Source organism: Alteraurantiacibacter buctensis (assembly GCF_009827655.1).
Lineage (GTDB): Bacteria > Pseudomonadota > Alphaproteobacteria > Sphingomonadales > Sphingomonadaceae > Alteraurantiacibacter > Alteraurantiacibacter buctensis.
Genome location: NZ_WTYV01000006.1, coordinates 169,540 through 256,833, shown reverse-complemented (window position 1 = coordinate 256,833; position 87,294 = coordinate 169,540). Strand labels below are relative to the sequence as shown.

The window sequence follows — 87,294 nt, the reverse complement described above, 5'->3', positions numbered from 1 at the left end:
GCCCCGCCGCGCCTGCGCCCTCGGCTGCTCCCGCTGCCGCCGCACCGGCGGCCGATGGCAACAGCCAGCCGCTGCCCCCGCGCGAGAACCTGCGCGTCCACTCGGTTGGCCCCGGCGGCTTCGTGCGCCAGGGTCCGGGCGAGCAGCAGGCACCGATCCCGCCCGCCCCGCCGCGCCGCCGCGTGCCGGCCAAGCCCAGCCCCGAGATTGCCGGCAAGACCAGCCTGCTGGACCTGAACGACCGCGTGTGCCGCTGGCCGATGGGCCATCCGGGCGAGGCGGATTTCCATTTCTGCGGCGAGAAGGTGAACCCCGGGTTCCCCTATTGCGTGGACCACTGCGGCCGGGCCTACCAGGCACAGCTGCCGCGCGGCGCCCGCCGGCCCCCGCCCCCGCTGCCCTTCGGCGGCCCGCGCGTGCGCTAAAGTGCGCTGAGCCCGCAGGACGCGAAACAGGAAAGGCCCGGTTCCATCCCATGGAACCGGGCCTTTCTCGTTCCTGCGATCCCGCAAGGGGTGAAGTTGCACCGAGGCTTTGGCGGCCCGCGCGACAGGTAGGGGCGACGCGCGGGCGCGCCTCGGCGCCGTATCCGCCTTGCGGCAGACAGGAGAGAGGACGTGCGACCCCACGCCGCGAGGGGGGGGGGGAGGAGAATGCCACGCAGGGCCGCACGATCTCGGGTAAATCCCTAAGGCACCCTGGCTTGGGGTCCAGGGTGCCGAGACCAAGACACTCATCGACGCGACCCGAAGAGCCGTCGCTGGCCTCGGGGGCGCATATATGGGTGCTTTAGAAATCGCGCATGTAACGTGGTTGCCCGACAGGGACAGCCCGCGTTCAGTCTGCCCTTGGCGGGTTCTCGCCATATTGCAGGGCCCGCTGATCGGCCACGAACCGCTCGTACTCGCCCGAGACCAGCAGGCCGTGCGACATGGCCTTGACCGATGCCGTGGTGCGATCGGTCACGTCCAGCTTGGCGAACAGGCGGCGCACGTAGACATCAACCGAACTGGGCGAGATGCCCAGGATCTCGGCGATCACCGAATTGCTCTTGCCGCGGCTGATCCAGTACAGCACCTCCATCTCGCGGCTGGAAAGCGCGGGCAGCGTCTCGGAATATTGCACGATGTTGCAATAGACGCGGAAGGCCGTCTGCCCCACCGACTGGATCCGCCGCAGGTCGGCGGCGTCCGGCTCATCCCCGCCCTCGGGCAGGATCGCGCCCAGAAAGCCGCTGCGGCCGGCGGGGGCGAAACAGGCCACCCCCACCCCGCGCGCCATGCCGTACTGCGCGGCGATCTCCAGGTAGCGCCGCTGGCGGACGGACAGGTCCGCCCCTGCCAGGTCCCGCGGCCAGTAGACCGGCTCGGGACGGTCCATCACCAGGAGGGGTAGCGGGTCTATCTGGTACAGGCGCTCGCGGTACTGCTTCTCCCAGGACCAGGGCATGCCCCAGTTGGTCAGGATGCGGGGCACGCGGGTATCGCGGGTGAGCGGGGCAAGGAAATAGGCCTGCGACACGCCAAACAGCGCCAGAGCGTCCATCATCGCCTGGCGCAGGGGCACCACTTCGGTGCACGCACCTATTGCCTCAACCCGGCGGGAATACTCGTCCACGTCTATGTGCATGCCCCACCCCCAAGCGAGGAACTGCAACGGTGTGGCGGATCTCTCCGGCCCATGGCCGGTTGTCTTGCCATGAACGCGATTGTGCCACCCCCCTGCCCGGGGTGCAAGGCAGACCTTGGATCAGCCCGCCGTGCGGGTGGCTCGCGCGGGCGGGACGTGGCGATCGATCACGAAAGTGGCCACCGCCAGCAGGCCCGCAGCAGCAATCAGCACGCCGAAATAGGGTGCCAGGCTGCCATCGCCCATGTCGATCAGCGTGCCGCCGAACAGCGAAGCCGCCACCGCGCCCACGCGCGACATGAAGATGCCGAAGCCGATCCCGGCCGAACGGCACGATGGCGGATAGCCGTGCGTCATCAGCGCATACATGCTGGCGACCGCGCAACTGAACAGCGCGGCGGCGAGGCCAAACAGCGCCACCACCAGCGTCTGGTCGGCCGAGGACGAGGACGCGTCCATGCCGTTGACCTTCAGCAGCAGCACCAGCAGCGTGGCCGCCAAGGCCACACCCAGCCCCAGTTGCACGATACGCGAGCCGAACTTCTGCACCAGCAAGCCGGCCAGGATCGAGGACACGATCGAGGTAATGCCGCCGACCGACACGGCATAGGCCGCCAGTTCGAAGCCGAAGCCCTTGGCAGTCAGGAAGGTGGTGCCCCAGTTGAGCATGCCATAGGCCATCAGCGCGGCCGAGCCGAAAGCCAGCCCCACGCCGATGTTGAAGCGGGTGTTGGTGGAGGCGAACACGCCGGTGCTCTTGCCGTCAAGATCGGTCGGGTGGACTTCGGGGGCCAGGGTAAACGGTTCGTCCAGCACGCGGGCGGCCACCTTGTGTGCCTGTTCCACCTTGCCGCGCGACAGCAGGAACGATGGCCCTTCGCGCAGCGCGAAGATGATCAGCAGCAGCACCAGCAGGGTCAGCCCGCCCACGATGACGAAAGCGCCGCGCCAGCCGTAATCCTCCAGCAGGCCCGGTGCCATGAAACCCACCACGGTGCCGCCCGCCGGGGTGCCGACCGACATGGTGGTCACCCCCACAGAGCGCCAGCGATCGGGCAGCCAGTCACCCGCCAGGGTGATCGCCGTGGCATAGGCCCCGCCGAAGCCAAGCCCGCCCACCAGCCGCCAGGCGGCCATCTGCTCCACGTCCGCCGCCAAGCTGGCCCCGATGGTGGCCAGCGAGAAGACCACGGTGGACAGCGCCAGCGACCAGCGCCGGCCGATGGTGTCACCCAGCCAGCCGCCGCCCCAGGATCCCAGGCCGAAGCCCACCAGCGCGGCGCTCATGGCCAGGCCGAAGGTGCCCCGGTCCACGCCGAAATCCTCGATCACCTTGGGCGCGACAATGCCCAGCAACTGGGCGTCCATCCCGTCGCAGATCAGCACCAGCATACATATGGCGAAGGCGGCGATGGACCAGCCGCGGATGGGCTGGCGCGAAATCGCCTGGCTGAACGGCACGGCCCCCGTGGCAGCGGCTCCAGCCGCATCGGCGTGTGACATGATCGATCCTTCTCCCCCGGGTCGGCGCCCGTCTGCGGCGATCATTCCTGCAAACGCGGCAAAAGGCCAGACCCTTTGCGTGGCAAACGGTTGATATCGGCAAAAAGGGGGGCGACCGGCGCTGCCGGTCAGCCGACCGGCACTTCCTCCACCCAGCCGCCATCCAGCCGGTGGAAGCGGTCCTGCGGGCTGGAGTGATAGCGCAGCATGGCTTCGCGTTCCTCGCCCACATAGAGCGCGCGCAGCAGTGATCCGGCCACGCCGTGGCTGACGACCACCACGTTGCGGTTGCCGGCCCAGCGCAGCCAGCCCCACAGCCGCTCCATCGCCGCGTCCAGCCCCTCGCCATCGGTGCAATGCCTGGCCCAGGCGGCGAGGTAGCAGGGTTCCGCCTCCACCAGCGGGTCGCGCGCGCAGATGCTGGCGAAGTGGTGCTTCTCCCACGATCCAGCGTCCACTTCCTGCAGGCGCGCGTCGGTGATCACCGGGCGGGATATGCCCGCCGCCTCACGCACGATCAGGGCGGACTGGTGCGCCCGCTCCTGCGGGCTGGCGATGATCTCGTAATCATCGTCGTCACCGATCAGTTCGGCCAGTTTCAAGCCCATGGCGCGGGCCTGCTCGCGGCCCTGGCTGGTCAGCGGACTGTCGAAACGGCCCTCGATGCGCCGCTCCATGTTGAATTCGGTCTGGCCGTGGCGCAGCAGGTAGATCATCGCCATCCTTTCCTTACTGGCCGCCGGCGGGCGACTTGGATCCCAGGTCCAGCACCATGTCGGCCTCGTCCTCCTTGGGCACGGGGCGGTTGCCCGGGGCCATCAGGTTGCGCACCTGCTCGGCCCGCATGTTCTCGAACTTCACGCGGCCGGGGGTCGGTTCCTCGGTGGGGAAGGCATCCTCGATCTCGCGATGGCGCTGGCGCACCTCGTCCAGGAACTCGCGGTTGGTGAAGATGTAGAAGCGGTTGGCCTTGATCGCGTCCACCACCATGCGCCCGGTATCTTCCGGGTCGATCGCGCCGCGCATCGCATCCCACAGCGTCTTGAGGAATTCCGGGGCATTCGCCTCATCGATGCTGGGATCGTCCTCGGGCAGCGGCACCAGCGCGGTGCGGGTGGCGCCGGGGAACAGGCAGGACACGCCGATGCCCTTGGGGGCAAGCTGCATCCGCAGGCTCTCGGAAAAGCCGCGCACGGCATACTTGGCGGTGGAATAGGCCGCCAGGCCCGGCAGCGGCACGATCCCGGCCATGCTGCTGGTGTTAACGATGTGCCCGCCCTCGCCCTGCGCGCGGATGATCGGGGCAACGATCTTGGTGCCGTTGACCACGCCGCCCAGGTTGACCGCCATGGCCTTGTCCCAGTCATCGAAATCCGGGCTGGCCGCCGTGCCCCCGCCGTTGACCCCGGCATTGTTGCACAGCACGTGGATCTTGCCGAAGTGGGCCAGCGTCTCGTCCACCGCGGCTTGCAGACTGTCACGGTTGGCCACGTTGGCTTTCACGAAGAACACCGCGTTGTTGCCGGCAAGCTGGGCCCTGGCCTTGGCGATATGCTCGTCGCTCCAGTCCGCCAGGCTCACCTTCATGCCTTCGGCCAGGAAGGCCTTGGCCATGCCCAGACCGATGCCGCTGGCCCCGCCGGTGATGAAGGCCACCTTGCCTGTGAGTTGTTCCATTGTTCGCTTCTCTCCCTTGTCCCCGGGAAAATGGCGCAATTGTTCGGGTCTGGCCAGAGGCTCCGCGCGGGAATCCGTATGCTTGCGGCAACTTTCTGGAAAGCTTTGAAAATCATGCGGATTTCGGCATCAGGGGGACCAATGCATTAACCAATTACCGCTATGGTTCGCGGCCTGGAGGATCAGGATGTCCGAAACCCAGCCGTCGTTCGGCGATGGCGCAGCCTTGCACAGATTTCGTCGCCTGCTCTGGATCGGCCAGTGCGGGACGGCGCTGCTGCTGCTGTTCGCGCTGACGCTGGACGGGCCGGGGGCCACGGTGCTGACGCTGGTGGGGGCCGCGCTGATGCTGGCCCAGTTCGCCATGTCGCGCCTGATCGCCGGACGCTCGCTGGCGCTGATTGCCGAACATGCCCGCCTGCTGCGCGAGGCAGAGGAATCGCGCCAGCAGATCGAGCAACTCTTCGCCATGACCGACATGCTGCAAAGCGCCCAGAACCACGAGGACGTGGGCGCGATCCTGGAAGCCACCGCCGTCCACCTGCTGCCGCAGTTCCGCGGCGGCCTGTACATCTTCAACAATTCCAACGACCGGCTGGACCTGGTGCGCCACTGGCCGCAGGGGCCCGATTGCGACCCCGCGCCCGCGCTGGTTCCCGGCAACTGCTGGGCGCTGAAGCGCGGCAAGGCGCACATCAACGACCCGGTAAAGGGCACCCTGTGCTGCCAGCACAACAACGGCGTGTTCTCCACGCTGGAAGTGCCGATGGTGGCGCGCGGCAAGGTGCATGGCCTGCTGATGCTGGCCATCGCCAGCGATAACGGGACGGCGCAGTTGCAGGCCGTGCGGCGCATTGCCCGCGCGCTGGCCGATTCGGTCAGCCTGGCGCTGGCCAACATCGGCCTGCAGGAAAAGCTGCGCACCCAGTCGCTGCGCGATCCGCTGACCGGGCTCTACAACCGCCGCTACATGGAAGACGCGCTGGATCGCTACATCTCGCTGGCCGAGCGCGACGGCAGCCCGCTGGCCGTGGTGATGGTGGACCTCGACCACTTCAAGAAGCTCAACGATACCCAGGGCCACGCCAAGGGCGATGCCGTGCTGCGCGAGGTGGCGGCGCAGATGGTCGGCTCGCTGCGCCCGGCCGACGTGGTGGCCCGCTATGGCGGCGAGGAATTGGTGGTAATCCTGCCCAACTGCGGGCTGGAGGATGCCCGCCTGAAGGCCGAGATGCTGCGCGCCCGGATCGAGAGCCTGGGCGCGGTGCATACCATGCCGATCACCGCCTCGTTTGGCGTGGCGGCAATCCCGGAAACGGCCAAGGGCGCATCCGACGTGGTGGCCCTGGCAGATGGCGCGCTCTACGCCGCCAAGCAGGCGGGCCGCAACACGGTGATGGTCGCCACCCGCCGCGCGGGCAAGCCGGGGCGGGCGGCGAAGGCCGACGTGAAGGCGGCGCTCAGCGCGGTCAGTTAGTTCCGCGCTTCTAGCACCATGTTGGTGGGGGTCTGCGTGGCCCGGCGCACGCGGGCAAAGCCGCCCTCGTTCAGCACCGCCGCCAGCCGCTTCTCGCCCGCCTGCGCACCCAGCCCGAGGCCCACTTCCTGCGCCAGCGACGCGGGCACGCAGCCCATGCAACTGAAGCCATAGAAGATCTGCCCCATCGGGTGCATGTTCTCGGCCATGGTGTCGCCCGCCATGGGCTCGACCACCATGAACACGCCATCGGGCTTCAACGCCGCTCTGATGTGCGCCGCCGCGCCCACCGGATCGCCCATGTCGTGCAGGGCATCGAAAATGCAGGCCAGGTCAAACCCGTCACCGGCAAAGTCCTGTGCCTTGGCCACCTGGAAGCTGACGTTGGTGACGCCTGCCTCTGCCGCCTGCTTCCTCGCCGCAGAAATGCTCGGTTCGTGGAAGTCGATGCCCACAAAGGTCGACCTGGGAAAGGCCTTGGCCATCAGCACGGTGGAGCTGCCATAGCCGCAGCCGATATCGGCCACCTTGGCGCCTGCCTCCAGCCGCTCCACCACGCCGTCCAGCGCGGGCAGCCAGTTGCTGACCAGGTTGGCGGCATAGCCGGGACGGAAGAACCTGTCCGTGCCGCAGAACAGGCACTGCGAATGGTCGCTCCACGGGCGGCCCTTGCCGCTCCTGAACACGTCGACCGCCTTCTCGTGCATTTCGTACTGCGCAATCACGGCCTGGATGAAGCCCTGCATGCAGGCGGGCTGGCCCTCGCGGGTGAAGACCAGCGCCTTCTCCGGCGGCAGGTAGAAGGTTTCCGCCACGGGATCGAAATCGACGTAACCGGCGGCGGAGACCGAACCCAGCCATTCGCGCAGGTACTTGGGCTCCATGCCGGTCTTGGCGGCAAGCTGGTCCAGCGTTATGGGCCCCTCGCCGTCCATCGCCGCGAACACGCCGGCCTGGTCCCCCAGGTAGGCCATCATCAGGCTGACGGCGCCGGCCACGTCATGCATGACCTTGCCGGCCATGGCCCCGACCTTGTCGAAATCGATCGTCTCTTCCACAGTGCGCTCTCCCGTTTGTGGTTCTTGTCTGTGGCACGGCTTTGTCACGGCGGGGGCGCGACCGCCAAGCCTCAAACCACGACGAGGAGGATCAGGCCGTGGCGGTCAGGGGAAAATCGAGCGTGGCCAGGGTGCCGCCACCCGCACCGTCCGCGCGTACCACGACAAAGCTTCCGCCCAGGCTGCCCGCCAGCGATCGGGCGATGCGCAGGCCCAGGCTGGTGCTGCCTTCCAGCGTGAAACCTTCGGTCAGGCCCCGGCCATCATCGCTTACCGTGATGCGCAAGCCCCCGGCCCCGTCCAGCCGGTGGCCCGCAACGGCAACGGTAATGGTGCCGCCCTCACCCGGCGTGAAGCCGTGCTCCAGCGCGTTGCTCACCGCCTCGCCCACGATCAGCGCCACGGGGATCGACTGTTCCGCACCGATCACCGCATCGTGCTGTACGTCCATCCGCACGCTCACCGTGCCATCGGACCCGCTGGCGACGATATCGCGCACCAGTTCCTCCAGCATGACCGAAAGGCTGCGCTGCGAGCCTTCGGGCTCGTAGAGCGTGCGCTGGATCTTGCCCACCAGTTGCACCCGGCGGGCAGCCTCGGCCACGGCCTCGCGCGCGGGCCCGTCCGCCACCCGGCGGCCCTGGAGCGAGAGCAGCGAGCCGACCATCTGCAGGTTGTTGCCCACCCGGTGCTGCAACTCATGGAAAAGCAACTGGCGGCTTTCCGCCAGGTCGCGGTTGCGCTGTCGCTCGCGGTCGAGGCTGCCCATGGCCACCTGGGCGGAATGGATGGCGATGATGTCCACCACCACCACGAAGACATACAGGCCCATCGCCCAGCCCGCACCGCCCGCCATGCTGAGCGATCCGACCGGCGCCACGAAGTACCAGCGCGCCAGCAGGAACCCCAGCACCGCGCTGCTGATCCCGCCCCACAAGCCGAACAGCACCGCGCTGATGACCACGGCGGGAAAAAAGGTGACGTAGGGGAAACCGGAAGGCAGCTCGCTGTCGAGCGCCATGCGCAAGGCGAAGGCAACCGCGGTTATCGCCAGGCCCGCCGGCACGGCCAGCAGGGGCCGCCCACCTGCCAGTGGCAGACGGCGGAATACGCGCTGAAGCAGGTATACGAATCCGCCGTCCATTGCCTTGATACGTTTCGTTACATTCGCAGCGGAAGGCAAGGGGCCGATTATCATCTGACCACAAAGGCAAAAAAGAATGGGGCCGCAGTGGCTTGCGCCCTGCGGCCCTCTCTCCCACCCGTGGGGAAAGGCCCCTGATCCCTTACCGGGAGCCGGGGCCTTTCAAGCTGGTATTTAGTCGTCCTTCAGGAAGGCCGGCAGGTGGTCGGAACCACCGCCGCTGCTGGGACGGTCGCCATCGTTGTCACGACGGGGGCGGTCGCCCCGGTCACGATCACCGCCGCCGCGCGGACCACGATCGCGGTCGCCGCCACGGCCACCACGGTCACCGCCGCCACGCGGGCCACGACGGTCACCGCCGCGATCACCGCGATCACCACGGTCGCCGCGCGGTTCGCGCGGTTCGCGGGCGGGACGGGTGTCTTCCAGTTCCTCGCCGGTTTCCTGGTCAACCACGCGCATCGACAGGCGGACCTTGCCGCGCGGGTCGATCTCGAGGACCTTGACCTTTACTTCCATACCTTCGGACACGACATCGGTGGGCTTTTCCACGCGCTCGTTCTTCATTTCGGACACGTGGACGAGGCCGTCCTTGCCACCCATGAAGTTCACGAAAGCGCCGAAGTCGACGATGTTGACGACCTTGCCGGTGTAGATCTTGCCCACTTCGGCTTCTTCGACGATGCCCGAGATCCACGCCTTGGCGGCCTCGATCTGCGCCAGGTCGGACGACGAGATCTTGATCACGCCCTCGTCGTCGATGTCCACCTTGGCACCGGTTTCGGCCACGATCTCGCGGATCACCTTGCCGCCGGTGCCGATCACGTCGCGGATCTTCGACTTGTCGATCTGCATGGTCACGATGCGCGGGGCATGGGCCGACAGTTCGGTGCGGGCAGAGCCCAGCGCCTTCTGCATTTCACCCAGGATGTGGGTGCGGCCGGCCTTGGCCTGTTCCAGCGCCTTGGCCATGATTTCCTGCGTGATACCGGCCACCTTGATGTCCATCTGCATCGTGGTGATGCCCGCTTCGGTGCCGGCCACCTTGAAGTCCATGTCGCCCAGGTGATCTTCGTCACCCAGGATGTCGGACAGCACGGCGAACTCGTCACCTTCCAGGATCAGGCCCATGGCGATGCCCGACACCGGGCGCGCGATCGGCACGCCGGCGTCCATCATCGACAGACAGCCGCCGCACACGGTGGCCATCGAGGACGAGCCGTTGCTCTCGGTGATGTCCGACAGGATGCGGATGGTATAGGGGAAGTCTTCCTTGGCGGGCAGCACCGGGTGCAGCGCGCGCCAGGCCAGCTTGCCGTGGCCAACCTCGCGACGGCCGGGAGCGCCGAAGCGGCCGACCTCGCCCACCGAGTAGGGCGGGAAGTTGTAGTGCAGCATGAACGACTGGTACGATAGGCCTTCCAGCCCGTCGATCATCTGCTCGCTTTCCTTGGTGCCCAGCGTGGTGGTGCAGATCGCCTGCGTCTCGCCGCGGGTGAACAGCGCCGAACCGTGGGTGCGCGGCAGGAAGCCGACCATCGATTCAATCGGGCGGACCTGGTCGAGCTTGCGCCCGTCGATGCGCTGGCCGTCCTTGAGGATGGCGGTGCGCACGATATCGGCTTCCACCTTCTTCATGGTCTTCATGGCGACCATCTGGGTCTGCGGGGTTTCATCGGCAAACGCCGCCTTGGCCTTGGCCCGGGCTTCGTTCAGCGCGTTGGAACGCGCCGACTTGTCGGTCAGCTTGTAGGCTGCGGCAACGTCCTTGCCGATCAGGTCCTTGAGCTTCTTCTTGATGTCGGCGGTGTTGTCGCTCAGGTCGACTTCCCACGGATCCTTGGCGGCCTGCTCGGCCAGATCGATGATCGCGCCGATGACCTTGCGGCTTTCCTCGTGCGCGAACATCACCGCGCCGAGCATTTCCTCTTCGGTCAGCTCCTTGGCTTCCGATTCAACCATCATCACGGCCTGCTGGGTAGCAGCCACGACCAGGTCCAGGCGGCCGTCTTCCAGCGCCTTGTCCTGCTTGGGGTTGAGGACGTATTCGCCATCGATGAAGCCCACGCGGCAGGCGCCGATCGGGCCCATGAAGGGCACGCCGGAAATGGTCAGCGCGGCAGACGCCGCAACCATCGCCACAACGTCGGCCTCGGTCTCGCCGTCATACGACAGGACCTGGCAGATCACGTTGATCTCGTTGTAGAAACCTTCGGGGAACAGCGGGCGGATGGGGCGGTCGATCAGGCGGGAAACCAGCGTTTCCTTTTCCGTGGCGCCGCGTTCGCGCTTGAAGAAGCCACCCGGGATACGGCCGGCGGCGGAGAACTTTTCCTGGTAGTGGACGGTAAGGGGGAAGAAATCCTGCCCTTCCTTCACACTCTTGGCGGCGGTCACCGCGCAAAGAACAACGGTTTCGCCGTAAGTGGCGAGGACCGCGCCGTCAGCCTGACGGGCAATGCGGCCGGTTTCCAGAGTGAGGGTCTTGCCGCCCCACTCCAGCGATACAGTCTTGGTGTCGAACATAGTCTTCCTTCGTGAACCCGCGCGGCCACATTGCCGGGCGGGGCCTCATGTGCCGGGGATGCCGTCCCGGTCCGGTGCGGGGCGCTTCTGGCCCCTTGGATGGCCGCCTTTGCCGGATTGCAAAGGAGCCAGCTTGCGGTCGTGCCGCGAACCCGAAAACAGGGTCCACTTTTCGTGCGGCACTCCCAATAGCGAAAGGGCGGCTCGTTCCCGAGCCGCCCCCTCGAAACTCTTACTTGCGAAGACCCAGCTTCTGGATCAGCGCGTTGTACCGCGCCACATCCTTGCTCTTGAGATAGGCCAGCAGGCTGCGGCGCTTGTTGACCATCATCAGCAGGCCACGACGCGAGTGGTTGTCCTTGTGGTTGGTCTTGAAGTGCTCGGTCAGGTTGCGGATGCGCTCGGTCAGGATGGCGACCTGCACTTCCGGCGAACCGGTATCGCCCGGGCGCTGCGCGTTGTCTTCAATGATCTGGGTCTTCTTGGCGGCGGTAACCGACATTGCTTCATACCTTTCGCAGCATCATCAAACATTGAACCCGCGCACGACCGTGGCCGTGCCCCCTTCGATTTCCACCAGCGCGACAGGGTCTTTGCCCAGTATCGCAAGGTGGAGCCCGTCGGGATGGGGCAATCCGGAAATGACCCGGCCCTGGCGGACCGCCTGCGCGCTTTCCGGATCGAGGGTCAGGGCCGGGATGCCGTCCAGCCCCGCCTCCAGCGGCAGGAGGTGGTCTTCAAGTGGCGCGCCCTTACCGATTTCGTTCAACAAGTCCAGCGAAATCGCCTGATCCGCGGTGAACGGACCCGCCTTGGTGCGCCGCAGATAGGTGACGTGGCCAACCGTGCCAAGCGCCAGCGCGATGTCCCGTGCCAGACTGCGGATGTAGGTGCCCTTGGAGACGTGGGCTTCCAGGGTAACGTTTTCCAGAAGCTCCCCCGCTGGGGGAGGTGGCCCCCGCAGGGGGTCGGAGGGGGTCGTCCCGCCCCGACCCGCCCCCTCCGTCAGGGCTTCGCCCTGCCACCTCCCCCAAGAGGGGAGGATCCGGAGATCGTGGATCGTCACGCTGCGCAGCTTCATCTCCACAAGCTGCCCGCCCCGCGCCAGGTCATAGGCGCGGCGGCCATCCACCTTGATCGCGGAAAACATCGGCGGGGCCTGCTCGATTGCGCCGGTGAAGCGCGGCAGCACCGCCTGCACCTGCGCCAGCGTGGGCCGCGCATCGCTGGTGGCGATCACCGGCCCTTCGGTGTCCAGCGTATCGGTCTGCTCGCCGAAGCGGATGGTGAAGGCATAGACCTTGTCGCTGTCGAGCATTCGCCCGCACAGCTTGGTTGCCTCGCCCAGGGCGACCGGCAGCACCCCCTCGGCCAGCGGGTCCAGCGTGCCGCCATGGCCAACCTTGAGCCCGCCCTTCAGCTTCATGTTGAAGCCCGCCTCGCGCAGGTTGCGCTTCACGGCGGCAACCGCCTGTGTGGAGCCCAGCCCGCGCGGCTTGTCGAGGATCAGCCAGCCGTGCGGGCCACTGGTGGCGGGGGGATGGCGGGTCATTCGCCGGCGATGGTGGTGGCAAAGGCGATCAGGTGATCCATCACCCAGTTGAACGGGCCGCCCACCAGCCATTCGATGATGCCCAGCTCGGGCGCCAGCCAGGTCAGCGCCACCAGCAGGGCGAAAACCACCATGCCATAGCGCTGCAGGCTGCCATAGGCCGCGCCCAACCTTTCGGGCAGCAGGCCCTGCACGATGTGGCTGCCATCGAACGGCGGGATCGGCAGCAGGTTGAACATGGCCAGGAACACGTTGATGCCGATAAAGGTAATCACCGCCTGCACCAGCAGCGGCGAGGCGATCTCGGCCGATCCGGCGGCCATGCGCACGACCAGCCCCAGCGCCAGCGCGCCGATCAGCGCCAGCACGATGTTTACCGCCGGCCCCGCCGCACCCACCGCCATCATGCCGAAGCGCGGGTTGTTCAGCCGGTCCATCCGCACCGGCACGGGCTTGGCCCAGCCGAACACCGGCCCGCCAGCCAGCGCCAACGCGCCCGGCACCAGCAGCGTACCCACCGGATCGACATGGCGCAGCGGGTTGAGGCTGAGCCGCTTAAGGTCACGTGCAGTGGTATCACCCAGCGCCAGCGCCACGCGCCCATGTGCCACCTCGTGCGTGACGATGGCGATGATCAGGCAGGGGATCAGGATCAGCGCCTGAATCAGGGTATCGGTCATGGGCGGGTAAATAGGGGCAGCGCGGTCAACCCGCCAGCTTTCCCGCCAGCGCATGGCTGAAATGCCGGCGGCACAGCGCCACGTAGCGGTCGTTGCCGCCGATTTCGGTCTGCGCCCCGGCCTTCACCGCCGCGCCGTGTTCGTCCACCCGCAGGTTCATGGTGGCCTTGCGCCCGCAGTGGCACACCGCCTTCAACTCCACCAGCGCATCGGCAATGCCCAGGAGCACGGCGGAGCCCGGGAACAGCGCCCCCTGGAAGTCGGTGCGCAGGCCATAGCACAGCACCGGAATGCCGCCTTCATCCGCCACGCGGGCCAGTTGCCACACCTGGTCGGGGGAAAGGAACTGTGCCTCGTCCACCAGCACGCAGGCCAGCGGCTCCACCGCGTGCGCGGCCATGATCGCGCCCCACATGTCGGTCTCGGCTGCGAACAGGTGCGCGTCCGCCTCCAGCCCGATGCGGCTGGCGATGGGGCGGCCGGGAGAGCGATCATCCAGCGCGGCGGTCCACAGCATGGTGGCCATGCCGCGCTCGCGATAGTTGAACGCGGCCTGCAGCAGCGTGGTCGATTTGCCGGCGTTCATGCTGGCATAGTAGAAATAGAGCTTGGCCATCAGGCGCTCGCCCACTCGTGCGCCAGCAGGCTGAACACCACGGTATCGCGTAGGTGCCCGTTCCAGGTTATCCGTTCGGCCCGCAACACGCCCTCCTCCACCGCGCCCAGCTTGCGCACCGCGGCCTGCGATCGCAGGTTGCGCTTGTCGACGCGGAACTCCACGCGGCGGAAGCCGGCAGCGAAGGCGCGATCCAGCACCAGTTGCTTGACCCGCGCGTTGAGGCCCGTGCCGCGCGCGGCGGGGGCCAGGAAGGTGCCGCCCACCTCCAGCCCCTGCCGGTCGGCCCGCACCGAGGCATAGGCCGTCATCCCGCGCACCGTGCCGTCTACCAGGATGGCGAAAACCTTCCTGTCCGGCGCGGCCAGCGCCAGGTCGAACAGCGGATCGAACCGCTCCCCGCTCATGTTGTAGGGATAGACTTGCCACACCGGATCGTCCGGCAGGCAGCAGGCGCGCAAGGCTTCGCGGTGGCCTTCTGCAAGCGGCACCACGTCCACGCGACCGCCCGGCCAGTCCGCATCCACCATCGGCGCGGCCAGCAGGTCGGCATTTGCCATGCTCACTCCTCGTCTTCTCCGATATCGCGCAGCACGCGCGGATCGTGGAGGAGCTGGTCGATCCGCATCGCCTCGTCAAAGCTCTCATCGGCGCGGAATTGCAGCTTGGGGGCGAACTTCAGGCCCAGCCGCTGGGCCACCTCGCGCTGGAAGAAGGCGGTGTGGACCTGCAGCGCCTTCACCACCTTCGCCTCATCGCTGCCAAGCAGCGGCTTCACGTAGACCTTGGCATTGCGCAGGTCGGGCGACATGCGAACCTCGGTTACGCTGACGGTCACCGCGCTCAGCGTGTCGTCATGCACCTCGCCGCGGGCCAGCAGCTCGGACAGGATGTGGCGCACGCGCTCGCCCACCTTAAGCAGGCGGACCGACTGGTCTTCTCCGGTGGCGGTGTGCTTGGGCATCAGGCTTCCATCTTGTCCAATATGCGTTGCAGGCTGTTGAGGTTGCGGGCGGTGCCGCGCGCCTGCATGTAGCGGTCGGTGAAGGCGCCGGTCAGCTTGCTGGTGCCGACGCCGTCCACGAAATCGATATACATGCAGCGCGGCCCCAGGGCGAGCCGTTCAGGCCCCCTGCCCTCATAGGCCGCCAGCATCACCCTGAACTGGTCGGGGTCGGGTTCGCGATCCAGGAACACGGTGTGAACCAGGTTGGGCTGGCCATCGGCGCGGAACGGGTTGTCCAGAATCGCGCTGCGCACCTCGGCCGCATCGCGCACGGCGGCGAAGGTCTTGAAGCCGAACCTGTCCTGCACGATCCATTCGAGCATCTCGGACAGGCCATCGGTCGGCCGTTCGTCATACGAAAACAGCACATTGCCGCTGGCGACCACAGTTTCGACATCTGCGATGTCTTCCCGCTCCAGCGCTTCGCGCAGGTCCGCCATGGTCAGGCGGTTCCCCCCCACGTTCATGCTGGCAAAGAAGGCGACGTAGCGGGTCATGCCAAAGTCCACCCTTTCCGCTGGCCGCGCCCGCCCCCGGCCCCTTCCGCAAGCGGGAGGGGGGGAAGCAGGTTACAACGTCCGTTCGCGTTCCTCGACCTCGAAGATTTCGAGCTGATCGCCCGCCTTGATGTCGTTGGTATCGGCCAGCACCGTGCCGCATTCCATGCCGGCGCGCACTTCGTCCACGTCGTCCTTGAAGCGCCGCAGACTGGCGATGGTGGTGGCCGAGACGATAACGTCGTCGCGGGTAAGGCGGGCGCTGAGGCCCTTCTTGATGACGCCTTCCAGCACCAGCAGGCCGGCGGCCTTGTCGCGCTTGCCGGCAGGGAACACCTGCTGGACACGGGCGCGGCCGACCACGTGCTCGATCCGCTCGGGGCCCCAGATGCCGGCCATCTCCTTCGCCACGTCGGCGGTCAGGTGATAGATGACATCGTAGTACATCATGCGGGTCTTGTGCCGTTCGATCTGCTGGCGCGCGTTCGGGTTCGGGCGCACGTTGAAGCCGATGATCGGCGCCTTGCTGGCGGCTGCGAGGGTCACGTCGCTCTCGGTGATGGCACCAACGCCCGCGTTCAGCACACGGACCTTGATCTCGTCGTTCGAGAGGTTGTGGAGCGCCGTCACGATGGCTTCCACCGAACCCTGCACGTCGGCCTTCACCACCACCGGGTATTCGATCACATTGCTCTTCAGATTGGAGAACATCGTATCGAAGCTGGTGGGAGCCAGCGTGGTGCGCTTCTCGTTGGCCTTGTCCTGGCGGAACGCCGCCACTTCGCGGGCGCGCTGTTCGTTTTCCACCACGGTCAGCACGTCACCGGCCCCGGGCACGCCGCCCAGGCCCAGCACTTCCACCGGGGTGGATGGCGGCGCGGTCTTCACCTGCTTGCCGTGATCGTCGATCAGGGCGCGCACGCGGCCGCTTTCGGTGCCGACCACGAAGGTATCGCCCACCTTCAGCGTGCCGCGGTTGACCAGCACGGTGGCCACCGGGCCGCGGCCCTTGTCCAGCTTGGCCTCGATCACGGTCGCTTCGGCGGCGCGGTCGGGCCGCGCCTTCAGTTCCAGCAGTTCGGCCTGGAGCAGGATCTTCTCGATCAGGTCGTCCAGGCCCTTGCCGGTCTTGGCCGAGAGTTCCACGTCCTGCACGTCGCCCGACATGGCTTCCACCACCACTTCGTGCTCCAGCAGGCGCTCGCGCACCTTCTGCGGGTTGGCCTCGGGCTTGTCGCACTTGTTGATCGCCACGATCATCGGCACGCCGGCAGCCTTGGTATGATTGATGGCCTCGATCGTCTGCGGCATGATGCCGTCATCCGCCGCCACCACCAGGATCACGATATCGGTCACGTTGGCGCCGCGCTGGCGCATCTGCGTGAACGCGGCGTGGCCCGGGGTATCGAGGAAGGTGATCTTGTCCTTGCTCTTGGTGGTGATCTGGTAGGCACCGATGTGCTGGGTGATGCCGCCGGCCTCGCCCTTCACCACGTTGGCACCGCGCAGGGCATCGAGCAGGCTGGTCTTGCCGTGGTCGACGTGGCCCATGATCGTCACCACCGGCGGACGCGTCACCAGCGTTTCGGCCGGATCGGTATCCTCGGCATGGTCGATGTCGACATCGCTGTCGCTGACCCGCTGGATGTTGTGGCCGAATTCCTCGACCAGCAACTCCGCCGTGTCCTGGTCGATCGTCTGGTTGACGGTGACCATCATGCCCATGTTGAACAGCGCCTTCACCAGGTCGGCGCCCTTCTCGGCCATGCGGTTGGCCAGTTCGCCCACGGTGATCGCCTCGGGCACCACCACGTCGCGCACCTGCTTCTCGCGCTGCTGGCTCTGGCCCGAATAGTGCGCGCGGCGCTCCTTCTCGCGGGCGCGCTTCAGGGCGGCCAGCGAGCGGGCGCGGGCGCCCTCGTCATCGTTCAGCGCACGGTTGACGGTCAGCTTGCCGCGGCGCTGGTCGCGCTCGCCGGCCTTGCCACCACCGGCACCGGGGCCGCCGGGCGCCTTGCGCTCGGGCTTCTTGCTGGTGACGGCTTCCTTCTCGGGCCGGCGCGGCTCGGGCCGTTCCACCGGGGTGAAGCGGCGCGGCGGCGGGGCGGTCTCGCCGGACGTGGCAGCGGGCGCGGCCTCTTCGGCAGCGGGCGCTTCAGGGGCGGGCGCCGGGGCAGGCGCATTCTTTGCGGCCTCGGCCTCGGCAGCGCGGCGCTGCTCGGCCTCTTCCTCGGCGCGGCGGTTGTCCTCGGCGCGGCGCTTCTCCTCGTCAAGCGCGCGAGCCTTCTCCTCCTCCTCGCGGCGGCGGGCTTCCTCGGCCATGCGCAGCCGGTCTTCCTCGGCCTCGCGCTGCAGGCGGGCAACGCGCTCCTGCGGGGTCTCGCCCGAAGGCGCAGCCTTGCGCTGCACCGGCGGCGGGGGCGGCGGGGGCGGAGGAGGCGGCGGCGGCGGAGCGGCCACCGGGGCTGCGGCGGGAGCGGCCTCGCCGGGCTTCCTGAGGACACGGCGCTGCTTTACCTCGACCACCACCTTGTTGGTGCGGCCGTGGCTGAAGGTCTGCTGGACCTGGCCCGCGTCAACCGATCGCTTCAGCCCAAGGGGCTTGCGTTCGCGCTGCGGGGTTTCATCGTTATCGCTCATACGCCTTCAACAGTCCTTCAACTCGCCGGCACGCAACCGCGTGCGGGGTATTCCATCAATCCAATTGCGCCTGGCCCAGCGGAGCATCGCCCGCCTGGTCAGCGCCATCATTCCCGGCCGCGAATCCCGCCCCCAGGTAGGCCCGTAACCGGCCGAGGGGAGCCTGCACCCGCGCGGCCGAAGCCGCATCGGCCAGCGCCAGGTGGACCACATTGTCGCGGCCCAATGCCACAGACAGGGCATCCCGGTCCAGTGGCAGGCGATCTCCAACAAGGCCAGAGCCTTCTTCGTCCAGCCCCACGCGCCAGGCCTGGTCCAGCTTGCGCGCGCCATCGGCGCTTGCATCGGCGGCATGGTAGAGCGCGGCAACCTTGCCCATGCGGGCATCGTTGGCGATCCGGTCGGAACCCAGCAGCAGCTTGCCGGCGCGCATTTCCAGGCCCAGGCGGTCAACCAGCGCCCTGACCAGCGCGGCCTCTATCCGGTCTGCCAGGTCTTCTGGGATGGCCAGCTTTCCGTCTTTGAAGGCCCGCGCCAGCGCAGCCTTAAGCTTGCCATTGCCGAGCGCATTTTCAAGGTCGGCCCGGCCCACCGAGAGCCACGCGCCGCGCCCGGGGGCACGCGCGTTGACATCAGGCAGCACCGCGCCATCGGGCGCAATGGCCAGGCGCAGCAGGTCATCCCGGCCGCCGTGGCGGCCGGTCAGCACGCAGCGCCGCTCGGGGGCATCACTGCCCCCGCCGCGCTTGCCGGAGCTGGCGGAACCTAGCGGCTCATTGTGAGGAATCCGCATCAGCGGCCTCCTCTGTTGCCGGCTCGTCCTCGAACCAGTGGGCGCGGGCGGCCATGATGATCTCGTTGCCCTGTTCTTCGGACAGGCCATAGGTGCCCAGCACCCCGCCCTTGTCTTCCGGCCGCGCATTGCGCTTCAACTGCGGGCCGTCGGCGTTGCGGCGACGCGGCGCCTCGCGCTTCTTGGCGATCAGCTCGTCGGTGGCGAGGTCAGCCAGGTCATCCAGCGTGCGGATGCCCGCCTTGCCCAGCGTGACCAGCATGTCCTCGGTCAGGTGCGGCAGCTCGGCCAGGGCATCTTCCACGCCCAGCGCGCGGCGCTGTTCGCGGAAAGCCTCTTCCTTGCGCTCCAGCGCTTCCTGCGCGCGGGTCTGCAGCTCCTCGGCCAGTTCCTCGTCGAAGCCTTCGATGGAGGCGAGCTCGGCCATGTCGACGTACGCCACTTCCTCCAGCTCGGCGAAGCCTTCGGCCACCAGCAACTGCGACAGGGTCTCGTCCACGTCCAGCTCTTCCTCGAACATCTTGGAACGTTCGGCGAATTCGCGGGTGCGCTTCTCGCTGGCTTCTTCCTCGGTCAGGATATCGATCTGGTGACCGGTGAGCTGGCTCGCCAGGCGCACGTTCTGGCCGCGGCGGCCGATCGCGAGCGAGAGCTGGTCGTCAGGAACGACCACCTCGATGCGGCCCTCGTCCTCGTCCAGCACCACGCGGCTGACCGTGGCGGGCTGGAGGGCGTTGACCACGAAGGTGGCGGTGTCCTCGCTCCAGGGGATGATGTCGATCTTCTCGCCCTGCAGTTCCTGCACCACGGCCTGCACGCGGCTGCCCTTCATGCCCACGCAGGCGCCGACCGGGTCGATGGAGCTGTCGCGGCTGATCACACCGATCTTGGCGCGACTGCCCGGATCGCGGGCGGCGGCCTTGATCTCGATGATGTTGTCGTAGATCTCGGGCACTTCCTGCGCGAACAGCTTCTTCATGAAGTCCGGATGCGCGCGGGACAGGAAGATCTGCGGACCGCGGTTGTTGCGTTCCACCTTCATGATAAGCGCGCGCACACGCTCGCCCACGCGGGCAGCTTCACGCGGAATCTGCTGTTCGCGGCGGATCACGCCCTCGGCGCGGCCCAGGTTGACGATCACGTGGCCGAATTCGACCGACTTGATCACGCCAGTGATCACCTCGCCGGCGCGGTCCTTGAATTCCTCGTACTGGCGCTCGCGCTCGGCATCGCGGACCTTCTGGAAGATCACCTGCTTGGCGCTCTGCGCGTCGATGCGGCCCAGGTCGACCGGGGGCAGCGGGTCGACGATGTAGTCACCCACCTTGGAACCGGCCTGCAGCTTCTCGGCCTGCTTCAGGTCCACCTGCTTGAAGTAGTCCTCGACCTCTTCCACCACCTCGACCACGCGCCACAGGCGCAGGTCGCCGGTCAGCGGGTCCAGCTTGGCGCGGATGTCGTTCTCGGCACCGTAGCGGGCGCGGGCGGCCTTCTGGATCGCCTCTTCCATCGCCTCGATCACGATCGCCTTGTCGATCATCTTCTCGGTGGCGACCGAGGTGGCGATTGCAAGCAGCTCTGCCTTGTTGGCGGAAATGGGACTGGCCATCAGTCGTCAGCCTTCTCTTCTTCGGTGGTTTCGACGATCTCGTCCACGCCGGACGTATCGAGCGGTTGGGTTGCGGCGATCAGCTTTTCGGTGAGGATGAGCTGCGCCCGGTGAATGTTGTTCAGATGTACCTGGCGGGCGCCCAGCTTGCGGTCTTCGATGGTGACCGTGTCACCGTCGATCCCGCCCAGTTCGCCGGTCATGTGCTTCGCGCCATCGACCGGCTCGACGAGCGCCAGCTTGGCCTCGTGCCCGGCCCAGTTGGCATAGTCCTTCGCCCGGGTCAGCGGCCGGTCGATGCCGGGGCTGGACACTTCGAGCATGTAGGCACCCTCGATCAGCTCGCCCTCGGCCTCCTCCACCGCGTCGATCGCGGCGGACACGGCGCGGGAAAGCTGGGCGCACTGTTCCACCACCATCTGCCCGGTGGCTGGATCCTCGGCCATGATCTGCAACGTGCGCTCTTCCCCCTGGCCGAACATCTGCACGCGCACCAGCTCGAAGCCCAGCGCGCTGGCTTCGGCATCGATCAACTGGGCAAGGCGCTGGTCAAGGGCCATGGAAACTGCACTGCACTCCGGTAGGGGACAAGGTCATGACAACGGCCGCTTGGTGCCGGCCCCTTGCGGCGCCAGCATCCGGAAATCGTCAAGACAATGTCGGGATGCGGGCCAGATAGGCGGCTGCGGGGAATTTTGCAAGCGCCGTGTGACACCAGCCTCGCACGCCTTCCGGAACAGCGAAGGCGGGCGCGGCATTTGCTGCCGGCCCGCCTTCAGCCCTCAACCAAACCACCCCGAGCAGTCCCCACTGCCGGGCAGGCGATTGCTCAGTTGTTGCGGTTGGCGTCACCCACGGCGGTGGCCGTGTTGTCCAGCCGCTGCACGGTTTCCTGGCCGTGGCTCACCGGGTTGATCCCGGCTTCGTCCAGATAGGCCATGCCGGCATCGACCGCGCTGTCGACGAAGCCCGGCTCCTCCGCGGTGGCCGAGCGCTGGGCCACGGCCTGCGCCGCCCACGGGTTGCTGGCTGCCCGCTCGGCATCCTGCTTCTGGTCGGTGGAAAAGAAGAACACGGCAATACAGATGACGGCGACTGCGCCGACTTTATGACGAACGATACCCCTGGCAAGTGCGAACATGGTAATCTCCCCTGAATCCGGGAAACTACTTAGTGCAGTTGCGGTTAGAGAGGCGTTAACCGCCCATTTTATCCATGGTAACCATTGGCCGCCGCCGCACGATCACTCCTGCTGGGCGATGGCGTGCTTTTTCAGGCAGTGGCGCAACTGGTCATACGTGAGGCCCAGCGCCCGGGCGGTCTGCCGCTGGTTCCACCGATGGCGGCCCAGGGCCTGCTCCACGATGGCCTTTTCGTGCGCATCCACCGCGGCGCGCAGGTCAGCCACCTGGCTGAGATCCGGCGGCGGCGCGGCGGCCGGGGCACTGGCGGGCGCAGCAGCATGCACCGCTGTATGCCCGGCGCGCGGCAGCGGCATCGGCTTCCACGGGCTGTCGAAAGGATCGAAGGCGATCTGGGCGATCGGCTCGGCCCAGTCGTCCCAGCGATAGACCGCGCGCTCCACCACGTTGCGCAGTTCGCGCACGTTGCCCGGCCAGGCGTATTGCTCCAGCGCGCGGGCGACGTGGTCGGCAAAGCCGGGCCATTCCTCCCACCGGAGTTCCGAAGCCATGCGCCGCCCGAAATAGTCGGCCAGCACGGCAATGTCCCCCTCGCGCACGCGCAGCGGCGGCAGGGTGATCACCTCGAAACTCAGCCGGTCGAGCAGGTCGGGCCGAAAGCGCCCCTGCGCCGCCATGGCGGGCAGGTCCTCGTTGGTGGCGGCCACGATGCGCACGTCCACCCGTACCGGCCGGCTGGCCCCGATGCGCGTGACCTCGCCATATTCGACCGCGCGCAGCAGCCGCTCCTGCGCGCCCATCGACAGGGTGGCCAGCTCGTCCAGGAACAGGGTGCCGCGATCGGCTTCCTCGAACCGCCCGGCCCGCGCCCGCGTGGCGCCGGTGAAAGCGCCCGCCTCGTGCCCGAACAGTTCGGCCTCGATCAGCGTCTCCGGCAGGGCCGCGCAGTTGAGCGTGACCAGCGGATGTTCCCACCGATCGGACAGGCGGTGCAGGCGTTCGGCGATCAGTTCCTTGCCGGTGCCACGCTCACCGATCACCAGCACGGGGCGGGCCAGCGGCGCGGCGCGGCTGGCGCGCTCGACCGCGTCCAGGAAAGCGCCCGACTGGCCGATGAACTGGGTTTCCCGCTCCATGCACCGCAATATAGTGGATTTGACCAAGGCTTGGCAATATTTCCCAACTCTGGAACGGGAAAATCGGCCTCACCATCCGTAACGGCAAACTGGCACGCTGCTTGCGATTAATCCTGCATCTATCGATCAGGAGGTTACCATGTACGATCAGCGCTTCTTCGCCAGCAGGCTGGGCCTCAGCGCAGTGGTGAGCATCGCGGCGATGGTCTCGTTCAATTTCTACGCCCTGGCCCAGCAGCCGGTGCAGGCGGCCGAAGTGCCTGCCGTTGTCGGCACGGTGACCCTGGCGTGAACGACAAGGCCGCCAATTTCCTGACCCCGGTCGTGACGCCGGAGGAGGCAGAGCGCGGATCGCGGCTTGACCGCGAGATCGCTCGTCTGCGAACCTCGCCCACGCCAACGCGCAATTCGCTTTATGCTGCCAATCCGACTTCTGCAGGAGCTGCCTTGATGGGCATTTTTTCCCGGACCCGTGATATCATCGCCGCCAATTTCAACGAACTGCTCGACCAGTCGGACGATCCGTCGAAGATGATCCGCATGATCATCCTCGAAATGGAGGAAACGCTGGTGGAAGTGCGCGCCAGTGCCGCGCGCACCATTGCCGACCAGAAGGAAATGCACCGCCACGCGGTGAAGCTGGACAAGCTGCAGCACGACTGGGCCGACAAGGCGCAACTGGCCCTGTCCAAGGGCCGCGAGGACCTGGCCCGCGCCGCGCTGGTGGAAAAGCGGAAAGCCGGTGACATGGTGGAGCAGTTGCGCGCCGAGGTGAAGGTGCTGGACGATGCCCTGCGCGCCTACGAGGCCGACATCCACAAGCTGCAGAGCCGCCTGCGCGAAGCCCGCAGCCGGCAGAGCCAGATCGCCGCGCGCCTCGAAAGCGCCGAGAACCGCTTCAAGCTGCGCAGCCTGATGACCAACGAGCGCGTGGACGAGGCGCTGACCCGCTTCGAGCAGATGGAGCGCCGGGTGGACTATGCCGAGGGCCGCGCCGACGCGATCGGCATGGAAGGCCCGCGCACGCTGGCCGACGAGTTCGCCGCGCTGGAAGGTGCCGACAAGGTGGACGAGGAGCTGGAAGCAATGAAGCGCGCCCTGGGCCTGGGCGGCGAGAAGGAGCGCTGAGCCATGGAACCTGTCATTGCCGTGGTCGCGATCTTCGTCGGCCTGCCGTGGGTAATCCTGCACTACATGACCAAGTGGAAGACCGCCGCCACCATCACCAACGATGACGAGGTGCTGCTGGAGGAGCTCTACCAGCTCGCAAAGCGCCTGGACGAGCGGATGGACACCGTGGAGCGGCTGGTGGCCAGCGACCACGAGGACTTCAAGCCCGCGCGCCTGCTGGCCGACCGCGAGGAAGACAATGTGCAGCTCCAGGAACTCGAAATGCTGCTGAGGGAAAAGAAGGGAACCCGCCGGTGAACAAGACCACCCACACCACGCTGTACCGCGACAAGGAAAACGCCAAGTTCATGGGCGTGTGCGCGGGGATTGCCGACTATACCGGGGTCAACGCCCTGTGGGTGCGGCTGGGCTTCTTCCTCTCGCTGGGGCTGACCGGCGGCATGACGCTGCCCATCTACCTGCTGATGGGCCTGCTGCTGAACAAGAAGCCGGCCCACCTGTACCAGGACAAGCGGGAGCAGCAGTACTGGCAGGGCGTGCGGCAGAACCCGCGCCGCACAGTGCGCGAGGTGCGCGCCCGCTTCCGCGACGTGGACCGCCGCCTGGCCTCGGTCGAGCACTACTATGTCTCGAGCAACCCGCGCCTGGCCGAAGAGATCGAACGCCTGCGCTGAGCCGGCCATCACCTTATATTTTGAAGGGGGAATGCGAACATGGAACTTGGTCCGCTCATTCCGATTTTCGCGCTGCTCATCCCGATCGTGGCGATCTGGACCCGGCACCAGCAGAAGATGGCCGAAATGGGCCGCGATGGCACTGCGGCTGGCGACAGTGCCGCCATCGCCGTGCAGAACGGCAAGATCCGCGCGCTGGAGGACCGGGTGAAGGTGCTGGAACGCATCATCACCGACAACCGACACGGCGCGGACCTGGCCCGCGAGATCGATGCCCTGCGTGAGGATGCCGGCGTGGCGCTGGCGTTCGAGAAGGAGCGCGTGTGATGGGCGTGGGTGAGACCTTTGCCTTCATTGCCCTGGCCGGCGTGGCGATTGCCCTGCTTATCTCTGCGGTGGAAGTGACCAAGCGCTTCATCGCTTACAAGGAAGCCAAGCTGGCAGCACAAGGCACCGCCGCGGAAAACCGCGCCCTGATCTCGCGCATCGAGGTGCTGGAACGCATCGTCACCGATCGCGGGCCTGACCTGGCGGGCGAAATCGAGGCGCTGCGCCGCGCTGATGCCGGCGCACCGCTGGCCTTCGAGAAGGAGCGCGTGTGATGGAGATCCCTGTTTTCGTCATGCAACTGGTGCCGTGGATCGCCGGCATCATCATCACCACTTCGGCGCTTGGCATCTATGCCAGCCACGCCAAGACGCGGATGAAGATCCAGAACGGCTATCCGCTGGAAGGCATGTGGGGCCAGTCCCTGAAGCCCACCGGCGCCAGCGAACATGCCGAGCGCATCAAGCTGCTGACCCAGGAAAACGCCGCGCTTCGGGCCGAGGTCTCCTCGGTCAAGGAGCGGCTGGCCAACGTGGAGCGGATCGTGACCGACAGCGGCTTCGGCCTGTCCGAACAGATCGCCGCTCTGGGCAGCCGGGACGATAACGGTACGCCGCTGGAGCTGGTCGGCGGCCGCGACAAGACCCGCGCCTGAGGAGCACGCGAGATGACCCCTGACCTGTTCCTGGTTTTCCCTTTCATCATCGTCGTCACGGCCATCGTCATGGGTGTGATCGGCAAGGTGTCAAAGCACGCGATGGACCTGAAGCACGCGGAGAAGATGATGCACTTCAACGCCTCCGCCCCGGCCCCGCAGGTCACCGCGAAGCTGGAAGAGCTGGAACAGCGCCTGCGCGTGCTGGAACGCATCGCCACCGAGGACCGCCAGGGCACCGCCCTGGCCGCCGAGATCGAGGCGCTGCGGAATGATGCCGGAACGCCCCTTACCATGCCCGCGCGCGACCGGGAGCAAGTGCAATGAACTTCTTTACCGTCTTGCTGCTGATCGTGATCGCGGGCCTGGCCTATGACGTGATGCGCCAGCGCAGCCAGTCCGCCGGCGGCCAGCCTGCCGGTCCCCGCGACCAGGCCGCCAGCCTGCGCGAGGCCGAGCTGGAGCGCGAACTGGCCGAGCTGCGCGAACGGGTGAAGGTGCTGGAACGCATCGCCACCGATGACAATGACACACGTGCCCTGGCGGCCGAAATCGACCGCCTGCGCGATAGCTGACCGCTTTTGGATCTGGAGGGTTAGACAATGCTCACCGAACAGATGCTGCTGGCAAGTTCCACCCTGCTGGGCCTTGTCATCCTGTCCCTGGCCGCACTGCGCGGCTGGCAGGGCTGGCTGGCACTGAAGGAACGCGAACTGGACCTGCGCCGCGCCGCTCCCGAAACCGAGGGCGGCAGCCGCGAGGGCATGCAGCGGATCGAGATCGCCGACCTCAAGGAACGCATCCGCAAGCTGGAAGCCATCGCCAACGGGGTAGACCTCTAGCCGGGCTGGATTTGTCGGCCGGAAGGGCTACATGGCCCACCCATGCGCAGCCTGTCCGACATCCTCGACGAATACGAGTTCCTCGACGGCGATGACCGTTATCGCCTGCTGATCGAACTGGGGCGCGAGCTGGAGCCGATGCCCCAGCCGCTGAAAACCGATGCTACGCTGGTGCGCGGCTGCTCGGCGCAGGTGTGGGTCTATCCCACCGGCGAGGCGCAGAACCTGCACTTCCTGGCCGACAGCAATGCCGCCATTACCAAGGGCATCGTGGCACTGGTGATCGCCGCCGTGCAGGACAGGCCCGCTGCCGAAGTGGCGCAGATGGATGTGGCTGCCGCCCTCGCCCCGTTCGACCTGAAAAACCAGCTCTCCAGCAACCGCACGCAGGGCGTACCCAACATGATCGCGCTGGTGCAGGACCATGCCGCGCGCATTGCTGCCGCCTGACATGGCGCGCCCGCTGTGGTCGGCGGCGGGCCTGCTGTTCGTGGGCCTGGCCGCGCTGGGCGTGGCCCTGCCGATCCTGCCCACGGTGCCGTTCCTGCTGCTGGCGGTATTCTGCTTTGCCCGCGGCAACCGCGCGTGGGAGGCGCGCCTGCTGGCCCACCCGCGCTGGGGGCCACCCTTGCGTGACTGGCAGCAGCGCCGCGCGATCTCGCGCCGGGCGAAGGTATCGGCCCTGACCGCGATGGGCGCGGGCGTGGTGCTGACCGCGCTCACCGCCGGCTGGCCGTGGTGGCTGGTGACGCTGGGCGTGGTGTCGCTTACCGGGAGCTGGATCTGGACCAGGGCAGAATGAGCGACTTCGATGCCATCGTGCTTGGTGCAGGCGCAGCGGGCCTGTTCTGCGCCGGCGTTGCCGCGCAGCATGGCGCGCGGGTGCTGGTGCTAGACCATGCCGATGCGCCGGGGAAGAAAATCCTCATCTCCGGCGGCGGGCGGTGCAATTTCACCAACCTGCACACCGCGCCCGATCGCTACCTTTCGGCCAACCGGCACTTCGCCAAGTCGGCGCTCAGCCGCTACACTGCGCAGGACTTCATCGGCCTGGTCAACGCCCACGGTATCGCCTGGCACGAAAAGACGCTGGGGCAACTGTTCTGCGATGGCTCCGCCCGCCAGATCGTGGATATGCTGCTGGCCGAACTAGCGAAGGGCGGCGGCGAGCTGGTCTGCGGTGATGCCATCCGCGATGTGGCCCATGCCGATGGCCGCTTTGCCGTGACCACCAGCCGCACGATTTACGAAGCGCGCCAGCTGGTGATCGCCACCGGCGGCCCCTCCATCCCCAAGCTGGGGGCGAGCGGCTTCGCCTATGACCTGGCCCGCCAGTTCGGCCTGAAGGTGGTCCACCCGCGCCCTGCGCTCGTCCCGCTGACGCTGGGCGGCGAGGAGGTGCTGTTCCGCGAGCTGTCCGGCGTCTCCGCCCCGGTCGTCGCCACGGCGGGCAAGGCCAGCTTTGCCGAAGCCGCGCTGTTCACCCATCGCGGGCTGAGCGGACCGGCGATCCTGCAGGCCAGTTCCTACTGGACCGGTGGCGAGCCGCTGTGGATCGACTTCCTGCCGCAGGCGGCGCGCGACTGGCTGCTCGACGCAAAGCGCACCAGCCCCCGCGCCACCTTGCGATCGGCCCTGCGCGATGCCCTGCCCCAGCGGCTGGCCGACGTGCTGGCCGACCGGCTGGGCGTGGACGGGATGCTGGGCACCCTGCCCGACAAGCCGCTGCGCGCCGCGCAGGAACGGCTGGGCCGCTGGGCCTTCCACCCCAACGGCAGCGAGGGCTTCGCCAAGGCGGAAGTCACCGCAGGCGGCATCAGCACTGCCGAGCTTTCTTCAAAGACGATGGAGGCCAGCAATGTGCCCGGCCTCTACGCGATTGGCGAGGCGGTTGATGTGACCGGCTGGCTGGGCGGCTACAACTTCCAGTGGGCCTGGGCCAGCGGCCATGCGGCCGGGCGGGCGATCGCGGAAGCGGCGCGGGGCTAGGCCCCGACCGCGTCGCGCACCACGGCAATCCCTGCCTCGCGCTGGCGCTTCAGTTCCGCCTTCAGCACCGCCGGATCGCGCGCGAAGACGAAGCCGAAGCTGACCCCGCCTTCCTTGCCGATGGTCGCATGGTGGAGCTTGTGCGCCTGCACCAGCCGCTTGGCATAACCGCGCTTGGGCACCCATTTGAAATAGCGCTGGTGCACCAGCCCGTCATGGATGAAGGTGTAGATCAGGCCATAGACCAGGATGCCAAGGCCGATCCATGTGCCCGGCCACCAGGCATCGGCGCCCAGCACCAGCGGGCTGCCAACGGCGAACATGCTGATGCTCATGACGGCACCGACCACGCCATACAGGTCGTTTTTCTCGAACGTGTTGTCATGCGGCTCATGATGGTCGCGGTGCCAGCCCCAGCCCCAACCGTGCATGATGTACTTGTGGCTGGACCAGGCAACGAACTCCATCGCCAGGGCGCTGGCCAGCACGATCAAAACGGCAAGAACGGTATCAGGCATGGCGGCGCTATAAACCTCTCGGCCGGCAAGCGCAAAGCGGTCAATCGGCGGTAGGCCGTTCCTGCTTGCTGGCCGCGTTCTGGGGCAGGCCGAAATGCGCCTCGGCAATCTCGCGGTTGATGCGCGCCGGACGCAGCGTCTGGCTGTCCACGCAGCACCACATGGACTGCACCTCGGCCAGCACTTCGCCCCCGCGCTCGATCACGGTGTTGTAGAACGCCCGCGCCCCGGCGATCTTTTCCAGCACGGTGCGGGCGATCACCTGGTCCTTCAGGAAAGCCGGGCGGCGATAGGTAATCTCGTGCTTCAGCGCCACCCACAGGTGGGCGGCCACCTGGTCCGGCGGGGCCACGTGCTGCCAGTGGGCCAGCACCACATCCTGCACCCAGTTCAGGTAGCGGGCATTGTTCACGTGCCCCATGAAGTCGATATCGTCCGGGGTAATGGCAATGGGAATCGCATGGGTGTTAGCTGACATGGGTGTAAGTTAGCGATTGCTGCACCTGCTTCCAAGCCTTTTCGGGGCCCCAAGCAAAACTTTGCGCCCGCGCGCTTGAAAGCAGGGGCAAATCGGCGCAGATGCCGCTGCATTATGGCAAGCAAACCGCGCACCCTCTACGAGAAGATCTGGGACAGCCACGTGATCGAGCAGCGGCCCGATGGCACCTGCCTGATCTTCATCGATCGCCACCTGGTTCACGAAGTCACCAGCCCGCAGGCGTTCGAGGCATTGCGCCTCAACGGCCGCAAGGTGCGCCGACCGGAACTGACGCTGGCCGTGCCCGATCACAACCTGCCCACCACCGCGCGCGTGGATGCGGCGGGCAAGCGCGTGCCGATCGCCGACCTGGAGAGCGCCGGGCAGCTTGAAGCGCTTGAGCGCAATGCGCCCGAATTCGGCATCACCTATTTCGGCGCCACCGCCGCGCAGCAGGGCATCGTCCACGTGGTCGGGCCGGAACAGGGCTTCTCGTTGCCCGGTGCCACCATCGTCTGCGGTGACAGCCACACCGCCTGCCACGGCGGCGTTGGCGCGCTGGCCTTCGGCATCGGCACCAGCGAGGTGGAACACGTGCTGGCCACGCAGACGCTGCAACTGCGCCAGAGCAAGACCATGGAAGTGCGCGTGGAGGGCAGCCTGCCCCCCGGCGTATCCTCCAAGGACCTGATCCTGCACATCATCGGCACCATCGGCACCGCCGGGGGCACCGGCCACGTGATCGAATATCGCGGCAAGGTGTTCGAGGAAATGAGCGTGGAGGGCCGCCTGACGGTCTGCAACATGAGCATCGAGGGCGGTGCCCGCGCCGGCCTGATCGCGCCGGACGATACCACCTTCGCCTACCTGAAGGGTCGCCCCTATGCGCCAAAGGGGGCCGAATGGGATGCAGCCGTGGCCTATTGGCGCACACTGCATACCGATCCGGGCGCGACCTTCGACAAGACCGTGGTGATCAACGCGGCCGACGTGGAACCCACCGTGACCTGGGGCACCAGCCCGGAAGACACCGTGGCCATTGGCGGCGTGGTGCCCGATCCCGCCAGCTTCGCCGATCCCTCCAAGCAGCGCGCCGCTCGCGCCAGCCTGGACTACATGGGGCTGGAGCCCGGCCAGAAGATGGCCGAGGTCGAAGTGCAGAACGTGTTCATCGGCAGCTGCACCAACAGCCGCATCGAGGACCTGCGCGCCGCCGCTGAAGTGCTGAAGGGTCGCAAGGTCCACCCCAACATCAAGTGGGGCATCGTCGTTCCCGGCTCGGGCCTGGTCAAACTGCAGGCCGAGGCCGAGGGGCTGGACAAGGTCTTCACCGAAGCAGGCCTGGAATGGCGCGAACCCGGCTGTTCGGCCTGCCTGGGCATGAACCCGGACAAGGTGCCTGCAGGCGAACGCAGCGCCTCCACCAGCAACCGCAACTTCGTGGGCCGCCAGGGGCCGGGTGCGCGCACCCACCTCGTCTCGCCCGCAATGGCGGCAGCGGCGGCGGTGACCGGCAAGCTGACCGACGTGCGTGAGCTTGGCTGAGCGCAAATCCAGCTTCCCGCCCCACATCACGCCGCACGCCCGCCTGTTGATCCTCGGCAGCCTGCCGGGTGAGGCATCGCTGGCGGCGCGGCAGTATTATGCCCATCCGCGCAACCTTTTCTGGCGGCTGATGGGCGAGGTCCTGGGGGAGGATTTACCCGCCCTGCCCTATCAGGAGCGCCTCACCGCCCTCGCCCGCCGCCATGTCGGCTTGTGGGACGCGGTCGCCAGTGCCAGCCGCAAGGGCAGCCTCGATGCCGCAATCCGCGCGGTCGAAGCCAACCCCTTGGCCGACCTCGCCGCGCGGCTGCCACACCTGAACGCCGTCGCCTGCAACGGCCAGGCATCGCACCGCATCGCCACGCGCCCACTGGCCACCTCCGGCCTGCCGGTGATCGCCCTGCCCAGTTCCAGCCCCGCCCACGCCGCCATGCCATTCGCGGAAAAGCGCAGCCGCTGGCTGGAATTGCGCAGATTCCTGTAAACGGCATCTTGCCAGCCCGCGCCCTCAACCCCATTGGAAAGTGATGACCGACGACAACAAGAAGATGCTCTACGCTGCGGGTGCCGCCATCGGCTCGGCCGCCGTGGCTGCGGCGCTGCTCTATGCCAGCAAGCGCAAGAAGAAGGCCGAGCCGCAGCAGCTCCCGCCGATCCCCTCGGGCGAAGCACCGGAGACCGACTGATGGAACCCGTCACCAAGGTGGAAGGCCGCGCCTATCCGTTCGGCATGAAGAACGTCGACACTGACATCATCATCCCCGCGCACTACCTGAAGACGGTCACCCGCAATGGCCTGGGCTGCGGCGCTTTCGAGGCCCTGCGAAAGGATCCCGCCAACGTGTTCGATGACCCGCGCCACAAGGGCGCGCCGATCATCGTGGCGGGGGACAACTTCGGTTGCGGCTCCAGCCGCGAGCACGCCGCATGGGCCCTGCTGGACATGGGCGTGAAGGCGGTGATCGCCCCCAGCTTTTCCGACATCTTCAGCGGCAATGCCTTCAAGAACGGCATCCTCACCGTGGCCCTGCCGCAGGAGGCGATCGACCGGCTGATGGAAGTGGTGGAGACCGATCCCATCACCATCGACCTGGAGACGCAGACCGTCACCACCCCGTTCCAGGACCGCTGGACCTTCGAGATCGACCCGTTCCGCAAGCACTGTCTCAGCGAAGGGCTGGACGAGGTCGGCCTGACGTTGCAGAGCAATTCCGCCATCGAGGCCTATGAAGCCCGCCAGCAAGCCGGGGAACCCTGGCTCGCCAAGGGCACCAGCCTCGCCGCCGCATAGAGGGACTACAATGACCACTTTCAACGATCGCGAACGTGCCGAAGAAGCCAAATTCGCCATGGACAGCGATACCGCCTTCCGCGTGGCCGCCCGCCGCAACCGCCTGCTGGGCGAATGGGCTGCCGCCAAGATGGGCCTGACGCCCGAGGAAACCGCCAGCTATCGCACGGCCGTGGTCCAGTCCGACTTCGAGGAAGCGGGCGACGAGGACGTGATCCGCAAGGTGCTGGGCGACCTGACCGCCGCCGGCGTCGACAGTGACGAGGCCAGCGTGCGCGCCGTGCTGGAAGAAAAGGCCGTGGAAGCGCGCCGCCAGTTGATGGGCGAGTCCTGATCCGATGCCGATGCCGGGCGAGGAAATCGAGGCGCTGATCAAGGCCGCCCTGCCCGATGCCGTGGTGGAGCTGTCGCGCTTTGGCGATGACGACGATCACTGGCGCGCCCACGTGGTCAGCGCTGCCTTTGCCGGGCGCCCACGCGTGGCACAGCACAAGATGGTCTACGAGGCGCTGGGCGGGCGCATGGGCGGCGTGCTCCATGCCTTGCAACTGACCACTGCCGTTCCCAACTGACTGCGCATACCTTCATGCAATTTGCGGATCACACCCATGTCTGACGTCAACGAACGCCTGTCCAACATCGTCAACGGTGCCGACGTGGTGCTGTTCATGAAGGGCACCCCGCTCTTCCCCCAGTGCGGCTTCTCCAACCGGGCCGTCGCCATCCTCGACCATTGCGGCGTGGCGTTCGACAGCGTGGACGTGCTGCAGGACATGGAAGTGCGCCAGGGCATCAAGGCCTTCTCCGACTGGCCGACCATCCCCCAGCTCTACGTGAAGGGCGAATTCATCGGCGGCAGCGACATCATGATGGAGATGTACGAGGCTGGCGAACTGCAGGCCCTGCTGGCCGAGAAGCAGGTGGCCAAGGCTTCCTGATTGCGAGGGCGCATCCGCGCCCTCCGTCATCGGTGCTGTTCGCTCCGCTCCGCTCCGCTCCGCTTCGCTGCGCGGCACCTGTGGGCGGGCAGTCGCCCTTGTGGGCCGCTTGTCGCAAGCCCGTTCCCACATTTTTCAGCAAGCGCTGGACCGGGCCGCAGGCCCGCAAGCGCGAACGCGCGCCCGCAGCGTAGGCCAGCTTGCTGGCCGCGAGCGAGGATAGCCAAGCAGGCCGGATAGCCCGCGCCAGCGCTTGAGGCTATCAACAGGAAATGTGCAACCTCTACCGCCTGCAGAAACCCGCTGACGAAGTGGCCGCCTTCTTCGGCACCATCCTCGGCGACCTGCGCGTGGCCCCCGGCAACGTGGCGGCGGAGGTCTATCCCGGCTATCCCGGCCTCGTCCTGGCGCAAGGCGTGCTGCAATCGATGGTCTGGGGCTTCCCCTTGGCGCTGACCGGCGCGAAAGGCCAGCCGCTCAAGCCCAAGCCCGTCAACAATGCGCGGACGGACAAGCTGCGCGGCCCCTTCTGGATGGCCAGCTTCCGCGACCGGCGCTGCCTGATCCCGGTCAGCGGCTTTGCCGAAGCCGAAGGGCCCAAGGGCGGCAAGACGCGCACCTGGGTCAGCCTTCCCGGGGGTTCCTGGCCCGACCAGCCGCTGATGGCCATTGCCGGGCTGTGGCGGCCCACGGCCGAGTGGGGCCACGCCTATTCGATGGTGATGACCGAAGCCTGCGTTGCCACCCGGGGCCTCCACGAACGGATGCCGGTGATCCTGAAGCCGCAGGACTGGGCAACCTATCTGGGACCCGATCCCGCGCCCGCCTACCAACTCTGCCAGCCCTACGATGGCGCGCTGACCGTCACCCGCACGGATGAACCCTGGGCCGCGCGCCGCTGAACTGAAGCCGGATTTTCAGGGGGGAGAAGGCTTCGGGGAGGCGGGGTCCGGAGACTTTGGGGATCAGGGGTAGACCCCGCCTCGTTCGAAGAACCTTGAACGCAAATAACATTGCATGGCCCGTGCCAGTTTTGCGCAAACGCAGTTTCCTGCGGAAGACGATGGTTCGCGAAAAGTTAACGGGGGGCGGGGGTGTAAATTATCCCGACTCTTTGGTGTTTCACAGGCCCATCCGGGCCTGCGATCCTCCGCTGCCGTTCCCTTCACTTCGCTCCGGGGCACCTGCCGGGCGGTCGTTCGACCTTGCGGCTCGCTGGTCGCGAACCGGACCAGCGGTCAATTGCAAAAGCTGGAACGGGCCGCCGGCCCGCAAGCGCAACCGCGCGCCCGCAGGTGCCGCGTAACGCAGTGGAGCGGATAGCACCGGAGGATCGCAGGCCCGGATGGCCCTTCGCAATACAAAATGGCGCGCCCGGCAGGACTCGAACCTGCAACTCCAAGCTTAGAAGGCTCGTGCTCTATCCAGTTGAACTACGGGCGCGCTGGTGTGGTGACCAAGGGTGCCCCTTTAGCGGGGTTTGCGCCTCGCGCAAATCGCGATAGCTTGCCGGGCCATGGATCAGGCACCCCAGCGCATCGACGGCACGCAGCGCCACAGCTTTCGCTATTACGACCTGGTGATGGCGGCCTTCGTGGCCATCCTGCTGCTGTCGAACATCATCGGGGCCAGCAAGCCCAGCTATATCCCCCTGCCCGATGGCAGCCAGTGGAGCTTTGGCGCGGGGGTGCTGTTCTTTCCCGTTAGCTACATCATCGGAGACGTGCTGACCGAGGTCTATGGTTATGCCCGCGCGCGCCGCGTGATCTGGACCGGGTTTGCCGCCCTGCTGTTCATGGCCTTCATGGCCGCCGTGGTGGTGGCCTTGCCGCCGGCGGCAGGCTGGCCGGGGCAGGAAGCCTACGAATTCGTGTTCGGCAATTCGTGGCGCATCGTGCTGGCCAGCATGGTGGCCTTCTGGGCGGGGGAGTTTGCCAACAGCTTCGTGCTGGCGCGGATGAAGGTGTGGACGCAAGGGCGGCATCTGTGGATGCGCACGATCGGCTCCACCGTGGTCGGCCAGGGGCTGGACAGCCTGATCTTCTATCCGCTGGCCTTCTATGGCCTGGCGGGCTGGCCGCCGGAGCAGTTGTGGCAGGTGGTCGTCTCGCAATGGCTGATCAAGACCGCCTGGGAAGTGCTGCTGACGCCGGTCACCTACCAAGTGGTCGGCTTCCTGAAGCGGCGGGAGGGTGTCGAGGTTTTCGACACCCACACCGACTTCTCGCCGTTTGCCACCCGCAAGGGGTAGCGGGGGTGGCGGATCAGTCCGCCACCGCCCAGATCAGCAGGTACAGCACCAGGAAGCTGCCGAAGCCGGCCAGCGTGCCGATGCCGAACAGCAGCCGCACCAGCAGCGGATTGACGTTGAAGTAGGTGGCAATGCCGGAGCAGACGCCGCCGATCTTGCCGTTGGCCTTGTCCAGCCGGAAGCCGTTGCTCACCGGATTGATGGCGGGGCGGTTGTCGATCTGGCTCATGCGACGATGCTCGCGGCATAGGAGGTGGCGGGCGCGGCGAAGTAGCTGAGCATGATCGCCAGCGACATGGCGGAGGCGCCCACTGCGGCCAGGACACGGTGCAGGATCGGAGTTTCGTTGGTCATTTTCGTATTCCCTCTGTTTAGCCCGGGCGACCATCGCCCGATGCCAAGGTAGTTGCACCCACCGTGCCAGTTTGCGGAAAATGGCGGAATTCTGCGATTCCTGTTCAGCAGGACGAAAGGATTGTGATTCCCATTCGCCGCAAGTTGGGAAATTTCACCAACATTTGGATTCGGCGATTTGGCGCGGGACAAGCGCCGTGCCCTCGCCTAATCCTGCGGACCTAGACCATGGCGCTCGACCGCATCACCCTCGCCCATTTCCGCAACCACGCCGCCACCCGGCTGGACGGCGCGCGGGCGTTCAACCTGCTTGTGGGCGAGAATGGCGCAGGGAAAACCAACGTGCTGGAGGCGCTTTCGCTGCTCGCTCCCGGCCGCGGCCTCAGGCGCGCGGCGCTGGCGGAGATGGCGGGACAAGGCGCAGCGGCTGCGGCCGATGGCGGCTTTGCCGTGTCCGCCGCCCTTGCCACCGGTGATGGCGAGGCGGGGATGCTTGGCACCGCCATGCAGGGCGATCGGCCCACCCGGCGGCTGGTGCAGGTCAACGGCGCGGAAGCCAGCGCGGTATCACTGGGCGAGTGGCTGGCGCTGGGCTGGCTGACCCCGGCAATGGACCGCCTGTTCATGGACAGCGCCAGCGCGCGGCGGCGTTACCTTGACCGGCTGGCCGTGGCGCTGGACCCCGGCCACGCCCGCCACGCCACCCGTTACGAGGGCGCCCTACGCGAACGCAACCGGTTGCTGGCGGGGGATATGGAGCCCGATCCCGCTTGGCTGTCATCCATCGAAGCGCAGATGGCGGCCAGCGGTGCCTCGCTGGCTGCGGGCCGCGCGCGGCTGGTGGACACGCTGGCAGCCGAACTGGCCAAGCTGCCCGACGAGCCTTTCGCCCGCCCGCTGCTGCGGCTGGTCCCCGGCGGCGCGGTAGATGAGTCTCAGCTTATCCGCGATCTCGCCGCCCAGCGGCCGCGTGACCGGGCCGCCGGGCGCACGCTCAACGGCCCGCACCGGGACGAGCTGGAAGTGGCCATGCATGGGAAGGGCGGGGCTGAGGGAATGCCCGCCGCCCTGTGCTCCACCGGCGAGCAGAAGGCCATGCTGATCGCCCTCACCCTCGCCCACGCCACCCTGGCCGCCAAGGGCCGTCCCGGCGTGCTGCTGCTGGACGAAGTCGCCGCTCACCTCGACCCGCTGCGCCGCGCCGCCATGTTCGAACGCCTGCGCGAAACCGGCGCGCAGGTGTGGCTGACGGGGACCGAGATGGCACCGTTCAGCGATATTGCGGGGGAAGCTGCGGTGTGGCGCGTGGCGGCGGGAGCGGTGGAGCGGGTGGGTTAGTCCGCCGCAGGCACCGCCGCCGCCACCTGGTCCACCGTGGCACCCACGATCTGCACGATCCCCTCGGCATTCGGATGAATCCGGTCGTCCAGCATCAGCGCGGGCTTGTCGTACACCGCCTCAAGGAAGAACGGCACCAGCGGCACGCCGTATTCCTGCGCCAGCGCGGGGTAGAGCGCGTCGAATTCGGCCTGGAACTGCGCCCCCATGTTCGGCGGTGCGCGCATGCCCACCAGCAGGACGGGGATATTGCGCGCCTTCAGCTCGTCGAGGATCGCGGCGATATTGGCGCGGGTTTCCGCAGGCGGCAGGCCGCGCAACAGGTCATTGCCGCCCAGTTCCACCAGCGCCAGATGGGGCGGGCTGTCCAGGTTATCCAGCACGAAGGCGATCCGTTGCCGCCCGGCCGCGCTGGTATCGCCAGATACGCCGGCATCGATCACGCGGGCGTTGATCCCCTTGGCGCGCAGGGCCGGTTCCAGCCGCTCCGGATAGCCTTCGTCCGGGCCCAGGTTGTAACCGGCGAACAGGCTGTCGCCGAAGGCCAGGATCGTGCGTTCAGGCCCGATCACGGGCAGGTCTTCTTCCAGCGGCGAGACGCTGGTGGATGCTTCCGGTGCGGGCGGGGCATCGGCATTGCTGCAGGCGGCCAGGAACATCACGGGCACAAGCACCAACCCAAAGGCCATATTGCGATACATTCGGTTACCACCCACAGCTTTTCAACCTGCCCTAGCTATGTCATCCAAGGCCCGTGACAACCCCCCCGATAGACCAGCCCGCCATCGTTGCCCGCAACCTGCGCCTGACGCTGGGTAGCGGCACCGCCGCCGTCGAAATCCTGAAGGGCATCGACCTGACCGTGCCCGCCGGGCAGACGCTGGCCCTGCTGGGCCCGTCCGGTTCGGGCAAGAGCAGCCTGATGGCCGTGCTGACCGGGCTGGAACGCGCCACCAGCGGTGACCTGACCGTGGCGGGCGCGACCTTCTCCACGATGGACGAGGATGCGCTGGCCCTCGCCCGCCGGGGCCGCATCGGCATCGTTCTGCAAGCCTTCCACCTGCTGCCCACCATGACCGCGCAGGAAAACGTCGCCACGCCGATGGAACTGGCCGGGATGGCCGACGCGTGGGAGCGCGCTGCCGCCGAGCTGGAGGCCGTCGGGCTGGCCCATCGCCTGACCCACTACCCCGCCCAGCTTTCCGGCGGCGAGCAGCAACGCGTGGCCATCGCTCGCGCCCTTGCCCCGCGCCCGCCGCTGATCTTTGCCGACGAGCCGACCGGCAACCTGGATACCGCCACCGGCCACGCCATCATGGACGTGCTGCTGGCCCGCCGCGCCGATACCGGGGCCACGCTGGTGATGATCACCCACGACCGCGAGCTCGCCTCCTTGTGCGATCGGGTGGTGACGCTGGGTGACGGGCTGATCGTGAGCGATACCACAAGATGACCACGCTGGGCTGGCGCGCGGCCTGGGGCATCGCCCGGCGCGACCTTCACCGCCAGTTCCGGGGCCTCAGGCTCCTGCTCGTCTGCCTGTTCCTGGGCGTGGGGGCGCTGGCGGCCATCGGCAGCCTGACCAGTGCGATCCGCAGCGAGCTGGACGGCCAGGGCCAGGTGATCCTGGGCGGCGATTTCGAGGTGGAAGTCTACCAGCGCCCGCTGACCGAGGAGGAAACTGCCTGGCTCGAAGATTATGGCGAGCTGTCCCCCGGCCTCAGGATGCAGGCGATGGCCAGCGCCGGGGAAGCTGCTTCCCCGGTGGAGCTGAAGGCCGTGGCCCCAAACTGGCCGCTCTATGGCGCGCTGACGCTGGCCGATGGCTCGGTGGCGGGCGAACTGCCGCAAGGTGGCGCGTGGATCGCTCAGGGCGTGGCCGAGCGGCTGGATATCAACGTCGGCGACACCTTCACCATCGGCACCCTGCCGCTGACCGTGGCCGGCGTGATCGGCGAGGAGCCGGACCGCCTGTCCGAAGGCTTCACCCTGGGCCAGACGGTGATCGTGGGGCTGGACGTGCCCCCCGCCGCCGGCCTCACCCAACCGGGCGCGATGTACGAAACCAAGACGCGGGTGCGCTTCACCGGCGCGGACGATCCCGCCGAGGTGGAGGAAGCCCTGCTCGACCGCTTCCCCGAAAGCGGGCTGGACACCCGCACGCGTGACCGCGCCAGCCCGGGGGCGGAAAGGTTCGTGTCCCGCATGGGCGAATTCCTGACGCTGGTTGGCCTGGCCGCGCTGGTCATCGCCGGGATCGGGATCGGCCTAGGTGTCGGCTCCTACCTGGAAGCGCGGCGCGCAGGCATCGCCACTTTGAAGATCCTGGGGGCAACGAGCAGCGACATCGCTCGCATCTACATCCTGCAGATCGGCGCCGCGGCGCTGGCCGGATCGCTGGCGGGGTTGGCGGCAGGCGTGCTGGTTACCCCAGTGCTGGCCGGCGCGCTGGGTGACCTGCTGCCGGTGCGGGCGGGTGTGACGTTGGATCCGCTGGCCCTGCTGCGCGCCCTTGCCTTCGGGCTGCTGGTGGCGCTGGTCTTTGCCGCCCCGCCGGTGCTGCGCGCCCGCGCGTTCCCCGCCATGGCGCTGATGCGTGAGCGGGTCGCCCCGCTGGGCGCGGGAAGCTGGCGCGCCGCCCTGCGGCCCGTGGGCCTGGGGATGGCGGGGATCGCCCTGCTGGCACTGGCCGGATCGCCCACCCCGGCCCTTTCCGCCGGGTTCCTGGCGGGAGCGTTGGCCATGCTGGGCCTGCTGGCGCTGCTGGGGCTGGGCATCCGCCGCGTGGCCCGCCGCTTGCCGCGCCCGGCCAATCCCATCTGGCGCGCGGCGCTGGCCAACATCCACCGGCCCGGCGCGGCCACCGGGGCGCTGGTGACCGCGCTGGGCTTCGGCCTGTCTGCCTTCGTGCTGCTGGCGGCGGTGCAGACCAGCCTGGACGGCAATATCCGCCGCTCGGTGCCGCAGATCGCGCCCGACTATTTCGTGCTTGACGTTCCCCGCGCGCGGCTGGCCGAATTCACCGGCCTGGTCGAAGCCGCCGCGCCCGGGGCCGCTATCGAGAGCACGCCCACCCTGCGCGGGCAGGTGCTGGAATATGGAGACCCGGCCAATCCCACCGTGGTGGCCGAGCTGGAGGAACTGCCGGAAGGGGCCTGGGCCCTGGGCGGAGAGCGCGGGCTCACCTATTCCGTACAGGTGCCGCAAGGCAACGTGCTGACAGAAGGCGAATGGTGGCCGGCGGACTACACCGGCACGCCGCTCGTCTCGGTGGACGAGGAGCTGGCCCTGGCCGCCGGGCTGGAACTGGGCGACATCATCACCGTCAGCGTGCTGGGCGTGCAGAAGACCGCCACCATCGCCAGCTTCCGCCGGCTGGACTGGGAGAGCCTGGGCTTCAACTATGTCTTCGTTTTCAGCCCCAATACCTTGGCCGATGCCCCGCACAACGTGGCCGCCACGGTCAGCTTTGCCGATGGCGTGCCGCCCGGCCTGCTGCGGCAACTTGCGGTTGCCTTCCCGTCAAGCTCGGTGATCGAGGTGGGGCCGATCCTCTCAGAGGCGCGCGCCATTCTTGACCAGGTGTCGCTGGCGATCCTTGCCGCGGCCTCGGTGGCCGTGCTGGCGGGTGTCGCCGTGCTGCTCGGGGCGATTGCCGCCGCCCGTGCCGCGCGCATCTATGACACCGTGATCCTGCGCGTGCTGGGGGCCAGCCGCGGACAGTTGCTGGGGCTGCAATTTGCCGAATTCGGCCTGCTCGCCTTCGTGCTGGCGGGCGTGGCGCTGGCGCTCGGCTCAGGCCTTGCCTGGCTGGTGATCACGCAACTGTTCGAATTCGACTGGCTGCCCGACTGGCCGCGCATCATGCTGGTTCTGGGCGCGGGGCTGGCGCTGGTGCTGGTCTTCGCCTTCCTCGCCAGCCTGCCGGTGCTGCGGGCAAAACCGGCGGCGGCGCTGCGCAGCCTCTGACGGGTACCAAAAGGGGCGGGGCCAATGCAGCCCCGCCCCCTTATCAGCGCGTCGGAAAGCCGGTCAGCTGAAGGTCTGCGCGTTGCCCACGGTGGGCTGGCCCACGTGCACCAGGGTGCCGGCGATCATGTCATGCAGGCCCTGCTTCTTCTCGGTAAAGGCCACCATGATGAAGCCGATGCCCAGGATGATCGCCGAAACGAACTTGGCGAAGTAGCGGCCGATTGCGCGGCCCAGGCTGAGGCGGTTGCCGTTCACGTCGGTCACCACCATGCCCAGCACCTTCTTGCCCAGGGTCGCCTGGTGGCTGGAGCTTTCCATGCCGGCGAAATAGGCGACGCCGATCAGGATGCTGATCAGGTTGCCGGTGTTGCCCGACGATTGCGCGGCGGCAATCGCGGCCGGATCGCCGCTCATCATGGCCGACATGGCCTCGGTGCCCATCGGCAGGCCCAGCACGCTCCCCAGGATGCTGGTGACGATCCCCAGCAGGATCACGTCGATCAGATAGGCCCCCACACGGCGCCAGAATCCAGCGTAATTGGTCATAGCTTACCCCCTTCCCATGCCTGCCTTTCACGACAGCGCGGGGGGAAGAGACACCACAATCGTTGATTTGGCAAACATGCGGTTAAGCCGCGTGCCGCAAGGGGACACGAAAAAGGGGGCCGCGAAGCCCCCTTTTCCTTGTCGGTTCAACCGTTTGCCCGGCTCTTAGAAGGACTTGCGCACCGTCACGCCATAGGTGCGGGGCTGGTTGGGATAGCCCGAGATCGAACCCGGCTGGCCGGGCGAATCGAACAGGCTGAGCAGGTAGCGATCGTTCAGCAGGTTGCGTGCCCACACGGTCACGTCCAGGCCCGAGTCCGACTCATAGCCCAGCGAGGCAGACACGTCGTCCACCTGGCGGCGGAACGCGGCCGCCGCTGCAATGGCCTGGGCATTGCCGCCCCACTTGCCCGGCTCCAGCGCCTCGACCACCTGGACTTCGCTCTCATAGTGATAGTTGGCGCGGGCCACGATGGCATCGCCGTTGCCCAGATCCAGCTCGTACTGGCCGCCGACCACCACGGTCCATTCGGGGATACCGGCCGGGCGGGTGCCCGACAGGTCGCCCACGATCGAGTTGGGGAAGCTGACGAAGGTGGGATCGAGGTAGGTCACCGCGAAGTTGATGCTCAGCGGATCGGCCGGGGTGATCACGCTTTCCAGTTCCACGCCCCAGGTGCGCTGCTTGCCGGCGTTGGCCAGCAGGAAGCCAGTGCCGGTGAAGGTGTTGGACTGGAAGCCGTTGATGTCCTGCCGGAAGCCGGCGAGGTTCAGGCTCAGCAGGTCCCAGTTGCCCTTCAGGCCCAGTTCGAACACCTTCGACCGTTCCGGCCCGGCGAAGCGGCTGCCCGAGGTCTGGTTATTGAACGTGGGGTTCAGCGCCCGCACCGCCGCCAGGTCGCCCGCCAGCGGGCGGCTGTCGCGCGCCAGGTTGAAGCTGCTGGCCTTGAAGCCGGTCGCATAGGACGCATAGACGTTCACGTCCGGGTTCACGTCATAGGCCAGCCGCGCGGTATAGCTGAAATCGTTGTCGCTGGTTTCGCCGCTTTCCACCGCATTGGGGATGTTGATGAAGCGGGGGAACAGTTGCAGCGCGGTGCCGACCAGGAACGGGTTGACCGCAGGATTGCTGGCGTTCGCCGTGGCAAACTGCGTGGCCGGGGTGATGATCTGGGTGTTGACCGCCAGCAGCTGCTGCTGGTTCAGCCCGGCCAGGAAAGCGTTCACCTCATCCTGCGTGGCATTTCGGCCCAGGTTCAGGAACTGGCCCACGCCGCGCTGGATGCCCTGCACGCGAATGGCGCGGAAGCCGGCATCCACCAGGTCGATGTTCGAGAACACGTCGCTCGACTGGTAGTTGGTGACGGCGGTCTTGTCGTCCATCGTGTAGTTGCCGCCCAGCGTCAGCACCAGGCCGTCGGCCACCTCGAAATCGAGCTGGCCAAAGAACGACAGGGCATCGTTGCGCAGGTTGAAGGTGCCGCTCTCAGCCAGGCCGGCAGAGCCGAACTGGCCATCGAACTGGAACGGGTTGCCGTAAAGCGCGCCGATGGTCCGCTCCAGCGTGACCACGGTGGAGCCGGTGCCGTTGCCGCCGGCCGACAGATCGGCAAAGTTGCGGAAGCGGCTGCCCTTGAACACGCGCTGTTCTTCGGTGATGCCTTCATCGAAGTAGAACACGCCGGCCAGGAAGTTCACCGGGCCAACCTCGCCGGTCAGGCGCACTTCCTGTGTGAAGGTGTGCAGGTCCTGCTCCTGCTCGCGCTGCAGCAGGTCGAGCGAGGTGAAGTCCACGTCCAGGCGGAACTCGCCGTGGGTTTCGCGGTAGGCGGTGATCGAGGTGAACTGCACGCCGCCACCCAGGTCCCAGTCGATCTGGCCGGAGAAGCCGTGGTTCTCGATGTCGTTGGTCGAGGCGAAGTTGTTGTAGACCACGTTGGCATAGGGATTGGCCGGATCGGTCAACTGCCCGCCCAGGCCCAGGATCGCGGCCGAGGCGGCGGACCGGCGCAGGTTGACCACGCCGCAGCACAGCTCGTCGATCTTGTCGAAATCGGCAATCAGGCGCAGCGTCAGGTCATCGCCGTTGTCGAACAGCAGTTGCGTACGCACGAACCAGCGGTCACGGTCGTTGGTGCGGGTGCCCGATGCGGGATCTTCGTTATAGCCGTCGCGCACGCTGTAGCCGCCGGCCACGCTGAAGGCAGTGGTATCGGACAGCGGACCGCTGATGTAGCCGCGCGCAACGATGGCATCGAGGTTGCCGTAGGACACCTCGCCCGAGCCCTCCCAGTCGAACGAGGGGGCGCTGGTCACCATCGAGATGACGCCGGCCGAGGCGTTCTTGCCGAACAGGGTGCTCTGCGGCCCGCGCAGCACTTCGATGCGGCTGACGTTGGGCAGGTCGCCGATCGCCGCAGCGGTACGGCTGCGGTACACCCCGTCAACGAACACGCCCACCGAAGGCTCGATGCCCAGGTTGTTGGCGCCGTTGCCGAAGCCGCGGATGATGAAGTTGGTGTTGGCGCTGCTCTGCAACTGGGTGACGCGCAGGCTGGGCACCACGGTCTGCAGGTCCTTCAGGTCGCGGATCTGTTCGCGCTGGAGGGTTTCGGCATCGGTCACCGAGACGGCAACGGGGGTTTCCTGCAGGGTGGTCTCGCGCTTGGTGGCGGTGACCACGATCATGTTGCCGTCAGCCTCCTCCGCGTCGCCCGCATCCTGGGCGGAAGCCACGGCGGGCAGGGCAAGGGCAATCACGGCGGCGCTGCAGAGCAGAACGCGGGCAGTACCGGCACGGCCGGCGGAACGCATCATCATAAGAGTCTCCATCTCCCGTAGCGATGCGGACGGTCCCTCTATCAGGACTCTTTCACACACCCTTCTGGGAACCTGATTAGGCCGGGCGCCCTAGTTAACGCAATGGTTAAGGTAAATGCTGCGGTGGATTCGGTTGCCAATGAAACCGCGGTTGTAGCAAATGAGCCACAGAATGGGGCGCAACGTCCCGATTCAGGGCGTTTTTTCGCCATTATTGACCGCTATGTCAGGCACCTTGCAGTGCAGCATACAAACAGCTAGAGCGCGCGGCGAATATGGCGGCGGCGCGTGCCCCGCCCTGCCCCCTTAAGAAACCGAGGCTTTTCCGTATGTCCGCGCCCCTTCGCAATGTGGCGATCATTGCCCACGTCGACCATGGCAAGACCACCCTGGTCGACCAGCTGTTCCGCCAGTCCGGCACCTTCCGCGACAACCAGCGCGTGGAAGAGCGCGCGATGGACTCCAATGACCTCGAGAAGGAACGCGGCATCACCATCCTGGCCAAGTGCACCAGCGTGGAATGGGAAGGCACCCGCATCAACATCGTCGATACCCCCGGCCACGCCGACTTCGGCGGCGAGGTGGAGCGGATCCTCAGCATGGTGGACGGCGTGATCCTGCTGGTCGATTCCAGCGAAGGCGCGATGCCGCAGACCAAGTTCGTGACCGGCAAGGCGCTGAGCCTGGGCCTGAAGCCGATCGTTGTGGTCAACAAGATCGACCGCCCGGACGAGCGCATCCAGGAAGTGCTGGACGAGGTGTTCGACCTGTTCGTGTCGCTCGATGCCAGCGACGAGCAACTCGACTTCCCCGTGCTCTACGCATCGGGCCGCAACGGCTATGCCAACGAAGACCCCACCCTGCGCGAAGGCACTCTGAACCCGCTGTTCCAGAAGATCGTGGACCACGTGCCGGCCCCCAGCGCAGACCCGGAGGGCGAGTTCAAGTTCCTGGTGACGCTGCTCGATCGTGACAACTTCCTGGGCCGCATCCTCACCGGCCTGGTGTTCTCCGGCTCGCTCAAGGTCAACGACCCGATCCACGCGCTCGACTCCTCGGGCAAGGTGATCGAGACCGGCCGCGCCTCCAAGCTGCTGTCGTTCCGCGGGCTGGAGCGGGTGCCGGTTGATGAGGTGAAGGCGGGCGACATCGTGTCGATCGCCGGCCTCACCACGGCCACCGTGGCCAACACCATTGCCAACCCCTCGGTCACCGAGCCGCTGCACGCCCAGCCGATCGATCCGCCCACGCTGTCGATGCGCTTTGCCGTGAACGACAGCCCGCTGGCCGGCCGCGAAGGCAGCAAGGTGACCAGCCGCATGATCCGCGACCGGCTCGAGCGCGAGGCGGAAAGCAACGTCGCCATCCGCGTCACCGAGAGCGAGGACAAGGACAGCTTCGAAGTCGCCGGCCGCGGCGAACTGCAGCTGGGCGTGCTGATCGAGACCATGCGCCGCGAAGGCTTCGAGCTGGGCATTTCGCGCCCCCGCGTGATCTTCGGCACCGACGAGAACGGCAACCGCACCGAGCCGTATGAAACCGTGGTGATCGACGTGGACGACGAGCACTCGGGCACGGTCGTCGAGAAGATGGCGCTGCGCAAGGCCGAGCTGACCGACATGCGCCCCAGCGGCGGCGGCAAGACCCGCATCACCTTCTCCGCCCCGTCGCGCGGCCTGATCGGCTATCACGGCGAATTCCTGTCCGACACGCGCGGCACCGGCATCATGAACCGCCTGTTCGAGAAGTACGGCCCCTACAAGGGCCGCATCGAGGGCCGCCAGAACGGCGTGCTGATCAGCATGGAAAGCGGCGATGCCGTGGCCTATGCGCTCAACAGCCTGGAAGAACGCGGCACCCTGTTCATCTCGCCCCAGACCAAGCTGTATGAAGGCATGATCATCGGCGAGAATGCCAAGCCGGACGACCTGGAAGTGAACCCGCTGAAGTCCAAGCAGCTCACCAACTTCCGTTCCAGCGGCAAGGACGATGCCATCCGCCTGACCCCGCCGCGCATCATGACGCTGGAACAGGCCATCGCCTACATCGACGATGACGAGATGGTGGAAGTTACCCCGCAGTCGATTCGCCTGCGCAAGGTCTACCTCGACCCGCACGAGCGCAAGCGCCACAAGCGCAAGGTCGAAGCGGCCTGAGGCCAGGCACCTGATATATCGAACAAGGGGCGGGCCGCAGGACCTGCCCCTTTTCGTTTGCGCCTATGGCCCGGTGGAAACCTCCTGGTCGATTACCCTGCCGTCGGTGTCGAGCGTCAGCGTGCGGCCGTCCTGCGTCACCGGATTGCGGTTGTTCTCGGCACAGGCATAGTCCCACACGTTGGTGCCGGGCGGAAACCGCGCGAAAGTGAAGCGGACCGGCCACGGCCGGGTGAGCGCCACCGGGTCTTCCAGCACCAGGTCGAAAACCAGAAGGCCGCTCGCCGCGTCTTCATGAACTGTGGTGGTCACATGCAGATGGTCGCTTGCCACCGCGCCCTGGCGGGCGAGGATGGTCTTGCCAACGCCGTTGAGCGCCACGGTATCGAAATGCAGCACGTCGCCTTCCCACTGGCCGACGCTGTGCCCGGTGTAGGTGTTCCACAGGTCGTCAGCCGCAGGATGGTCCCGCCCGTCGGTATAGATCCGCACGATGTTGGGGCCGTTCTCGGTCAGGATCCAGGTCTGTTCGGGCCTGACCACGAATTCATAGCCATCCGGGGTTGCCAGCGCGCGCGGCCACCCGATCGGCGTGCCGCAGACCGAGACCGGATCGGGAAAGAGCCCGGCGGCGACGGTCCGCAGGTTCTGCTGGTAGATCGCCTCGAATTCGGGCGTGTAAGGCGGGTGCCAGCGCGGATCGCCTTGCGGCGGGGCCGGTTCCGAAACCGGACGATCGGGCGTGGTTTCATAAAAGCCCCCCGAATTGCGATACCAGGTGCCGCTCCAGTCGGGTTCGGCTGCGGCCGGGGACGCGGTGGCCAGGCCGATGACGAGCGCAGCCAGCGCCAGCTTCTTGTCCATGCGTGTCTCTCCCGTGAAGCCTGATAGCTTTCACTCCGACAAAAGCATATAATCGGCCGATGCTCAACTTGCCTTGGCCGGGGGCCGTGGCAGGATGGGTGAGAAAAATTTCGAGGGGAAGTCGATGGCAAATCATGTGGTGAAGGCGCTGTGCCTGGCCGGTCTGGCAGCGATGCCGCTTTCGCCTGTCGGGCCGGCTTCAGCGCATCACAGCACGGCAATGTTCGACGCGTCGCGCACGGTGATCCTGTCGGGCACGATCCGGGAATTCCAGTGGACCAATCCGCATTGCTGGATCCAGATCAACGCCGCCGGTGCCGATGGCCATGCGGCCCGGGAATGGAGCATCGAGCTGGGCAGCCCCAACACGATTTCGCGCGGCGGCTGGCGGCGTACCACGCTGGTTCCCGGCCAGCGCGTGAACATGGTGGTCAATCCCATGCGCGATGGCTCGCCCGGGGCTGCGCTGGTCAGCGTGACGCTGGCCGATGGCCGGACCTTCGGCCCGCAAGGTCGCCCGGTGCGGCCGGAGGATGCCGCCCCGCGCCCGCAATAGCCGATCCGCCGGGCTTACGGCGCGCTGGCAAGCAGGCCCGCCGCCGCGATCCCCGCCACACCGCAGGCGGTGTCTTCGCTGCTGGCGGCCCCGGACACGCCGACCCCGCCCAGCGCCACGCCCCCGGCGGTGAAGATCGGCGTGCCGCCTTCCCAGCTTGCCAGCCCCGGTGCGCCCTGCCCCCAGTTGGCGGTATCCTTGCTGGCGACGTGAATGGTGGCCGCGCTGCGCCCTTTCCACATGGCAAAATCGGCCACGGCCGTGGGCGTGCCATCGGCATGGGCAAAGGCGATCAGCCGCCCGCTCTCGTCATAAACGGCAACCGCCACGGTCAGCCCCCGCTCCGCCGCAAAGGCCAGGCAGCCGTCGCGGATGGCAGCAGCAGAGGCATAGTCGAGCATGGGGCGCGCGGTCTGGGCCAGTCCCGACCCGGCACCTAGCAGGAACGGAACCAGTGCGGCGAAAGTGGCAAAGATTTTCATCATGCTATCCTCCCCTTGCAACCGAAGTGGGCCCATTCCAGCGCAAGCCGATGGTGGCTGCGAGGGGCGGCACACACCGCACAAGCACCCACGATGCGAACAGCACGGCGGCGACGTATACGGCGGCAAAGGCCGGGCTGGTCCAGCCCAGTTGCCGCATCGCCGCTTGGAAAACCTGCTGGATGGGATAATGGATAGCGTAAAGCGCAAACGACATTTCGCCCGTGAATGCCGCTGCACGGGCGGACCACGCCGGCGGCTCCAGCCGGGCACCCAGAACGACCAGCGCGGGCGCGATGGCCACAACGAACAGGGGCGCAAACCAGGCTTGGACTGCGACGGCCAGGTCAAGCCGCAGGATCGCCAGAAAGGCTACGATCGCCAGGAACGCCAGCAGCGAAGCGTTGCGTGGCCGGGCAGGCAGAAGCCGCGCGATCAGCACGCCCACTGTGAAGGCAAAGCCGGTGCGCGCCAGCGGGATGATCGGCTGGTCCCAGCCCACCCCCGGCACCAAGGCCGGGTCGGCGGACGGGGGCACCGGGATCGACAGGGTGTAGAGGTACAGCACCAGCAGCAACAGCGCGACCCCCGACAGCATCCGCGTGCCGAGGCGCGCCAGGACGGCCACCAGCGCGAGGTTGGCAAGGAGTTCATAAAACAGCGACCAGGCCGGCAGGTTGAAGGGGAACAGTACCGGAGCTAACGGATCGGGCAGCATGGCGAAGTTGAACAGGGCCGCATGGGCCATGAACCGCGGGCTGAGGTGTAACGGAGTTTGCAGCACATAGCACAGCAGCGCCCAGGCAGCGCCGATCAGGCTTCCGGAGAGGAACAGCGGGTAGAGCCGCCTGAACCGCGCCTGCATGAATGCCGCCACTCCCATGCCATCGGCAAACCGGCGGGCATAGGCCTTCATCAGGACAAAACCCGACAGCACGAAGAAGAAATCTACCGCCAGCGACCCTTGCGGCATCAGGTCGGCATTGAAATGCAGCAGCGCCACGGCAATGGCCGCCACGGCGCGCATTCCGTCCAGCGTGACGTAGCGGCCGTGGCCCGAAGAACCGCTGTTGGCGCTCAATCCAGGCAACTCCTGCGGGGGCCGGCATACATGCAGGACCGGGCCCCGCCTCCCCCGATCGACTGGCTTCGCGAAGGCGATTACGGCGGGAAACCGGCTTCGTAAACCCCCCAGGGTTGTCCGCGATGGGTGCACAAAAGCGTCAGCCCGCGGCAAAATGCAGGGCTTCGCAAGGGGCCAACATCACCCCTACCCAGCAGGACGATCCTGTCCTAAGGCACGGCACCATGGAGATCGCCGGCCTGCGGATTGCCCTGTTCAGCGGCAACTACAACATGACCACCGACGGGGCGAACCGGGCGCTGAACCGGCTGGTGGAGTATCTCCAGCGCCACGGTGCCACGGTGCGCGTCTATTCCCCGGTGAACGACCGGCCCGCGTTTGCGCCGCAGGGCACGCTGGTGCCAGTGCCCTCGCTGCCGATCCCCGGCCGCAGCGAATACCGCATGCCGCTGCCCCTGCCCGATGCGGCGCTGGCCGATATGGCGCGGTTCGATCCGCATCTGGTCCACATCTCCTCGCCCGATTTCGCCGCCTGGTCGGCGCTGAAATGGGCCCGGGCGCGCGGCCTGCCGGTGCTGGCATCGGTGCACACCCGGTTCGATACCTACCCGCGCTATTATCGCATGGGTTTCCTGGAAGGGCCGCTGAAGGCGATCACCCGCAAGGTCTATTCGCGCTGCGATGCGCTGGTCACGCCATCGGAAAGCATGGCCGAGGTTCTGCGCGAGGAGCGGATGAACGAGGATATCGGCATCTGGTCGCGCGGGGTGGACCGCACGATCTTCTCGGCCGATCGCCGCAGCCTGGAATGGCGCCGCTCGCTGGGCATCGCCGATGGCGAGGTGGCCGTGGGCTTCCTGGGCCGCCTGGTGATGGAGAAGGGCCTCGACGTGTTCGGCGCCTGCGTTGCCGAACTGGCGCGGCGCGGCGTGGCCCACCGGGTGCTGGTGGTGGGTGAAGGGCCGGCGCGCGATGCTTTTGCCCAGCTTGTGCCGGGAGCAGTCTTTGCCGGGTTCCAGAGCGGCACAGACCTTGGCCGGGCCGTCGCCAGCATGGATGTGCTGCTGAACCCCTCGGTCACCGAAACCTTCGGCAACGTGACGCTAGAGGCGATGGCCTGCGGCGTGCCGGTGGTGGCGGCACGGGCCACGGGCAGCACCAGCCTGGTGCTGGATGGCGAGACCGGGCGGCTGGTCCCCCCGGGTGATGCGACCGCCTTTGCCGATGCCGTGGCCGCCTATGTGGCGGATCCCGCGCTGCGCCAGGCCCACGGCGCGGCGGGCGAGGCGCGCAGCCGCGGCTATTCGTGGGATGCCATCAACGGCGCGATGGCCGAAGTCTACCTGCGGCTGGTCAACCGGCGCCGCGGATCAGCCTAGCACGCCGTTATCGCGCTGGGCCCGGGCATAGAGCGCCAGCATGACCATGACCGCGAACACCACAGCCACCGTGGCATAGGTGAGTGAACTGTCGGTCATCCCCGGCACCGGATTGGCAAGGGTATAGGCGTTGGAGCCCACCAACCCCGCCAGCGAGGCGAGATACGCCGGATAGGCCCAGGCCCGTCGCGCCAGCAGCAGGACAGACCCGGCCACCGCACCCCATACGCCAACGGCCCAGATGAAATCGGCCCACAACGGGAAGCCTGCGAAGTAGGAAACGGCCACGTCCGCATCGATGCCAAAGGGCTCCACGGCAGCGCCGATATAGGCCCGGTCACCCACTTGCGACATGACATAATCGTAGGCGCCAAAGCCCGTGAACATCAGCGACAGCACGCCCACCACCCACAGGTGCCACGGGGCCGCATCGCGCAAGTCAGCCTCTTCGGTCTGGTCCATCCTGCCCCCCTCTCCGGTCGCAAGCGTGGCGGGGCATTACCACAGCTTTGCGCCGGAGAGGAATGGGCAAGCGTTCAGAGCCGCTCGATCTTGCGGGCCGCCTCGTCGATCAGGTCGACGATCTGCTCGACTTTCGCCTGGTCGAGGCCAGCGGCGCGCTGGTGGTGCAGGGCATTGCGCAGGTTCTCCATCGCCCGCTGCACCTGCCGGTGCGAACCGGAGCGGCGCTCCTCGCCCAGCGAGGAGAGGCGGGCGATGGCGGTGGCGGCAGCCTCGGCATCCTGCTCCAGGGCAGCCGTGCCGGCGGGGGTAATGGCAAAGACCTTGCGGGCGCTTTCGTCAGGCAGTTCGGAAACGGTGCCTTCGTCCAGCAGCAGTTGCAGCGTGGGGTAAACCGTGCCCGGGCTGGGGGCATAGGCCCCGCCGGTCAGCTCCTCGATCGCCTTGATCAGGTCATAGCCGTGGCGCGCCTGCTGGCTGACGAGGTGCAGCAGCACCAGCCGCAGTTCGCCTGTCCGCAGCATGCGCCGCCGGCCACCGCCGCCACCACGCGGTCCCCCGCGCCCGCCGCCGAACGGGCCTTCGCCTTCGAACGGATCACCGTGGCCGAACGGGCCGCCGGGGCCGGGGAAATGGCCGCGATGCGGGCCCTTCATGGCGCCGTGGCCTCCGCCCCGGCGCATGCCCTTGAGTGCGCGGCGCATGGCCCGGCGCAGTTCGTGTCTGTCAGTATCGGTATACATCAAGTTCCTTTCTCTGATGTGTTCCGATATATCTTAGTAAATCGATAGGTCAAGACCCCTCGCCCTTTTGGCCGCGCCATCCTATCTCCCACCCATGGCCGATCTCTTCCTCGACGACAGCCCGCAACCCGCTGGCGAGCCTGCGGCAGACGCCCCGCTGGCCGACCGGCTGCGCCCGCGCGACCTGTCCGAGGTGATCGGGCAGCAACACCTGACCGGGCCGGAAGGGGCCATCGGCCGGATGGTCGCGGCAGGCCGCCTGTCCAGCATGATCCTGTGGGGCCCGCCGGGCACCGGCAAGACCAGTATCGCCCGCCTGCTCGCCGCCGCCGTGGGGATGCGGTACGAAGCGGTGAGCGCGGTGTTCAGTGGCGTGGCAGACCTGCGCAAGGCCTTTGCCGCCGCCGAGGATGCGCGGAAGATGGGGCAACGCACCCTGCTGTTCGTGGACGAGATCCACCGCTTCAACCGCGCCCAGCAGGATGGCTTCCTGCCCTTCGTGGAAAGCGGTGCGGTGACTTTGGTGGGGGCGACCACCGAGAACCCCAGCTTCGAGTTGAACGCCGCACTGCTGTCCCGCGCGCAGGTGCTGATCCTCCATCGCCTCGATGCCGCCGCGCTGGAGAGCCTGCTGCTCCGCGCCGAGGAACTGGAAGGCCCCCTGCCCCTGACCGCCGACGCCCGCGCCGCGCTGGTCGCTAGCGCCGATGGTGACGGGCGCTTCCTGCTCAACCAGGCGGAAACGCTCTATGCCGCACGGATAGCCGAGCCGCTCGACCCGGCGGGCCTTGGTGCCTTCCTGCAGCGCCGTGTGGCGGTGTACGACAAGGACCGCGAGGGACATTACAACCTGATTTCCGCGCTGCACAAGGCGGTGCGCGGGTCCGATCCGCAGGCGGCACTCTATTACCTGGCGCGGATGCTGGTAGCAGGCGAAGAGCCACTGTTTCTGGCCCGCCGCCTGGTGCGCATGGCGGTTGAGGATATCGGCATGGCCGATCCTGCCGCGCTCACCCAGTGCATCGCGGCCAAGGATGCCTACCAGTTCCTGGGCAGCCCGGAAGGCGAACTGGCGCTGGTGCAGGCCTGCCTATACCTCGCCACCGCGCCCAAATCGAATGCAGCCTACATGGCGCAGAAGGCTGCCTGGAAGGTGGCGAAAGACACCGGCAGCCTGATGCCGCCGATGAACATCGTCAACGCGCCGACCAAGCTGATGAAGGACGTCGGCTACGGCAAGGGCTACACCTACGACCACGACGCGGCGGAGGGCTTTTCCGGCGACAACTACTGGCCTGACGACCTGCCGCCGCAACCGTTCTACCAGCCGGTCGAACGCGGCTTCGAGCGCGAGGTGAAGAAGCGCCTCGACTACTGGGACAAGCTGCGGCGGGAGCGGGGATGAGCCGCTTCCAGTATTTTCTCGCGGTCGACTGGTCTGGTGCGCGGGGGCAATTCCACAAGGGCATTGCCCTCGCCCTGGCCCATGCGGACGGCGGCCCGCCGGTGCTGGTGCCGCCCGGCCCGCGGGGGTGGAGCCGGAGCGAGGTGCTGGACCTGCTGCGCGCCCTGCCCGGGCCAACGCTGGTGGGCATGGACCTTGGCATTTCGCTGCCGTTTGCCGATTGCGGTGCGTTCTTTCCCGGATGGGAGGAAAGCCCGGAAGACGCCCGCGCGCTGTGGGCGCTGGTGGACCGGCTGAGCGCGGCCGACCCCCACTTTGCCGCCGATGGCTTTGTCAGCCACCCGCTGGCCGCCGCCTTTTTCCACCACGGCGCGGTGATGGGCGCGCGTTACCGTTGCGACGGGGCTGAGCATCGCAGCGGTCGCCTGCGGATAACCGAGGTGGCCCAGCGCAATGCCGGGTGCCGCCCACACAGCAACTTCAAGCTGGTGGGCAACGGCCAGGTGGGCAAAAGCTCGCTGACCGGGATGCGGGTGCTGCACGCCCTGGCGGGTGCGGTGCCGGTGTGGCCGGTCGATCCCGATCCGGGGCATGGCTCGCTGATCGTGGAGATGTATACTGCGATTCCCGCGCTGGCAGTGGGCCGCAAGCCGTCTGCGACCAAGTTCCTCAGCTACGAGGCGCTGAACGAGGCCTTTGCCCACCCGGCCATCGCCTCGCCCGCCCTGGCGGGTTCCGGCCCGCTGACTGACCATGAGGGCGACGCCCTGCTCACCGCCGCCTGGCTGCGCCGCGCGGCCCACCGGCAGGAGTTGTGGCAGCCGCAGGGGATGACCGGGCACATTGCCCGCACGGAAGGCTGGACCTTCGGCGTGGCTTGAGGCTAAGGGCAGCCGGCCCTCAAGCAGCGAAGCGGTAGGGCGGACAAGTTTGCCCTCAAGCAGCGAAACGGTAGGGCAAGCGAGAGTGCCGGTTTAGCTCAGTTGGTAGAGCAGTTGATTTGTAATCATCAGGTCGGGGGTTCAAGTCCCTCAACCGGCACCATTTTTTTCTTGCGGTTTACAGGCTTGCGTAAACGGGCCGCTCTTTCCTTGGCCACGCGCACCCGGTCAACATACTTAGCGCGGATCGCTGCGACCCGTTTCGCCGTCCAGCCAATGACGTTCGCAATCTCGCCATCGTTGAACCCGGCCACCGCGAGTCTGGTGATGAAAGTCCCCCGCAAATCGTGGAAGTGGCGGTCAAAGCCAGCGGGCCTATGGTTGCGCCAGCTTGATTGGAAGCCGTCCGTGGTCCACGGTTCACCCGCCAGGTTGCGCAGGATGACCCCCTTGCCGCGCTTGCCGAGCGCCTTGCGCAGTTCGGGGTAAAGCGGAATGACCGCCTCACCGCCTGTTTTGGCGGTTGTGAGCGCGATATAGTCCCTGCCCACCATCTCCCATGTCAGGGCCAGCAAATCCCCCAGACGCAGCCCTGTGAGGCTTCCTAGCGCCAATACGCGGTGGATGTGCGGCGGCGCCTTTGCAACCGCCTGCCAGTGACGTTCTTCCCAGACCTTATCGGCGCGGTTGGTCTGGTGCAGGTGTCCGATACCGGCGGCGCGGTTCTCGAATATGTCCGCGTTGTCCATTGCCCAATTCAGGACCGTGGACAGCATCCCGACGCAACGGTCAGCCGCGCGGGGGGTGTCTGCCATCTCGTTGCGCCACGCGACAATCTCCCGCCTGATTTCGTGGCCATTGAAGAACCTGATCGGCACCTTGCCAAAGCGGTCGCTGATTTGGTCAAGCCGCAGGCGGTATTCCCGCTTCGTGGTGTCAGCCTTGGCGGCGAACTCTGGCGAGGCACGGTAGGCATCAATCACGTTGTCGAACCTGTCAGATGGCCCCCGCTGGCGTTTCTCGGCATAGGCCAGTGCAAGCAATTCTGGCGTAATGGCAGGCTTCTTGCCGTCCTGTGTGTAGATCGGCGGCCCATTCCGCCATGCATAGACGTGCCATCGCGTCTCACCGCTGGCGAGCCGCTTCGGGACGATGTGAAGGCCGGTTGATATACTGCGCAAGGGAGTCGCCTGCGTTAGAGTTGGCAGGCGGGCTAACCCGCACGTAATCGGGGCCTATGTCAACGGTGCATTGCGTCAGGTCGATACCGCGCGCCGCCAGCAGATCCAGCGCCGCGTTCGCTTCGGCCAGCGGGATAAGGCGACGGCGTGCCGTCATTCGCCTGCCTGCCTGTGCGCGCCAGCTTCGATCTGGTTGGCCAGTTGTTCGCAATAAGCGGCGTTTCGTTCCAATCCCGCAAGCGTGGCAGCGGACCAATCAGGCAACTTGGCAGCGAGGCCGATCATGTCCACCGCGCCGCCCCGCAGCCACGCCACAATCGCCGCCCGTTCCTGTTCTGCTTCAGTCATGGCGGGTCTGCCTCTGCAAAATAGTGATCCGGTCATCATCAAGCCCCTTGCCCAGCCCTTCGGTGTAAAGGTCCAGCAATGCAGCGAGGTAGCCCTTCTGAAAGTCGGTATCGGCAGGGTCCATCAGGTAGCCCTTGAAGACCCGCTCAATGTAGCGGCTTGCCTTTTCGACATCGAAGCTGACGATCTGCGCGCTCACCGGCCTTGCTCCTGTAGGATGGTGCGGACGGCTAGGCCGAGCGGGGTGAGGCGCGTGTCACTGGAAACCGCATCGACAAATGTAATTAGCCCCGCCATTTTTAGTGCGAGGCCATCCGGCGACCAAAGTGGAAGCCAGTATTGAGGCGCGTTTCTTCCGCGCCATTCCTGTGTATTTCGATGCATCGTCAACGCCTCCCGCTGCGCCTTGGTCAGCTTCCCCGCGATCACGCGCGCTTCATCCTTCATGGGAACCTCCTGCGGTGCGGATGGCGGGCGGAGTGGGAAGCGGCTGCCAGTGGGTTGGGTTCTCGTATTCCCCGTAATAGCCGCTGTCATACCAAGCCGCCTGCCAGCAGTTATAGTTGAACTGGGCGGATACAACTGGCGGCTGCGTTTCCCCGTCCCAGCCATAATCAAATTGGCCACCAGTCAGTTGAACCCACGTCCCATCTCTCGGAGCCGTCTCAATCGGCTGCCACTGGTCCTCGAACAGCACCGGGCGGGCGGCTGCTACACTGGCGATGCGGTGGCGGGCGAAGGCTTCCCATAGCAATTCGGTTTCGCTTCGCCCCTCTGTCAAAAAGCGGTGTTGGTGCCGTTTAGTGGCCTCGCGATCCTCCTGCGTTACCGCCACAGCCTCCACCGCTTCCGTGGTTTCATTCCGTTCCATCATTCTTCTCCAGTTCGCGGCGCACGGCGAGGTCTTCACCCAACATGCAAATAGTAGCGCAGGCGACAGTGGGGTTTGTCAGCACTTTCCATGCCGCCCACAGACGAAAGCCCAGCGTGAAGTTGGCGGAAGTCAGGTAAATGTCAGCGACCTCCCGCGCGTTCATGGCTTCGGCTCCAGGGCGGCGCGGGCGTTGCGGAGCGCTTGGTCAATGTGCGAAGGGCGTGCAGCAATGGCAGTAGGTCGGCAATTCCACAGGATTGAGGCGGCGTAATCTATTACCACCAGCGCAGCGGTCAGACCCTGTTTGGTGCGCTCCACTTCCGCTTCCAGCGCGGCGATGCGGGCGTGTAAGTCCTCGTTGCCGCTCTTGCCGACAAACATGCTGCACAAGTCGCGCGTGCTCCAGCCATGATCGGAACAGGGGCGACCGCAAGCGAGACACCGCTCCACCAGCCCGCTCACTTCTCCGCACTCCCTGCACGGAGGGCGGTGAGGGCGGGTGCGGAATGACGTAATGCCTCATGGCGAGATTTGCGTTCGCTATACGGAAGCCTCTCCATTTGGCCCACCTCAATGCATCCTTCGACCTCTGAGCAGTGCAACATGCCGGTTTCCCGACACGCTTGGCACCACCAACCCAGTCGATCATCTTCAGCCTCGATCAGCGCGGTTCGGTCAGTCATGGTCATGTCAGCACCCAAAGTGTTAGAGGATAGAAGAACAGGGCCAAGCCCCACCAAAGCGCGCCCCGAACGTAGTGCCGCTTTGTCCAAACGGTGCACCAGTAGGACACCACAAGGGTTGCCCCCGCCGCCATTAGGATGATGCCCAAGGCGAGTTCCAAGTTAGTCCGTGGCATCGGTCGCACTCCCTTGGGCGAGGGCGGCGGTAAGTAGACCATCGAGCGGCATCCAAAGTGTCGGTAAGTCGCTGGTCAGGTCTTCGCCTTGGGTGGAAAACCAGAAGCAGTCCCCCTCTGGCGGATGCGCCGGAGAAGACAGGTGAGCGTCTTCCTCGACATAATGCGCCATGAAGATGCCCGCGTCCTCGCGAAATACGATGACCACAGTCCCATCTTTTGGGGCGCTGGCAAAAGGCCGCCAATCAGCCGCCGACAAAAGGGCATCAGCCAGAACAGCCCCCTCCACCGCAGCACGCGGCACAAGCTGGCCGGTGCGCTCATTCCATGCGGCGATGGCTTCTTCTGGGGAACGCGCTGACGGCCCATCAAAACCGCATTGGCATCCGACGCGCCACCATCCCCCTGATGACCGCCACGGTTCTTGTTTATCGCCATCGCACCACGGGTTCGGGCACGGCAAAAGCGCGGCGGGGTCTGTCACTGTGCGGACTCCTTCGTGATGGTGAGGGCGTGGCGCGCGAGAATTTCTTCTAACCGCGCAGCCTTCAATTGTTCCGTCTGCAACGTCCAATCTCTGCTCGCGTAGCCCAATGACGACCCGACAATCCACGGCCCGTAGGACCACCTATTCCGCTTCAAACGCGGTCGATGCGCTGGCCCGCGCGCTTACCGAGATCAAGGAAGAGGACGGCCTGACCGATGCCGACATTGGCGCGGTGCTGGGCAAGTCCGACGATCAGGCGGCGAAGTATCGCACCGGCCTTGCCACGATGGACGCTGTGACGTTCGGGCGCGGCAAGAGGGAATGGAACGGACGCTTCACCGGCTACTTTGACCGCCTGTGTGAGGACAGCCGCCCCGGCAAGGTGTGTGACCACTCTACCCTTACCGCCCTGCTGGACCTTGGGGCCAAGCTGGCGAAGGCGCTGGAGAACGGCACAATCGACGCTGGCGAGGTTCGTGACCACCGCTCTGAACTGGAGAACGTGCGCGACCTGATCGACGCGCAACTGTCCAAGCTTCGTCCGGGAGCGGCGGCATGAGCGCGACCATAACCTTGGGCTTGTGGATCATCCCCACCATTGTCTCCGCATTCGCCATGATCTGGTGCAGCTCGCAGGACTATCGCGGCGACTACAACTTTAACGCCCTGTTTTTCGTCCCCGTGACCGCGCTTATCATTTGCGCCGCATGGATGATCTACTTCGGCATCGGGTGGGCGCTGTCATGAAGCACCATTTCACCCGCCACCCCGACACGGGCCGCGCCACCGAACTGGACCCGTCCACGTTCGCCCACCCCGAGGAATTTCAGCGCGAACCCTACAACCCGTGGGGAATGCGCTTCGTGTTTGCCTGGTGCGCCTTTGCGGCGGGCCTGCTGGCTTGGGGCGTGTGGGTGCTGATCGACGCAGTTTTTTGAAGTGAAGGAGGAAAACGTGAACAAGATAACGGAAGTGAAGGCCGACAGTCTAGCGTCAGCAATGGCGCGGGCTTTCGGCGAAATCGAAGCCGCCACGAAGGATGCGAACAACCCGCACTTTCGCAGCAAGTATGCCGACCTGACCAGCGTTATCGCGGCGGTGAAGCCTGCCCTGGTGAAGAACGGGCTGTTCTTTACCCAGCATCCTGAGCCGGTGCAGGGCGGCGTGCAGATCGAAACCATGCTGCATCATGCGGGCGGTGAACACCTGTCTCTGGGCAGCCTGTTCGTGCCCGCCAACAAGAATGACGCGCAGGCGTTCGGATCGGCCCTGACCTATGCCCGCCGGTATGCGCTGGTGACGGCGTTCGGCGTGCCGGTGGAAGATGATGACGGCAACGCGGCGACGAAGAACCCGCCTGCTGCGTCTGAAGCCGCCCCCGCCAAGCAGCCTGCCCATAGCGCCCTGAAGGTGGCTGTCCGCAACCTGGTGCATGAACTGGAAGGCTGCGGCGATTGGGACACCTACGTGGCGTTCCGCGAGACTGACGACTTCAAGAAGGTTGTCGCGGCTGTCCAGCAGAAGCTGCCGCAGTGGTGGGATGGCGGGCCGGACATGCCCGAGGAATTCGTGCCCCTGCGCCGCCGGATCGAGCTGACCGAAGCAAACCTTGCCGAGGGCAAGGCCCAACTCCTGAACGCATGAAGGGATAGCACATGCAGACGATTACCATAGCAGGCCGTATTGGCCGCGACGCAGAAACCCGCCGCGCTGGCGATGATAGCGTAACGGGCTTCACCGTGGCCGTGGATCAGCGCAACGGGCGCGACAAGACCACGAACTGGTGGCGGGTGTCCCTGTGGGGCATCCGCCGCCGCATCGCCTGCTGGCGCTTTAGCCGAGAATTGGAACGCAACCTGGCTGCACGCCGCGCCGCCCGCATGAACGGGCAGGTTTACGTGCGGCCCTACCTGAGGGGGAAGTGATGACCACCGTTGCAGAGGTCCATGAGACTGTTCACGCGATCAACGCCCGCCAGCGGGAAGATGACGCGCGATTTATCGCCCACCTCAACCGGCAGCGCGATCACATTCTGCTGTGTCCGCTGTTGAACAACCCGTTCTTGCACCGCAGCGAAGTGGCCAAGCGGGTTATCGCCAGCGTTGGCGGGCTGTATGGCTTCGGTCCTGAAGAAATTACCGGCAGGGCGCGGACGCAGCGCATCTCTAAGGCCCGCTTTGTCATTTATCGCCTGCTGACCGATTGGGGCTATTCCAGCGCGCAGATCGGGCGGCTTGTGGGCGGGCGGGACCATACCACTGTCCTGCATGGATTGGGCCAGTTCGACATTCATTCGGTCCGCGACCAGTTCATGGCCGCAATTTACGAGCGCCATCGGCGGGCCATGCGCCGCGCGGTTGAGGCCATTGCTGCGTGAAGCGGTATTTCGCCCGCAAGACGCTTTGCGTTCACGGCCACACCCACGCCAGTTCGCGTGAAGCGAGCCGGTGCGCGGACCTGCACCTGCGGGAGCGTTTGGGCGAAATCACCAACCTCCAGGTTGAACCGCAGTTTTGGTTCCAGATTGACGGGCAGCCAATCAAGCATCTGAACGGTCGGCGCGTCGGATACAAGCCTGACTTCACCTATACCGAACTGCCCAGCCAGCAGGACGTGGCGGAGGATGTGAAGGCCAAGAATGGCCACATGGAACGCGACGTGCCGCTGCGCATGGCGATCTTCCGCCACCTGTTTCCGCACATTGAATTGAGGGTGGTCAAATGAGCGTGTTACCTGTGGATAGAACGCCGCCGTTTTTGCGTGTTCGCGCCATGTTCGCTATAGGGAAAGCGGGCCGGTTAGGTGCTAGCAACACCGCCCCGGCCCTGACCAAGAAACCTGTTTCGGAGGTTCCAGTGGCTTTGATTCCCCCTACGCGTGGATTGCGCCTTTTGCAAGCGCAGGTGTGCGCATGAGCCGCATCCGCTCCATTCACCCTGGCATCTGGACCGACGAGCAATTCGTCTCGCTCAGTTCGTTTGCGCGCCTGCTGTTTATCGGCATCTGGAATGAATGTGACGACAAGGGGCTGTTCCCGTGGTCGCCGCTCCAGATGAAGATGCGAGTTCTGCCTGCCGACAACGTGGACGCGGTGGCGCTGATGGCCGAACTGGAGGCTAACGGCTGCATCCGCAAGTATGAGATCGGCGGCAAATCCTATGGTGCCGTGCGCAACTTCGCCAAGTTCCAGCGGCCAAAGGCTCCGAACGACATTCACCCCGCGACGGACGAAATCCTTGTTTTTGCGGGACATTCGCTTGATAAATCCACCAAGGCTTCCGAACCGCTTCCGAACGATTTCCCCAATCCTTCCGAAAAGTCTCCGCAGATGGAGGATGGAGAGGAGGAGATAAAGGAAAAGATAGAGACTAACGTCTCTTGTGCATCTGGCGATGCACCCTTGACGGTCGAAGAGGTTGTTGAAGGCTGGAACACCACAGCCGCCAGCCTTGGCTTGGCCCAAATCCGCAAGCTGACACCGGTTCGCCGGAAGAAGGCGCAGGCACAGGTCCGGCGCTTTGCCCTGGAGGAGTGGCAGTCGGTGTTCGCCAAGATCAGCCAGTCCCCGTTCCTGCTGGGCCAGACCGGCGGTTGGCGCTGCGACTTCGATTTCATCCTGTCTGAAAACAATTTCGTCAAAATTCTGGAGGGCAAATATGACCGGCAATCGCCTGGCAGTCGTCACTAGGCAGGGCGCAGACGGCCCCGCGTTCTTCAGCGGGATCGACCACATGCGGGTCTGGTGTGCCGAGCGCAACCGCAAGGCCCGCACTGCCGATTGGCCGCACTGGCTCTACGTCAGCGAGGACAAGGAAACCCACGCCCTCACCATCAAGAGCCGCAAGGGATCTGACGCGCTGGACGTGTGGAAGGTTATTAGTGGCTGGTATCCCGACTTCGAGGGCTGGGATGCTGAACGCCTTGCCAGCGAGTTCCGCATCCTGCGCCACATCGCCAAGATGGGGCTGGACGACGAGGGCGTGCGCAAGTGCCGGTTTACCAACCCGCCGCGCATGGCTGCGTGAGTGATGACCTGCCACCCCTCCCCCCAGGCTTCCGGCGCATATCCGGCAAGCGCGCGCCGCCCCGTGGAGACAAGCGCTACCACATCCAGCTTCGGCAGGGCTTCGTGGACGAACGCAACAGCTACACCGCCGATCAACTGCGCTGGGTTTGGGACGGGTCTGCGGGGGACGTGGTGGCTGTGAAGGACGCATAACCGGCGCACCCTCGCCGGTCGCAAGGAAGGAGATTGAGTGATGAGCGATCCTTGGAAGCATTTTGGCGTGGCGTTTGCCAAGATGGACGAGGCATTCAAGCACGCAGACGCTGCTTTTACTGCTGCATTTCCGGATGAATGCAAAAGCATATGGAGGCCGATTGAAAATGCACCAAGAGACGGCACGTTTATCTTGGTGTTCCTGCAATGGATTTGGCCAAATGGCAGGGCGGGCACTCTGTGCGATGTGGTGGCATTTGATCAGCGGGTAGGACGATGGGTAGCGAGAACTGCGCCAAATTACGTGCAGGACTACGACGATGACACAGTCGCGCCAACCCACTGGATGCCCTTACCCGCCCCGCCAGCGAGGTGATGTGATGACCGACCCCCTAGCCGCCGCCCGTTCCGAGACCATCGAATGGGTGCTGCGCCACGACAAGCTGGAGGCTGAGAATGCCGAGTTGAGGGCACGCTGGCCCAGCTTGCCAATGACGATTTCGACCGGGACTTCGTGACCCATGCCGAGACCAACACGAAGGCGATGGCATACCGCCGCCGCGATAGCTGCATCGTTGAGAAGTGGTGCAGGCAGGGTGGCATCGGTTTTGAGCATGGCGCGCGCCAGGTTATCGCCAACTGCCAGTTGTTCTGGATCCGCGCCGGTGAGCCGCGCCTGATCGCCCAATACGGCGAACGCCTGCCTGCTTCCACCGCTGGCGATGGCTGGACGCGGCAGGAAGCGCTGGATGAATTGCACCGCTACAAGGGCATGGTGCCCCGTCCCTACTGGGAAGTTTTCGAGAACGTAATCCGGCACAACGAACCGGCAGGCGTTGCTGGCTCCCGCTTTGCCAATAACGACGCGCAGCGCATCCAGAGCGCGAAGGTTATCACGGGCTTTGTTGCCAGCGTGATTGCGACCAAGTTGGGGTATTGAGCGATGGGCAAGAAGAAGCGGAAGAAGGCGAAGAGCGCATCGCGCGATTACAACACTCTCACCACCATATGGGCACCCGATTATTCAGAAGTTTGGTATGGCGGGTGGGCAGACGTGCTTAACATGGCCATCGACCGCAAAACCGTGGAGATCGGCGGCGCTGAGTTCGTGGTTATCAACGCAGGCGAGAATGAGGACTTGACTTAAAACCCGAAGTATGAAACAAGTCACCATCTCTTAATGCGCCCGCCGACCACACAAGGTTGCGCGGGCGTTTTGCATTCCGAGTTGCGGGTAGCGCCCGTAACGCCCCCGGCGGCACAGTCTGACCGGGGTTTTATTCCGGGCCGATGTTCCTCCCTTCCATCGGTCCTGCCCGCCCTCCCGGCGATCACATGCAAGCGCAACTTAGAGGCGCACACACGGGGCATGGTGCGGGCGAACTTTCACGCGAGGCCCGATATGGACGACCTGGCAGACCGCATCCGCTCGCTGCTGATAGCTGGCGGCGTCGTCTACCTGCTGGGCCTTGCTACCGGCCTGCTGGCAACGTGGGTTATCTAACAATCTTCCAACCCAAAACAGCCCATCCTTCGGGAAGCTGAAAGCGAGGGTTACGTGAATAAAATAACGGGCGGAAAACCCGGCCCCGGAAGGCCAAAGGGTTCGCAAAACAAGACCACCAAAGCGGCTAAGGAAGCGATTGCCGAGGCTGCCGAGCAGCTTGGGGGCACCAATCGCCTTGTAGCGTGGGCCAAGGAGGACGCGAAGAACGAACATGCGTTCTGGTCGTCCATTTACCCGAAGCTGCTCCCGCTACAGGTGGCCGGTGAAGGTGGTGGCGCAATAAGCGTCACGATCAATAAGCCTGGTGCCTGAGATTACCCTGCCCAATCGGTGGGAGCCGAGGGCATATCAGGACAATCTGTGGCGCTACATGCACAATGGCGGCAAACGCGCGTCGGTGATCTGGCCGCGCCGCCATGGCAAGGACGATGTAGCGCTGCACTTTACATCGTGCGCCGCGCATGAACGGGTTGGCGTTTACTGGCACCTGCTGCCGCAGCAGAACCAGGCGCGCAAGGCAATCTGGGATGCCGTTGACCCGCATACCGGGATGAAGCGCATTGATTGGGCTTTCCCGCGTGAATTGCGGGAGACAACTCGCGAACAGGATATGATGATCCGCTTCAAGTGCGGGTCAACGTGGCAGGTGATCGGGTCTGACAATTACGACGCGCTTGTTGGCACGCCGCCGGTTGGCGTGGTGTTTTCGGAATGGGCGCTAAGCAACCCGCAGGCATGGAGCCTTATTCGTCCGATCCTCGCCGAGAATGGCGGGTGGGCCATGTTCATCACCACACCACGTGGTCGCAATCATGCCCACCGGATGCACGAAATGGCGGAAGCATCGCCAGACTGGTTTGCCGAAAGGCTTATAGCGTCTGAAACGGGCGTGTTCGCGCCGGACGTGCTTGAAACCGAACGACAGGAACTGATTACAGAACGCGGCGAGGAAGACGGCGAGGCGATATTCCAGCAGGAATACATGACCAGCTTCTCCGCCGGCCTGCCTGGCGCTTACTACGCCAAGCTGATTGACAAGGCCGAAGCGGATGGGCGGATAGGCTTCGTACCCTACAATCCGCAGCGGCAGGTCCATACCGCTTGGGATCTGGGGCGGAACGACGCGACGGTCATCTGGTTTGTGCAGGCCAATGGCTCTGGCTGGGATGTGATCGACTACTACGCCAATACGAGCGTGGGGATCGACCACTACGTCAAGCACGTAAAGGGCAAGGATTACAACTACGGCGAACACCTGTTGCCCCATGATGCCGAGAATGAGCATTTGGTGAGCACCACGGGGTCGATTGCCCAGACCGCCGAGACAATGGGCTTGAAGGGCGTTCGGATTGTCCCGCGCACCAAGTCCGTCGCCAACGATATCAACGAGGTCCGGCAGATCATCCCGATTTGCCGCTTCGACAAGGAAAAATGCACGAAGGGGCTTGATGCCCTGCGATCATATCGCCGCGTGTGGGATGAAAAGCTGCGGGCATACCGGGACACCCCGTTGCACGATTGGGCCAGTGATCCGGCGGACGCATTCCGCACTTTCGCCATCGGAAAGCCGAAGGACGTGGGGCAATTTGAGGCGCTCGACCTCTCCAACCTGAAAAGGGCAATGGCATGACTGAAGCCCCTCAGGGCCTTGACGAGCTGGTCAGCTTCCTGCGCAAGGAATGCGAGGACGCGGACAGCTATTACGACACGCTGGAAACCCTCACCGATCAGGCGTTTCGCTATTACGAAGCGCAGCCGTTTGGTAATGAGATCGAGGGGCGCTCGCAGATCGTCCTGCCGGACGTGCAGGAAACCATCGACTACATGCAGCAGTCGGTTCTGCGGGCCTTTGTGTCCGGTGACCGAGCGGTTGAGTTCGAGGCTACCGATCAGGCAGATGAACAGGCTGCGGACGATGCCACGGCGGCGCTGAATTACAACTTCATGCGCCAGCAGGACGGCTATCGCATCCTGTATGACGGGCTGTTTGATGGCCTGCTGCGGAAGCTGGGCGTATTCAAGACCGTTGCGGAAACCGAGGAAAAGACTTCAACCGAGCAGATCATTGTCGGCAGCGAGGAGGAACTCGCTCTGATGGTTGATCGTGATGACGGCAAGGAAGGCAGAGACAAGGTTGAAGTCCTGGCCTACGTGCCGCAATTGATCGCGGACGATGCCACAGGTGAGCATATTGCCACTGGCAATCTGGTGGCTGACATCAAGCGCACAAAACTGGTCAAGCGCTTTGTTGATTATGCCGTGCCGCTGTCTGAGTTCCGCTTCAGCCCCAAGGCTCGCCACGAGGATACCGCCGCCTACCTGGCGCACGTTTGCGAAAAGACCCGTTCCGAACTGGTTGAGATGGGTTTCGATCAGGATCAGGTTTACGATCTGCCGATGCACGGCAACGCCCCGGCCATCCCGGACGCGGAAAGCGTGCTTGACTATCACCGGGCATCGGAAAACAGCAAGGCTGCCGAACTTGTGCTGCTGCACGAGGAATACGCCCTTGCTGACATTGATGGCGATGGCATTGCCGAGCGCGTCAAGGTGTTCCGCGTTGAGGACCAGATCCTGATCGACGCGGAAACCGGCGAACCGGCAGTGGAACAGGTGGACGAACACCCGTTTGCGGTGTTCTGCCCCTTCCCCCGTTCGCACCGCATGGTGGGCTATTCGCTGGCCGACAAGGTCATGCACATCCAGTATCAGCGCACATTTGTGGGCCGTCAGTTGTTCGACGGTCTGGCGCTGTCCAATATGCCCCGCCCGGTGGTCGATACCGCGATGGCGGATATGCAGACCTATCAGGACATCCTGTCCCCGATCCCCGGTTCACCAATCCGGGTCAAGGGGGGGCTTTCGTCCGTGCAGCCGTGGCAGTCCTCGTTCGATCCCGCGAAATCGCTGGCGGTGATGGAGTGGATTACCGGCGAGCGGGAAAGCCTCACCGGCATCACCCGGCTTAACCAGGGCCTTGATGCCGACGCGTTGAACAAGACTGCCACCGGCACGGCGATGATGCAGGTGCAGGGCCAGCAGAACGAAGAGGCTATCGCGCGCCAGTTCGCCGAGTGCATCGGGCGGCTGTTTGGCAAGAAGTATCGCCTGATGAAGGCTGAAGGCGAACCCTTCCGCATCAAGGTGGACGGGCAATACAAGCAGGTCGATCCGCGCCAGTGGCCCGATGAAGTCAACATGATCGTGCGGGTGGGTCTTGGCAGCAATTCCAAGGATAAGCGCATTCAGTATCGCATGGCCATGTCGCAGCCGCTGGCCAATGCCATCCAGTCTGGCTTTGCGGGGCCGGAACATGTGTTCAACTGGTTTGATGGCATGGCGCGCGATACCGGGCTGGGTCAGGGTGATGAGTTCGTTTACGATCCCGCCAATTCGCCCGAGCGCCCCGATCCTGCCGCCGCTGCGATGCAGGCGGAACAACAGGCCAAACAGGCGGAATTGCAGCTTAAGGCGCAGGAAGCCGAAGCCAAGATTGCGCTGGACCGCGAAAAGAACGCGGCCACCATCGAGACGATGCGCGAAAAGCACGCGCTGGACATGCAACTGGCCCGCGAAAAGGCGGCACAGGAAGCCCAGCTTGCCCGCGAACGCATGGTGATGGAAGCGCAATTGGAAGACCAGCGCATGAGGCTGGACGCGGCCCACAAGGCGCAGATGGACCAGAACAGGCCCGGTGGTGCGTTGAATGCGTAACGCCCTCACCCGCCTGGCCCTCTGGCTCGTTCGCCGTCTTGGCATCAACGTGCTGGAACAAACCCGCCTGAACACCCCTGCCGATGCCGTGGCGCGTGGACAGCGCTGGGAAGCGTTCTACCACGAGGAAGGTGGTCTGGCGGATATGATCGCCCGGCTGCGGCAGGACTATTTCGAAGCCGCCAGTGCCGTTGGCCACCGCGATAACGACAAGCTGTATGAGTTCGCTGTTGCGGACCGCATGGCCCGTGAAATTGAGCGCGAAGTCGTGCAGATCATCTACACTGGCAAGGCGGAAGTAGAGCGCCGCGCTGCTGTAGAGAGAGAAAACAGCGCCCGTATCCTGCGGGCATTGTAGCCGCCCACACCGCGATGGTGTCGGCATTCCCATAGAAGGACGTAAGGATGGCCCATCCAGCAATGGAAGCCGCCAACGCGCCCGCACCTGTCAGTGTGGACGAAAAGGCGGCTGATTTCGAGAATTACCTGTTTGGCGATGAAGACGAACAGGACGATCAATCCGACAGTGACGAGGAAGCCGCCGATGAAGGCGAGGACTTGGAACTGGACGAGGAACAGGCAGACGAAGCGGACGAACCGGAACTCCCGGCCATCGATCCGCCCGTAAGCCTGACAGCGGAGGAAAAAGCGACCTTTGCCCAGCTTCCCCCGGAAGCCCAGGCTGCGTGGGCCGCAAGTGAAACCCGCCGCAACGCACAGGTCCAAGAGGCCACCACGAAGGCCAGCAATGCCCAGCGCGACGCAGAAGTCCGCGCAGCACAGGCCGACGCACAGGCAAAGGCACGATATGCCGAGCAGCTGAAGGCCATTGGTGAGGCTTACGCCCCCCAGATGCCCCAGCGTCAGCACTATCGTGACGATGTCTCCTATCTGACTGCCCGCGATGCCTACCGGGATCAACTTGCCCAGCATAACGACTTTATGCAGCAGGTGGCCGGTCTGGAGAGCGCCGCCAATTCCGAAGACCGTCAGGCTTTCGAGATGCAGCGAGAACGCGAACTAATGGCTATTCCCGAGATCGCCAACCCGCAGACGCGGGAAGGCTACTTCGCCAAGGCGTTTTCCGCAATGGAAGCGCTGGGATACGACCCGGCCATGAAGGCTGACCTGACCGCCCAGGACGTGCGCAACCTCGCGCAGGTGGCGGAATGGCAGGAAAAGGCCGCGAAGTTCGACAAGGCCACGGCCCGTCAGATGCAGAAGGTTCGTGCCGCCAAGGGCAAGAGCCTTCGCCCCAACGCCGCACCCCAGGGCAAGACCAGGGCGGCAAGCGCAGACCAGGCATTCCAGCGCATCAAGGCCAGCGGCAAGAACCGTGATGCCCAAGGTGCTGCAATGGCGGATTGGCTGGAAGCTCAGGGCATCCTCTAAACCACCGCTTTGCGTCGTGAGACGCGACTTTCCCAATACGCAGGTTAACTGCCTGCAATAGATGGATTTTTCATCATGGCTGTTCCCTCCAATACCATCCAGAACGTATCCCGCGTGGGCGTGCGTGAGGATCTGTCGAACAAGATCGCCGAACTGTTCCCGGACGATACCCCGTTCAAGAACGCTATCGGCACCAGCAAGGTCAGCAACACCTACACCGAATGGCAGACCGACAGCCTCGCCGCTGCCGACCACACCAATGCCGCCGTGCAGGGTGATGACCTGGCCAATACGAGCCGCGCAAACACCACCCGCGTCGGCACGCACACCCAGATTTTCACCAAGGTTGTGGCTGCCTCGACCACCGTGGAATGGACCAACAAGGCCGGTCGCAAGTCGGAACTGGCGCGCGAGCTGATGAAGGCTGGCCGCGAGATCATGACCGACCAGGAAAAGCGCTTCGTGGGCAACTACGCCTCCGTTGCTGCTACCGCCTCCGTGGCGGGCCTGACTGCCGGTGCCCAGGCGTGGCTGACCAGCAACGTGTCGCGCGGTTCTTCCGGTGCCAACGGCGGTTTCTCGTCCGGTATCGTTGCGGCTGCCACCAACGGCACGCAGCGCACCTACACGGAAACCCTGCTGAAGGCCGTGCTATCGTCCATCTGGACCAGCGGCGGCAATCCCAAGATGGTTATTACCAACGGGGCCAAGAAGCAGGAAGAAGCGGCCTTCAGCGGTCTGGCGACTTCGCGCCGTGAAGCGGGCAACAAGCGCCTGACCATTGTGGCGGGTGCCGACATCTACGTGTCGGACTTCGGCGAACTGCAGTTCGTGCCCGATCGGTTTGCCGATGCCCGCTCGGCACTGGTGGTCGATCCCGAGTATTGGGATGTGGGTGTGGGCGAGGCGCTGACCCCGTTCGACCTGGCCAAGACCGGCCTGGCCGACCGCAAGGCGCTGCGCACCGAAGTTGCCCTGCGCTGCCTCAACCAGGCTGCGTCGGGCGTGGTCGCTGACCTGACCTAACCGATTGGCGGGGTGGCTTCGGCTGCCCCGCCTTTCCTTTGCAAGAGGTGATTTATGGCTGACCCGCTGGACCACGATGGCGACGGCAGGAAGGGCGGTTCGCGTCCGCGCAAGCCTAAGGGCGCACTAACCGTCAAGAAGGCTGAAGCCATCCATGACGGCGAAGGCGGCTTCCTGCCGGTTGGCGCTTCCTTTTCCCCTGCCGATGAAGCGGCGGGTGCGGAACTGGTGGCCAAGGGACTTGCCGAATAATGTTCAGCAAGTGGGAACTGCTTGATGACGGTTCCTGGAATGGCATTCGGCGCTGGATACGCTCGTCTGACGAGGACGAGGGCACGGTGCAAATCCGTTCCGAGGGCGTTGGTGAAGAACAGATTATCGAGCGTAACAAGGCGGCTGATGCCCCCGATAAGCGCTCCGAGATGTGGCATGTGGGCAGCATTCCCGCCTCTGTCGGCCTGAAGTGGCTGGTCGAGGAAGGGATCGACATGTGGAACCCGCACCACATGGATGCGGTAAAGCGCAAGCTGATGGACAGCGACTACCGGCATCTTGTGCCGGGTATGGCGCGGATACTCCTCTGAGGGGGCTTTAATGACCATTACGATCACACTCCCAGAAGAAATCGACATTGACAGCTATGGCGGCTTGCAGGCGTTCCTGATCCGCCACTTGATGCTGTCGGATGACACGATTGAACGGCTACCTACGCTGATCCGGCTTGGCGAGGTGCGGCTTGCGCGCGTTCTTGATACGCCGCAGATGGAAACCACGGCCACCATTCTGACCACTGCGGGGGCGCAAACCGTTGCTCTGCCGACAGACATGGAAATGCCGGGACAGTTGCGCGATAGCGCCCGTGGCGTGATCGCCGCCACCAGCATTGAAAACGTTGAGGCCTACGGACAAGATGTTGGCCCTCCGGTGGTCTGGGCAAGGCATGGCGATACTGCCGTGTTGGGGCCGGTGCCCGACGCAGAATACACGTTGGCGCTGCGCTATAGCACGCGCCTGCCGTTCCTGAATGATAACAATACGTCAAACTGGCTGCTTAGCCGTCATCCCGATGCCTACGTGTGGATGTGCTGTGCGGTCATCTGCGAGCACCTTGACAACATGGATAGTGCGTCGGGATACCTCCAGCAGGCCAACGCCGTAATTGCTGAAATCAACGCGCGTGCCGTGCGTTCATGGCTGGGCCACAATCTCGCGCCAAGGGTGATGGTCCCTTGAACGTCCGCCTGCCGTTCGGTGAGTTCAAGCCGGACCAGACCATTGCGGGCGAGTTCCTGCGCCAGTGCCGCAACGTGCTTGCCTCTGGCGATGGCCGGTATGTCCCGCTGAAGGCCCTGCAAGCCTTTTCGGAAGCGCTGGATGAGCCGTTTGCGGGCGGCTACAGCGCCATTTCGAGCGATGGGGATGGCTACCTGCTGGTGGGCACGTCAACCGCCCTTGTGCGGCTTTCTGGCGGCACATGGAGCGACCTGGCGACGGGGTTGGCGACAACCTACCGCTGGCAATTTCAGCAGTTTGGCGATTACGTGGTGGGCGTTAATGGCGGCACCACGCAGGAGGTGGATCTGGCTGCCGGAACCGCCGCCGATCTGGCGACTGCCCCGACTGGCAAGAGCGTGTGGGTGGTGGGCGATTACGTCTGCATCGGGCAGGCGGACGGCGAGATCAACAAAGTCGCCACCAGCGCCTTTCGCGACCATACGGCGTGGACCCCCGGCACCGATCAGGCGACCGAACAGGTTTTCCAGACCGGCGGCGCGGTGCAAGGTGCCATCGGCGGCGAATACGGGGTGATTTTCCAGCGCGAACGGATTGTCCGGCAGGAACGCACGGGCGATCCCGTTGCCCCGTTCCAGTATGCGGAGATTACGACCAATTACGGGTGTTCCAACGGCAACACGATTGCCAGCGCGGGCCGGACGGGCTTTTTCCTGTCTGACCGGGGATTCATGGCCATTGATGACGGGCAGGCGCTGCGGGCCATCGGCAATGAGCGCGTTGATCGTTTCTGGGAAGAAAACGTGGGCCGGGACGCATACGACCAGGTGTTTTGCGCGATTGATCCGCGCAACAGCATCGTTGTGTGGGGATTGGCGGGCATCAACGGCTTCCTGTTGGTCTACAACTTCGCGCTGGACCGCTGGACCACGGCCCGCATGGCGTTTTCGGGCATTCTGGCGGGGTTCGACACGTCCACCAGCCTTGAAGCGCTGGCCGTGACCTATGCCGATCTGGACGCGCTGACTATTTCACTGGACGATGCCCGTTGGCAGGGTGGCGATCCCCGGCTCTATCTGTTCACCAGCGATGACGAAGCGGGAACGCTGACCGGAGATAACCTGGAAGCGGTGTTCGAGTTGCCGCAAGTGGAAGTGACGAAGGGGCGCAGGTCTGTTGTGCGGCAGGTTGTCCCCATGACGGACGCAACGGACGGACTGACGGTATCTCTGGCAGTGCGCCAGCGCTCCGGGGACGCGGCCAGCACGGCTACGACAACCGATATGCTGGCCAATGGCTATATGCCGATCCGCACGGCGGGCAAGTTCATCGCCCCCACGGTGACTATCGCGGCGGGCACGGACTGGACCTACGTGCAGGGCCTTGAACTGGTGATGAGCGCCGGAGGCCGCGAATGAGGCGGGTTTCGGTCGACAACCGCCGCGCCGATTGGCCGCGCGATGTCGCCAACGCGATCAATGCGCTCATTCTGGCGGTCGATTGGACCAAACTGGAGGACTTTGCCGACGATACCGCCGCTGCTGCGGGGGGTGTGCAGATCGGCCAACTTTATCGCACCGGCAGCGTGGTGAAGGTTCGTGTGGCCTGAACTGGTCCGCTGCGCTGAACGCGGCGGATCGAGCGAAAGCGAACTGCAAAAGAAGCTGGACGAAGGCCACACCGTCCTGTGGCCGGTAAATGGCGGCTGTTTTGCCCTGGACAGGGCCGCAGACGGCGCGTGCGTGGTGTGGCTGGGCGTAGGTAGCCTCGACGCTCTGAGGGCCTGTGAGGGGCCTATTTCGGCATGGGCCAGGGAACAGGGTTGCAACAAGGTTCGGATTGAAGGCCGCAAGGGTTGGCGGCGTGTTTTCCCGCATTGGCGGGCGAGTGAACGTGACGGCGTGACCGTTTTGGAGCGTGCAATATGAAGTCCACCACGAAAACCGAGCCTTGGAAGGCTGCGCAGCCGCAGATTTTGGGCGCAGGCACGTCCTTGCAGAACGCCTACACGCAGAACGCACCGGGCATTCAGGCGGCGGCTGACAGCATTACCGGCCTGATGCCGTCTATGGTGCAGAAATACCAGCAAGGCGATGCCGGGACCAATGCGGCGCGGGACTACAACGTGGGTGTGCTTGGCGGGCAGTATCTGGGGGCCAATCCCTACCTTGACCAGGTGGTGCAGCAGGCGGGCAATGATGTGCGCAACCAGACCCTGGCCGCAACCGGGCTGCGGGGTCTTACGGGTGGTTCGTCTCAGGCCGATTTGGTGAGCCGCAACGTGGCCAACATGGCCAGTAACCTGCGTTATGGCGACTACAACAACGAACGCGCCCGCATGGCAACTGCTGCCGGACAGGCACCGGGCATTGCCGCTGCGGATTACCTGGCGATTACCCCGTTGCTGGCATCGCTGCAGGCGGCACAGGCCCCGCTGGACGCCGCTGGCCAGTATGCCGGGAGCGTGTCCGGGCTGTTCGGGCCTTACTCGCAGACCCGCCAAAGCAGTGGGCTGCTGGGTAGCCTTGCGGGCATGGCTGGCCTTGGCTTGCAGGCTTACGGCCTAGGCGCTTTCGGGGGTGGCAAGTAATGTTCGGCAATCTCTCCGGCCTGTTTGGTGGCGGCAACATGGCGGGCGGCAAGCCGCGACCCGGCCCTTCGCGTGGGCAGAGCATTGCGGGTGTTCTGGGTGATATGTTGGCCATCGGCGGCGGCAGGCAAGCCCAATTCGTGCCTATGCTGCAGCAGCGCCAGCAGATGGAAGAACTGCGCGGCCTTCAGGTCCAGCAGGCCAAAACTGAGCGCGACAACGCGATGCAGGACTGGATTGCGCGGCAGGAATACGAGCGCAGAAACCCTGATCCCGCCCGCCCCGGTTCGTTTGAGTGGTATCAGACCGCAGACCCCACCCAGCGCGCTATGTATGACCAATACAACCCCGTGACCGTGTCCACGGCACAGGGACCGGTTAACGTGCCGCGTTCCTCCCTCACCCCGCCCGCCGGTCCCGTGGGCCGCCTTACGATCATCCCGGACAATCAGCCGATGGGTGCCACGCAGGGGCCGCCCACCTCGTCCACCACGCCCGAGGGCCTTGGCGCGATGATTGCCGCGCATGGCGTGGACCGCGTCCAGCAGTGGATGCAGAGCGGCCAACTCCAAGTTAGGGGGAATTGATGCCTCAGGCACGCGACGAAGCAGGCAACATTTGGGAAGTGGATGCGCAGGGCAACCCCGTGCGCCTTATCCAGCAGGCGCAGCAGCCGATTGGCGGCCAGTCCCCGCAGTATCAGGTGCAGAGCCGCACCATTGATCCGCAGGTGCAGGAAGCGACCGCTAACGCCCAGAATGCGGGCGTGGACGCTGCCGTAAATGCAGCCACCCGTGACGCGCAAATCCGGCAGGCTCGCGCGCAAGCTGAACAGGCCGAGGCCGAGGCACGCATTGCTGCCGCCAATGCGGCGCGTGGCCCGCAGCCCACAGCGGAACAGGCCAACCGTGCCGCCACCGAGGAAGGGCTTGCCCGCCGCGCGGATACCGTTCGCTCGCTGATGGGCAACATCCTTGAACTGTATCAGCAGGACATCAAGGGGCAGCCCGCAACCCGGCTTTTCGGGGCCTCCGAATACATTGACGGCCTGCCCCGCAACGAGCGCTTCACCACGGCGGGGCGCAACATCCTGCCGCTGATCCGCCCGCTTGTGGCGCAGACCGCCCGCGAAGGCGACAGTGACCGCGAAATGGCGATCTTCGAGAGCTACATTCCGATTGCCGATGACAGCGACCTGACAATCGAGAACAAGCTTCGCGCGCTGGAAACCCTGATTACCGGCATGACCGAGGGCAGCCCGCCTTCGCAGACCATGCAGGGCAACCGCCGCACCGAAACTCCACTGGTTGACAGCTTCCTGAACCCCGGCGGCGGGAATGGGGGCAATTCCCCCGGCCCGTCTGCAATGGATGGCACGTTTGTAACCACGCCGGACACGCCGATGGCTCCGAGCGGGCAGACGGGGCGCACCAGCACGCCGATCCCGCCTGCCATGCAGCAGGAATATCAGGCGTGGGTGTTGCAGAACGCAGCCACCATGACCCCCGAGGCCTACACGGCCTTCCGGCAGGAGCTGGATCGCAAGTATGGCTTCGAAAGCGGGGACTACGCGCCCGAGGCGCAGCGCATCATTGACGGGGTAAAGAACGGCGGCACGCTGAACCTGACCATCCCGCCGGTTGACCAGCCCATGACGGGCTTGCAGTCGATCCGTGATATGGCCACCAACAACCCTGTAACGGCTTCGCTTGCGGGCGTGGCCAACATGGGTTCGTTCGGGGGCGTGGAAGCTATCGCCCCACTCCAGTATGGTTCGCTGCGCGATGCCAACCCCAATTCCACGATGGCTGGCGAGATTGCGGGCGTGCTTGGCCCCACCGCTGCGATTGGCCGCATTGGCAGCGCCGTAACGGGCGCTGTTGCCCCTCGCCTGCTTGGTGGCGGGGCGATGGCCAGCATCGGGCGCGGGATGGCTACCGATGCGGCCTATGGCGGCATCTATGGGGGCGTTACCGGGCAGGGTGTCGGGGAGTCCGCTGCCGCTGGCGCAATCGGTTCCGCCGTGGGCCAGGTCGGCGGGCGCACCCTTGCAGGCATTGGCCGTGGCGTGGTCACTTCCGCTCCGGTGCAGGCCCTGACTTCGCGCGGCATCCCCCTGACTACCGGACAGACCGTTGGTGGGGCCTTGCAGTCCGTGGAAGATGCCATGACCAGTTGGCCCGGTGTCGGTGACATGATTAACCGCCGCCGCCGTGAAGGGCTGGAAGCCTTCAACGTGGCAGCCCTGCGTGACGCTGGCGCGCCCATCAACTTCGTTCCGCAGCGTGCGGGCCGCGAAGGCGTTACCGACCTGATGGGCAACCGCGACACGGGCGTTTCGGGTGCGATCAACGATGCCTATAACAACGCCGTAGCGGGGCAGGTGTTCACGCTGGACCCGCAGTTGCAGGCCGATGTGGACGGCGCGATGGCGGGCCTCAACCGCCTGCCGCCGGACCTGCGGCAGGAAGCCGACCTTGCCTTCCGCAATACTTTCGAACCGCTGACCACCAACAACTCTATCAGCGGCCAGCAGTATCAGGGTATGCGCCGCGACTTGTCGGGCTATCGGGCGGCACAGACCGGCCCCGGCTTCCCGGCGAACTACCGCGACATCATGACCGGCGGCATTGATGCGCTGGACAACCTCGCAACCCGCCAGGGTGGGCCGCAGGTGGCGGAAGGGCTGGCACAAGCCAACACAGCCAACCGGCTTGGCAATATCGTGCAGGATGCAGCGTTCCGCGCCGATGGGGCTGATTACCTGTTCACGCCCTCGCAGTTGCAGGATGCCATCAAGACTTCCCGCCGCCGCTTCCCCGGCCTCAATCCCCTGTCGGAGCTGGCCGATAACGGGCAGGCTGTCCTGCCTTCGTCCATTCCCGATAGCGGGACCGCCCGCCGCACGGCACAAATGGCCATTCCCGGCCTGCTGGCAGCTTCCGGCGGCAGTGCTGGCTACATGGCGGGCGGCCCTGAAGGCGCTGGTTATGGTGGCGCAGGCGGTTTGACACTGGCCGCACTGCTGGCGCTTGGCGGTCGCAGGGGTTCGCAGCAGGCCATCAATCGCGCGCTGACCGAACGCAACCCGACCGTGAGGGAGTTCAGTGATCGGCTGTTGCGCCGTTCCGGCCTGTTTGGTTCGGCAATGGTGCCGGTGGCGCTGGCTAGTCAGCGATAGAAGTAGATAGTCAGCAGGACGATCCAGACCGTTACCATGAACACATAGTTCGCGGTGCGGATGCCCCTGCAAACGGCATTCACCTTTTCGGTCCAGTCACTGACCACGAAAACCCCGTGCCGGTTCTGCTTTAGCGGCAGGCCGTTCGATCCTGCGCTGGCGGTAGCGGCCCCACCAATCGGTCAACTCACCCCATAGGGCGAGGATCAGGCCCTTAAAAAACATCGCAATGCCAAGGCTCATGGGCCTTGCTTACCACTCCCCCACCGAAAGGTAAACTAGATGGCCGTCTCCGATTGGAGTTCCACGGCCAGCAGCAACACGACCATTGACGGCGTAAACATCGCCGAAGGTTGCTCGCCTGCTGGCCTGAACAACGCAATTCGCTCGATCATGGCGGCGGTCAAGGCGTGGGCCACTGGCTCCGTGACCGCGACCGGCCTGACCATGACAACGGCCCGCCTGCTTGGCCGTTCCACGTCCGGCACGGGTGCGATTGAGGAAATCTCTATTGGCTCCGGCCTGTCGATGTCTGGCGGCACGTTGTCGGCAACCGCCGCCAGCACCTTGACCGGCGAAATCAAGACCTGGCCCACCAACAGCGCCCCGGCGGGTTACCTGGAATGCAGCGGCGCGGCTGTGTCGCGCACCACCTATAGCGCCCTATTTGCCGTGATCGGCACCACATTTGGCAGCGGGGACGGTTCCACCACATTCAACCTGCCCAACCTGCGCGGCGAGTTCGTGCGAGGCTGGGACAACGGGCGCGGCGTGGACAGCGGGCGCGCTTTCGGTTCGGCGCAGTCTGACGAACTGGAAGCCCATACTCACACCTACAGCACCCCGACGACCGTTGGCGCTGGCTATCCCGGCGGTTCCGGCGGCGGCTTTGGCGGTGGCTACAGCACCGGATCGACCGGCGGCACCGAGACGCGCCCGCGCAACATCGCCCTCATGTATATCATCAAGACCTAAGGACCGCGCATGGCCCTGTATCACCTCGTAAATACCCTCACCAACGATGCCGGGGACGCGCTGGTTGGCTATTTCGTGCGTCTGCTAGACAGCACTACCGGCCTGCCCGCCACGCTTTATGCCGACAAGGACGGGACGAACCCGATTGAGGATGTGTCGGGCGCGACCAACGCAGCCAAGACCGACGAAACCGGCCTGTATTCGATCTACGTAGAGGACGGGGCCTATGACATCGTTTTCTACGACAAGAACGACATCAATATTGACCTGCGCACCATCCCTGATGTGCCGATGTTTGGCGGGGCTACTGCGGCCCAGGCGGCTGAAGATGCCGCCACTGCCGAGGCAGCAGTCGCCATTGTCGAAGCCGCCCGCGATGAAACCGTAACCGCCGCAGAAAGCATTGCCGGTGCCGTTGACGTTGTGGAGGAATACGCCAGCGGTGGTTACAGCTATCACCCGATCTTCGGCACCCGCTTCAAGGGCCGCGCGATCCGCGACGGCGTGCCAATCGAGATCATTGACTTCGAACTGTATTGGGATCCGCTCAAGAGCGGGTCCAGCGGTGATGGGTCCACCCATGCCGAGGCGGTCAAGACGGCGGCGGAAGTGCGGGCGTGGATCGCTGCGAACCCCGGTGCGAGGACGATTGGTGTCAATGCTGGCGACGGCAGCAAGATCAGGGACATGCTGGACCTGGCTGAACCGAACACCGGCAACGGCAGCGCGCAACGCTCGCAAATCTCGCTGGTGTCCTACTCGGTTGATGGTTCGCAGAAGCTTGCCCACTTCACCGGCCTGGACCCGGTCCCCGCCGTTTCGTGGAGCGCGCACGGCAGCATTGCCGATGCCTGGCAGGTATCGTGGACCCACGCGATCTATGACACGTCGAAGGGCAGCCTGCGGGTATTCCAGACGCTAAACGGCAAGCTGCAACCGCTGAACCGCGTGCAGACCGAGGCCGAGACTTCGACCGCCGGAACCTTTTGGTATGACAACACTCTGTCCGCTGCGGGCACCGAAACGGTGGTGGCCCATTTCTGGGATGACGTTGACCCGACCGGCGAGGCGGACGGCTATGCCGAGATTACCAAGCGGCCCTATGCCTTTTCTGGCTACCACAACTGCTTCGTGCAGGGCATCGCGGGGTTTGCCACGGGCAGCAACAACGGCTCGCTGTTCATGTATACCGGCGGCGCGCGGGGTTGCTTCCTAGAGGAAGGCACGCTGCACAACTGGGTGGCTGGCGCGGTCGATTTCCGGGGCGTGCTGTCGTTCAACTGCATCAGCAGCGGCAACTATTTCCCCGCTGGTGTTCCTGCGATGCAGACCGCCTACGCCCCCGATCCGCAGGGCGCGACCTATACCCTGACCGATTGCTTTGCGATCTGCGACCCGGACTATTACGACAACACCGACGGCGGGTGGAACTATGCCGCCGCCTTCTATGCCCACGGCAGCACCGGCAATGTGGGCCATGTGGTGATTAACGGTGGCGGCGACAACTGCGCAGGCTGGGGTTCGCAGGCGCAGGCGCATACTGTTACCGACTATTGCGTAAACCGGCGCGGCGGCAACGAGTGGGGCCTGATCGGGGCCAACATGACCGTGACCGGCTGCTTGATTCTGGACAGCAAGAACGGGATCGACGGCACTGGCACTGTTTACGATGTTGAGGGTAATGCCATCATTTCGTCGGCAGGGCCGAACATCGCTCCGCTGCGGTCCAGCGTGCCCGATGCGCGCATTGTCCGCAACATGGTCTGCCACCCTTCGGCTTATCAGCGCATTATCCTGACGGCACCGGGCAACCCGATCATCGAAGAAAATGTGCTGGATGGTGGCGGTGGCTCGCCGGTTATCGAACTGAGTTCTTCGCCCACCGGCACCATGCGGCTGAACAAGAACTATTACCTGCGCCCCGCCGATCCGCCGGGCGGCGACTATCCGAACCTGTTGCAGATCAACGGGGTCAACTATGCCGATCTGGCTGACGTGCAGGGCCTTGGTTACGAGGCTGACGGCGGCGCGACCGATCTGGACGACATTGCCGACGCGAAGTTTACCAGCGGGCAGAAGCCGACCCCGACCGCGCTGGACGTGCGGTTCAACACCGACAGCCCCGTGCTGACGCGGCAGACCGAACAGCTTTCCCAATCCGCCATCAACGCACTGGACGATCAGGTTACGACCAAGATCGACCGGGCAGCGTGCATCGCCTTCGTGCAGGATTACGCCTGGTATCCGGTGCGCGTGCGACTGGATGCTACCACCATCGTTATGGACGGCATTCCAGTAGGCGGCACCACGGGACAGGTTCTCGCCAAGGCCAGCGATGCCGATTACGATCTGGAATGGGTTGACCAGACTGGCGGCGGCGGCGGTTCGGGCACTGTCACCAGTGTTTCGGTTGCGACCGCCAACGGCGTTTCCGGCACGGTTGCCAACGCCACCACCACGCCTGCCATCACCCTGTCGCTGGGGGCGATCACGCCCACGTCTGTTGCTGCTTCTGGCAACGTGACCGGCGCGAACCTTTCCGGCACCAACACGGGCGATCAAGACCTGTCCAGCTATGCCACCACGGCTGCTGTTGCGGCGGGCTACCAGCCCCGCGACGGCGACCTTACTGCCATTGCAGCCCTAACGACTGCCACCTATGGCCGGAGTCTGCTGACGCTGGCCGATGCCGCTGCGGGGCGCACCAGCCTTGGCCTTGGCACGGCAGCGGTGGCAGCTACCGGAGACTTTGCGGCGGCTTCGCACGTAGGCTCTGGCGGCACGGCCCACGCCAACGCGGTTGCCTCTGGCGCTGCGGGGTTCATGACCGGCGCGGACAAGGCCAAGCTGGATGGGATTGCATCTGGCGCTACAGCAAACACCGGCACTGTCACCAGCGTAAGTGGAACGGGCACTGTCAGCGGGTTGACCCTCACTGGCACGGTGACGAGTTCGGGGAGCCTGACCCTTGGCGGCACGCTCTCCACCAATTCGACCAGTATCAGCGACTTTGCAGAAGCCGTTGACGACCGCGTTGCTTCCTTACTGGTGGCAGGAACGAACGTCACCCTGACGTATAACGATGCGGCGGGAACCCTGACGATTGACGCTGCGGGCGGCGGTGGCTCCGGCACTGTGACCAGCGTTGGCATGACCGTTCCCACCGGCTTTTCGGTGTCTGGCTCCCCCGTCACGTCCAGCGGGACTTTGGCGGTTACCTATGCCGCTGGCTATCAGGGTTACACCTCGACTGAGGCAACCAAGCTGGCAGGCATTGCCACGGGCGCAACGGCCAACACCGGCACTGTGACCAGCGTTGGTGGCACCGGCACAAAGAACGGCCTGACCCTCACTGGCACAGTAACCACTTCCGGTAACCTGACCCTTGGCGGGACGCTGGCGATTAACGATGCCGATTGGTCCGGCACTGATCTGTCACTGGCCAACGGCGGCACGGGCGCGAGCCTTAGCGACCCGAACGCTGACCGTATCATGTTCTGGGATGACAGCGCTGGCGCTGTGACGTGGCTTACGCCGGGTTCCGGGCTTTCGATCAGCGGCACCACTTTGACCGCCACCGGTGGCGGGGGTGGCTCTGCCCCAGACATGATTGCCCTGTCTGCCGACTACACACTGACCAGCACCACGGCGGTGCAAAAGCTGTTCGACACCACCACTAATGGTAGGCTCGATCTGGCGACGGGGCTTTATCGGTTTGAAGCGCTAATCGCCATCGACACAATGAGCGCCACCAATGGGAATATGAATATCGACATTCTCGGTGCCGGGTCTGCGACCCTGGCGGGTGTGCATATGTTTACCAACGGTCTGGACAACTCATCGGCGATCAATGGCAGTTCAACAACTCGCACTGGCGCGACCGCCTTGGGTGCCAACCAGTTCAGCGTAAATGTCGCCACAAGCGGCACGGGCACAGCGATTTCGGTGCAATTGACGGGCTATTTCCGTGTCACCGCAGCCGGGACAATTGTTCCGTCCGTCGCGCTGTTCACCGCCGCCGCTGCCGTGGTGAAGGCCGGGACCATTTTTGTCTGCGAGCGGATTGCTGGTGATGCAGACTATTCACAGGGGAGCTGGGACTAATGCCCTTTTACCGCGCGCCTGACGGACAACGCCACCTGACAGACGAGCCGCCCCATGAAGGCTGGGTGTTGATGACCGAAACCGAAGTGGCGGAAGCTGACGCCCCTCGCGTTTTCCCGCCCGAAGCCATCTCCATGCGGCAAGCCCGCCTTGCCCTGCTTGGCGCTGGCCTGCTGGCCACGGTGGACCAAGCCATTGTCGCTATGCCGGGTGTTGAAGGCGAAGCGGCGCGGATCGAGTGGGAATACGCGCAAGAGGTTCGCCGGGATAGCCCGCTGATTGCAGCGCTTGGCCCCGTGCTTGGCCTGACGGCTGAACAGATCGACGGCCTGTTTGTGGCGGGGGCCGCGCTGTGACCCAGCCCACCCATACCGATCTGCAACGGGACGTTGGCCGCTTGGAAGGAACATTGGTGGCGGTTGAGAAGCGCATGGACAAGCTGGAAACCACCGTCACCGAGGGCTTCGAGAAGGTCGGCACGGGGCTGGACAAGATCGACAAGCGCTTGGCCGCAATCGAAGCGCGCGAGGCCGAACGCAAGGGCGCGTGGAAGGTCATCACCGCCGTTGCCGCTGGCGTGTCTGCCGTGGTCGCTTCGGCGGTCAAGTATCTGATGGGCTGACCCGCACGGGTTGCAACCAAGGGTGATTTGTGCCGACAGACAAGCAAATCGAAGCCCAAGCTGCCGTCGAAAAGGCAGGCAGCAAGGCGGGGGCAGCGCGCCTGCTCAACATATCCCGTTCGGCCCTGCGTGATCGCCTGTCCGGCGGCGATAGCAGGCTTCGCAACGAACTGGACGACAGGGTTGCGGACGGCTTCGAACTGCACGGCTATTCGCAATTCACTAAGACCGAAGCAGGCGAACCGATCTGGCTGAAAACCCGCAAGGCAGAGCGCGACTATTGGGCCGGTATCCAGCGGGCAGTCGAGAACATTGCCCCGCTGCGGATTGACACCCTGCCTCTGTCGCCAGAGCCGCAATCCGATATCATCCCGTGGCTGCAAATCGGGGATGCCCATATCGGCCTGCTTTGCTCCGAAGCCGAGACGGGTGCGAACTTCGATATCAGCATTGCCAAGCGCGAGATTTGCGCCGCCGCCGCCGCGCTGATCGATGCCGCCCCGCCGTGCGAACGCATGGTCATCAATGACCTTGGGGATGGCACCCACTACGAGACGTTCAAGGGCGAGACGATGGGCCACGGCCACGCGCTCGACTATGACACGCGCTACTGGAAAATGATCGATGCCTATGTCGAGATTTGCCAGTTCATCTGCGAGCGGGCGCTGGCCAAGGCGCAGACCGTGGATCTGATCTACAACCAGGGCAACCACTCCGAAAGCAACGATAGCTGGATAGCTGTCACCATGCGGGCACTCTATCGCAACACACCCCGCGTCAACGTGATCCACAACGAAAGCCCGTTCATCGCCTACCGGATGGGCAAGACATTCGTGATGATCCACCACGGCCACAAGGCAAAGCCTGAAGCTTGCGCCAAGGTGATGGCAGAGGACTACGCCGCCGATTGGGGGGAAACCACCTTTCGCTATATCGACGGTGGCCACGTTCACCACTCGCAGCGCAAGGAATACCCCGGCGTTGTGTTCGAAAGCTGGAACAACCTCGCCCCGCGCGACAAATACGCGAACGATGGGGGCTGGCGCTCAAAGCAGCTTATGAGCCTTGTCCTGCGCTCTCGCACCTATGGCGAGGTGGGCCGCACACTGATGCCGGTTGAACGGGTGCGCGACATTATCCGCGCCAAGTATCCCGAACACTACGTTCCCCCGCAGCAGAGAGCTTTCGCAGCATGACCGACGAACTGTTCTACCACTGGCTCGGCATCGCCGCCGAGGAGTTCCACAGCGATTGGCCGGAAGGGATGCTTGTTGGCGTGCCCGAGGTCGATCTGACGGACCCGCAGGCTGATGAATAGCGCCGAATGGATAGCGCTACAGGTGCGCGTGGATGAACAGGACCGGCTGTTGCGCGCGTCCGGCCACCGCGAAGCCGCCGAAGTGATGCAGGCCCTTCGCGTGTTTGCCTATGCCCAATGGGAAGCGAACCGGCGGGCCTTTGGGGCGCTGCAAGGCGCGCCTGCGATGGAGTGTGACAGATGAGCCGATACTTTACGCGACCGAAAGCAACCCGCGCCCTTTGGGTGGAAGATGACCACTACGGGCGGGACACCGCAATCACGCATCTGGACGTGCCTGAACATGTAGCCACGCCCACGGGCCTTTTGGACGCGAACGGGGACGACATTTGGCGCGCGCCTAATCCGATTGGGTTTAGCTTCGAAGGGATTGGCGGATGAAGTTCATTGAAGAAGCCCGCAACTGGTGGAAGTTCGCAAGCGTAAGGCTCGCAGCAATCCCCGCCATCCTGTCGGCCCTGCTGATCGCCAACCCGTCAATGGCGATTGGCCTGATCGCCTTCATTCCCGCTGGCCCTGTCCGCTACCTTGTGGCCGGTCTTGTGGCCGTGGTCGCCTTTGCCGTGCCTACGCTGGTGCGCGTGATCCAGTTCAAGCCGAAAGGACAGACCGATGCCGTTTAACGTCAACCGGCCCAGCCCCATTGTGCCGATGCCCGAACAGACCGGACGCAGCAAACTGGCCGCCACCCTTGGCGCAACTGCCGCCGCCGCCGCCCTAGCCATCGTGGGCGTATGGGAAGGCAAGTCGAACGATCCTTACCGCGATATCGTGGGCGTGTGGACCGTCTGTTACGGAGAAACGCGGGTGGATATGCGCCGCTACACCAATGCCGAGTGTGAGGATATGCTGGCTGGTGCCGTGGGAGAATTTGGCGAGGCCGTGCTGGCGCGCAATCCGAACCTGCGAGACAAGCCCTATGCCCTGGCTGCGGCTACGTCCCTGTCCTACAACATCGGGCAATCCGCCTATGCCAGATCGACCGTGGCACGCCGGTTCAGCGCCGGGAACATCCGTGGCGGGTGCGATGCCTTCCTGATGTGGAATAAGGCCGGTGGGCGTGAAGTGCGAGGGCTAACTCGTCGCAGGCAAGCCGAACGGGCGCTGTGCCTGAAGGACGCGGCGTGACCGTGGAGAAGGTGGGGTGACGAGGCGGGCTAGCATATCGCTGACGGGTAATTCCGGCTTGCCCGAACCCGCCCCGTCTATGTCACCACGGCGAACGGATGACGCCTACCTAACGCGCACGGGGGGCAATGGACCCGACCACGGGCAAGTTGCGATCTTGCCCTGTTCATCACGCGCCGCCGCAGCAACAAAGGACTGCTAGCACATGACTGCACTCTTGGCAATACGCGCGTTCCTAGGCAAGCTGCCGTGGCAGGCATACGCCGTCCTGGCCGCAATCGGCATTGTCCTGATCGCCTACAGCAAGGGCTACGGTGATGCCCGCGACAAATACCACCGCCAGATGGCCGAACTCACCGCCAGCGTGGAAGCCGCGCAAGAGCAAGCCCGCGCTGCACAGATCGCCGTCATTGAAGCCGAACAAGCCCGCCTGGACGCGGTAACAAAGGAAGCCGACCATGCCCACGAAGTCACGCGCGTTGTGGTGCGCGATGCTACTGACAGGTTCATTGCTGATAACGGGGTGCGCCCGAACGGTCAGTGTGTCGCCAGCGGAACCGATAGCGCCGCCGCAGATCCAGGTGCCGGAGTTTCTGAAAGCCTGCCCGCCAAGGCCATCGTGGATACCGCCGATGTGCGAGCCTGCGCCGACCTCTACGCCTACAGCATCGCCGCGAGGGAGTGGGCGCTAGGCTTGTCAGTCACCGAATAGCATCAAACTGCGTTGATGTTCACAAACACGCCGATTGCTAACATCAACCCCACCCCCGCTAACAGCAGCACTATACAGCCGGATCGGGTGGGAGCGCGGGCCACTATTCGTGCAATGGCGCGAATTGCAGACCACCAGCGATGTTCTGTAGCGGGTGGAAGTCTGCCAATCGGCTTTCGAATGGCTCACCGTCTGGATAGCGGAACAGATAGCGCGTTTCCCGATCAGGGACCACGTAGCCAAGGCAAAAGACCGTTTTCCAATCAGGTTCCATCACTTCATCCTATCGCGCATGGGAGGGGGTGGCAAGGTTGGGTGGAGGCGGTAGCGGCATCCAGTGGGTTGGTTCATCGCCGCAGTAATATCCGCGCTGCCAAATCTCGCCACCTTGGTTTGGGTTCCAGTAGGCCCAAAAGGCAGGTTCTTCATCATACATGGGCTTCACCAAGCATCCCACAATGATGGGCGCTCCATCCTTCGGCGCTGTCTCAATCGGCTGCCATTCCATCACACACTCCTATCATATCCCCTGCCCCGTTGCGAGGCGGGGGTTAGGCGGCGCGCTTCGCCAGAAATGCCCGGCGCGCTTCCAATTCACGAAGTGCGTCTCTGTGGTCTTGTTGAGCGGCGTATAGGACTGAAAGTGTCCGCGCCTCAACCAGCGCCAATTCCCGCAACACCGGATCGTCGGACGGCTCAAGCACTAAGCCTTCATTGAAGAAGGCTACCTTCAGGTCAGAAATAGTGGTCCGCGCGATCCCTGGGATGCGTAATAGGTCAACCGGCGTCATACCACATATGGCTTCTGGCGATGTAAGCCCGGCTTTGATCAAGCAGTTTATGACGCGCACGGGAACGCCTAGCCGGACTAGCCGCGCGATTTGCGCTCGGTCGTCTGGCGAACGTGCGCCGAATTTACGGGAGATATCGTCCATTTGATTACCCCTGATTAGCGGTGATTAGCGGTTCAAACCGCACCATCGTGCGCAGCGCCGTCTCGTCCGCCCCGCGTTCCAGCATCCGCGTGATGGTGTCGTTCAGTGAACGGCCTTCACGTTCAGCGCGGGCCTTCAACGCCTTGTGCAGATCGGGCCGCATACGGACCTGTAGGGCGATGGGTTTGTTAGTCATGGCGGCTCCATTCGGTTTACAGCCCATCGGTAAGTCATTGACTCTTAACGGCGGGTCTTGGGTATCGTTTACACCTTTTTAGGTGCAATTACAATACTAACAGTTGATTTGTAATCATCAGGCCAGGGGTTCGAATCCTCTAACCGGCACCACCCACTCCCAAAATCACCGGTTCTACGGAGCGCATGTCGCGAAGGCCCTGCGTAGCCCGCATTTCCGCGCGCTTTCGTAAGGGCAATTCTTCAGGTGAGGCCGTGAGACTGGGGCGATGAGCCATCGAAGCGCGATTTCTGCTCCTAGTCTCAGGGTGCTGATTCCCAGACCTCA

The 87,294-nt window shown here is 65.1% G+C and carries 114 protein-coding genes and 3 tRNA genes; 71 read left to right on the top strand and 46 right to left on the bottom strand.

The window, feature by feature from the left end:
- On the top strand, positions 1-425 hold a 425-nt coding region (locus GRI99_RS15095), incomplete at its 5' end, for a GcrA family cell cycle regulator (protein ID WP_237438371.1).
- 412 nt (positions 426-837) lie between these two features.
- On the opposite strand, the gene GRI99_RS15090 is transcribed toward GRI99_RS15095, so the two are convergent.
- The 4 genes from GRI99_RS15090 to GRI99_RS15075 all read right to left on the bottom strand — a co-directional run bounded on the left by GRI99_RS15090 (position 838) and on the right by GRI99_RS15075 (position 4,809).
- Positions 838-1,617, bottom strand: coding sequence for a LuxR C-terminal-related transcriptional regulator (locus GRI99_RS15090; protein WP_160772886.1), 780 nt, complete (start codon positions 1,615-1,617; stop codon positions 838-840).
- Between the two features lie 132 nt (positions 1,618-1,749).
- Complete coding sequence (locus tag GRI99_RS15085; RefSeq protein WP_160772885.1) at positions 1,750-3,132, bottom strand: MFS transporter; 1,383 nt, start codon at positions 3,130-3,132, stop codon at positions 1,750-1,752.
- 128 nt (positions 3,133-3,260) lie between these two features.
- The gene (locus tag GRI99_RS15080; protein WP_160772884.1) at positions 3,261-3,848 is read right to left on the bottom strand and encodes a histidine phosphatase family protein; all 588 of its coding nucleotides are present in this window, start codon (positions 3,846-3,848) and stop codon (positions 3,261-3,263) included.
- Positions 3,849-3,861: 13 nt separating this feature from the next.
- Complete coding sequence (locus GRI99_RS15075) at positions 3,862-4,809, bottom strand: SDR family oxidoreductase (protein WP_160772883.1); 948 nt, start codon at positions 4,807-4,809, stop codon at positions 3,862-3,864.
- Between the two features lie 187 nt (positions 4,810-4,996).
- On the opposite strand from GRI99_RS15075, the gene GRI99_RS15070 reads away from it, so the two are divergent.
- Complete coding sequence (locus GRI99_RS15070; protein ID WP_160772882.1) at positions 4,997-6,286, top strand: sensor domain-containing diguanylate cyclase; 1,290 nt, start codon at positions 4,997-4,999, stop codon at positions 6,284-6,286.
- Here GRI99_RS15070 and GRI99_RS15065 read toward each other — a convergent pair.
- The 16 genes from GRI99_RS15065 to pspF all read right to left on the bottom strand — a co-directional run bounded on the left by GRI99_RS15065 (position 6,283) and on the right by pspF (position 22,685).
- Positions 6,283-7,344 carry a class I SAM-dependent methyltransferase gene (locus tag GRI99_RS15065; RefSeq protein WP_337192933.1) on the bottom strand — a complete coding sequence of 354 codons (1,062 nt, stop codon included), beginning with the start codon at positions 7,342-7,344 and terminating at the stop codon, positions 6,283-6,285. The two genes, GRI99_RS15070 and GRI99_RS15065, sit on opposite strands and share 4 nt — an antisense overlap.
- 91 nt (positions 7,345-7,435) lie before the next feature.
- Positions 7,436-8,488, bottom strand: coding sequence for a sensor histidine kinase (locus GRI99_RS15060; RefSeq protein ID WP_160772881.1), 1,053 nt, complete (start codon positions 8,486-8,488; stop codon positions 7,436-7,438).
- Between the two features lie 174 nt (positions 8,489-8,662).
- Positions 8,663-11,014, bottom strand: coding sequence for a polyribonucleotide nucleotidyltransferase (gene pnp / locus GRI99_RS15055; protein ID WP_160772880.1), 2,352 nt, complete (start codon positions 11,012-11,014; stop codon positions 8,663-8,665).
- 232 nt (positions 11,015-11,246) lie between these two features.
- Positions 11,247-11,516 carry a 30S ribosomal protein S15 gene (gene rpsO / locus GRI99_RS15050; protein WP_160772879.1) on the bottom strand — a complete coding sequence of 90 codons (270 nt, stop codon included), beginning with the start codon at positions 11,514-11,516 and terminating at the stop codon, positions 11,247-11,249.
- A gap of 24 nt (positions 11,517-11,540) precedes the next feature.
- Complete coding sequence (gene truB / locus GRI99_RS15045; protein WP_160772878.1) at positions 11,541-12,566, bottom strand: tRNA pseudouridine(55) synthase TruB; 1,026 nt, start codon at positions 12,564-12,566, stop codon at positions 11,541-11,543.
- Positions 12,563-13,246 (bottom strand): site-2 protease family protein, encoded by a 684-nt coding sequence (locus tag GRI99_RS15040; protein WP_160772877.1) that lies wholly within the window; start codon positions 13,244-13,246, stop codon positions 12,563-12,565. The genes truB and GRI99_RS15040 overlap by 4 nt, the downstream gene beginning before the upstream one ends.
- Positions 13,247-13,271: 25 nt before the next feature.
- On the bottom strand, positions 13,272-13,862 hold the full coding sequence (locus tag GRI99_RS15035) for a thymidine kinase (RefSeq protein ID WP_160772876.1): 591 nt from the start codon (positions 13,860-13,862) through the stop codon (positions 13,272-13,274).
- A complete protein-coding gene (locus GRI99_RS15030; protein ID WP_160772875.1) occupies positions 13,862-14,422 on the bottom strand; it encodes a GNAT family N-acetyltransferase in 561 nt (186 codons plus the stop codon). The genes GRI99_RS15035 and GRI99_RS15030 overlap by 1 nt, the downstream gene beginning before the upstream one ends.
- A 2-nt stretch (positions 14,423-14,424) precedes the next feature.
- The gene (gene rbfA, locus GRI99_RS15025) at positions 14,425-14,826 is read right to left on the bottom strand and encodes a 30S ribosome-binding factor RbfA (RefSeq protein WP_160772874.1); all 402 of its coding nucleotides are present in this window, start codon (positions 14,824-14,826) and stop codon (positions 14,425-14,427) included.
- The gene (locus tag GRI99_RS15020; protein WP_160772873.1) at positions 14,826-15,365 is read right to left on the bottom strand and encodes a DUF1697 domain-containing protein; all 540 of its coding nucleotides are present in this window, start codon (positions 15,363-15,365) and stop codon (positions 14,826-14,828) included. The genes rbfA and GRI99_RS15020 overlap by 1 nt, the downstream gene beginning before the upstream one ends.
- 72 nt (positions 15,366-15,437) lie before the next feature.
- On the bottom strand, positions 15,438-18,005 hold the full coding sequence (gene infB / locus GRI99_RS15015) for a translation initiation factor IF-2 (RefSeq protein ID WP_160772872.1): 2,568 nt from the start codon (positions 18,003-18,005) through the stop codon (positions 15,438-15,440).
- Between the two features lie 55 nt (positions 18,006-18,060).
- A complete protein-coding gene (locus tag GRI99_RS15010; RefSeq protein ID WP_160772871.1) occupies positions 18,061-18,798 on the bottom strand; it encodes a DUF448 domain-containing protein in 738 nt (245 codons plus the stop codon).
- The gene (gene nusA, locus GRI99_RS15005; RefSeq protein ID WP_160772870.1) at positions 18,779-20,407 is read right to left on the bottom strand and encodes a transcription termination factor NusA; all 1,629 of its coding nucleotides are present in this window, start codon (positions 20,405-20,407) and stop codon (positions 18,779-18,781) included. Before nusA ends, GRI99_RS15010 begins: the two co-directional genes overlap by 20 nt.
- The gene (rimP, locus tag GRI99_RS15000) at positions 20,407-20,967 is read right to left on the bottom strand and encodes a ribosome maturation protein RimP (protein WP_160772869.1); all 561 of its coding nucleotides are present in this window, start codon (positions 20,965-20,967) and stop codon (positions 20,407-20,409) included. The genes nusA and rimP overlap by 1 nt, the downstream gene beginning before the upstream one ends.
- Before the next feature lie 269 nt (positions 20,968-21,236).
- Positions 21,237-21,548, bottom strand: coding sequence for a hypothetical protein (locus GRI99_RS14995; RefSeq protein ID WP_160772868.1), 312 nt, complete (start codon positions 21,546-21,548; stop codon positions 21,237-21,239).
- A 102-nt stretch (positions 21,549-21,650) separates the two neighbouring features.
- On the bottom strand, positions 21,651-22,685 hold the full coding sequence (gene pspF, locus GRI99_RS14990; RefSeq protein WP_160772867.1) for a phage shock protein operon transcriptional activator: 1,035 nt from the start codon (positions 22,683-22,685) through the stop codon (positions 21,651-21,653).
- Between the two features lie 139 nt (positions 22,686-22,824).
- On the opposite strand from pspF, the gene GRI99_RS14985 reads away from it, so the two are divergent.
- Genes GRI99_RS14985 through GRI99_RS14925 form a run of 13 tightly spaced genes read left to right on the top strand, consistent with a single transcriptional unit; the run spans position 22,825 to position 28,303 of the window.
- Positions 22,825-22,977, top strand: a complete 153-nt coding sequence (locus tag GRI99_RS14985) for a hypothetical protein (protein WP_160772866.1) — start codon at positions 22,825-22,827, stop codon at positions 22,975-22,977.
- A gap of 32 nt (positions 22,978-23,009) precedes the next feature.
- The gene (gene pspA / locus GRI99_RS14980) at positions 23,010-23,813 is read left to right on the top strand and encodes a phage shock protein PspA (protein ID WP_160772901.1); all 804 of its coding nucleotides are present in this window, start codon (positions 23,010-23,012) and stop codon (positions 23,811-23,813) included.
- A gap of 3 nt (positions 23,814-23,816) precedes the next feature.
- A complete protein-coding gene (pspB, locus tag GRI99_RS14975) occupies positions 23,817-24,113 on the top strand; it encodes an envelope stress response membrane protein PspB (RefSeq protein ID WP_160772865.1) in 297 nt (98 codons plus the stop codon).
- Positions 24,110-24,490 carry an envelope stress response membrane protein PspC gene (gene pspC / locus GRI99_RS14970; protein ID WP_337192932.1) on the top strand — a complete coding sequence of 127 codons (381 nt, stop codon included), beginning with the start codon at positions 24,110-24,112 and terminating at the stop codon, positions 24,488-24,490. The genes pspB and pspC overlap by 4 nt, the downstream gene beginning before the upstream one ends.
- A 39-nt stretch (positions 24,491-24,529) precedes the next feature.
- Positions 24,530-24,817, top strand: coding sequence for a hypothetical protein (locus GRI99_RS14965; RefSeq protein ID WP_160772864.1), 288 nt, complete (start codon positions 24,530-24,532; stop codon positions 24,815-24,817).
- A complete protein-coding gene (locus GRI99_RS14960) occupies positions 24,817-25,092 on the top strand; it encodes a hypothetical protein (protein ID WP_160772863.1) in 276 nt (91 codons plus the stop codon). The genes GRI99_RS14965 and GRI99_RS14960 overlap by 1 nt, the downstream gene beginning before the upstream one ends.
- Positions 25,092-25,472, top strand: a complete 381-nt coding sequence (locus GRI99_RS14955; protein ID WP_237438370.1) for a hypothetical protein — start codon at positions 25,092-25,094, stop codon at positions 25,470-25,472. The genes GRI99_RS14960 and GRI99_RS14955 overlap by 1 nt, the downstream gene beginning before the upstream one ends.
- Positions 25,473-25,484: 12 nt before the next feature.
- A complete protein-coding gene (locus GRI99_RS14950) occupies positions 25,485-25,799 on the top strand; it encodes a hypothetical protein (protein WP_160772862.1) in 315 nt (104 codons plus the stop codon).
- Positions 25,796-26,047 carry a hypothetical protein gene (locus GRI99_RS14945; protein ID WP_160772861.1) on the top strand — a complete coding sequence of 84 codons (252 nt, stop codon included), beginning with the start codon at positions 25,796-25,798 and terminating at the stop codon, positions 26,045-26,047. Before GRI99_RS14950 ends, GRI99_RS14945 begins: the two co-directional genes overlap by 4 nt.
- 27 nt (positions 26,048-26,074) lie before the next feature.
- A complete protein-coding gene (locus GRI99_RS14940) occupies positions 26,075-26,314 on the top strand; it encodes a hypothetical protein (protein WP_160772860.1) in 240 nt (79 codons plus the stop codon).
- Between the two features lie 42 nt (positions 26,315-26,356).
- On the top strand, positions 26,357-26,764 hold the full coding sequence (locus GRI99_RS14935; protein ID WP_160772859.1) for a SufE family protein: 408 nt from the start codon (positions 26,357-26,359) through the stop codon (positions 26,762-26,764).
- Complete coding sequence (locus GRI99_RS14930; RefSeq protein ID WP_237438369.1) at positions 26,739-27,116, top strand: YbaN family protein; 378 nt, start codon at positions 26,739-26,741, stop codon at positions 27,114-27,116. The genes GRI99_RS14935 and GRI99_RS14930 overlap by 26 nt, the downstream gene beginning before the upstream one ends.
- Positions 27,113-28,303, top strand: coding sequence for a BaiN/RdsA family NAD(P)/FAD-dependent oxidoreductase (locus GRI99_RS14925; protein WP_160772858.1), 1,191 nt, complete (start codon positions 27,113-27,115; stop codon positions 28,301-28,303). Before GRI99_RS14930 ends, GRI99_RS14925 begins: the two co-directional genes overlap by 4 nt.
- On the opposite strand, the gene GRI99_RS14920 is transcribed toward GRI99_RS14925, so the two are convergent.
- Together GRI99_RS14920 and GRI99_RS14915 are read right to left on the bottom strand one after the other, a co-directional pair.
- Entirely contained in the window at positions 28,300-28,821 is a 522-nt protein-coding gene (locus GRI99_RS14920; protein WP_160772857.1) for a sterol desaturase family protein, read from the bottom strand. The two genes, GRI99_RS14925 and GRI99_RS14920, sit on opposite strands and share 4 nt — an antisense overlap.
- 40 nt (positions 28,822-28,861) lie before the next feature.
- Positions 28,862-29,299 carry an acyl-CoA thioesterase gene (locus tag GRI99_RS14915; RefSeq protein WP_160772856.1) on the bottom strand — a complete coding sequence of 146 codons (438 nt, stop codon included), beginning with the start codon at positions 29,297-29,299 and terminating at the stop codon, positions 28,862-28,864.
- Between the two features lie 114 nt (positions 29,300-29,413).
- On the opposite strand from GRI99_RS14915, the gene leuC reads away from it, so the two are divergent.
- The 8 genes from leuC (at position 29,414) to GRI99_RS14880 (ending at position 33,975) form a co-directional block, all read left to right on the top strand.
- Positions 29,414-30,844 carry a 3-isopropylmalate dehydratase large subunit gene (leuC, locus tag GRI99_RS14910; RefSeq protein ID WP_160772855.1) on the top strand — a complete coding sequence of 477 codons (1,431 nt, stop codon included), beginning with the start codon at positions 29,414-29,416 and terminating at the stop codon, positions 30,842-30,844.
- Positions 30,831-31,328 carry a DNA-deoxyinosine glycosylase gene (locus GRI99_RS14905; RefSeq protein WP_160772854.1) on the top strand — a complete coding sequence of 166 codons (498 nt, stop codon included), beginning with the start codon at positions 30,831-30,833 and terminating at the stop codon, positions 31,326-31,328. The genes leuC and GRI99_RS14905 overlap by 14 nt, the downstream gene beginning before the upstream one ends.
- A gap of 43 nt (positions 31,329-31,371) precedes the next feature.
- Complete coding sequence (locus GRI99_RS18530) at positions 31,372-31,530, top strand: hypothetical protein (protein ID WP_202393117.1); 159 nt, start codon at positions 31,372-31,374, stop codon at positions 31,528-31,530.
- Positions 31,530-32,135 carry a 3-isopropylmalate dehydratase small subunit gene (gene leuD, locus GRI99_RS14900; RefSeq protein ID WP_160772853.1) on the top strand — a complete coding sequence of 202 codons (606 nt, stop codon included), beginning with the start codon at positions 31,530-31,532 and terminating at the stop codon, positions 32,133-32,135. Before GRI99_RS18530 ends, leuD begins: the two co-directional genes overlap by 1 nt.
- Before the next feature lie 10 nt (positions 32,136-32,145).
- Entirely contained in the window at positions 32,146-32,469 is a 324-nt protein-coding gene (locus GRI99_RS14895; protein WP_160772852.1) for a DUF1476 domain-containing protein, read from the top strand.
- Positions 32,470-32,473: 4 nt separating this feature from the next.
- Positions 32,474-32,707 carry a BolA/IbaG family iron-sulfur metabolism protein gene (locus tag GRI99_RS14890; protein ID WP_160772851.1) on the top strand — a complete coding sequence of 78 codons (234 nt, stop codon included), beginning with the start codon at positions 32,474-32,476 and terminating at the stop codon, positions 32,705-32,707.
- A 36-nt stretch (positions 32,708-32,743) separates the two neighbouring features.
- A complete protein-coding gene (grxD, locus tag GRI99_RS14885) occupies positions 32,744-33,073 on the top strand; it encodes a Grx4 family monothiol glutaredoxin (RefSeq protein ID WP_160772850.1) in 330 nt (109 codons plus the stop codon).
- Between the two features lie 272 nt (positions 33,074-33,345).
- A complete protein-coding gene (locus GRI99_RS14880; protein ID WP_160772849.1) occupies positions 33,346-33,975 on the top strand; it encodes an SOS response-associated peptidase in 630 nt (209 codons plus the stop codon).
- A 464-nt stretch (positions 33,976-34,439) separates the two neighbouring features.
- Here GRI99_RS14880 and GRI99_RS14875 read toward each other — a convergent pair.
- Positions 34,440-34,516: transfer RNA gene (locus GRI99_RS14875), tRNA-Arg, on the bottom strand.
- A 73-nt stretch (positions 34,517-34,589) separates the two neighbouring features.
- Between GRI99_RS14875 and GRI99_RS14870 the strand changes: the two genes are divergently transcribed.
- Positions 34,590-35,324, top strand: a complete 735-nt coding sequence (locus GRI99_RS14870; RefSeq protein WP_160772848.1) for a queuosine precursor transporter — start codon at positions 34,590-34,592, stop codon at positions 35,322-35,324.
- 13 nt (positions 35,325-35,337) lie between these two features.
- Here GRI99_RS14870 and GRI99_RS14865 read toward each other — a convergent pair whose 3' ends face one another.
- On the bottom strand, positions 35,338-35,553 hold the full coding sequence (locus tag GRI99_RS14865) for a PspC domain-containing protein (protein ID WP_160772847.1): 216 nt from the start codon (positions 35,551-35,553) through the stop codon (positions 35,338-35,340).
- Complete coding sequence (locus GRI99_RS18905; RefSeq protein ID WP_272917416.1) at positions 35,550-35,678, bottom strand: hypothetical protein; 129 nt, start codon at positions 35,676-35,678, stop codon at positions 35,550-35,552. The genes GRI99_RS14865 and GRI99_RS18905 overlap by 4 nt, the downstream gene beginning before the upstream one ends.
- A gap of 228 nt (positions 35,679-35,906) precedes the next feature.
- Here GRI99_RS18905 and recF point away from each other — a divergent pair, with 228 nt between their 5' ends.
- The gene (gene recF, locus GRI99_RS14860) at positions 35,907-37,016 is read left to right on the top strand and encodes a DNA replication/repair protein RecF (protein WP_160772846.1); all 1,110 of its coding nucleotides are present in this window, start codon (positions 35,907-35,909) and stop codon (positions 37,014-37,016) included.
- On the opposite strand, the gene GRI99_RS14855 is transcribed toward recF, so the two are convergent.
- The gene (locus tag GRI99_RS14855; protein ID WP_160772845.1) at positions 37,013-37,705 is read right to left on the bottom strand and encodes an arylesterase; all 693 of its coding nucleotides are present in this window, start codon (positions 37,703-37,705) and stop codon (positions 37,013-37,015) included. The two genes, recF and GRI99_RS14855, sit on opposite strands and share 4 nt — an antisense overlap.
- A 65-nt stretch (positions 37,706-37,770) precedes the next feature.
- Here GRI99_RS14855 and GRI99_RS14850 point away from each other — a divergent pair, with 65 nt between their 5' ends.
- Positions 37,771-38,469 carry an ATP-binding cassette domain-containing protein gene (locus GRI99_RS14850; protein ID WP_160772844.1) on the top strand — a complete coding sequence of 233 codons (699 nt, stop codon included), beginning with the start codon at positions 37,771-37,773 and terminating at the stop codon, positions 38,467-38,469.
- Positions 38,466-40,985, top strand: coding sequence for an ABC transporter permease (locus tag GRI99_RS14845; protein WP_160772843.1), 2,520 nt, complete (start codon positions 38,466-38,468; stop codon positions 40,983-40,985). The genes GRI99_RS14850 and GRI99_RS14845 overlap by 4 nt, the downstream gene beginning before the upstream one ends.
- Before the next feature lie 63 nt (positions 40,986-41,048).
- Here GRI99_RS14845 and GRI99_RS14840 read toward each other — a convergent pair whose 3' ends face one another.
- Together GRI99_RS14840 and GRI99_RS14835 are read right to left on the bottom strand one after the other, a co-directional pair.
- Positions 41,049-41,534, bottom strand: coding sequence for an RDD family protein (locus tag GRI99_RS14840; RefSeq protein ID WP_160772842.1), 486 nt, complete (start codon positions 41,532-41,534; stop codon positions 41,049-41,051).
- 165 nt (positions 41,535-41,699) lie between these two features.
- Positions 41,700-44,351: a TonB-dependent receptor gene (locus tag GRI99_RS14835; RefSeq protein ID WP_237438368.1), complete on the bottom strand. Its 2,652-nt coding sequence runs from the start codon at positions 44,349-44,351 to the stop codon at positions 41,700-41,702.
- A gap of 332 nt (positions 44,352-44,683) precedes the next feature.
- On the opposite strand from GRI99_RS14835, the gene typA reads away from it, so the two are divergent.
- Positions 44,684-46,510: a translational GTPase TypA gene (typA, locus tag GRI99_RS14830; RefSeq protein WP_160772841.1), complete on the top strand. Its 1,827-nt coding sequence runs from the start codon at positions 44,684-44,686 to the stop codon at positions 46,508-46,510.
- Positions 46,511-46,573: 63 nt separating this feature from the next.
- On the opposite strand, the gene GRI99_RS14825 is transcribed toward typA, so the two are convergent.
- Positions 46,574-47,374, bottom strand: coding sequence for a hypothetical protein (locus GRI99_RS14825; RefSeq protein ID WP_160772840.1), 801 nt, complete (start codon positions 47,372-47,374; stop codon positions 46,574-46,576).
- A gap of 124 nt (positions 47,375-47,498) precedes the next feature.
- Here GRI99_RS14825 and GRI99_RS14820 point away from each other — a divergent pair, with 124 nt between their 5' ends.
- Positions 47,499-47,930, top strand: a complete 432-nt coding sequence (locus GRI99_RS14820; protein ID WP_160772839.1) for a DUF6152 family protein — start codon at positions 47,499-47,501, stop codon at positions 47,928-47,930.
- Between the two features lie 14 nt (positions 47,931-47,944).
- Here the strand turns inward: GRI99_RS14820 and GRI99_RS14815 are convergent, their stop codons facing one another.
- Both GRI99_RS14815 and GRI99_RS14810 read right to left on the bottom strand, forming a co-directional pair.
- Positions 47,945-48,415: a heme-binding protein gene (locus GRI99_RS14815; protein ID WP_160772838.1), complete on the bottom strand. Its 471-nt coding sequence runs from the start codon at positions 48,413-48,415 to the stop codon at positions 47,945-47,947.
- A 1-nt stretch (position 48,416) separates the two neighbouring features.
- A complete protein-coding gene (locus GRI99_RS14810) occupies positions 48,417-49,493 on the bottom strand; it encodes an acyltransferase family protein (protein ID WP_160772837.1) in 1,077 nt (358 codons plus the stop codon).
- 227 nt (positions 49,494-49,720) lie between these two features.
- On the opposite strand from GRI99_RS14810, the gene GRI99_RS14805 reads away from it, so the two are divergent.
- Positions 49,721-50,875 (top strand): glycosyltransferase family 4 protein, encoded by a 1,155-nt coding sequence (locus GRI99_RS14805; protein ID WP_160772836.1) that lies wholly within the window; start codon positions 49,721-49,723, stop codon positions 50,873-50,875.
- Here the strand turns inward: GRI99_RS14805 and GRI99_RS14800 are convergent.
- Positions 50,867-51,337, bottom strand: a complete 471-nt coding sequence (locus tag GRI99_RS14800) for a hypothetical protein (protein WP_160772835.1) — start codon at positions 51,335-51,337, stop codon at positions 50,867-50,869. The genes GRI99_RS14805 and GRI99_RS14800 overlap by 9 nt on opposite strands.
- 74 nt (positions 51,338-51,411) lie before the next feature.
- Positions 51,412-52,080, bottom strand: coding sequence for a PadR family transcriptional regulator (locus GRI99_RS14795; protein WP_237438367.1), 669 nt, complete (start codon positions 52,078-52,080; stop codon positions 51,412-51,414).
- Between the two features lie 94 nt (positions 52,081-52,174).
- On the opposite strand from GRI99_RS14795, the gene GRI99_RS14790 reads away from it, so the two are divergent.
- From GRI99_RS14790 to GRI99_RS14780, 3 genes are all read left to right on the top strand, one after another.
- The gene (locus GRI99_RS14790) at positions 52,175-53,485 is read left to right on the top strand and encodes a replication-associated recombination protein A (protein ID WP_160772834.1); all 1,311 of its coding nucleotides are present in this window, start codon (positions 52,175-52,177) and stop codon (positions 53,483-53,485) included.
- Positions 53,482-54,366 carry a hypothetical protein gene (locus GRI99_RS14785; RefSeq protein ID WP_160772833.1) on the top strand — a complete coding sequence of 295 codons (885 nt, stop codon included), beginning with the start codon at positions 53,482-53,484 and terminating at the stop codon, positions 54,364-54,366. Before GRI99_RS14790 ends, GRI99_RS14785 begins: the two co-directional genes overlap by 4 nt.
- Before the next feature lie 87 nt (positions 54,367-54,453).
- Positions 54,454-54,529 (top strand) — tRNA-Thr (locus GRI99_RS14780).
- Here the strand turns inward: GRI99_RS14780 and GRI99_RS14775 are convergent.
- From GRI99_RS14775 to GRI99_RS14740, 8 genes are all read right to left on the bottom strand, one after another.
- On the bottom strand, positions 54,495-55,547 hold the full coding sequence (locus GRI99_RS14775) for a tyrosine-type recombinase/integrase (RefSeq protein ID WP_160772832.1): 1,053 nt from the start codon (positions 55,545-55,547) through the stop codon (positions 54,495-54,497). The two genes, GRI99_RS14780 and GRI99_RS14775, sit on opposite strands and share 35 nt — an antisense overlap.
- Positions 55,548-55,700: 153 nt before the next feature.
- The gene (locus GRI99_RS14770; RefSeq protein WP_160772831.1) at positions 55,701-55,895 is read right to left on the bottom strand and encodes a hypothetical protein; all 195 of its coding nucleotides are present in this window, start codon (positions 55,893-55,895) and stop codon (positions 55,701-55,703) included.
- On the bottom strand, positions 55,888-56,094 hold the full coding sequence (locus GRI99_RS14765; RefSeq protein ID WP_160772830.1) for a hypothetical protein: 207 nt from the start codon (positions 56,092-56,094) through the stop codon (positions 55,888-55,890). The genes GRI99_RS14770 and GRI99_RS14765 overlap by 8 nt, the downstream gene beginning before the upstream one ends.
- Positions 56,091-56,342: a hypothetical protein gene (locus GRI99_RS14760; RefSeq protein WP_160772829.1), complete on the bottom strand. Its 252-nt coding sequence runs from the start codon at positions 56,340-56,342 to the stop codon at positions 56,091-56,093. Before GRI99_RS14760 ends, GRI99_RS14765 begins: the two co-directional genes overlap by 4 nt.
- Entirely contained in the window at positions 56,332-56,766 is a 435-nt protein-coding gene (locus tag GRI99_RS14755; protein WP_160772828.1) for a DUF551 domain-containing protein, read from the bottom strand. The genes GRI99_RS14760 and GRI99_RS14755 overlap by 11 nt, the downstream gene beginning before the upstream one ends.
- Positions 56,753-56,932 carry a hypothetical protein gene (locus GRI99_RS14750; protein WP_160772827.1) on the bottom strand — a complete coding sequence of 60 codons (180 nt, stop codon included), beginning with the start codon at positions 56,930-56,932 and terminating at the stop codon, positions 56,753-56,755. The genes GRI99_RS14755 and GRI99_RS14750 overlap by 14 nt, the downstream gene beginning before the upstream one ends.
- Entirely contained in the window at positions 56,929-57,150 is a 222-nt protein-coding gene (locus tag GRI99_RS14745) for a hypothetical protein (RefSeq protein WP_160772826.1), read from the bottom strand. Before GRI99_RS14745 ends, GRI99_RS14750 begins: the two co-directional genes overlap by 4 nt.
- A gap of 464 nt (positions 57,151-57,614) precedes the next feature.
- On the bottom strand, positions 57,615-58,112 hold the full coding sequence (locus tag GRI99_RS14740) for a hypothetical protein (protein ID WP_160772825.1): 498 nt from the start codon (positions 58,110-58,112) through the stop codon (positions 57,615-57,617).
- 109 nt (positions 58,113-58,221) lie between these two features.
- Here GRI99_RS14740 and GRI99_RS14735 point away from each other — a divergent pair, with 109 nt between their 5' ends.
- The 27 genes from GRI99_RS14735 (at position 58,222) to GRI99_RS14605 (ending at position 76,977) form a co-directional block, all read left to right on the top strand.
- A complete protein-coding gene (locus GRI99_RS14735; protein ID WP_160772824.1) occupies positions 58,222-58,674 on the top strand; it encodes a hypothetical protein in 453 nt (150 codons plus the stop codon).
- The gene (locus tag GRI99_RS14730; RefSeq protein ID WP_160772823.1) at positions 58,671-58,862 is read left to right on the top strand and encodes a hypothetical protein; all 192 of its coding nucleotides are present in this window, start codon (positions 58,671-58,673) and stop codon (positions 58,860-58,862) included. The genes GRI99_RS14735 and GRI99_RS14730 overlap by 4 nt, the downstream gene beginning before the upstream one ends.
- Entirely contained in the window at positions 58,859-59,053 is a 195-nt protein-coding gene (locus tag GRI99_RS14725) for a hypothetical protein (RefSeq protein ID WP_160772822.1), read from the top strand. The genes GRI99_RS14730 and GRI99_RS14725 overlap by 4 nt, the downstream gene beginning before the upstream one ends.
- Positions 59,054-59,069: 16 nt before the next feature.
- Positions 59,070-59,759, top strand: coding sequence for an ERF family protein (locus GRI99_RS14720; protein ID WP_160772821.1), 690 nt, complete (start codon positions 59,070-59,072; stop codon positions 59,757-59,759).
- 11 nt (positions 59,760-59,770) lie between these two features.
- Positions 59,771-60,040, top strand: coding sequence for a single-stranded DNA-binding protein (locus GRI99_RS14715; RefSeq protein WP_160772820.1), 270 nt, complete (start codon positions 59,771-59,773; stop codon positions 60,038-60,040).
- A complete protein-coding gene (locus tag GRI99_RS14710) occupies positions 60,040-60,492 on the top strand; it encodes a helix-turn-helix domain-containing protein (RefSeq protein ID WP_160772819.1) in 453 nt (150 codons plus the stop codon). The genes GRI99_RS14715 and GRI99_RS14710 overlap by 1 nt, the downstream gene beginning before the upstream one ends.
- The gene (locus GRI99_RS14705) at positions 60,489-60,839 is read left to right on the top strand and encodes a DUF1064 domain-containing protein (RefSeq protein ID WP_160772818.1); all 351 of its coding nucleotides are present in this window, start codon (positions 60,489-60,491) and stop codon (positions 60,837-60,839) included. The genes GRI99_RS14710 and GRI99_RS14705 overlap by 4 nt, the downstream gene beginning before the upstream one ends.
- Before the next feature lie 187 nt (positions 60,840-61,026).
- Positions 61,027-61,803: a hypothetical protein gene (locus GRI99_RS14700; protein ID WP_160772817.1), complete on the top strand. Its 777-nt coding sequence runs from the start codon at positions 61,027-61,029 to the stop codon at positions 61,801-61,803.
- Positions 61,772-62,140 carry a hypothetical protein gene (locus tag GRI99_RS14695; protein ID WP_160772816.1) on the top strand — a complete coding sequence of 123 codons (369 nt, stop codon included), beginning with the start codon at positions 61,772-61,774 and terminating at the stop codon, positions 62,138-62,140. The genes GRI99_RS14700 and GRI99_RS14695 overlap by 32 nt, the downstream gene beginning before the upstream one ends.
- 234 nt (positions 62,141-62,374) lie before the next feature.
- Positions 62,375-62,710 (top strand): DUF551 domain-containing protein, encoded by a 336-nt coding sequence (locus tag GRI99_RS14690; protein ID WP_160772815.1) that lies wholly within the window; start codon positions 62,375-62,377, stop codon positions 62,708-62,710.
- A 4-nt stretch (positions 62,711-62,714) separates the two neighbouring features.
- Complete coding sequence (locus GRI99_RS14685) at positions 62,715-62,852, top strand: hypothetical protein (protein WP_160772814.1); 138 nt, start codon at positions 62,715-62,717, stop codon at positions 62,850-62,852.
- Positions 62,849-63,274: a hypothetical protein gene (locus GRI99_RS14680; RefSeq protein WP_160772813.1), complete on the top strand. Its 426-nt coding sequence runs from the start codon at positions 62,849-62,851 to the stop codon at positions 63,272-63,274. Before GRI99_RS14685 ends, GRI99_RS14680 begins: the two co-directional genes overlap by 4 nt.
- 3 nt (positions 63,275-63,277) lie before the next feature.
- Entirely contained in the window at positions 63,278-63,481 is a 204-nt protein-coding gene (locus GRI99_RS14675; RefSeq protein WP_160772812.1) for a hypothetical protein, read from the top strand.
- A 411-nt stretch (positions 63,482-63,892) separates the two neighbouring features.
- Entirely contained in the window at positions 63,893-64,153 is a 261-nt protein-coding gene (locus tag GRI99_RS14670) for a hypothetical protein (RefSeq protein ID WP_160772811.1), read from the top strand.
- On the top strand, positions 64,146-65,471 hold the full coding sequence (locus GRI99_RS14665; RefSeq protein ID WP_160772810.1) for a hypothetical protein: 1,326 nt from the start codon (positions 64,146-64,148) through the stop codon (positions 65,469-65,471). Before GRI99_RS14670 ends, GRI99_RS14665 begins: the two co-directional genes overlap by 8 nt.
- Positions 65,468-67,555 (top strand): portal protein, encoded by a 2,088-nt coding sequence (locus GRI99_RS14660; RefSeq protein ID WP_160772809.1) that lies wholly within the window; start codon positions 65,468-65,470, stop codon positions 67,553-67,555. Before GRI99_RS14665 ends, GRI99_RS14660 begins: the two co-directional genes overlap by 4 nt.
- Positions 67,548-67,913: a hypothetical protein gene (locus tag GRI99_RS14655; protein ID WP_160772808.1), complete on the top strand. Its 366-nt coding sequence runs from the start codon at positions 67,548-67,550 to the stop codon at positions 67,911-67,913. The genes GRI99_RS14660 and GRI99_RS14655 overlap by 8 nt, the downstream gene beginning before the upstream one ends.
- A 62-nt stretch (positions 67,914-67,975) precedes the next feature.
- Positions 67,976-68,947 (top strand): hypothetical protein, encoded by a 972-nt coding sequence (locus tag GRI99_RS14650; RefSeq protein ID WP_237438366.1) that lies wholly within the window; start codon positions 67,976-67,978, stop codon positions 68,945-68,947.
- 75 nt (positions 68,948-69,022) lie between these two features.
- A complete protein-coding gene (locus tag GRI99_RS14645) occupies positions 69,023-69,973 on the top strand; it encodes an SU10 major capsid protein (protein WP_160772806.1) in 951 nt (316 codons plus the stop codon).
- A gap of 54 nt (positions 69,974-70,027) precedes the next feature.
- Positions 70,028-70,225 carry a hypothetical protein gene (locus GRI99_RS14640; RefSeq protein WP_160772805.1) on the top strand — a complete coding sequence of 66 codons (198 nt, stop codon included), beginning with the start codon at positions 70,028-70,030 and terminating at the stop codon, positions 70,223-70,225.
- Positions 70,225-70,557 (top strand): hypothetical protein, encoded by a 333-nt coding sequence (locus GRI99_RS14635; protein ID WP_160772804.1) that lies wholly within the window; start codon positions 70,225-70,227, stop codon positions 70,555-70,557. Before GRI99_RS14640 ends, GRI99_RS14635 begins: the two co-directional genes overlap by 1 nt.
- A 10-nt stretch (positions 70,558-70,567) precedes the next feature.
- Positions 70,568-71,206, top strand: coding sequence for a phage adaptor protein (locus tag GRI99_RS14630; RefSeq protein WP_160772803.1), 639 nt, complete (start codon positions 70,568-70,570; stop codon positions 71,204-71,206).
- Positions 71,203-72,624, top strand: a complete 1,422-nt coding sequence (locus GRI99_RS14625) for a hypothetical protein (RefSeq protein ID WP_160772802.1) — start codon at positions 71,203-71,205, stop codon at positions 72,622-72,624. The genes GRI99_RS14630 and GRI99_RS14625 overlap by 4 nt, the downstream gene beginning before the upstream one ends.
- The gene (locus GRI99_RS14620; protein ID WP_160772801.1) at positions 72,621-72,815 is read left to right on the top strand and encodes a hypothetical protein; all 195 of its coding nucleotides are present in this window, start codon (positions 72,621-72,623) and stop codon (positions 72,813-72,815) included. Before GRI99_RS14625 ends, GRI99_RS14620 begins: the two co-directional genes overlap by 4 nt.
- A 315-nt stretch (positions 72,816-73,130) precedes the next feature.
- Complete coding sequence (locus tag GRI99_RS14615) at positions 73,131-73,796, top strand: hypothetical protein (protein WP_160772800.1); 666 nt, start codon at positions 73,131-73,133, stop codon at positions 73,794-73,796.
- On the top strand, positions 73,796-74,383 hold the full coding sequence (locus tag GRI99_RS14610; protein ID WP_160772799.1) for a hypothetical protein: 588 nt from the start codon (positions 73,796-73,798) through the stop codon (positions 74,381-74,383). Before GRI99_RS14615 ends, GRI99_RS14610 begins: the two co-directional genes overlap by 1 nt.
- Positions 74,383-76,977: a hypothetical protein gene (locus GRI99_RS14605; protein ID WP_160772798.1), complete on the top strand. Its 2,595-nt coding sequence runs from the start codon at positions 74,383-74,385 to the stop codon at positions 76,975-76,977. Before GRI99_RS14610 ends, GRI99_RS14605 begins: the two co-directional genes overlap by 1 nt.
- Positions 76,978-77,073: 96 nt before the next feature.
- Here the strand turns inward: GRI99_RS14605 and GRI99_RS14600 are convergent, their stop codons facing one another.
- On the bottom strand, positions 77,074-77,220 hold the full coding sequence (locus tag GRI99_RS14600) for a hypothetical protein (protein WP_160772797.1): 147 nt from the start codon (positions 77,218-77,220) through the stop codon (positions 77,074-77,076).
- A gap of 39 nt (positions 77,221-77,259) precedes the next feature.
- Between GRI99_RS14600 and GRI99_RS14595 the strand changes: the two genes are divergently transcribed.
- From GRI99_RS14595 to GRI99_RS14555, 10 genes are all read left to right on the top strand, one after another.
- Positions 77,260-77,952 (top strand): phage tail protein, encoded by a 693-nt coding sequence (locus tag GRI99_RS14595; protein ID WP_160772796.1) that lies wholly within the window; start codon positions 77,260-77,262, stop codon positions 77,950-77,952.
- 9 nt (positions 77,953-77,961) lie between these two features.
- Positions 77,962-82,056 carry a beta strand repeat-containing protein gene (locus tag GRI99_RS14590; RefSeq protein ID WP_160772795.1) on the top strand — a complete coding sequence of 1,365 codons (4,095 nt, stop codon included), beginning with the start codon at positions 77,962-77,964 and terminating at the stop codon, positions 82,054-82,056.
- A gap of 71 nt (positions 82,057-82,127) precedes the next feature.
- On the top strand, positions 82,128-82,412 hold the full coding sequence (locus GRI99_RS14585; protein WP_160772794.1) for a hypothetical protein: 285 nt from the start codon (positions 82,128-82,130) through the stop codon (positions 82,410-82,412).
- A 56-nt stretch (positions 82,413-82,468) separates the two neighbouring features.
- The gene (locus GRI99_RS14580) at positions 82,469-82,678 is read left to right on the top strand and encodes a hypothetical protein (RefSeq protein WP_160772793.1); all 210 of its coding nucleotides are present in this window, start codon (positions 82,469-82,471) and stop codon (positions 82,676-82,678) included.
- Positions 82,679-82,707: 29 nt separating this feature from the next.
- Positions 82,708-83,874 (top strand): helix-turn-helix domain-containing protein, encoded by a 1,167-nt coding sequence (locus GRI99_RS14575; RefSeq protein WP_160772792.1) that lies wholly within the window; start codon positions 82,708-82,710, stop codon positions 83,872-83,874.
- Complete coding sequence (locus tag GRI99_RS18900; RefSeq protein ID WP_272917415.1) at positions 83,871-83,996, top strand: hypothetical protein; 126 nt, start codon at positions 83,871-83,873, stop codon at positions 83,994-83,996. The genes GRI99_RS14575 and GRI99_RS18900 overlap by 4 nt, the downstream gene beginning before the upstream one ends.
- On the top strand, positions 83,989-84,180 hold the full coding sequence (locus tag GRI99_RS14570; RefSeq protein ID WP_160772791.1) for a hypothetical protein: 192 nt from the start codon (positions 83,989-83,991) through the stop codon (positions 84,178-84,180). Before GRI99_RS18900 ends, GRI99_RS14570 begins: the two co-directional genes overlap by 8 nt.
- Positions 84,181-84,373: 193 nt before the next feature.
- A complete protein-coding gene (locus tag GRI99_RS14565) occupies positions 84,374-84,619 on the top strand; it encodes a DUF7940 domain-containing protein (RefSeq protein WP_160772790.1) in 246 nt (81 codons plus the stop codon).
- Positions 84,609-85,124, top strand: a complete 516-nt coding sequence (locus tag GRI99_RS14560) for a lysozyme (RefSeq protein ID WP_202393116.1) — start codon at positions 84,609-84,611, stop codon at positions 85,122-85,124. The genes GRI99_RS14565 and GRI99_RS14560 overlap by 11 nt, the downstream gene beginning before the upstream one ends.
- A 205-nt stretch (positions 85,125-85,329) precedes the next feature.
- Positions 85,330-85,836, top strand: coding sequence for a hypothetical protein (locus GRI99_RS14555; protein WP_160772789.1), 507 nt, complete (start codon positions 85,330-85,332; stop codon positions 85,834-85,836).
- Positions 85,837-85,939: 103 nt separating this feature from the next.
- On the opposite strand, the gene GRI99_RS14550 is transcribed toward GRI99_RS14555, so the two are convergent.
- From GRI99_RS14550 to GRI99_RS14535, 4 genes are all read right to left on the bottom strand, one after another.
- Positions 85,940-86,110 carry a hypothetical protein gene (locus tag GRI99_RS14550; RefSeq protein ID WP_160772788.1) on the bottom strand — a complete coding sequence of 57 codons (171 nt, stop codon included), beginning with the start codon at positions 86,108-86,110 and terminating at the stop codon, positions 85,940-85,942.
- 9 nt (positions 86,111-86,119) lie between these two features.
- Positions 86,120-86,272: a DUF551 domain-containing protein gene (locus GRI99_RS19010; protein WP_369126903.1), complete on the bottom strand. Its 153-nt coding sequence runs from the start codon at positions 86,270-86,272 to the stop codon at positions 86,120-86,122.
- A 115-nt stretch (positions 86,273-86,387) separates the two neighbouring features.
- Entirely contained in the window at positions 86,388-86,771 is a 384-nt protein-coding gene (locus tag GRI99_RS14540; RefSeq protein ID WP_160772786.1) for a DNA-directed RNA polymerase subunit alpha C-terminal domain-containing protein, read from the bottom strand.
- A 4-nt stretch (positions 86,772-86,775) separates the two neighbouring features.
- Positions 86,776-86,967: a toxin-antitoxin system HicB family antitoxin gene (locus GRI99_RS14535; protein WP_160772785.1), complete on the bottom strand. Its 192-nt coding sequence runs from the start codon at positions 86,965-86,967 to the stop codon at positions 86,776-86,778.
- A 50-nt stretch (positions 86,968-87,017) separates the two neighbouring features.
- On the opposite strand from GRI99_RS14535, the gene GRI99_RS14530 reads away from it, so the two are divergent.
- Positions 87,018-87,119, top strand: a tRNA-Ser gene (locus GRI99_RS14530).
- Positions 87,120-87,294: the final 175 nt, after the last annotated feature.

Excerpts from the sequence above, each read along its gene's own strand:
- GRI99_RS15085 (WP_160772885.1), bottom strand. The coding sequence starts at position 3,132 with ATGTCACACGCCGATGCGGCTGGAGCCGCTGCCACGGGGGCCGTGCCG.
- GRI99_RS15080 (WP_160772884.1), bottom strand. The coding sequence starts at position 3,848 with ATGATCTACCTGCTGCGCCACGGCCAGACCGAATTCAACATGGAGCGG.
- GRI99_RS15075 (WP_160772883.1), bottom strand. The coding sequence starts at position 4,809 with ATGGAACAACTCACAGGCAAGGTGGCCTTCATCACCGGCGGGGCCAGC.
- GRI99_RS15070 (WP_160772882.1), top strand. The coding sequence starts at position 4,997 with ATGTCCGAAACCCAGCCGTCGTTCGGCGATGGCGCAGCCTTGCACAGA.
- GRI99_RS15060 (WP_160772881.1), bottom strand. The coding sequence starts at position 8,488 with ATGGACGGCGGATTCGTATACCTGCTTCAGCGCGTATTCCGCCGTCTG.
- pnp (WP_160772880.1), bottom strand. The coding sequence starts at position 11,014 with ATGTTCGACACCAAGACTGTATCGCTGGAGTGGGGCGGCAAGACCCTC.
- rpsO (WP_160772879.1), bottom strand. The coding sequence starts at position 11,516 with ATGTCGGTTACCGCCGCCAAGAAGACCCAGATCATTGAAGACAACGCG.
- truB (WP_160772878.1), bottom strand. The coding sequence starts at position 12,566 with ATGACCCGCCATCCCCCCGCCACCAGTGGCCCGCACGGCTGGCTGATC.
- GRI99_RS15040 (WP_160772877.1), bottom strand. The coding sequence starts at position 13,246 with ATGACCGATACCCTGATTCAGGCGCTGATCCTGATCCCCTGCCTGATC.
- GRI99_RS15035 (WP_160772876.1), bottom strand. The coding sequence starts at position 13,862 with ATGGCCAAGCTCTATTTCTACTATGCCAGCATGAACGCCGGCAAATCG.
- GRI99_RS15030 (WP_160772875.1), bottom strand. The coding sequence starts at position 14,422 with ATGGCAAATGCCGACCTGCTGGCCGCGCCGATGGTGGATGCGGACTGG.
- rbfA (WP_160772874.1), bottom strand. The coding sequence starts at position 14,826 with ATGCCCAAGCACACCGCCACCGGAGAAGACCAGTCGGTCCGCCTGCTT.
- GRI99_RS15020 (WP_160772873.1), bottom strand. The coding sequence starts at position 15,365 with ATGACCCGCTACGTCGCCTTCTTTGCCAGCATGAACGTGGGGGGGAAC.
- infB (WP_160772872.1), bottom strand. The coding sequence starts at position 18,005 with ATGAGCGATAACGATGAAACCCCGCAGCGCGAACGCAAGCCCCTTGGG.
- GRI99_RS15010 (WP_160772871.1), bottom strand. The coding sequence starts at position 18,798 with ATGCGGATTCCTCACAATGAGCCGCTAGGTTCCGCCAGCTCCGGCAAG.
- nusA (WP_160772870.1), bottom strand. The coding sequence starts at position 20,407 with ATGGCCAGTCCCATTTCCGCCAACAAGGCAGAGCTGCTTGCAATCGCC.
- rimP (WP_160772869.1), bottom strand. The coding sequence starts at position 20,967 with ATGGCCCTTGACCAGCGCCTTGCCCAGTTGATCGATGCCGAAGCCAGC.
- GRI99_RS14995 (WP_160772868.1), bottom strand. The coding sequence starts at position 21,548 with ATGTTCGCACTTGCCAGGGGTATCGTTCGTCATAAAGTCGGCGCAGTC.
- pspF (WP_160772867.1), bottom strand. The coding sequence starts at position 22,685 with ATGGAGCGGGAAACCCAGTTCATCGGCCAGTCGGGCGCTTTCCTGGAC.
- GRI99_RS14985 (WP_160772866.1), top strand. The coding sequence starts at position 22,825 with ATGTACGATCAGCGCTTCTTCGCCAGCAGGCTGGGCCTCAGCGCAGTG.
- pspB (WP_160772865.1), top strand. The coding sequence starts at position 23,817 with ATGGAACCTGTCATTGCCGTGGTCGCGATCTTCGTCGGCCTGCCGTGG.
- GRI99_RS14965 (WP_160772864.1), top strand. The coding sequence starts at position 24,530 with ATGGAACTTGGTCCGCTCATTCCGATTTTCGCGCTGCTCATCCCGATC.
- GRI99_RS14960 (WP_160772863.1), top strand. The coding sequence starts at position 24,817 with ATGGGCGTGGGTGAGACCTTTGCCTTCATTGCCCTGGCCGGCGTGGCG.
- GRI99_RS14955 (WP_237438370.1), top strand. The coding sequence starts at position 25,092 with ATGGAGATCCCTGTTTTCGTCATGCAACTGGTGCCGTGGATCGCCGGC.
- GRI99_RS14950 (WP_160772862.1), top strand. The coding sequence starts at position 25,485 with ATGACCCCTGACCTGTTCCTGGTTTTCCCTTTCATCATCGTCGTCACG.
- GRI99_RS14945 (WP_160772861.1), top strand. The coding sequence starts at position 25,796 with ATGAACTTCTTTACCGTCTTGCTGCTGATCGTGATCGCGGGCCTGGCC.
- GRI99_RS14940 (WP_160772860.1), top strand. The coding sequence starts at position 26,075 with ATGCTCACCGAACAGATGCTGCTGGCAAGTTCCACCCTGCTGGGCCTT.
- GRI99_RS14935 (WP_160772859.1), top strand. The coding sequence starts at position 26,357 with ATGCGCAGCCTGTCCGACATCCTCGACGAATACGAGTTCCTCGACGGC.
- GRI99_RS14930 (WP_237438369.1), top strand. The coding sequence starts at position 26,739 with ATGCCGCGCGCATTGCTGCCGCCTGACATGGCGCGCCCGCTGTGGTCG.
- GRI99_RS14925 (WP_160772858.1), top strand. The coding sequence starts at position 27,113 with ATGAGCGACTTCGATGCCATCGTGCTTGGTGCAGGCGCAGCGGGCCTG.
- GRI99_RS14920 (WP_160772857.1), bottom strand. The coding sequence starts at position 28,821 with ATGCCTGATACCGTTCTTGCCGTTTTGATCGTGCTGGCCAGCGCCCTG.
- GRI99_RS14915 (WP_160772856.1), bottom strand. The coding sequence starts at position 29,299 with ATGTCAGCTAACACCCATGCGATTCCCATTGCCATTACCCCGGACGAT.
- leuC (WP_160772855.1), top strand. The coding sequence starts at position 29,414 with ATGGCAAGCAAACCGCGCACCCTCTACGAGAAGATCTGGGACAGCCAC.
- GRI99_RS18530 (WP_202393117.1), top strand. The coding sequence starts at position 31,372 with ATGACCGACGACAACAAGAAGATGCTCTACGCTGCGGGTGCCGCCATC.
- leuD (WP_160772853.1), top strand. The coding sequence starts at position 31,530 with ATGGAACCCGTCACCAAGGTGGAAGGCCGCGCCTATCCGTTCGGCATG.
- GRI99_RS14895 (WP_160772852.1), top strand. The coding sequence starts at position 32,146 with ATGACCACTTTCAACGATCGCGAACGTGCCGAAGAAGCCAAATTCGCC.
- GRI99_RS14890 (WP_160772851.1), top strand. The coding sequence starts at position 32,474 with ATGCCGATGCCGGGCGAGGAAATCGAGGCGCTGATCAAGGCCGCCCTG.
- grxD (WP_160772850.1), top strand. The coding sequence starts at position 32,744 with ATGTCTGACGTCAACGAACGCCTGTCCAACATCGTCAACGGTGCCGAC.
- GRI99_RS14880 (WP_160772849.1), top strand. The coding sequence starts at position 33,346 with ATGTGCAACCTCTACCGCCTGCAGAAACCCGCTGACGAAGTGGCCGCC.
- GRI99_RS14870 (WP_160772848.1), top strand. The coding sequence starts at position 34,590 with ATGGATCAGGCACCCCAGCGCATCGACGGCACGCAGCGCCACAGCTTT.
- GRI99_RS14865 (WP_160772847.1), bottom strand. The coding sequence starts at position 35,553 with ATGAGCCAGATCGACAACCGCCCCGCCATCAATCCGGTGAGCAACGGC.
- GRI99_RS18905 (WP_272917416.1), bottom strand. The coding sequence starts at position 35,678 with ATGACCAACGAAACTCCGATCCTGCACCGTGTCCTGGCCGCAGTGGGC.
- recF (WP_160772846.1), top strand. The coding sequence starts at position 35,907 with ATGGCGCTCGACCGCATCACCCTCGCCCATTTCCGCAACCACGCCGCC.
- GRI99_RS14855 (WP_160772845.1), bottom strand. The coding sequence starts at position 37,705 with ATGGCCTTTGGGTTGGTGCTTGTGCCCGTGATGTTCCTGGCCGCCTGC.
- GRI99_RS14845 (WP_160772843.1), top strand. The coding sequence starts at position 38,466 with ATGACCACGCTGGGCTGGCGCGCGGCCTGGGGCATCGCCCGGCGCGAC.
- GRI99_RS14840 (WP_160772842.1), bottom strand. The coding sequence starts at position 41,534 with ATGACCAATTACGCTGGATTCTGGCGCCGTGTGGGGGCCTATCTGATC.
- GRI99_RS14835 (WP_237438368.1), bottom strand. The coding sequence starts at position 44,351 with ATGATGCGTTCCGCCGGCCGTGCCGGTACTGCCCGCGTTCTGCTCTGC.
- typA (WP_160772841.1), top strand. The coding sequence starts at position 44,684 with ATGTCCGCGCCCCTTCGCAATGTGGCGATCATTGCCCACGTCGACCAT.
- GRI99_RS14825 (WP_160772840.1), bottom strand. The coding sequence starts at position 47,374 with ATGGACAAGAAGCTGGCGCTGGCTGCGCTCGTCATCGGCCTGGCCACC.
- GRI99_RS14820 (WP_160772839.1), top strand. The coding sequence starts at position 47,499 with ATGGCAAATCATGTGGTGAAGGCGCTGTGCCTGGCCGGTCTGGCAGCG.
- GRI99_RS14815 (WP_160772838.1), bottom strand. The coding sequence starts at position 48,415 with ATGATGAAAATCTTTGCCACTTTCGCCGCACTGGTTCCGTTCCTGCTA.
- GRI99_RS14805 (WP_160772836.1), top strand. The coding sequence starts at position 49,721 with ATGGAGATCGCCGGCCTGCGGATTGCCCTGTTCAGCGGCAACTACAAC.
- GRI99_RS14800 (WP_160772835.1), bottom strand. The coding sequence starts at position 51,337 with ATGGACCAGACCGAAGAGGCTGACTTGCGCGATGCGGCCCCGTGGCAC.
- GRI99_RS14795 (WP_237438367.1), bottom strand. The coding sequence starts at position 52,080 with ATGTATACCGATACTGACAGACACGAACTGCGCCGGGCCATGCGCCGC.
- GRI99_RS14790 (WP_160772834.1), top strand. The coding sequence starts at position 52,175 with ATGGCCGATCTCTTCCTCGACGACAGCCCGCAACCCGCTGGCGAGCCT.
- GRI99_RS14785 (WP_160772833.1), top strand. The coding sequence starts at position 53,482 with ATGAGCCGCTTCCAGTATTTTCTCGCGGTCGACTGGTCTGGTGCGCGG.
- GRI99_RS14770 (WP_160772831.1), bottom strand. The coding sequence starts at position 55,895 with ATGACTGAAGCAGAACAGGAACGGGCGGCGATTGTGGCGTGGCTGCGG.
- GRI99_RS14760 (WP_160772829.1), bottom strand. The coding sequence starts at position 56,342 with ATGAAGGATGAAGCGCGCGTGATCGCGGGGAAGCTGACCAAGGCGCAG.
- GRI99_RS14755 (WP_160772828.1), bottom strand. The coding sequence starts at position 56,766 with ATGGAACGGAATGAAACCACGGAAGCGGTGGAGGCTGTGGCGGTAACG.
- GRI99_RS14750 (WP_160772827.1), bottom strand. The coding sequence starts at position 56,932 with ATGAACGCGCGGGAGGTCGCTGACATTTACCTGACTTCCGCCAACTTC.
- GRI99_RS14745 (WP_160772826.1), bottom strand. The coding sequence starts at position 57,150 with ATGTTTGTCGGCAAGAGCGGCAACGAGGACTTACACGCCCGCATCGCC.
- GRI99_RS14735 (WP_160772824.1), top strand. The coding sequence starts at position 58,222 with ATGACGACCCGACAATCCACGGCCCGTAGGACCACCTATTCCGCTTCA.
- GRI99_RS14730 (WP_160772823.1), top strand. The coding sequence starts at position 58,671 with ATGAGCGCGACCATAACCTTGGGCTTGTGGATCATCCCCACCATTGTC.
- GRI99_RS14725 (WP_160772822.1), top strand. The coding sequence starts at position 58,859 with ATGAAGCACCATTTCACCCGCCACCCCGACACGGGCCGCGCCACCGAA.
- GRI99_RS14715 (WP_160772820.1), top strand. The coding sequence starts at position 59,771 with ATGCAGACGATTACCATAGCAGGCCGTATTGGCCGCGACGCAGAAACC.
- GRI99_RS14710 (WP_160772819.1), top strand. The coding sequence starts at position 60,040 with ATGACCACCGTTGCAGAGGTCCATGAGACTGTTCACGCGATCAACGCC.
- GRI99_RS14700 (WP_160772817.1), top strand. The coding sequence starts at position 61,027 with ATGAGCCGCATCCGCTCCATTCACCCTGGCATCTGGACCGACGAGCAA.
- GRI99_RS14695 (WP_160772816.1), top strand. The coding sequence starts at position 61,772 with ATGACCGGCAATCGCCTGGCAGTCGTCACTAGGCAGGGCGCAGACGGC.
- GRI99_RS14690 (WP_160772815.1), top strand. The coding sequence starts at position 62,375 with ATGAGCGATCCTTGGAAGCATTTTGGCGTGGCGTTTGCCAAGATGGAC.
- GRI99_RS14685 (WP_160772814.1), top strand. The coding sequence starts at position 62,715 with ATGACCGACCCCCTAGCCGCCGCCCGTTCCGAGACCATCGAATGGGTG.
- GRI99_RS14675 (WP_160772812.1), top strand. The coding sequence starts at position 63,278 with ATGGGCAAGAAGAAGCGGAAGAAGGCGAAGAGCGCATCGCGCGATTAC.
- GRI99_RS14660 (WP_160772809.1), top strand. The coding sequence starts at position 65,468 with ATGACTGAAGCCCCTCAGGGCCTTGACGAGCTGGTCAGCTTCCTGCGC.
- GRI99_RS14655 (WP_160772808.1), top strand. The coding sequence starts at position 67,548 with ATGCGTAACGCCCTCACCCGCCTGGCCCTCTGGCTCGTTCGCCGTCTT.
- GRI99_RS14650 (WP_237438366.1), top strand. The coding sequence starts at position 67,976 with ATGGAAGCCGCCAACGCGCCCGCACCTGTCAGTGTGGACGAAAAGGCG.
- GRI99_RS14645 (WP_160772806.1), top strand. The coding sequence starts at position 69,023 with ATGGCTGTTCCCTCCAATACCATCCAGAACGTATCCCGCGTGGGCGTG.
- GRI99_RS14640 (WP_160772805.1), top strand. The coding sequence starts at position 70,028 with ATGGCTGACCCGCTGGACCACGATGGCGACGGCAGGAAGGGCGGTTCG.
- GRI99_RS14635 (WP_160772804.1), top strand. The coding sequence starts at position 70,225 with ATGTTCAGCAAGTGGGAACTGCTTGATGACGGTTCCTGGAATGGCATT.
- GRI99_RS14630 (WP_160772803.1), top strand. The coding sequence starts at position 70,568 with ATGACCATTACGATCACACTCCCAGAAGAAATCGACATTGACAGCTAT.
- GRI99_RS14620 (WP_160772801.1), top strand. The coding sequence starts at position 72,621 with ATGAGGCGGGTTTCGGTCGACAACCGCCGCGCCGATTGGCCGCGCGAT.
- GRI99_RS14615 (WP_160772800.1), top strand. The coding sequence starts at position 73,131 with ATGAAGTCCACCACGAAAACCGAGCCTTGGAAGGCTGCGCAGCCGCAG.
- GRI99_RS14610 (WP_160772799.1), top strand. The coding sequence starts at position 73,796 with ATGTTCGGCAATCTCTCCGGCCTGTTTGGTGGCGGCAACATGGCGGGC.
- GRI99_RS14605 (WP_160772798.1), top strand. The coding sequence starts at position 74,383 with ATGCCTCAGGCACGCGACGAAGCAGGCAACATTTGGGAAGTGGATGCG.
- GRI99_RS14600 (WP_160772797.1), bottom strand. The coding sequence starts at position 77,220 with ATGAGCCTTGGCATTGCGATGTTTTTTAAGGGCCTGATCCTCGCCCTA.
- GRI99_RS14595 (WP_160772796.1), top strand. The coding sequence starts at position 77,260 with ATGGCCGTCTCCGATTGGAGTTCCACGGCCAGCAGCAACACGACCATT.
- GRI99_RS14590 (WP_160772795.1), top strand. The coding sequence starts at position 77,962 with ATGGCCCTGTATCACCTCGTAAATACCCTCACCAACGATGCCGGGGAC.
- GRI99_RS14585 (WP_160772794.1), top strand. The coding sequence starts at position 82,128 with ATGACCGAAACCGAAGTGGCGGAAGCTGACGCCCCTCGCGTTTTCCCG.
- GRI99_RS18900 (WP_272917415.1), top strand. The coding sequence starts at position 83,871 with ATGACCGACGAACTGTTCTACCACTGGCTCGGCATCGCCGCCGAGGAG.
- GRI99_RS14570 (WP_160772791.1), top strand. The coding sequence starts at position 83,989 with ATGAATAGCGCCGAATGGATAGCGCTACAGGTGCGCGTGGATGAACAG.
- GRI99_RS14565 (WP_160772790.1), top strand. The coding sequence starts at position 84,374 with ATGAAGTTCATTGAAGAAGCCCGCAACTGGTGGAAGTTCGCAAGCGTA.
- GRI99_RS14560 (WP_202393116.1), top strand. The coding sequence starts at position 84,609 with ATGCCGTTTAACGTCAACCGGCCCAGCCCCATTGTGCCGATGCCCGAA.
- GRI99_RS14555 (WP_160772789.1), top strand. The coding sequence starts at position 85,330 with ATGACTGCACTCTTGGCAATACGCGCGTTCCTAGGCAAGCTGCCGTGG.
- GRI99_RS14550 (WP_160772788.1), bottom strand. The coding sequence starts at position 86,110 with ATGGAACCTGATTGGAAAACGGTCTTTTGCCTTGGCTACGTGGTCCCT.
- GRI99_RS19010 (WP_369126903.1), bottom strand. The coding sequence starts at position 86,272 with ATGTATGATGAAGAACCTGCCTTTTGGGCCTACTGGAACCCAAACCAA.
- GRI99_RS14540 (WP_160772786.1), bottom strand. The coding sequence starts at position 86,771 with ATGGACGATATCTCCCGTAAATTCGGCGCACGTTCGCCAGACGACCGA.
- GRI99_RS14535 (WP_160772785.1), bottom strand. The coding sequence starts at position 86,967 with ATGACTAACAAACCCATCGCCCTACAGGTCCGTATGCGGCCCGATCTG.